The 81,646-nt window shown below is 66.2% G+C and carries 72 protein-coding genes, 1 pseudogene and 1 riboswitch; of the genes and pseudogenes, 31 read left to right on the top strand and 42 right to left on the bottom strand.

From position 1 onward, the window contains the following. Positions 1-27: 27 nt before the first annotated feature. The 10 genes from A7D27_RS14980 to A7D27_RS14935 all read right to left on the bottom strand — a co-directional run bounded on the left by A7D27_RS14980 (position 28) and on the right by A7D27_RS14935 (position 14,547). Positions 28-1,446 (bottom strand): FAD-dependent oxidoreductase, encoded by a 1,419-nt coding sequence (locus tag A7D27_RS14980; protein WP_069562656.1) that lies wholly within the window; start codon positions 1,444-1,446, stop codon positions 28-30. A gap of 113 nt (positions 1,447-1,559) precedes the next feature. Next, positions 1,560-6,005 carry a glutamate synthase large subunit gene (gene gltB / locus A7D27_RS14975; RefSeq protein WP_069565344.1) on the bottom strand — a complete coding sequence of 1,482 codons (4,446 nt, stop codon included), beginning with the start codon at positions 6,003-6,005 and terminating at the stop codon, positions 1,560-1,562. Between the two features lie 264 nt (positions 6,006-6,269). Beyond that, complete coding sequence (locus A7D27_RS14970) at positions 6,270-7,937, bottom strand: AAA family ATPase (RefSeq protein WP_069565343.1); 1,668 nt, start codon at positions 7,935-7,937, stop codon at positions 6,270-6,272. Positions 7,938-7,947: 10 nt separating this feature from the next. Continuing rightward, positions 7,948-9,051 carry a 3-dehydroquinate synthase gene (aroB, locus tag A7D27_RS14965; protein WP_069565342.1) on the bottom strand — a complete coding sequence of 368 codons (1,104 nt, stop codon included), beginning with the start codon at positions 9,049-9,051 and terminating at the stop codon, positions 7,948-7,950. A 52-nt stretch (positions 9,052-9,103) separates the two neighbouring features. Next, a complete protein-coding gene (gene aroK / locus A7D27_RS14960) occupies positions 9,104-9,622 on the bottom strand; it encodes a shikimate kinase AroK (RefSeq protein WP_083265644.1) in 519 nt (172 codons plus the stop codon). Between the two features lie 5 nt (positions 9,623-9,627). Then, complete coding sequence (pilQ, locus tag A7D27_RS14955) at positions 9,628-11,706, bottom strand: type IV pilus secretin PilQ (protein WP_069562660.1); 2,079 nt, start codon at positions 11,704-11,706, stop codon at positions 9,628-9,630. Between the two features lie 54 nt (positions 11,707-11,760). Further along, on the bottom strand, positions 11,761-12,291 hold the full coding sequence (pilP, locus tag A7D27_RS14950) for a type 4a pilus biogenesis lipoprotein PilP (RefSeq protein WP_139131197.1): 531 nt from the start codon (positions 12,289-12,291) through the stop codon (positions 11,761-11,763). Beyond that, positions 12,291-12,914: a type 4a pilus biogenesis protein PilO gene (pilO, locus tag A7D27_RS14945; RefSeq protein WP_069562662.1), complete on the bottom strand. Its 624-nt coding sequence runs from the start codon at positions 12,912-12,914 to the stop codon at positions 12,291-12,293. The genes pilP and pilO overlap by 1 nt, the downstream gene beginning before the upstream one ends. Next, a complete protein-coding gene (gene pilN, locus A7D27_RS14940) occupies positions 12,911-13,483 on the bottom strand; it encodes a type 4a pilus biogenesis protein PilN (RefSeq protein WP_069565341.1) in 573 nt (190 codons plus the stop codon). Before pilN ends, pilO begins: the two co-directional genes overlap by 4 nt. Further along, a complete protein-coding gene (locus tag A7D27_RS14935) occupies positions 13,483-14,547 on the bottom strand; it encodes a pilus assembly protein PilM (RefSeq protein WP_069562664.1) in 1,065 nt (354 codons plus the stop codon). The genes pilN and A7D27_RS14935 overlap by 1 nt, the downstream gene beginning before the upstream one ends. A gap of 184 nt (positions 14,548-14,731) precedes the next feature. On the opposite strand from A7D27_RS14935, the gene A7D27_RS14930 reads away from it, so the two are divergent. Then, positions 14,732-17,152: a penicillin-binding protein 1A gene (locus A7D27_RS14930; RefSeq protein WP_170832297.1), complete on the top strand. Its 2,421-nt coding sequence runs from the start codon at positions 14,732-14,734 to the stop codon at positions 17,150-17,152. Positions 17,153-17,257: 105 nt separating this feature from the next. On the opposite strand, the gene A7D27_RS14925 is transcribed toward A7D27_RS14930, so the two are convergent. The 3 genes from A7D27_RS14925 to rpmE form a co-directional block, all read right to left on the bottom strand. Next, complete coding sequence (locus A7D27_RS14925; protein ID WP_069565339.1) at positions 17,258-18,526, bottom strand: malic enzyme-like NAD(P)-binding protein; 1,269 nt, start codon at positions 18,524-18,526, stop codon at positions 17,258-17,260. A 99-nt stretch (positions 18,527-18,625) separates the two neighbouring features. Continuing rightward, entirely contained in the window at positions 18,626-20,059 is a 1,434-nt protein-coding gene (locus A7D27_RS14920; protein ID WP_069565338.1) for a M48 family metalloprotease, read from the bottom strand. A gap of 156 nt (positions 20,060-20,215) precedes the next feature. After that, positions 20,216-20,428 (bottom strand): 50S ribosomal protein L31, encoded by a 213-nt coding sequence (rpmE, locus tag A7D27_RS14915; protein WP_069562668.1) that lies wholly within the window; start codon positions 20,426-20,428, stop codon positions 20,216-20,218. A 195-nt stretch (positions 20,429-20,623) separates the two neighbouring features. Between rpmE and A7D27_RS14910 the strand changes: the two genes are divergently transcribed. The 10 genes from A7D27_RS14910 to A7D27_RS14865 all read left to right on the top strand — a co-directional run bounded on the left by A7D27_RS14910 (position 20,624) and on the right by A7D27_RS14865 (position 33,366). Beyond that, positions 20,624-22,843 (top strand): primosomal protein N', encoded by a 2,220-nt coding sequence (locus tag A7D27_RS14910; RefSeq protein ID WP_069562669.1) that lies wholly within the window; start codon positions 20,624-20,626, stop codon positions 22,841-22,843. A gap of 123 nt (positions 22,844-22,966) precedes the next feature. Then, a complete protein-coding gene (argS, locus tag A7D27_RS14905) occupies positions 22,967-24,706 on the top strand; it encodes an arginine--tRNA ligase (protein WP_069565337.1) in 1,740 nt (579 codons plus the stop codon). Positions 24,707-24,713: 7 nt separating this feature from the next. Then, positions 24,714-25,424: an SPOR domain-containing protein gene (locus A7D27_RS14900; protein ID WP_069565336.1), complete on the top strand. Its 711-nt coding sequence runs from the start codon at positions 24,714-24,716 to the stop codon at positions 25,422-25,424. 97 nt (positions 25,425-25,521) lie between these two features. Next, a complete protein-coding gene (gene hslV / locus A7D27_RS14895) occupies positions 25,522-26,052 on the top strand; it encodes an ATP-dependent protease subunit HslV (protein WP_069562672.1) in 531 nt (176 codons plus the stop codon). A gap of 29 nt (positions 26,053-26,081) precedes the next feature. Beyond that, the gene (hslU, locus tag A7D27_RS14890) at positions 26,082-27,419 is read left to right on the top strand and encodes an ATP-dependent protease ATPase subunit HslU (protein ID WP_044406700.1); all 1,338 of its coding nucleotides are present in this window, start codon (positions 26,082-26,084) and stop codon (positions 27,417-27,419) included. Positions 27,420-27,490: 71 nt separating this feature from the next. Next, positions 27,491-27,862, top strand: coding sequence for a gamma-butyrobetaine hydroxylase-like domain-containing protein (locus A7D27_RS14885; RefSeq protein WP_069562673.1), 372 nt, complete (start codon positions 27,491-27,493; stop codon positions 27,860-27,862). A 289-nt stretch (positions 27,863-28,151) separates the two neighbouring features. Continuing rightward, entirely contained in the window at positions 28,152-29,831 is a 1,680-nt protein-coding gene (gene phaC, locus A7D27_RS14880) for a class II poly(R)-hydroxyalkanoic acid synthase (RefSeq protein ID WP_069565335.1), read from the top strand. 152 nt (positions 29,832-29,983) lie between these two features. Then, positions 29,984-30,841, top strand: coding sequence for a poly(3-hydroxyalkanoate) depolymerase (phaZ, locus tag A7D27_RS14875; protein ID WP_069562675.1), 858 nt, complete (start codon positions 29,984-29,986; stop codon positions 30,839-30,841). Between the two features lie 168 nt (positions 30,842-31,009). Further along, positions 31,010-32,692 (top strand): class II poly(R)-hydroxyalkanoic acid synthase, encoded by a 1,683-nt coding sequence (gene phaC / locus A7D27_RS14870; protein WP_069565334.1) that lies wholly within the window; start codon positions 31,010-31,012, stop codon positions 32,690-32,692. 56 nt (positions 32,693-32,748) lie between these two features. Continuing rightward, positions 32,749-33,366: a TetR/AcrR family transcriptional regulator gene (locus tag A7D27_RS14865; protein WP_069562677.1), complete on the top strand. Its 618-nt coding sequence runs from the start codon at positions 32,749-32,751 to the stop codon at positions 33,364-33,366. Between the two features lie 47 nt (positions 33,367-33,413). Here A7D27_RS14865 and A7D27_RS14860 read toward each other — a convergent pair whose 3' ends face one another. The 3 genes from A7D27_RS14860 to A7D27_RS14850 all read right to left on the bottom strand — a co-directional run bounded on the left by A7D27_RS14860 (position 33,414) and on the right by A7D27_RS14850 (position 35,047). Then, positions 33,414-34,208, bottom strand: coding sequence for a phasin family protein (locus A7D27_RS14860; protein WP_069565333.1), 795 nt, complete (start codon positions 34,206-34,208; stop codon positions 33,414-33,416). Between the two features lie 10 nt (positions 34,209-34,218). Beyond that, on the bottom strand, positions 34,219-34,659 hold the full coding sequence (locus A7D27_RS14855) for a phasin family protein (protein ID WP_069562679.1): 441 nt from the start codon (positions 34,657-34,659) through the stop codon (positions 34,219-34,221). A gap of 112 nt (positions 34,660-34,771) precedes the next feature. Beyond that, positions 34,772-35,047: a polyhydroxyalkanoic acid system family protein gene (locus A7D27_RS14850; protein ID WP_044406678.1), complete on the bottom strand. Its 276-nt coding sequence runs from the start codon at positions 35,045-35,047 to the stop codon at positions 34,772-34,774. A gap of 127 nt (positions 35,048-35,174) precedes the next feature. Here A7D27_RS14850 and ubiE point away from each other — a divergent pair, with 127 nt between their 5' ends. From ubiE to A7D27_RS14790, 13 genes and pseudogenes are all read left to right on the top strand, one after another. Further along, positions 35,175-35,945: a bifunctional demethylmenaquinone methyltransferase/2-methoxy-6-polyprenyl-1,4-benzoquinol methylase UbiE gene (ubiE, locus tag A7D27_RS14845; RefSeq protein WP_044406675.1), complete on the top strand. Its 771-nt coding sequence runs from the start codon at positions 35,175-35,177 to the stop codon at positions 35,943-35,945. After that, positions 35,945-36,562: an SCP2 domain-containing protein gene (locus tag A7D27_RS14840; protein ID WP_069562680.1), complete on the top strand. Its 618-nt coding sequence runs from the start codon at positions 35,945-35,947 to the stop codon at positions 36,560-36,562. The genes ubiE and A7D27_RS14840 overlap by 1 nt, the downstream gene beginning before the upstream one ends. Next, positions 36,559-38,154 (top strand): ubiquinone biosynthesis regulatory protein kinase UbiB, encoded by a 1,596-nt coding sequence (gene ubiB / locus A7D27_RS14835; protein ID WP_069565332.1) that lies wholly within the window; start codon positions 36,559-36,561, stop codon positions 38,152-38,154. The genes A7D27_RS14840 and ubiB overlap by 4 nt, the downstream gene beginning before the upstream one ends. Before the next feature lie 73 nt (positions 38,155-38,227). Further along, positions 38,228-38,629: a phosphoribosyl-AMP cyclohydrolase gene (hisI, locus tag A7D27_RS14830; RefSeq protein WP_044406666.1), complete on the top strand. Its 402-nt coding sequence runs from the start codon at positions 38,228-38,230 to the stop codon at positions 38,627-38,629. Then, positions 38,622-38,957 (top strand): phosphoribosyl-ATP diphosphatase, encoded by a 336-nt coding sequence (locus tag A7D27_RS14825; protein WP_069565331.1) that lies wholly within the window; start codon positions 38,622-38,624, stop codon positions 38,955-38,957. Before hisI ends, A7D27_RS14825 begins: the two co-directional genes overlap by 8 nt. A gap of 24 nt (positions 38,958-38,981) precedes the next feature. Next, positions 38,982-39,245: a twin-arginine translocase TatA/TatE family subunit gene (locus A7D27_RS14820; RefSeq protein WP_069562683.1), complete on the top strand. Its 264-nt coding sequence runs from the start codon at positions 38,982-38,984 to the stop codon at positions 39,243-39,245. Between the two features lie 6 nt (positions 39,246-39,251). After that, entirely contained in the window at positions 39,252-39,734 is a 483-nt protein-coding gene (gene tatB / locus A7D27_RS14815) for a Sec-independent protein translocase protein TatB (RefSeq protein WP_069562684.1), read from the top strand. Beyond that, positions 39,731-40,516 carry a twin-arginine translocase subunit TatC gene (tatC, locus tag A7D27_RS14810; protein WP_069562685.1) on the top strand — a complete coding sequence of 262 codons (786 nt, stop codon included), beginning with the start codon at positions 39,731-39,733 and terminating at the stop codon, positions 40,514-40,516. The genes tatB and tatC overlap by 4 nt, the downstream gene beginning before the upstream one ends. Beyond that, positions 40,513-41,220, top strand: coding sequence for a 16S rRNA (uracil(1498)-N(3))-methyltransferase (locus A7D27_RS14805; protein WP_069565330.1), 708 nt, complete (start codon positions 40,513-40,515; stop codon positions 41,218-41,220). The genes tatC and A7D27_RS14805 overlap by 4 nt, the downstream gene beginning before the upstream one ends. An 83-nt stretch (positions 41,221-41,303) precedes the next feature. Continuing rightward, a pseudogene (locus tag A7D27_RS29140) lies at positions 41,304-42,365 on the top strand (methyl-accepting chemotaxis protein); the annotation flags it as partial. Continuing rightward, positions 42,360-43,223: a methyl-accepting chemotaxis protein gene (locus A7D27_RS29135; protein WP_371914819.1), complete on the top strand. Its 864-nt coding sequence runs from the start codon at positions 42,360-42,362 to the stop codon at positions 43,221-43,223. The pseudogene A7D27_RS29140 and the gene A7D27_RS29135, both read left to right, overlap by 6 nt. A 205-nt stretch (positions 43,224-43,428) precedes the next feature. Then, a complete protein-coding gene (locus A7D27_RS14795) occupies positions 43,429-45,369 on the top strand; it encodes a methyl-accepting chemotaxis protein (RefSeq protein ID WP_069565328.1) in 1,941 nt (646 codons plus the stop codon). Positions 45,370-45,424: 55 nt separating this feature from the next. Further along, positions 45,425-45,847, top strand: a complete 423-nt coding sequence (locus A7D27_RS14790) for a UPF0158 family protein (protein ID WP_069565327.1) — start codon at positions 45,425-45,427, stop codon at positions 45,845-45,847. A gap of 132 nt (positions 45,848-45,979) precedes the next feature. Here A7D27_RS14790 and A7D27_RS14785 read toward each other — a convergent pair whose 3' ends face one another. The 5 genes from A7D27_RS14785 to pip form a co-directional block, all read right to left on the bottom strand. Further along, complete coding sequence (locus A7D27_RS14785) at positions 45,980-46,714, bottom strand: amino acid ABC transporter ATP-binding protein (RefSeq protein WP_069562690.1); 735 nt, start codon at positions 46,712-46,714, stop codon at positions 45,980-45,982. Further along, on the bottom strand, positions 46,707-47,669 hold the full coding sequence (locus tag A7D27_RS14780; protein WP_069562691.1) for an amino acid ABC transporter permease: 963 nt from the start codon (positions 47,667-47,669) through the stop codon (positions 46,707-46,709). Before A7D27_RS14780 ends, A7D27_RS14785 begins: the two co-directional genes overlap by 8 nt. A gap of 94 nt (positions 47,670-47,763) precedes the next feature. Beyond that, positions 47,764-48,555 carry a transporter substrate-binding domain-containing protein gene (locus tag A7D27_RS14775; protein ID WP_069565326.1) on the bottom strand — a complete coding sequence of 264 codons (792 nt, stop codon included), beginning with the start codon at positions 48,553-48,555 and terminating at the stop codon, positions 47,764-47,766. A 157-nt stretch (positions 48,556-48,712) separates the two neighbouring features. Further along, the gene (gene dtd, locus A7D27_RS14770) at positions 48,713-49,150 is read right to left on the bottom strand and encodes a D-aminoacyl-tRNA deacylase (RefSeq protein ID WP_069565325.1); all 438 of its coding nucleotides are present in this window, start codon (positions 49,148-49,150) and stop codon (positions 48,713-48,715) included. Beyond that, complete coding sequence (pip, locus tag A7D27_RS14765) at positions 49,150-50,124, bottom strand: prolyl aminopeptidase (protein ID WP_069562694.1); 975 nt, start codon at positions 50,122-50,124, stop codon at positions 49,150-49,152. The genes dtd and pip overlap by 1 nt, the downstream gene beginning before the upstream one ends. Before the next feature lie 95 nt (positions 50,125-50,219). On the opposite strand from pip, the gene A7D27_RS14760 reads away from it, so the two are divergent. Then, the gene (locus A7D27_RS14760) at positions 50,220-50,651 is read left to right on the top strand and encodes a hypothetical protein (RefSeq protein WP_069562695.1); all 432 of its coding nucleotides are present in this window, start codon (positions 50,220-50,222) and stop codon (positions 50,649-50,651) included. Between the two features lie 538 nt (positions 50,652-51,189). On the opposite strand, the gene A7D27_RS14755 is transcribed toward A7D27_RS14760, so the two are convergent. The 9 genes from A7D27_RS14755 to hutC all read right to left on the bottom strand — a co-directional run bounded on the left by A7D27_RS14755 (position 51,190) and on the right by hutC (position 61,568). Next, positions 51,190-51,726, bottom strand: a complete 537-nt coding sequence (locus A7D27_RS14755; protein ID WP_069565324.1) for a transposase — start codon at positions 51,724-51,726, stop codon at positions 51,190-51,192. A gap of 181 nt (positions 51,727-51,907) precedes the next feature. Further along, the gene (gene hutG, locus A7D27_RS14750) at positions 51,908-52,711 is read right to left on the bottom strand and encodes an N-formylglutamate deformylase (RefSeq protein ID WP_069565323.1); all 804 of its coding nucleotides are present in this window, start codon (positions 52,709-52,711) and stop codon (positions 51,908-51,910) included. After that, on the bottom strand, positions 52,704-53,912 hold the full coding sequence (gene hutI, locus A7D27_RS14745; protein ID WP_069565322.1) for an imidazolonepropionase: 1,209 nt from the start codon (positions 53,910-53,912) through the stop codon (positions 52,704-52,706). The genes hutG and hutI overlap by 8 nt, the downstream gene beginning before the upstream one ends. A gap of 62 nt (positions 53,913-53,974) precedes the next feature. Further along, entirely contained in the window at positions 53,975-55,294 is a 1,320-nt protein-coding gene (locus A7D27_RS14740; RefSeq protein ID WP_069559926.1) for a Na+/H+ antiporter family protein, read from the bottom strand. A gap of 59 nt (positions 55,295-55,353) precedes the next feature. After that, positions 55,354-56,886 carry a histidine ammonia-lyase gene (hutH, locus tag A7D27_RS14735; protein WP_069559927.1) on the bottom strand — a complete coding sequence of 511 codons (1,533 nt, stop codon included), beginning with the start codon at positions 56,884-56,886 and terminating at the stop codon, positions 55,354-55,356. A gap of 6 nt (positions 56,887-56,892) precedes the next feature. Continuing rightward, positions 56,893-58,563 carry a urocanate hydratase gene (hutU, locus tag A7D27_RS14730; RefSeq protein ID WP_069565321.1) on the bottom strand — a complete coding sequence of 557 codons (1,671 nt, stop codon included), beginning with the start codon at positions 58,561-58,563 and terminating at the stop codon, positions 56,893-56,895. Positions 58,564-58,601: 38 nt separating this feature from the next. Continuing rightward, positions 58,602-59,927: a YjiH family protein gene (locus A7D27_RS14725; protein WP_069565320.1), complete on the bottom strand. Its 1,326-nt coding sequence runs from the start codon at positions 59,925-59,927 to the stop codon at positions 58,602-58,604. Positions 59,928-60,246: 319 nt separating this feature from the next. Then, on the bottom strand, positions 60,247-60,819 hold the full coding sequence (locus A7D27_RS14720; RefSeq protein ID WP_069565319.1) for a HutD family protein: 573 nt from the start codon (positions 60,817-60,819) through the stop codon (positions 60,247-60,249). Next, entirely contained in the window at positions 60,816-61,568 is a 753-nt protein-coding gene (gene hutC, locus A7D27_RS14715; RefSeq protein WP_069559931.1) for a histidine utilization repressor, read from the bottom strand. Before hutC ends, A7D27_RS14720 begins: the two co-directional genes overlap by 4 nt. Positions 61,569-61,730: 162 nt before the next feature. Between hutC and A7D27_RS14710 the strand changes: the two genes are divergently transcribed. Further along, positions 61,731-63,089, top strand: a complete 1,359-nt coding sequence (locus A7D27_RS14710) for a formimidoylglutamate deiminase (protein WP_069565318.1) — start codon at positions 61,731-61,733, stop codon at positions 63,087-63,089. Between the two features lie 16 nt (positions 63,090-63,105). Here A7D27_RS14710 and A7D27_RS14705 read toward each other — a convergent pair whose 3' ends face one another. The 7 genes from A7D27_RS14705 to A7D27_RS14675 form a co-directional block, all read right to left on the bottom strand. Beyond that, the gene (locus A7D27_RS14705) at positions 63,106-63,657 is read right to left on the bottom strand and encodes a lipocalin family protein (protein WP_069560042.1); all 552 of its coding nucleotides are present in this window, start codon (positions 63,655-63,657) and stop codon (positions 63,106-63,108) included. Continuing rightward, complete coding sequence (locus A7D27_RS14700; RefSeq protein WP_069565317.1) at positions 63,657-63,911, bottom strand: hypothetical protein; 255 nt, start codon at positions 63,909-63,911, stop codon at positions 63,657-63,659. Before A7D27_RS14700 ends, A7D27_RS14705 begins: the two co-directional genes overlap by 1 nt. 69 nt (positions 63,912-63,980) lie before the next feature. After that, entirely contained in the window at positions 63,981-64,580 is a 600-nt protein-coding gene (locus A7D27_RS14695; RefSeq protein ID WP_069565316.1) for a DUF924 family protein, read from the bottom strand. A gap of 3 nt (positions 64,581-64,583) precedes the next feature. Beyond that, positions 64,584-65,594, bottom strand: coding sequence for a class 1 fructose-bisphosphatase (locus A7D27_RS14690; RefSeq protein WP_069559935.1), 1,011 nt, complete (start codon positions 65,592-65,594; stop codon positions 64,584-64,586). A 158-nt stretch (positions 65,595-65,752) separates the two neighbouring features. Further along, on the bottom strand, positions 65,753-67,402 hold the full coding sequence (locus A7D27_RS14685; RefSeq protein WP_069565315.1) for a histidine kinase N-terminal 7TM domain-containing protein: 1,650 nt from the start codon (positions 67,400-67,402) through the stop codon (positions 65,753-65,755). Between the two features lie 183 nt (positions 67,403-67,585). After that, positions 67,586-68,950 (bottom strand): DUF3999 domain-containing protein, encoded by a 1,365-nt coding sequence (locus A7D27_RS14680; protein ID WP_069559937.1) that lies wholly within the window; start codon positions 68,948-68,950, stop codon positions 67,586-67,588. Further along, positions 68,947-72,639 (bottom strand): DUF2339 domain-containing protein, encoded by a 3,693-nt coding sequence (locus A7D27_RS14675; RefSeq protein WP_069565314.1) that lies wholly within the window; start codon positions 72,637-72,639, stop codon positions 68,947-68,949. The genes A7D27_RS14680 and A7D27_RS14675 overlap by 4 nt, the downstream gene beginning before the upstream one ends. 238 nt (positions 72,640-72,877) lie before the next feature. Here A7D27_RS14675 and A7D27_RS14670 point away from each other — a divergent pair, with 238 nt between their 5' ends. Further along, positions 72,878-73,276: a YkgJ family cysteine cluster protein gene (locus A7D27_RS14670; protein WP_069565313.1), complete on the top strand. Its 399-nt coding sequence runs from the start codon at positions 72,878-72,880 to the stop codon at positions 73,274-73,276. Between the two features lie 65 nt (positions 73,277-73,341). Here the strand turns inward: A7D27_RS14670 and A7D27_RS14665 are convergent, their stop codons facing one another. Then, on the bottom strand, positions 73,342-74,250 hold the full coding sequence (locus A7D27_RS14665; protein WP_069565312.1) for a DUF808 domain-containing protein: 909 nt from the start codon (positions 74,248-74,250) through the stop codon (positions 73,342-73,344). A 187-nt stretch (positions 74,251-74,437) separates the two neighbouring features. Beyond that, the gene (gene cptA, locus A7D27_RS14660) at positions 74,438-76,222 is read right to left on the bottom strand and encodes a phosphoethanolamine transferase CptA (RefSeq protein WP_069565311.1); all 1,785 of its coding nucleotides are present in this window, start codon (positions 76,220-76,222) and stop codon (positions 74,438-74,440) included. A 164-nt stretch (positions 76,223-76,386) separates the two neighbouring features. On the opposite strand from cptA, the gene A7D27_RS27880 reads away from it, so the two are divergent. Then, positions 76,387-76,569: a hypothetical protein gene (locus tag A7D27_RS27880; protein WP_139134103.1), complete on the top strand. Its 183-nt coding sequence runs from the start codon at positions 76,387-76,389 to the stop codon at positions 76,567-76,569. A 191-nt stretch (positions 76,570-76,760) separates the two neighbouring features. After that, positions 76,761-78,245, top strand: a complete 1,485-nt coding sequence (locus tag A7D27_RS14655) for a M4 family metallopeptidase (RefSeq protein ID WP_069559942.1) — start codon at positions 76,761-76,763, stop codon at positions 78,243-78,245. A gap of 70 nt (positions 78,246-78,315) precedes the next feature. Here A7D27_RS14655 and A7D27_RS14650 read toward each other — a convergent pair whose 3' ends face one another. After that, complete coding sequence (locus tag A7D27_RS14650; protein ID WP_069565310.1) at positions 78,316-79,080, bottom strand: hypothetical protein; 765 nt, start codon at positions 79,078-79,080, stop codon at positions 78,316-78,318. A 346-nt stretch (positions 79,081-79,426) separates the two neighbouring features. Further along, a riboswitch (glycine riboswitch) is annotated at positions 79,427-79,517 on the top strand. A gap of 120 nt (positions 79,518-79,637) precedes the next feature. Here A7D27_RS14650 and A7D27_RS14645 point away from each other — a divergent pair. Together A7D27_RS14645 and A7D27_RS27235 are read left to right on the top strand one after the other, a co-directional pair. Then, positions 79,638-80,258, top strand: a complete 621-nt coding sequence (locus tag A7D27_RS14645) for a trimeric intracellular cation channel family protein (protein ID WP_069559944.1) — start codon at positions 79,638-79,640, stop codon at positions 80,256-80,258. 33 nt (positions 80,259-80,291) lie between these two features. Then, the gene (locus tag A7D27_RS27235; protein WP_083265642.1) at positions 80,292-80,453 is read left to right on the top strand and encodes a SymE family type I addiction module toxin; all 162 of its coding nucleotides are present in this window, start codon (positions 80,292-80,294) and stop codon (positions 80,451-80,453) included. 119 nt (positions 80,454-80,572) lie between these two features. Here the strand turns inward: A7D27_RS27235 and A7D27_RS27230 are convergent, their stop codons facing one another. Together A7D27_RS27230 and A7D27_RS14630 are read right to left on the bottom strand one after the other, a co-directional pair. After that, a complete protein-coding gene (locus tag A7D27_RS27230) occupies positions 80,573-81,148 on the bottom strand; it encodes an Imm49 family immunity protein (RefSeq protein ID WP_139134102.1) in 576 nt (191 codons plus the stop codon). A 232-nt stretch (positions 81,149-81,380) separates the two neighbouring features. Next, the coding region (locus A7D27_RS14630) for a transposase (RefSeq protein ID WP_139134101.1) at positions 81,381-81,646 on the bottom strand (266 nt) is incomplete at its 5' end.

The following is an 81,646-nucleotide window of genomic DNA, read 5'->3' as shown; positions in this document are numbered from 1 at the left end:
ACGCACTGGCGGCGTGTGGCTTGCCGCTTAAACGCCCAGGTAGTCGAGGATGCCTTCGGCGGCGGTGCGGCCTTCGAAGATCGCGGTGACCACCAGGTCGGAGCCGCGCACCATGTCGCCACCGGCGAAGACCTTGGGGTTGCTGGTCTGGTGCTTGTACTGCGCCTGGGCCGGGGCGACGACGCGACCCTGGCTGTCGATGCGGATGTCGAACTGCTCGAACCACGGCGCCGGGCTGGGACGGAAGCCGAAGGCGATCAGCACGGCGTCGGCCGGGATGATCTCTTCGGAGCCGGGGATCGGCTCGGGGCTGCGGCGGCCACGGGCGTCGGGCTCGCCGAGGCGGGTTTCGACGACCTTGACGCCTTCCACCTTGCCGTCGCCGACGATGGCGATGGGCTGGCGGTTGAAGAGGAACTTCACGCCCTCTTCCTTGGCGTTCTTCACTTCTTTGCGCGAGCCGGGCATGTTCTCTTCGTCACGGCGGTAGGCGCAGGTGACGGCCTTGGCGCCCTGGCGGATGGAGGTGCGGTTGCAGTCCATGGCGGTGTCGCCGCCGCCGAGGACGACGACGCGCTTGCCCTTCATGTCGACGAAGTCCTCGGGGGACTTCTCGAAGCCGAGGTTGCGGTTGACGTTGGCGATGAGGAAGTCCAGCGCGTCATGCACGCCGGGCAGGTCTTCGCCGGGGAAGCCGCCCTTCATGTAGGTGTAGGTGCCCATGCCCATGAACACGGCATCGAACTCACCGAGCAGTTGCTCCAGGGTGATGTCCTTGCCGACTTCGGTGTTGAGGCGGAACTCGATGCCCATGCCGGTGAAGACTTCGCGGCGACGGCTGAGGACGTGCTTTTCGAGCTTGAACTCGGGGATGCCGAAGGTCAGCAGGCCACCGATCTCGGGGTTCCTGTCGAACACCACGGGGGTCACGCCATTGCGCACCAGGACGTCGGCACAGCCGAGGCCGGCCGGGCCGGCGCCGATGACGGCGACGCGCTTGCCGGTGGGCTTGACCTTGGACATGTCCGGGCGCCAGCCCATGGCGAAGGCGGTGTCGGTGATGTACTTCTCCACCGAGCCGATGGTGACCGCGCCGAAGCCGTCGTTGAGGGTGCAGGCCCCTTCGCAGAGGCGGTCCTGCGGGCAGACGCGGCCGCAGACCTCGGGCAGGGTGTTGGTCTGGTGGGACAGTTCGGCGGCGGCGAGGATGTTGCCTTCGGAGACCAGCTTCAGCCAGTTGGGGATGAAGTTGTGGACCGGGCACTTCCATTCGCAATAGGGGTTGCCGCAGCCCAGGCAGCGGTGGGCCTGGTCGGCCGCTTGCTGGGGCTTGAAGGTGTCGTAGATCTCGACGAATTCCTTTTTGCGCTGGCGCAGCAGTTTCTTCTTCGGATCCTTGCGCCCGACCTCGATGAACTGGAAGTCGTTGTTCAGACGTTCAGTCATTTGGAAAACCTCTTAACAGCAGCGGCACGTCAGGGCGGCACGCTGCAAGACTCATCACGGTTGGCCAGCGGGCCCGGCGTCGGTGACGCGCAGGCTCGCGGCTCGGGCGCTTGTTATTGCGGGTTGGCTCGGGTGCTGGAGAGCAGCGACGCGAGGTTCGCAGCCTTCGGCTTGACCAGCCAGAACCGGCGCAGGTAGTCGTCCAGGTTTTCCAGCAGGTGGGCACCCCAGTCGCTGGAGGTTTCCTTGACGTACTCCACCAGCACGCTGTGCAGGTGGCTGCGGTAGGCCTCCATGGACTCGTTGCTGATGCGCTGGATTTCCACCAGTTCGTGGTTGACCCGGTCGACGAAGCTGTTGTCCATGTCCAGCACGTAGGCGAAGCCGCCGGTCATGCCGGAACCGAAGTTGTAGCCGGTCTTGCCGAGGACGCAGACGAAGCCACCGGTCATGTATTCGCAGCAGTGGTCGCCGGTGCCTTCCACGACGGCATGGGCGCCGGAGTTGCGCACGCCGAAGCGTTCCCCGGCGGTGCCGGCGGCGAACAGCTTGCCGCCGGTGGCGCCGTAGAGGCAGGTGTTGCCGATGATGGCCGACTCCTGGCTCTTGAACGGGCTGCCCTTGGGCGGGGTGATGACCAGCTTGCCGCCGGTCATGCCCTTGCCGACGTAGTCGTTGGCGTCGCCTTCGAGGTAGAGGTCCAGGCCGCCGGCGTTCCATACGCCGAAGCTCTGGCCGGCGGTGCCCTTGAAGCGGAAGGTCACGGGGGTGTCCTTCATGCCCTGGTTGCCGTAGCGGCGGGCGATCTCGCCGGAGATGCGTGCGCCGATGGAGCGGTCGCAGTTGCCGATGGCGAGGTCGAAGCAGCCACCGGACTTGCTTTCGATGACGCCCTTGGCCATGTCCCACATGCGCTCGGCCAGCAGGCCGGGGTCGAACGGCGGGTTGCGGTCCACCTGGCAGTACTGGGGCTTGTCGGCCGGGATGCGGTCGCTGCCCAGCAGGGGGGTGAGGTCGAGGTTGCCCTGCTTGGCGGTCTCGCCCGGCAGGATGTCGAGCAGGTCGGTGCGGCCGATCAGCTCGCCGAGGCTGCGTACACCGACGCGGGCCAGCCACTCGCGGGTTTCTTCGGCGACGTAGGTGAAGAAGTTCATCACCATTTCGACGGTGCCGATGAAGTGGTCCTTGCGCAGCTTGTCGTTCTGGGTGGCGACGCCGGTGGCGCAGTTGTTCAGGTGGCAGATGCGCAGGTACTTGCAGCCCAGGGCGATCATCGGGGCGGTGCCGAAGCCGAAGCTCTCGGCGCCGAGGATGGCGGCCTTGATGACGTCGAGGCCGGTCTTCAGGCCGCCGTCGGTCTGCACGCGAACCTTGCCGCGCAGGTCGTTGCCACGCAGGGTCTGGTGCGCTTCGGAGAGGCCCAGTTCCCAGGGGCTGCCGGCGTACTTGATGGAGGTCAGCGGGGAGGCGCCGGTGCCGCCGTCATAGCCGGAGATGGTGATCAGGTCGGCATAGGCCTTGGCCACGCCGGCGGCGATGGTGCCGACGCCGGGCTCGGCCACGAGCTTCACCGAGACCAGGGCCTGGGGGTTGACCTGCTTGAGGTCGTAGATCAGTTGGGCCAGGTCTTCGATGGAGTAGATGTCGTGGTGCGGCGGCGGGGAGATCAGGGTGACGCCGGGCACGGCATAGCGCAGGCGGGCGATGAGGCCGTTGACCTTGCCGCCGGGCAGTTGGCCGCCTTCACCGGGCTTGGCACCCTGGGCGACCTTGATCTGCAGCACTTCGGCGTTGACCAGGTACTCGGGGGTGACGCCGAAGCGGCCGGTGGCGACCTGCTTGATCTTGGAGCTGCGCACGGTGCCGTAGCGGGCGGGGTCTTCGCCGCCTTCGCCGGAGTTGGAGCGCGCGCCCAGGCGGTTCATGGCCTCGGCAATGGCTTCGTGGGCTTCCGGGGACAGGGCGCCGAGGGAGATGCCGGCGGAGTCGAAGCGCTTGAGGATGTCGCCGACGGGCTCGACCTCTTCCAGTGACAGGGGCTGGGCGCTCTCCTTGACCTTGAGCAGGTCGCGGATCATGGACACCGGGCGCTGGTCCACCAGGGCGCTGTACTGCTTGTAGGTTTCGTAGCTGCCCTGCTGCACGGCGGCCTGCAGGGTGTTGACCACGTCGGGGTTGTAGGCGTGGTACTCGCCGCCGTAGACGAACTTGAGCAGGCCGCCCTGCTGGATCGGCTTGCGGTTGCTCCAGGCTTCCTGGGCGAGCAGCTTCTGTTCACTCTCGATGTCGACGAAGCGGGCGCCCTGGATGCGGCTGGCAACGCCACGGAAGCTGAGGTCGACGACTTCGTCGGCCAGGCCGACGGCTTCGAACAGTTGGGCACCGCGGTAGGAGGCGATGGTGGAGATGCCCATCTTCGAGAGGATCTTCAGCAGGCCCTTGGAGATGCCTTTGCGGTAGTGCTTGAAGACTTCGTAGAGGTCGCCGAGGACTTCGCCGGTGCGGATCAGGTCGGCCAGCACTTCGTAGGCGAGGTAGGGGTAGACGGCGGAGGCGCCGAAGCCCACCAGTACGGCGAAGTGGTGCGGGTCACGGGCGGTGGCGGTCTCGACCAGGATGTTGCAGTCGCAGCGCAGGCCCTGCTCCACCAGGCGGTGGTGCACGGCGCCGACGGCCAGGGAGGCGTGGGCGGGCAGCTTGCCGGGGGCGATGTGGCGGTCGCTGAGGACCAGCAGTACCTTGCCGGCGCGCACGGCTTCTTCGGCCTGGTCGGCGATGTTGCGCACGGCGGCTTCGAGGCCGATGGACTCGTCGTAGTTGAGGTCGATGACCTGGCGCTCGAAGCCTTCGCGGTCGAGGGTCATCAGGGCACGCCACTTGGCCGGGGAAATCACCGGGCTGCTGAGGATGACGCGGCTGGCGTGGGCCGGGGACTCGGAGAAGATGTTGCGCTCGGCGCCCAGGCAGATTTCCAGGGACATGACGATGGCTTCGCGCAGCGGGTCGATCGGCGGGTTGGTGACCTGCGCGAACTGCTGGCGGAAGTAGTCGTAGGTGGAGCGCACGCGCTTGGACAGGACGGCCATGGGGGTGTCGTCACCCATGGAGCCAACCGCTTCCTGGCCCTGCTCGGCGAGCGGGCGCAGCACCTGGTCACGCTCTTCGAAGGTGACCTGGAACATTTTCATGTACTGCTTGAGCTGGTCGCTGTCGTAACTGGCGACGCCGTGGTCGTCGTCGAGCTTGGCCTGGATGCGCACGGCGCTCTGGCGCAGCCACTGCTTGTAGGGGTGGCGCGACTTGAGGCGGCTGTCGATGTCCTCGGTGTTGAGGATCTGGCCGGTCTCGGTGTCGACGGCGAGGATCTGGCCGGGGCCGACGCGGCCCTTGGCGATGACGTCCTCGGGCTTGTAGTCCCACACGCCGATTTCGGAGGCGAGGGTGATGTAGCCGTTCTTGGTGGTGACCCAGCGGGCCGGGCGCAGGCCGTTGCGGTCGAGCAGGCAGACGGCGTGGCGGCCGTCGGTCAGCACGACGCCGGCGGGGCCGTCCCAGGGCTCCATGTGCATGGAGTTGTATTCGTAGAAGGCACGCAGGTCGGCATCCATGGTTTCCATGTTCTGCCAGGCCGGCGGGATGATCATGCGCACGCCACGGAACAGGTCGATGCCGCCGGTGACCATCAGTTCGAGCATGTTGTCCATGCTGGAGGAGTCGGAACCGACGCGGTTGACCAGCGGGCCGAGTTCGTCGATGTCGGGCAGTTGCTCGTTGGCGAACTTGGTGCGACGGGCGACGGCCCAGTTGCGGTTGCCGGTGATGGTGTTGATCTCGCCGTTGTGGGCGAGGAAGCGGAAGGGCTGCGCCAGCGGCCACTTCGGCAGGGTGTTGGTGGAGAAGCGCTGGTGGAAGACGCAGATGGCGGTCTGCAGGCGTTCGTCACCCAGGTCCGGGTAGAACTGCTGCAGGTCGGCCGGCATCATCAGGCCTTTGTAGATGATGGTCCTGTTGGAGAAGCTGCAGACGTAGTGGTCGGCGTCGGCGGCGTTGGCCACGGACGAGCGACGACGCGCGCTGAACAGCTTGACCGCCATCTCCTGGTCGGACAGACCTTCGCCGCCGATGAACACCTGTTCGATCTGCGGCAGGCGCTCCAGGGCCAGCCGGCCGAGGACACTGGTGTCCACCGGGACCTTGCGCCAGCCGACCAGTTGCAGGCCGGCGGCTTCGATCTCGCGATTCATGTTCGCGCGGGCGACTTCGGCACGGGCGTTGTCCTGGTTGAAGAACACCATGCCCACGGCGTATTGCCCGGGCAGGTCGACGCCGAAGGTTTCCCTGGCAATCGCACGCAGGAACAGGTCGGGTTTCTGGATCAGCAGGCCACAGCCGTCGCCGGTCTTGCCGTCGGCGTTGATACCGCCGCGGTGGGTCATGCAGGTCAGTGCTTCAATCGCGGTTTGCAGAAGATGGTGACTGGCCTCGCCCTGCATGTGGGCAATCAGGCCGAAGCCGCAGTTATCCTTGAACTCATCAGGATGGTACAGACCTGCTTTCATAGGGGAACTCTCACCAGAGCAGCCTCTTTTTAGAGGCGGAATTTCTTTTAATTCAACCAGTTACCTCTCGCGCCAGACTTGACGCCAGCTTTGCGTAGGCAAAAGGGAGGTCAGTGTACATATCCACTGGGGTCGTTACAAATCTGCACGACGATTCGGTGAAAGTATTTGTCGCAAAAGCGAAGGAATAGACCGGAAGGTCGTGCTAGCGACTTTCCGGTCACATCTGAGGATGCCAAGTGACAGGTGAGCCCGGGACCGGGCTCAGCGGGCCATCTCTTGCTGGATGCTGGCGAAGCTCTTCGGCCAGGGCTTGCCGGCCTGCACCTTGGCGGGCAGGGCCTTGATGGCGGCCTGGGCGGCATTTCGGCTGGCGAAATTACCATAAGTGACCACGTACAGTGGCTTACCCTGGTGCAGCTTCTTGAAGTAACGGTACTCGCCACCGTTCTGCTGGATGAAGGACTTGGCGCTGGCTTCGGAGCTGGTGCCAAGGATCTGCACGGCGTAGTTGCCACCTGCCTGGGCACGGTACCAGCCATCACCTGCAGCGCCACCCGTGGAGGCGACTGCAGCAGGCTTGGCAGCGGCCTTCTCGGCCGGCTTGGCTGCCGGTGCGGTCGCTGCGGGCTTGGCGGTCGGCGCCGGGGTTGCTGCGGGCTTGGTCGGCTGCGCACTGGGTGTGGCCTGGGCCACGGCCGGAGCGGCAGGTGCGGTGGCCGGCGGCGCCGGTCGGGTAGCCGGCTGCTGGGTGACGATGGGTGCGGGCGGCTGGGCCGGCGCGGGGCTGGCTGTGGCTCCAATGGGCGGGGCGACCGTGGTCACGGTAGGCGGCACGGTGCTGCCTGCGGGTGGGGTACCGGCTTCATCCTGATCTTCCTGGCCGGCGGCCTGGGCCAGCGGCTCACGGATGACCGGCTGGGCTTCGCCCACCAGCGGCAGGGGCAGCGGCTGCGACGAGCCGGCGAACTCGACGGCCGGCGCTTCACCGGGTTTGCCCGGCTGCTCAGGCGTGGACGGGGCAACGCCCTGGCCCAGGGGCAGTTGTGCCGTGGTGGGCTGGGCCGGTGTGCTGTGATCGGTACGGCCTTGCATGAGCCAGGCAGCGACGACACCGACCGCGACGACGCCCAGTGCCAGCAGGTGCTTCTTCGGTAGATTCAAGCTGAACCCTCCTTTGCGCGATGCGCCCCGCTCGGCGAGCATCGCTTCCACCAGGAGCTCGCGAGCGGCCTGATTGATGCCGCCGGGCCAGCCTCCGGACTGGAGGTGGATGTCTTCGATCTGTTCCTCGGTCAGCAGGTCGATACTCTGGCCGGCACCTTCAAGGCGCTGCGCCAGGTATTCGCGGGTTTCGTCCTCGCTGTAGGGCAGAAGTTCAATGGCGTGGAAGCGTTCTTCACCATCGGCGACCAGTTCCAGGCGCGGCAGCAGCGAGGAGTCGGCGAAGAGGAAGACGTGAGGGCGCGATTCGCCGCTTCCGGCCGCCAGGGCCAGCAGGTTGTCGACGCTGGTGTCGTCCAGGTCCTCGGCGTCATCGACGAGGAGGTAGACCTCCTGGCCGGTCAGGGCCAGTTGGCCGACCTGGGCGAGGATGGAGCGGCTGTCCGCCTGGGGAATGCCGAGTGCCTGGGCGATCAGGCGCATCAGGCCACCGGCTTCAGCGGCGCCGCGCGCGGACACGACCACGCTCTGCACGGCCTGTTTGTTGGTGCTGGCAACCAGGGCCTGGCGCAGCAGGGTCTTGCCGGCGCCGGCCGGGCCAGTCACCACCAGCAACAGTTGGCTGTAGCGAGCCAGGTGGTGCAGCTGGCCGAGGACGGGCTTGCGCTGGGCTGGGTAGAACTTGAAGCCGGGGACCCGTGCGGCGAACGGGTCATGGGTGAACTGGTAATGGGCCAGGAAGGCCTCTTCAGCATGCAGGCTGCTCATGGGACTGTTTTTACTCTCCAAGCTCTTCGGCCAGGGCGCGGTAATCGGCGCTCAGGGTCTCGTCCAGAATGTTGCCCGGGTAATCGGCGGTAACCACCGCCTCTCCGAGCCGGCTCAGCAGCACAAGGCGCAACTGGCCATCGATCACTTTCTTGTCTACGGCCATGTGTTCCAGGAAATGGGCGGGAGTCATCTCCTGGGGCGGCACGATCGGCAGGCCCGCTGCACGCAGCAGGCGTATGGAACGGTCGCGCTCTGCGGCGTCGATCCAGCCGAGGCGACGGGACATCTCCAGGGCCATGACGGTCCCGGCGGCCACCGCCTCGCCATGCAGCCAGACGCCGTAGCCCATGTGGGTCTCGATGGCGTGGCCGAAGGTGTGCCCCAGGTTGAGGGTGGCGCGGATGCCGGATTCGCGTTCGTCGGCACCGACTACGCGAGCCTTGGCGGCACAGGAGCGCTCTATGGCCACGGTCAGCGCCGTCGGCTCCAAGGCCAGCAGGGCATCCATGTGCGTTTCGAGCCAGTCGAGGAATGGCGCGTCGCAGATCAGGCCGTATTTGATCACTTCGGCAAGCCCGGCGGAGAGTTCGCGAGGCGGCAACGTGCGCAGGGTCGCAGTATCGATCAGCACGGCCTTGGGCTGGTAGAAGGCACCGACCATGTTCTTGCCCAGGGGGTGGTTGATGCCAGTCTTGCCACCGACCGAGGAGTCCACCTGGGACAGAAGGGTGGTCGGTACCTGGATGAAGTCGACGCCGCGCTGGTAGCAGGCGGCGGCAAAGCCAGCCATGTCGCCGATGACGCCGCCGCCCAGCGCGATGATGGTGGTGCGGCGGTCATGACGTGCAGTGAGCAGGCCATCGAAGATGAGCTGGAGGGTTTCCCAGTTCTTGAAGGACTCGCCATCGGGCAGAACGATGGGCTGCACCTTGCAGCCGCCGAGGGTCTGGGTCAGCCGTTCGAGATAAAGCGGGGCGACGGTTTCGTTGGTGACGATGGCCACCTGCTTGCCGGCGATATGCGGCGCAAACAGCTCGGCCTTCGACAACAGGTCGGCACCGATGTGGATGGGATAGCTACGCTCGCCGAGATCGACCTGAAGTGTCCGCATGAGGCCCCCACTATGAAAAAGGGCACTAGGATAACGCAGTTCCGCCCGCCCTTTAACGGGGCGGAAGGCCCTGTAGTCGATCGAGTATTTCTTGCACCACCAGGCGAGGCGGGCGCTCATCGGTCTCGATGATGATGTCGGCGATCTCACGGTAGAGCGGATCACGGATGGCCATGAGGTCACGGAGGACCTTGGCCGGATCAGCCGTCCGCAGGAGCGGCCGGTTGCGATCCTTGGACGTCCGGCCGATCTGCTGCTCGACGGAAGTGTAGAGGTAAACCACCCGGCCACCCGATCGCAGCGCTTCACGGTTGGCAGGCCGAAGTACTGCGCCCCCCCCCGTCGCCACGACCAGTCCATCGGCCTCGCAAAGCTCCTGGATCATGGTCTGTTCGCGGTCTCGGAAGCCCTGCTCCCCCTCCACATCGAAAATCCAGGGAATATTCGCACCCGTTCGCTGTTCGATCTCCTTGTCGGAGTCCTTGAACGGCAAACGGAGTTCCTTGGCAAGCAAACGCCCGATGGTGCTCTTTCCAGCTCCCATCGGGCCAACGAGGATCAGATTGTGCACTGATATCAGCGACTCACAGCGATAGCCTGGTTGTTCATGATACGCGGAGTCAGGAATACCAACAGCTCGGCTTTCTTATCCTGGACGGTGTCACGCTTGAACAACCGGCCGAGATAAGGAAGATCGCCTAGGAACGGTACCTTGTCGGTGGACTTGGTCTGGGTGTTGGAGAACACGCCGCCAATCACGATGGTTTCGCCGTCGTTTACCAAGACCTTGGCATTGACTTCATTCTTGTTGATCGGCGGCACACCGTTCAGCGCATTAGCGAAGTCAGGGGCATCCTTGGTCACCTTGACTTCCATGATGATGCGGTTGTCAGGAGTGATCTGCGGTGTTACCTCAAGGGACAGTGCAGCTTCTTTGAAGGAGGTGCTAGTGGCACCACTCGAGCTGGCCTCCTGATAAGGAATTTCCGCACCCTTCAGGATCTTGGCAGTTTCCTTGTCAGAGGTAACAACCTTCGGCTGGGAAACGACCTCCCCATTACCGGTTTTCTCCATTGCCGAGAGCTCTAGATCAAGAATGGTGTTATCAGTGACGAAGCCTATGCCAATCGATGAAGAAGGGGTGTTTGCCCCCATATCGACAAAGGTCCCAAGCGCTGTCGCAGGCGATGAACCACCACCTGTACGGTCACCACCTCTTCCACCAATCACAAAATTGTTGTCACCGACGCGTGCGCCTCGCCAGTTCACACCGAGTGATTTGTCATAATCCACGTTCGCCTCAACGATACGTGCCTCAATCATGACCTGGCGAACCGGGATATCGAGCTGGGTAACGATGCGGCGAAGCTCATCCAGCTTGTCCTGGGTCTGGTAGGCAATGATGCTGTTGGTGCGATCATCAACCGTAATGGAGCCACGCTCATCGGTAGTCGATGGCTCTCCGCTCGTTACAGACTGGAAGAGCTTGGCAATATCAGCGGCCTTGGCGTAGTTGACCTGGATAAGCTCGCGACGCAGCGGAGCCAATTCGGAAATCTGCTTCTGAGATTCCAGTTCCTGGCGCTCGCGGGCAGCGATCTCGTCCGCTGGCGCAACCAGCAGCACGTTACCGACCTTGCGCTTGTCCAGCCCTTTGGTTTTCAGGACGAGGTCAAGTGCCTGATCCCACGGCACGTTCTGCAGGCGGAGCGTGATATTGCCTTGTACGGTATCGGAGGCAACCAAGTTCAGATCGGTGAAGTCGGCGATCAGCTGCAGAACCGAACGGACGTCAATATCCTGGAAGTTGAGCGAAAGCTTTTCACCGGAATAGGCAAAGCGCTCGGTTTTGCGCTTCTCCATATCCTCTTGGGTAAGCGGCTTGATACTCACGGTCAGCTTGTTTTCAGTCTGATAGGCCAGGTAGTCGTAGAAGCCGGTCGGCTCAATCACGATGCTGGCATCACCCGAGCCACCCGAGGCACTGACGAACTGAACAGGAGTTGCGAAATCCTTCACATCGAGACGAACACGCAAAGACTCAGGAAGCTGGGTCTTGGAGAAGTCCAAGCGGATCTTTCCACCCTGCTCTTGAATATTAGGACTCACGCTAGGATCGGACAGGGTGATAACCACATTACCCTCGCCCTGCTCCCCTCTCTGGAAATCAATGTTGCTGATCGCCTTGCCCACAGGCGCAAATGCCTTCACGGGAGCAGCGGGTTGAGCAGCAGCAACGGGGGCGCTGCTACGTGCGGACTGCTGTGCGGCACCGGCCGCATCACCTACCAACACATACAGATTGTTACCCTCGACTCGCGTGCTGTAGGGCACAAGCGTCGACAGATTGATAATCATGCGAGTGCGATCTTTTGCCTCGACAATGGTGACACTTCGCGCATTGCCTACACCCAGCTCGCGGTTTTTGCTGCCAAGTTTGTTGGCAACGCCCGGCAGATCCAATGCAATTCTTGCCGGCTGTTCGATCGTGTAGCCTCTTGGCTGTACAACGGGCCCGTCAAAACCGAGTTTCAGCTCGACTTTTCCACCGGGCAGAGCCGCGACATCCAGAGCCTGGAGGTCGGCAGCCAGCAACACGGGCGAAAAGATGGCCGCCAGAAGAGAAAGCCCAAGGCGCGTTAGGGAGCTGTTCATTGTCGAATTCCGTTGTGCAGACCGGTAGTTGTAGTTCATAAAGTCACCCCGCCCTTAAGAGCGTTCCATGAGCGTGAGACTCCGAGGACGCTCAAGCCAGCCACCCTCTCCATCCGGGACTATCTCGACGACATCAATCTTGCCTTCGCTAATCGCGACAACCTTGCCGTCGTTCCGCCCCAGATAATCGCCAACCTTGATCCGGTGCACCCCTCCAGCGCCACGAACCAGAGCGAACATCCCACCGTTATTGGAAAGTGTGCCCACCATCTCGAAAGTTTCGATGTTGAAACCCTCAAGAAATTGCTTGACCCGGGTTTCGTCCGGATGGACATCTTTGCTGCCCTTCAACTTGTTGGCCAGATCAATCTTCACAGGAGGCTGGAAGGGACTGCGCAGCGCGGCCGCACTGTAAGTGAAGGCCTCATAGGGCTGAAACTTGGGCAGCGGTTCGATAGTCCCTTTGGGACGAGCCCGGACCTCATCCATGTAAGCCTGAAGGTCCGAAAAATCGCCGCTGTTCCCACACCCCGATAAACTTGAGATCACAACTAGGGCAAGAACAGCCCTGGAGCTGACGCGCATCATTTCTGCAGCCCCTTGTCGTTATAACGGTAAGTTTTAGCCAATATGCTCATCCGCAGCTTGGAGGTACTTTCCGAACCAAGCGGCGCGATGCTGAAGTCATGCAGGGTCACAATACGAGGCAAACTAGCGACGCCACTAACGAATGTTGCGAGATCGTGATAGCTGCCCACAACCGATATCTGAATGGGCAACTCGATATAAAACTGCTGAACCACTTCCGGCTGAAGCTTGATTTCTTCAAACTCCAAACCGCTACCCAAGCCGGTACGAGTGATATCCTCCAGCAGCCCAGGCACCTCGGTATCGCTGGGCAGCTGGCGAAGAAGCGCACCGAAGGAAGTTTCCATCTCCTTCATCTGCTCCTTATAGGCTTCCAGGTTCGCGGCCTGGAATGCCTTTGTAGTGAACTGCTGCTTCAGTGACTCTTCTTCAGCACGTTGCTGATCAAGCTGCACCTCAAGATCCTTGAGGTGGAAGTTGTAACCCAGCGCGAGAATCGCAGCCATTACCAAAATGCAGGCAATGACCTTAACAGCGGCCGGCCATGAGCCGACGTTATTGAGGTCAAGATCGTTGAGGTCGATCTTGCGCAGGCTTTCGAGAGAATCAGCCAGACTCATTTCTTGGCTCCGGCAGGGTCCGCTGCAGGCTGTGTCTGCTGGACGGTCAGTTGGAACACGTTCGCTTGATCAACGGCACCCGCGGTAATTGCCTTTACCTCTGTCAGGTTAGGCGCGGTCAGCCACTCGGAGGCATCCAGATTTCGCATCAAGTTGGAAACACGGTTGTTGGATTCAGCCGCCCCCGTAATTGCAATGCTGGGGCCCGCCATCTTCACTGTCGTGAAATACACACCATCGGGCAGGGTGCGAACAAGCTGATCAAATACACGGCCAATGATCGGACGATTACCCTGCAGGTCCTGAATGATCTTCATACGCTCCAGCAACTGCTGCCGACGCGTCTTGAGCTCGCTGATTTCCTTGATGCGCGTGTCGAGAACGGAAATCTCCTTGCGCACGAATTCATTCCGAGCATTCTGGTTGTCGATTTCACCATTCAGGTATTGATCACCCAGAAACACTAGACCGGCAGAGATGGCGACGATGCCACCCAGCGCGACCAGGAACCGCTGTTTGCGCTCTTCCCGTAGCTGATCACGCCACGGTAGCAGGTTAATACGCGCCATCAGTCGAAGCTCCTCATTGCCAGGCCGCATGCAATCATCAAGGCCGGCGCATCACTTGCCAGCGCCCCAGCATTGACCTTGCCACTCAGCGCCATGTCGGCGAATGGGTTTGCAACCAGGGTTGGCGTTCCGATCTTTTGCTGGATCAAGCGATCCAGATCAGGGATGGAGGCCGTCCCGCCAGCCAGGAGGATATAGTCCACATCGTTGTATTGGCCCGCCGCGAAAAAGAACTGCAGCGATCGCGAAACTTGCTGGACGACTGCCTCCTTGAACGGCTGCAGAACCTCGCTGTCGTAGTCGTCGGGGAGCCCACCCTGCTTCTTGGCAAGCCCCGCTTCCTCGACAGACAGGCCATAGCGGCGCTGGATTTCTTCGGTCAACTGACGACCACCAAACAGCTGCTCGCGGCTGTAGATAGTTCGACCGTTGTTCAAGACGCTCAGGGTAGTCATCGTCGCACCAATATCCACGATAGCGACCGTCAGATCCTCCGAGCCATTTCCCAACTGGGAGGCAAGGAGTCCATAGGCACGCTCAAGCGCATAGGCTTCGACATCCACAACCTTGGCAGTGAGCCCGGCGAGCGCCAGTGCAGCTTCGCGCACCTCGACGTTCTCACGACGGCAGGCGGCCAACAGCACATCCATCCGCTCGGGGTTTCGCGCAGAAACGCCCTGAACCTCAAAATCGATGGCCACTTCTTCGAGGGGATAGGGAATGTACTGGTCAGCCTCGATTTTGAGCTGATTCTCCAGCTCATCATCGGACAAACCGGCATCCATCTCGATCGTCTTGGTAATGACCGCAGAACCTGCCACGGCAACAGCCGCCAGCTTGGAGCCCGCCTTGGCCTTGGCCACCACCCGCGACAGCGCCTGGCCGACACCCTCCAGTTCAGCGATGTTCTTTTCGACGACAGCATTTGGCGGGAGCGGCTCGACGGAGTAGGCCTCTACCTTGTAGCGGCCACCCGAGCGACTCAATTCGAGGAGCTTGACTGAGGTCGAGCTTATGTCGATCCCCAGCAGCGAATTCGCTTTCTTGTTGAAGAGCCCTAGCACGACCGAATTCCTATCAGCGTCCGTGACTTACGGACGATTTATGTTTTTCCACATTAAATAACAGTCTTGACAGAAGCGCAAATGGCTCCCTGGGAAAAAAAACGCTTATAATGTGATCAGTTTTTCCCTTTTCAGATCTGCTTCCGCTTAACTCATTCTTTTGCCTGGAAATCCAAGAATCTTGATACGCCTGCTGAAGTTTTTCTGGTGGTCTTGCGTTGCTGTTTTTTGTGGGCTGTTGCTCAGTTTCAGCGGCGCTTATCTCTACCTTAGCCCGAGTCTTCCGTCTGTCGATTCCCTGCGCAGCATCCAGCTGCAGATACCGCTGCGCGTGTACAGCAGCGATGGGAAGCTGATCGCCGAGTTTGGCGAGATGAGGCGGGCCCCTATCCGCTTCGCGGACATCCCGCCGGAGTTCATCCAGTCCCTGCTGGCAGCGGAAGACGACAACTTTGCCAACCATTATGGCGTTGACCTCACGAGCCTGGTGCGCGCTGCCACTCAATTATTGAAGAGCGGGCATATCCAGAGCGGCGGCAGCACCATCACCATGCAGGTGGCGAAGAACTACTTCCTCACCAGTGAGCGAAGTTTCTCCAGAAAGATCAACGAGATACTTCTTGCCCTGCAGATCGAACGGGAGCTCAGCAAGGATGAAATCCTCGAGCTCTATGTGAACAAGATCTACCTGGGCAACCGCGCCTACGGCATCGAGGCGGCTGCACAGGTTTACTACGGCAAGTCGATCCGGGAACTGAGTCTGGCCCAGATGGCGATGATCGCCGGCCTGCCGAAGGCACCCTCTCGCTTCAACCCGCTGGTGAATCCGACCCGCAGCAAGGAGCGTCGCGACTGGATCCTCGGGCGCATGTTCAAGCTGGGCAAGATCGACCAGGCCCGATACGAGACGGCCATCAACGAGCCGATCGACGCGAGCTACCACGTTCCGACACCCGAGGTGAACGCACCCTACATCGCAGAGATGGCGCGTGCCGAAATGGTCGGACGTTATGGCAGCGATGCCTATACCGAAGGCTTCCGTGTCACCGTCACAGTACCGAGCGACCTGCAGGAAGCCGCCAACGTTGCCCTGCGCAGCGGCCTCATGGAGTACGACCAGCGCCACGGCTACCGCGGCCCAGAAACGCGTCTTCCCGGCATGACCCGCGAGGGCTGGAGCCAGGAACTCGCCAAGCAGCGTCCGATTGGTGGACTTGAGCCTGCCATCGTCACTCAGGTCGAGCAGAGCGGCATCCTCGTGCTTACCCGCAGCGGCAATGAAGAGGCCATCAGTTGGGACAGCATGAAGTGGGCCCGCCCCTACCTGAACACCAACAGCCTCGGCGCACGCCCCCGCCAGCCGGCGGACGTCGTACAGGTTGGCGACCTGATCCGCGTACTGCGCCAGCCCGATGGCGCCCTGCTGTTCAGTCAGCAGCCCTCAGCTCAAAGCGCCCTCGTATCACTCGACCCTTACAGCGGCGCCATTCTCTCCCTGGTCGGCGGCTTCTCGTTCGAGCAAAGCAACTACAATCGCGCCACACAGGCCAAGCGCCAGCCGGGCTCGAGCTTCAAGCCCTTCCTTTATAGTGCAGCGCTGGATAACGGCTTCACCGCCGCCAGCCTGGTCAACGATGCCCCCATCGTCTTCGTCGACGAGTACCTGGACAAGGTGTGGCGCCCCAAGAACGACAACAACACCTTCCTAGGCCCCATCCGTATGCGGGAAGCACTGTACAAGTCGCGCAACCTCGTTTCCATCCGCCTCCTGCAGGCCGTGGGGATCGACTACGCGATCAACTACATCAGCCGCTTCGGCTTCAACAAGGATGAACTGCCCCGCAACCTCTCTCTCGCCCTGGGCACCGCCACCCTCACCCCGATGGAGATCGCGACCGGCTGGAGCACCTTTGCCAACGGCGGCTACAAGATCCAGCCTTACCTGATAGAGCGAATCGAGAACCGGGACGGCAAGGTCATCTTTACAGCCAACCCACCACGCGTACCGCAAGACGACAAGCCCAGCGCAAGCATGGCACAGGTCAACGCCGCGCCCGACACCCAACTCAACCATGATGGAACCGCAGAACTGGCCACCGCCGAACGCATCGTCGATGCCCGCACCGCCTACATCCTGACTAGCATGCTGCAGGATGTGATCAAGCGCGGCACTGGTCGACGCGCCCTGGCCATGGGGCGTGGCGACCTCGCCGGGAAGACCGGCACCACCAACGAGTCCAAGGACAGCTGGTTCTCCGGTTACAACGCCGACTACATCACTACGGTATGGGTCGGCTTCGACCAGCCCGAGAGCCTGGGCAGGCACGAGTACGGCGGCACGGTCGCCCTGCCGATCTGGATGAACTACATGAGCGCCGCCCTGAAGGACAAGCCGGAGCACGCCCCGCCAGAGCCCGAAGGGCTCCTCACGCTGCGCATCGACCCCCTGAGCGGCCGTGCTGCCACACCGGGAACACCCAATGCGTTCTTCGAGCTGTTCAAGAGCGAAGACTCGCCGCCCCCCATGAGCGAGTTCGACCCGGGCTCCAGCATCCCCGGCAGCCCCTTGCCGGCGGACGAAGCTGCCCCCATCGACCTGTTCTGAGCCGACAAGAAGAGCCCGCGATCAGCGGGCTCTTCCTTTCCAGCCGAACACATTCGCCAGACATGAAAAACCCGCCAGCAGGCGGGTTCTTCATATCAGCGGCGGTCAGCCCTGAAACACATCGTCCACCGACTTCAGCGGGTAGTGCTTCGGATACGGCAGGGTCGCCACGCCGGATTCGATGGCTGCCTTGGCAACCGCGTCAGAGACCACGGTGATCAGACGCTTATCCATCGGTTTCGGAATGATGTACTCGCGACCGAACTCCAGGGAAGCCACGCCGTAGGCATCGCAGACATCCTTGGGCACCGGCTGCTTGGCCAGGTCACGCAGCGCAAGAGCAGCGGCGATCTTCATTTCCTCGTTGATGCGGGTGGCACGAACGTCCAGCGCACCGCGGAAGATGAAGGGGAAGCCCAGCACGTTGTTCACCTGATTCGGGTAGTCCGAACGGCCGGTGGCCATGATCACGTCGTTGCGGGTCTCGTGAGCCAGCTCCGGCTTGATCTCCGGGTCCGGGTTGGAGCAGGCGAACACGATCGGGTTGGCCGCCATGCGCTTGAGATCTTCGGCGCTCAGCAGGTTCGCACCGGACAGACCGACGAACACATCCGCACCCTCCAGCGCATCGGACAGAGTGCGCTTGGAGGTCTCGTGAGCGAAGACCGCCTTGTACTGGTTCAGGTCATCGCGGCCAGCGTGGATCACGCCCTTGCGGTCGACCATGTAGATGTTCTCGACCTTCGCGCCCATGCTCACCAGCAGTTTCATGCAGGAGATGGCGGCAGCACCGGCCCCCAGGCAGACGATCTGGGCTTCCGGCAGAGTCTTGCCAGCGATTTCAAGGGCATTGAGCATGCCGGCGGCCGTCACGATGGCGGTGCCATGCTGGTCATCGTGGAAGACCGGGATGTCGCACTGCTCGATCAGAGTGCGCTCGATCTCGAAGCACTCGGGCGCCTTGATGTCTTCGAGGTTGATGCCACCAAAGGTGATGGAGATGCGCTTGACGGTGTCGATGAAGGCCTGGGGACTCTCGGCGTCCACCTCGATGTCGAACACATCGACACCGGCGAAGCGCTTGAACAGAACACCTTTGCCTTCCATGACCGGCTTGGAGGCCAGCGGGCCGAGGTTGCCGAGACCGAGGATGGCGGTGCCGTCGGAAATCACTGCCACCAGGTTGCCCTTGCCGGTGTACTGGTAGGCCAGTTCGGGATCGCGAGCGATCTCGCGCACCGGCTCGGCGACGCCCGGGCTGTAGGCCAGCGAAAGGTCGCGGGCGGTGGCGGTCGGCTTGGTCAGCTCGACGCTCAGCTTCCCGGGACGGGGTTGGGCATGGTACTCGAGAGCGGCAGTTTTCAGATCAGACATGTTGGCGTTCCGCTTTTACTGTTATGACAGACGGACGGGCGAGCATACGCAAGAAGCAAGGGGCCTACAAGACTAGGCAGTCACGCCTCGTCAACCCCTCTAACGTACGACTTTCAGCCAATCCCCGGGTTGCACATCACCAATTGGATACAGATTGTTAAGTAATCGTATCCTATTTTCCTGTTCATAGGTTGAAACCGTAGCGGTTCCCGCGGAAATGAAGTCCGTCAGATGCTGCCCATTACCAACCCTGAGCGTGCGAATTCGCGCCGGTTCAGCAAAGGACGAGTCCTGCTTCGTCATTCCGCGAAGGCTTCGGATGCAGGCCAACACCTGTGCATCGGCATTCCGTAAGGCTTCTTCCTTCATGGCACCCGCAACGAAGAGATACGCATACGACTCCCCGATCGCCACCGCCACACGTCGGGCCGGTGGCCCCGTGAGCCAGGCCGTCGCACCAGGCAACGCAGCTTCCTCCAAAGCACGCGCCTCCAGCAGACGCCGCCCTCCCACTCGCGTACCGAGGAGTGCAATCGGCGAAAGCCCCGGCTCCAAAGGCTCCGAGCGCAGAACAAGAAAGACAGCTCCATCCGCTGAATACGCCGTCACCGCCATCGATTCATCGACTACCCGCCACCCCGGCGGGATATCCAGGGCCACACCCAATGAGCGGTGGTAGAAACGCCGCCCCCGCAGCACACCCTGCGCTGCCGACTCACCGACGACCAACCCATCCAGCGCCTGGAAATAGGCATCGCGATTCCAGACCCCTGAGCCCGCTTCTCGGCCCATCAATTGACGCAGGCGCACCTCATGGGCCGGATGCGAATCGAACAGCCCGTGGTAACCGCCATCCTTCCGATCGGGATCGGCGCGCCCCGAGCGGAGGAACGCACCCTGCGCCTGGAGCACCTCCACGACCCTCGCCATCGCCTGCGGGTCATAGCCACTGCGCGCGAGGTACTGCAGCCCCAGCTCGTCGGCCTGCAGCTCCATCTCCCGCCCATAGCCACGCACCAATGCCCCACCCAGGAGCTGCGTCGCATCCGCCACGGCACCCACCCCGGTGCCCAGCGCCGCCACCTGGCCAATCGCATCCCAGGCCTGGGACTGACTTCGCTGGCGCGCGCCATGGCGTGCCGTAACGTGGCCGATTTCATGGGCCAGTACCGCCGCCAGCTCCGCCTCCGACCCCAGGTAGGCCAGCAGCCCCCGGTGCACATAGATGTAGCCGCCCGGCAAGGCAAAGGCATTGAGATCCGGCGAATCGATCACCGTGAAGATGAAGGTCAGGTCAGGGCGATGGCTGTGCCGGGCCACCCGCTCCCCGACCCGCTGGACATAGGCTTGGAGCTGCGCATCCGGGTAGCGGGGGTAGCGTCGCTGCACGTCCTGGTTGTAGCGAATGCCGAGCTCCTGCTCGCTCGCCTCGTCCATCAGCACGAAATCGTCCCGCCCCGTGGCCGGGTTCACCGCACATCCGCTCGCCAGCGCCATGCACACGGCCAGCAGCAGCCAGGGAAGAAAGGGCATCGCCACCTCGTTGAGGTCCACCACGCAAGGAGCCGCGGTTCTACGCCGTGCGCCGGCACAGCGTCAATGCCCGGAAGACGGACATGAAAAAGGCGCCCCTTGGGGCGCCTTTTTAAGCAACTGGGAGCTCGTTGCGAGCCTCCCGGCGAACGGGCCTTATTTGGCGCCGAACACGCCAAAGCGCTGCTTGAAGCGATCGATACGGCCGCCGGTGTCCAGGACCTTCTGCTTACCGGTGTAGAACGGGTGGCACTCGGAGCACACGTCGAGGCTCAGGTTCTTGCCCAGGGTGGAGCGGGTCTTGATGACGTTACCGCAGCTGCAGGTAGCTTCGATCGCTACGTATTCGGGATGGATGTCCGCTTTCATGGTTTTATCCTCAGGTCTGGCGTGCCGCCACCCGACCCTATGTCGAGTACCGCACGGAAACAGGCGCGAGATGATACCAGACCCTCCCCCACGCGCAAGCGCGGCCTGCAGCGAGCGACGCACGGCACACGCCCCCGCCGCTTGCGACGGGAACGGCATCCCCCTAGCATCCCCGGGCCCCCACCGGAGTTTCCCGTGCCCAGCCCCATCCTGCGACTCGCCCTGCCCTCGCCCCTGCGCCGCCTGTTCGACTACCGCGCCCCTGCCGGCGTCGCCCCGGCCGCCTTGCAGCCCGGCGTGCGCGTGCGGGTGCCGTTCGGTCGCCGCGAAGTCATCGGCGTACTGGTGGAAGTCACCGACCGCAGCGAAGTCCCGGAGGACAAGCTCCGCCCCGCACTCGCCCTGCTGGACCGCCAGCCACCATTGCCGGCACCGCTGTTCCAGCTCTGCCTGTGGACGGCCCAGTACTACCAGCACAGCCTCGGCGACACCCTCAGTTGGGCACTCCCCGTACTGCTGCGCCAGGGCGAACCCGCCGAAGCCCGCCAGGAGCGCTTCTGGCACGCCTGTGAAGGCGCCCGCATCGACGACCCACGCCTGGCCCGCGCGCCACGCCAGCGCCAGGCCCTGGCCATCCTCGCCCAGCACCCCCACGGCGTCGCCCACCAGTTGCTCGCGCAGTTGCAACTGAACAAGGACAGCCTCGACCTGCTGCTGGAAAAGGGACTGGCGCGCGTGGAGACCCGCCGCCACGCCCCCGCACCGCGGCACGAACACTGGCTGGCCCAGGCCGAACTGCCGCTCAACAGCGAACAGCGGGCCGCCTTCGACGCAGTGCAGTCCTCCTTCGGCCAGTTCAACGCCTTCCTGCTCGCCGGCGTCACCGGCAGCGGCAAGACCGAGGTCTACCTGCAACTGATCCGCGAGACCCTGCAGGCCGGCAAACAGGCCCTGGTGCTGATCCCCGAGATCAACCTCGGCCCGCAGACGCTCGAACGCTTCTCCCGGCGCTTCAACGCCCGCGTCGCCCTGCTGCACTCCGCCGTCAACGACCGCGAGCGCCTGGACGCCTGGCTCGCCGCCCGCGATGGCGAGGCCGACATCATCATCGGCACCCGCTCAGCCCTGTTCACCCCCATGAAAAACCCGGGACTGATCATCGTCGACGAAGAACACGACGCTTCCTATAAGCAGCAGGAAGGTCTGCGCTACCACGCCCGCGACCTGGCCATCGTCCGCGCCCGCCAAGAGAACGTGCCGATCCTGCTGGGCTCCGCCACCCCCTCCCTGGAAAGCCTGCAGAACGCCTACGCCGGCCGCTACGGCCTGCTGCGACTGACCCAGCGCGCAGGCGGCGCCCGGCAGCCGCGCTTCCTGCGCCTGGACGTGAAGAGCCGCCCGCTCGACAGCGGCATCTCCGGCCCATTGCAACAAGCCATCCAGCAGACCCTGGAGGCCGGCCAGCAGGTGCTGGTCTTCCTCAACCGCCGGGGCTTCTCGCCCACCCTGCTGTGCCACGATTGCGGCTGGATCAGCCAGTGCCCCCGCTGCGACGCCCGCATGACCCTGCACCAGCGCCATAACGAGCTGCGCTGCCACCACTGCGGCCACGTCCAGCGCCGCCCGGACAACTGCCCCGACTGCGGCAAGGTCGACCTGCGCCCCATCGGCGCCGGCACCGAGCGCGCCGAAGAGCGCCTCGGCATCCTCTTCCCGCAGTTCCCCGTGCTGCGCATCGACCGCGACAGCACCTCGCGCAAGGATGCGATGGCCCAGCTGTTCGGCACCATCAACAAGGGCGAGCCCTGCATCCTCGTGGGCACCCAGATGCTCGCCAAGGGGCACCACTTCCCCCGGGTCACCCTGGTGGCGATCCTCGACGCCGATGGCGGCCTGTTCTCCGCCGACTTCCGCGCCAGCGAGCGCATGGCCCAGCTCATCGTCCAGGTGGCCGGACGTGCCGGCCGGGCGGAGGAACCGGGCCGGGTGATCATCCAGACCCACCTGGCCGACCACCCGCTGCTGGTGCAACTCACCGAAGAGGGTTATTTCGCCTTCGCCGAGCAGGCCCTCTCCGAGCGCCGCGCCGCCGGCCTGCCGCCCTTCGCCCACCTGGCCCTGCTGCGGGCCGAAGCGCACAAGCCCGGGCAGGCCGAAGCCTTCCTCGACAGCGCCTGCGCCGAAGCCGAACAGCAACTGGCCGAGCTGCGCCTCAGCGGCGTCGAGCTGCTCGGCCCCGTCCCCGCCCCCATGGAGCGACGCGCCGGCAAGCACCGCGCCCAGCTGCTGCTCCAGGCCAACAGCCGCGCCACCCTGCACCGCCTGCTCACGCCCTGGTCCCAGGCCCTGGAACAGCTCCCAGGCGGCCGGGCCGTGCGCTGGTCCCTGGATGTCGACCCGATCGACCTGTTCTGACGCGACCCAACGTCACAGACGCCCCCCGGCGCCTGGCGCTTGAAGCGGCAGGCACTGCACGCCGATAATGCGCGGTTTTCAACCAGCGCCACGGCGCCGCCGACTTCCGGCCGAGAGCAGAACATGAAAGACACCATTCGCCAGCTGATCCAGCACGCCCTGAACCGTCTCGCCAGCGAAGGCGTACTGCCCGAAGGCCTGACCCCCACCATCCAGGTGGAAAACACCAAGGACAAGACCCACGGCGACTTCGCCAGCAACATCGCCATGATGCTGGCCAAGCCCGCCGGCCTGAAGCCGCGCGACCTGGCCGAGAAACTGATCGCCGCCCTGCCCCAGGACGACCAGGTGAGCAAGGTGGAGATCGCCGGCCCCGGCTTCCTCAACTTCTTCCAGAACACCCAGGCCCTGGCCCAGCGCCTGGACGCCGCCCTGGCCGACTCCCACCTCGGCGTGCGCAAGGCCGGCCCGGCGCAGCGCGTGGTGGTCGACCTCTCCGCCCCCAACCTGGCCAAGGAGATGCACGTCGGCCACCTGCGCTCCACCATCATCGGTGACGGTGTGGCCCGCGTCCTGGAGTTCCTCGGCGACGAGGTGATCCGCCAGAACCACGTGGGCGACTGGGGCACCCAGTTCGGCATGCTGCTGGCCTACATGCAGGAGCAGCCGGTGGACAGCGATGCCGAGCTGTCGGATCTGGAAGGTTTCTACCGCGCCGCCAAGAAGCGCTTCGACGAGTCCAGCGAATTCGCCGACCGTGCCCGCGAACTGGTGGTCAAGCTGCAGGCCGGCGATGCCGAGTGCCTGCGCCTGTGGAACCGCTTCAACGACATCTCCCTCAGCCACTGCCAGGCCGTCTACGACCGCCTCGGCGTGAAGCTGACCATGGCCGACGTCAAGGGCGAGAGCGCCTACAACGACGACCTGCCCAACGTGGTCGCCGACCTGCGCGCCAAGGGCCTGCTCACCGAAAGTGACGGCGCGCTGTGCGTATTCATGGACGAGTTCAAGAACGCCGAGGGCGACCCGCTGCCGCTGATCGTGCAGAAGGCCGGCGGTGGCTACCTCTACGCCACCACCGACCTCGCCGCCACCCGTTACCGCAGCGGCGTGCTCAAGGCCGACCGCGCCCTCTACTTCGTCGACCAGCGCCAGGCCCTGCACTTCCAGATGGTCTTCGCCGCCGCGCGCCTGGCCGGCTTCGTGCGCCCCGAGTTCGAGATGGAGCACATGGGCTTCGGCACCATGAACGGCGCCGACGGCAAGCCCTTCAAGACCCGCGACGGCGGCACCATCAAGCTCATCGACCTGCTCAACGAGGCCGAAGAGCGCGCCTACGCCCTGGTCAAGGAGAAGAATCCCGAGCTGGACGAGGCCGAACTGCGCCAGATCGCCCGCGCCGTTGGCATCGGCGCCGTGAAGTACGCCGACCTCTCCAAGCACCGCACCAGCGACTACAGCTTCAACTTCGAGCAGATGCTGAGCTTCGAGGGCAACACCGCGCCCTACCTGCTCTACGCCTACACCCGCACCGCCAGCGTGTTCCGCAAGCTGGGCAAGGGCGTCGACGAGATCGGCGGGCAGATCGTCCTCGCCGCCGAGCAGGAGCAGGCCCTGGCCGCCAAGCTCGCGCAGTTCGCCGACATCCTCAACAGCGTCGCCGCCAAGGGTGTGCCGCACATCCTCTGCACCTACCTCTACGACCTGGCCGGCCTGTTCTCCAGCTTCTACGAGAACTGCCCGATCCTCTCCGCCGAGGACGAAGCCACCCAGCAGAGCCGCCTGCGCCTTGCCGCCCTCACCGGTCGCACCCTCAAGCAAGGCCTGGAACTCCTCGGCCTGAACACCCTGGAACGCATGTAACGGACCCATGGCGAAGAAGAAAGCAGCCCCTAAACGCGGAGCCAGCCGCTACCAGGCACCAGCGAAGAAGCCGGTGCCCGGCTGGGTCTGGCTGGCCATCGGCCTGGTCATCGGCGGCTTCGTGGTCATGCTGATGAAGCTCGAACCCGGCCGCGACGACATCCGCCGCGCCAAGCCCGAGCAACAGCAACAGGCCGCCGGCGGCAAGCCCAAGCCCCAGGGCCAGACCCAGCCCGCGCATCCCCCGGCGGAGACCGAGCCGGCCAAGCCGAAGTACGACTTCTACACGCTGCTGCCGGAGTCCGAGGTCATCGTGCCGCCGGACGCCCTGCCCAAGGAGACGCCGGCCACCCCGCCGACACCCCAGCAGCCGGTCACTCCGGAAGAAGCCGCGAAGATCGACAAGGCACGGGCCGAAGCCGCCCTCGCCGGCCAGGTGCCGCCGCCTCCGCCCACCGTGGCCAAGGCGCCCACCACCACCCAGTTCTTCCTCCAGGCCGGCTCCTTCCGCAAGAAGGAAGACGCCGACCGCGTCCGCGCCCAGATCATCCTGCTGGGCCAGAACGTCCAGGTGGAGTCCGGCACCGTGCGCGAGGAAACCTGGTACCGCGTGCTGGTCGGCCCCTTCGCCAGCCGCGAGCAGCTCGCCACCGCACAGAAACAGCTGGCCGGCAGCGGCTTCGGTAATCTCCTGTTGCAACAGCGGCAGGTACGCTGATCGACGAATCACCCCCGCGCGGTTGAAAAGCCGCGCGGGCTCCCCCATCTGGGTTTCCATTCGGGCATTTTCGCCCCGCTGCGTGGAGACTCCTCCCTTGACCACCATCGTTTCAGTCCGCCGCAACGGCAAAGTCGTCATGGGCGGCGACGGCCAGGTTTCCCTCGGCAACACCGTCATGAAAGGCAACGCCAAGAAGGTGCGTCGGCTGTATCACGGCCAAGTGCTGGCCGGCTTCGCCGGTGCCACCGCCGATGCCTTCACCCTGTTCGAGCGCTTCGAAGGCCAGCTGGAGAAACACCAGGGCCACCTTGTGCGGGCAGCCGTGGAGCTGGCCAAGGACTGGCGTACCGACCGTTCCCTGAGCCGCCTGGAAGCGATGCTGGCCGTAGCCAACAAGGACGCCTCGCTGATCATCACCGGCAACGGCGACGTGGTCGAACCCGAGCACGGTCTGATCGCCATGGGCTCCGGCGGCGGTTTCGCCCAGGCCGCGGCCACCGCCCTGCTGCAGCGCACCGACCTCTCCGCGCGGGAAATCGCCGAGACCGCCCTGAACATCGCCGGCTCCATCTGCGTGTTCACCAACCAGAACCTGACCATCGAGGAGCTGGAGAGCGCCGAATGAGCGCCACGTCCAGCCCCGGAGCGACATCCATGTCCATGACCCCCCGCGAGATCGTCCACGAACTCAACCGCCACATCGTCGGCCAGGAAGACGCCAAGCGCGCCGTCGCCATCGCCCTGCGCAACCGCTGGCGGCGCATGCAGCTGCCCGCCGAGCTGCGGGCCGAGGTGACGCCGAAGAACATCCTGATGATCGGCCCCACCGGCGTCGGCAAGACCGAGATCGCGCGCCGCCTGGCCAAGCTGGCCAACGCCCCGTTCATCAAGGTCGAAGCCACCAAGTTCACTGAAGTGGGCTACGTCGGCCGCGACGTCGAGTCGATCATCCGCGACCTGGCCGATGCCGCCGTGAAGATGATGCGCGAGCAGGAGATCCACAAGGTCCGCCACCGCGCCGAAGACGCCGCCGAGGAGCGCATCCTCGACGCCCTGCTGCCGCCGGCGCGCAGCGGCTTCGGCGACGAGCCGCAGCGCGAGGACACAAACACCCGCCAGTTGTTCCGCAAGCGCCTGCGCGAAGGCCAGTTGGACGACAAGGAAATCGATATCGAAGTGGCTGAGAACCCGGCCGGCGTCGAGATCATGGCCCCGCCCGGCATGGAGGAGATGACCAGCCAGCTGCAGAACCTGTTCTCCAACATGGGCAAGGGCAAGCGCAAGAGCCGCAAGCTCAAGGTCAAGGACGCGCTGAAGATGGTCCGCGACGAGGAGGCCGCGCGCCTGGTCAACGAGGAAGAACTCAAGGCCCGCGCCCTGGAAGCCGTGGAGCAGAACGGCATCGTCTTCATCGACGAGATCGACAAGGTCGCCAAGCGCGCCAACGTCGGTGGTGCCGACGTCTCCCGCGAGGGGGTGCAGCGTGACCTGCTGCCGCTGATCGAAGGCTGCACCGTCAACACCAAGCTCGGCATGGTCAAGACCGACCATATCCTGTTCATCGCCTCCGGCGCCTTCCACCTCGCCAAGCCCAGCGACCTGGTGCCCGAGCTGCAGGGGCGTCTGCCGATCCGCGTGGAACTCAAGGCCCTCTCCCCGGAAGACTTCGAGCGCATCCTCACCGAACCCCATGCCTCGCTCACCGAGCAGTACACCGCACTGCTGAAGACCGAGGGCCTGAACGTCGAGTTCGCCCCCGAGGGCATCAAGCGCCTGGCCGAGATCGCCTGGCAGGTCAACGAGAAGACCGAGAACATCGGTGCCCGTCGCCTGCACACGCTACTGGAGCGCCTGCTGGAGGAAGTCTCCTTCAGCGCCGGCGACCTGGCGGCCCAGCACGAGGAGGCACCGATCCGCATCGACGCCGCCTACGTCAACGGCCACCTGGGCGAGCTGGCCCAGGACGAAGACCTGTCGCGCTACATCCTCTAAGCTGTGCGACACACTCGCGTGCCAGCCGCGGCATCCCGCCCGGCTGGCCGCCCCGGTCCGGAGCCCTGCCCATGCGCATCCCCACCGCCATCGCACTACACAAGGCATCCCGCACCCTGGTGCTCAGTTACGGCACTGAACGCCACAGCCTGCCCGCCGAATTCCTCCGTGTGCATTCCCCCTCCGCCGAGGTGCAGGGCCACGGCCATCCGGTGCTGCAGTACGGCAAGCAGAACGTCGCCCTGGTGAAGGTCGAACCCGCCGGCAACTACGCCCTGAAGCTGACCTTCGACGACGGCCACGACAGCGGCCTGTTCACCTGGGATTACCTCTACGAACTCGCCACCCGCCAGGACGAACTCTGGAAGGACTACCTGGCGCAGCTCCAGGCCGCCGGGCGCTCCCGCGACCCCGACGAAAGCGTCGTCCGCCTCATGCTCTGAAGCAGTGCAGGCCCTGGCACATCCTGGCCAGGGCACATGTGGTTAGAGCGCATTTTCTAGATCCCGCCGCCATACTCTTCGCCGCACGCCAGCCCCAGGGCCAGCTTGCGCATTCACCTAAACTCGGGTAACCAGAACTGGCAGGTTCCATGCATTTGGCAACCGAAGGTTCACAGAAACAGGCGAAGTTCTCTTCGCACCCCCGGTAACCCGAGCAGTACCAGGCCACGCTTAACTGTCCCGCACAGCAGTTCGCCGGTATCCGTCTCAGGACAATGGAGCGTCGTAGATGAGCAACAAGAACAACGAAGACCTGCAGCGACAAGCCTCGGAGAACACCCTGGGCCTGAACCCGGTGATCGGCATCCGTGGGAAGGATCTGCTGACCTCCGCACGCATGGTCATGCTGCAGGCCGTCAGGCAGCCCTTCCACAGTGCCAAGCATGTCGCCCGTTTCGGCGTCGAACTGAAGAACGTGCTGCTCGGTTCCTCCGACCTGCACCCCGAAGCGGACGATCGCCGCTTCAACGATCCGGCCTGGAGCCAGAACCCGCTCTATCGCCGCTACCTGCAGACCTACCTCGCCTGGCGCAAGGAACTGCACCAGTGGATCGAGCACAGCAACCTGTCCGAGTCCGATACCAGCCGCGGCCACTTCGTGATCAACCTGATGACCGAGGCCATGGCCCCCACCAACACCATGGCCAACCCGGCGGCGGTCAAGCGCTTCTTCGAGACCGGCGGCAAGAGCCTGCTCGACGGCCTCTCCCACCTGGCCAAGGACCTGGTCAACAACGGCGGCATGCCGAGCCAGGTGAACATGGAGGCCTTCGAGGTCGGCAAGAACCTCGCCACCACCGAAGGCGCCGTGGTGTTCCGCAACGACGTGCTGGAGCTGATCCAGTACAAGCCCATCACCGAGCAGGTGCATGAACGCCCGCTGCTGGTGGTGCCGCCGCAGATCAACAAGTTCTACGTCTTCGACCTTTCCCCGGAGAAGAGCCTGGCGCGCTTCAACCTGCGCAACGGCATCCAGACCTTCATCGTCAGCTGGCGCAACCCCACCAAGGCCCAGCGCGAATGGGGCCTGTCGACCTACATCGAGGCCCTCAAGGAAACCATCGAGGTGGTGCTGAAGATCACCGGCGCCAAGGACCTCAACATGCTCGGCGCCTGCTCCGGCGGCATCACCACCGTCGCCCTGCTGGGTCACTACCAGGCCATCGGCGAGCAGAAGGTGCACGCCTTCACCCAGCTGGTGAGCGTGCTGGACTTCAACCTCGACACCCAGGTCGCGCTGTTCGCCGACGAGCAGACCCTCGAAGCCGCCAAGCGCCGCTCGTACCAGTCGGGCGTGCTCGAAGGCAAGGACATGGCCAAGGTGTTCGCCTGGATGCGGCCCAACGACCTGATCTGGAACTACTGGGTGAACAACTACCTGCTGGGCAACGAGCCGCCGGTGTTCGACATCCTCTACTGGAACAACGACACCACGCGCCTGCCCGCCGCCTTCCACGGCGAGCTGGTGGAGATGTTCAAGACCAACCCCCTGACCCGGCCCGACGCGCTGGAAGTCTGCGGCACCCCGATCGACCTGAAGAAAGTCACCTGCGACTTCTTCTGCGTAGCCGGCACCACCGACCACATCACCCCCTGGGAAGCCTGCTATCGCTCGGCCCGCCTGCTGGGTGGCAAGTGCGAATTCGTGCTGTCCAACAGCGGTCACATCCAGAGCATCCTCAACCCGCCCGGCAACCCCAAGGCGCGCTTCTCCACCGGCAGCGACATGCCCGCCGACCCGAAGGCCTGGCAGGAGAACGCCACCAAGCACGCCGATTCCTGGTGGCTGCACTGGCAGACCTGGCTGGCCGAGCGCTCGGGCAAGCTGAAGAAAGCCACGCCGATCCTTGGCAACAAGGCCTACCCGGCCGGCGAAGCGTCCCCGGGAACCTATGTCCACGAGCGCTGATCGCGCCCTGCGCGCATCGTCGCCCCGGCACCCGGACGTGCCGAACCGGCTCGCCGCCCGAATGGGCGGCGGCCTGAGCCGGCTAATCCCCGGCAGTCCAGGCGGAGCCCCTGCCGGCGCCGCACGCCGTATCCACCCATAGGGGCTCGCGCATGCCGCAACCTTTCGTCTTCCGCACCATCAACCTCGATGGCCAGACCATCCGCACCGCCGTCCGTCCGGGCGGCGATCACCTGACACCACTGCTGATCTTCAACGGCATCGGCGCTAACCTCGAACTGGTGTTCCCCTTCGTCCAGGCGCTGGACCCGGACCAGGAAGTGATCGCCTTCGACGTCCCCGGCGTCGGCGGTTCCTCCACCCCCAGCACACCCTACCGCTTCCCCGGCCTGGCCAAGCTGGCAGCGCGGATGCTGGACTACCTCGACTACGGCCAGGTCAACGCCATCGGCGTGTCCTGGGGGGGCGCGCTTGCCCAACAGTTCGCCCATGACTACCCCGAGCGCTGCAAGAAGCTGATCCTCGCCGCCACCTCCGCCGGCGCAGTGATGGTGCCCGGCAAGCCCAAGGTGCTGATGCGCATGGCCAGCCCGCGTCGCTACATCCAGCCGTCCTACGGCGTGCACATCGCCCCCGATATCTACGGCGGCGCCTTCCGCCGCGACCCCGGCCTGGCCATGGCCCACGCGAGCAAGGTGCGCTCCTCCGGCAAGCTCGGCTACTACTGGCAACTGTTCGCCGGCCTCGGCTGGACCAGCATCCACTGGCTGCACCGCATCCGCCAACCCACCCTGGTGCTGGCCGGCGATGACGACCCGATCATTCCGCTGGTGAACATGCGCCTGCTGGCCTGGCGTATTCCCAATGCGGAACTGCACGTGATCGACGATGGCCACCTGTTCCTGGTGACGCGCGCGGAAACAGTTGCGCCGATCATCATGAAATTCCTGGCACAGGAACGGCGGCGGGCAGTCATGCACCCCAAGCCGCTGCTGCCCCGCACACCCTGAGCCGAATCGTGCCCCAGGACGGGGCCCTTTCCTACCCGAGCGCCGGCACGGTGCAGCCCGCCCAAACTTGAATTTCCCGGGAACTGGTCTGGAATGCACCTGTCGTGCTCGTGGTACGAGCCTTGCTGACCCTCCATGACGATGGACTGATTACGGAGTGTTGCCCCCATGCGAGAGAAAAAGGACTCGGGCGCCTTGCCGGTCCCCGCTAACCTCATGAACGTGCAGAACGCCATTGTCGGCCTCCGAGGCAAGGATCTCGCCTCGACCGTCCGCACCCTGGCCGTGCACAGCGCCAAGCGCCCGGTGCACAGCGCCCGCCACCTGCTCAAACTGGGCGGCAAGCTCGGGCGGGTGCTGCTGGGAGACACACCCTACACCCCCAACCCGCAGGACGCCCGCTTCGCCGACCCGTCCTGGCAGCTCAACCCCTTCTACCGGCGCGGACTCCAGGCCTACCTGGCCTGGCAGCAGCACCTGATGGAATGGATCGACGACAGCGAGCTATCCCCTGACGACCGCACCCGCGCGCGCTTCGTGCTGTCGCTGCTCAGTGATGCCATGGCCCCGTCCAACAGCCTGCTCAACCCGCTGGCGGTGAAGGAACTCTTCAACACCGGCGGCCTCAGCCTGATAAACGGTGCGCGCCACCTGTTCGACGACCTGCTGCACAACAACGCCATGCCCAGCCAGGTCAGCAAACATGCTTTCGAAGTCGGGCGGAACCTGGCCACCACCCCGGGTTCAGTGGTGTTCCGCAACGAAATGCTGGAACTGATCCAGTACAAGCCGATGAGTGAGAAGCAGTACCTCAAGCCCCTGGTGATCGTTCCCCCGCAGATCAACAAGTTCTACATCTTCGACCTGACGCCGGAGAAGAGCTTCGTCCAGTACGCCCTTAAGAACGGCCTGCAGGTGTTCGCCATCAGCTGGCGCAACCCCGACGCACGTCATCGCGAGTGGGGCCTGTCCAGCTACGTGCAGACCCTGGAGGAAGCCACCGATGTGTGCCGCGCCATCACCGGCAGCAAAGACCTCAACCTGGTCGGCGCCTGCGCCGGCGGCCTGACCATCGCCGCCCTGCAAGGCCACCTGCAAGCCAAACGGCAGTTGCGCAAGATCAGCAGCGCCACCTACCTGGTCAGCCTGCTGGACTCTCAAGTGGAAACGCCGGCCGCGCTGTTCGCCGACGAGCAGACCCTTGAAGCCGCCAAGCGCCGCTCCTACCAGGCCGGCGTGCTGGATGGCCGCGACATGTCGAAGATCTTCGCCTGGATGCGCCCCAACGACCTGGTGTGGAACTACTTCATCAACAACTACCTGCTGGGTCGCCAGCCACCGGCCTTCGACATCCTCTACTGGAACAACGACAACACCCGGCTGCCGGCCGCCATGCACGGCGACATGCTCGACCTGTTCAAGCACAACCCGCTGACCCGCCCCGGCGCGCTGGAAGTGTGCGGCACGCCGATCGACCTAAAAAAAGTCACCGTCGACAGCTTCAGCGTGGCCGGCATCAACGACCACATCACCCCGTGGGAGTCGGTCTATCGCTCCACACTGCTGCTGGGGGGTGAGAGCCGCTTCGTGCTCTCCAACAGCGGCCACATCCAGAGCATCCTCAACCCACCCGGCAACCCCAAGGCCACCCACCTGGAGAACCCCACCCTCAGTTCCGACCATCGCGCCTGGTACTACGACGCAGAGAGCGTCGCCGGCAGCTGGTGGCCGAAATGGCTGGAGTGGGTCCAGGCTCGTTCGGGCGAGCAGCGGGAAACCCAGGTGGCACTGGGGAACCCGGACTACCCGCCGATGGAGGCCTCGCCCGGTACCTACGTGCACGTGCGCTGAACAGGAAGTCGCCGGGCCCGGTGGGCGGGTCCGGCAGAACAGAACAAGAAGGCAGGATGAAAACCCGCGACCGCATACTCGAATGCGCCCTGGCGCTGTTCAACCAGGAGGGCGAACCCAACGTCACCACCCTGGAAATCGCCACCGAGCTGGGCATCAGCCCCGGCAACCTCTACTACCACTTCCACGGCAAAGAGCCGCTGGTGATGGCGTTGCTGGAGCGCTTCCAGGCCGAGACCGAGCCCCTGCTCGACCCGCCGGATGGCGCCCGGCTGGACGTGGAGGACTACTGGCTGTTCCTGCACCTGATCGTCGAACGGGTGGCGCGCTACCGCTTCCTCTTCCAGGACCTGTCCAACCTCGCCGGGCGCCTGCCCAGGCTCGCACGCGGCATGCGCCACTGGCTGAACGCTCTCAAGCGAACCCTGGCCGCCTTGCTGGCCCGCCTGAAGGCCGACGACCAACTGGTGAGCGACACCCCCGCCCTGGGGCAACTGGTGGAGCAGATCACCCTCACCCTGCTGTTCTCTCTGGACTACCAGCGCATCCTCGGCAACGGCGCCGGCGAGAGCCAACTGGTTGTTTTCCAGATCATGATGCTGGTGGCACCCCACCTGCGCCCGGAGGCGCGGATGGCGGTCGAAGGCCTCGCCCGTCGCTACCTGGAAGCCTGAAACGAGAACGCCCGGCACGAGCCGGGCGTTCAAGTGACCTGGGGTGATCAGGCCTGGGGTGTTGCTGCACTCGATGCCTCTGCAGCAGCCGGAGCCGGTGCTGCCGGAGCAGTGGGTGCAGCAGCCGGGGCCGGAGACGCCGCTTTTGCCGGAGCCGGCTTCTTGGCCGGTGCCTTCTTCGCAGCCGGTTTCGCAGCCGGTTTCGCAGCAGCAGGCTTGGCTGCAGGTTTCACAGCAGCCGGCTTGGCGGCGGGCTTCGCAGCCGCGGGTTTCGCGGCCGGCTTGGATGCGGCGGCTTTCGCCGGAGCAGCCTTGGCGGCAGACTTGGCCGCCGGTTTCGCAGCAGGCTTAGCGGCCGGCTTGGCTGCAGCAGCCTTTGCCGGGGCTGCCTTGGCTGCCGGCTTGACCGCCTTGGCGGAAACACCGGTCAGCTTCTCGATCTGCTTGGTCAGGGCCTCGACCTTGCCGTGCAGCTCCTTCACTTCGTTGCGGCTGGGCACGCCCAGGCGGGAGATGGCGCTGTTGAGACGCTTGTCGAAGGCCTCTTCCAGCTCGTTCCACTTGCCGAGCGCCTTGTCCTTCACTTCATCGACCCGGGACTTGGCCGAATCCACGCGCGAACCGACACGGGACTTGACGGCATCGACCTGCTTGTCGACTTCGGTCTTGGCCTGCTTCTCGGCCTTCTCGCCATCCTTGACCAGAGTGTCGAACAGCTTGGTGCCGTCGTTGCTGATCTTGGAATAGGCCCCGAGGCCCGCCAGCCAGATCTGGCGCGAGTATTTCTCGATCTCGCCGATCCAGGAGTTGGTTTCTTTTGCGGTTTTCTTCTTACCAGCCATCCTGCTCTCCTTATTTGGTTCGCGCGACGTGTTCGAGCAATGCGCTCAACTCGTCGAGCTTAGCAGAGAGTGCCTCAACGTCCTGGCGGGAGGGAATCCCGAGGCGATTGAGGGCCACTGCCACACGGTTGTCGAATGCTTTCTCGATGCGATCGATCTGGACCTCGACCTTTTCCTTCACGCCCGCCACGCTCTCGAGCACGCTGCCCTTGACCGAGTCGAGCTGGCTGTTGGCCGCCTCGACGCCGGCATCGACGCTCTTGCGGCTGCGCTTCTCAACCCCTTCGCCGGCCTTGACCAGTTCACGCAGGTAGTCGACGCCTTCCTGGCCAGCCTTGGCGTAGGCGCCCAGGCCTGCCAGCCAGATCTTCCTGGCATAGAGGCGTACGTCGGAAAGAACGGGGGTCTTCTCTACTTCGACTTTCTTCTTGGCGGTGGCTGCCTTGGCCATGGTGCACCTCACGCGGATTGTGGGGGGACTTGCCCGGAATCGGGGCTTGGGGTGCACGTTAGCCAGGAAATTTAGAAACCGCATACTAGCCGCAGGACGGGTGCAACCGCCGTCAGGCCAGGTACTCGTCCAGCGCCTTCTCGATCTCGCGCTTCACGCTGCCGCCCATGGCCGACAGCAGCAGGCCCAGCTTCACCTCGACATTGACCCTGTCGTCGCTGACCTCGATGCGCCCATCAGCCCCGCTACGGCTGAACTCCAGGGTGTCGCCGCGCCACTGGTAACGCACGTCGTACTCACGCGCCAGGCGCTCGGCGAGCTGCTCGGCCTTCTCCCGCACGGCGGCTTTTCCGAGCTGGTGGGAACGTTCGACGTGGATGCGTGCCATGGGTGTCTCCGGACTGCGACTTAAGGTCGCGCGACTATAACAGGCCACTCCAGGCGTCGGGCGCAGCCCAAGACAAACCAGGCCGACAAGCCTAGAATGGCCGCCAATTCTATTCCGGGGCAGCGACATGAACGAACCGCGCAAAGGCCACGACGCCGAACCCACCACCCACTTCGGCTATCAGAACGTGCCGGAGAGCCAGAAGGCCGCCAAGGTCGCCGAAGTGTTCCACTCGGTGGCCGCCAAGTACGACCTGATGAACGACCTGATGTCCGGCGGCGTCCACCGGCTGTGGAAGCGCTTCACCATCGAGCTGTCCGGCGTGCGCCCGGGCAACCGCGTGCTGGACATCGCCGGCGGCACCGGCGACCTCACCCGCCAGTTCTCCCGCCTGGTCGGCCCCACCGGTGAAGTGGTACTCGCCGACATCAACGCCTCCATGCTCCAGGTCGGCCGCGACAAGCTGCTGGACAGCGGCGTCGCCGGCAACGTCAGCTTCGTCCAGGCCGATGCCGAGAAGCTGCCCTTCCCCGACAACCACTTCGACGTCGTCACCATCGCCTTCGGCCTGCGCAACGTCACCCACAAGGACGCCGCCCTGCGCTCCATGCTGCGCGTGCTCAAGCCCGGTGGCCGCCTGCTGGTGCTGGAGTTCTCCAAGCCCACCAGCAACCTGCTGAGCAAGGCCTACGACGCCTACTCCTTCACCCTGCTGCCGCTGATGGGCAAGCTGATCACCAACGACGCCGAGAGCTACCGCTACCTGGCCGAATCGATCCGCATGCACCCCGACCAGGAAACCCTCAAGGCCATGATGGTGGAGGCCGGGTTCGAGCGGACCACCTTCCACAACATGACCGGCGGCATCGTCGCCCTGCATCGCGGCATCAAGCCCTGATGCTCACCCAGGCCCTGCTGGCCGGCGCAGAACACGGCCTCAACCGGGTCCTGCGCCTCGACGCCACCGCCCTGCCCCGGCTGTCCCGGCTGGAAGGCAAGGTGATCCGCATCGACTGCCAGGGCCCCGCACTGGAGCTTTACCTGCTGCCCGGTGGCGACGGCCTGGTACTCGCCGCCCACTGGGCCGCACCGGCCGACTGCACCCTGCGCGCCCCCGCCGCGAGCCTGCTACGCCTGGCCCTGAGCAAGGAGAAGACCGCCGTCCTGCACCGCCCCGAGGTGGAGCTGGAAGGTGACAGCGCCGCGCTCATGGAGTTGGCCTCGGTGCTGCAGGACCTGGAGCTGGACTGGGAATACGAAGTCTCCCGCTGGCTCGGCCCGGTGGGCACCCAACTGCTCGCCGGCCACCTGCGCAGCCGCGCCGGCTGGGCCGGGCAGAGCCTGGACAGCCTGCGCCAGAACCTCGCCGACTACCTCGCCGAGGAATCCCGCACCCTGGTGGGCCAGCGTGAAGCGGAAGCCCGCTTCGCCGAACTGGACCGTCTCAAGATCGATCTCGACCGTCTCGAAGCCCGCATCGGTCGCCTGACCCGGAAAAGTCCCCCAGACGCATGAAGCTGCTCGCCGTCCGCCGCCTGTTGCGCATCCAGAGCGTGGTCATCCGCTACCGCCTCGACGACCTGATACTCGACCTCCCGCTGCCCTGGTGGCTGCGCATGCTCGGCTGCCTGCTGCCCTGGCGCTGGTTCCCCCGGCGCGACCTGCAGCTGACCCGTGGCCAGCGCCTGCGCCTGGCCCTCGAAGGCCTCGGGCCGATCTTCATCAAGTTCGGGCAGTTGCTCTCCACCCGCCGCGACCTGCTGCCGCCGGACATCGCCGACGAGCTGGCACGCCTGCAGGACCAGGTCCCCCCCTTCGACCCCGAACAGGCCGTGCGCCTGATCGAAGAGCAGCTGGGTGCCCGCATCAGCGACGTCTTCACCCGCTTCGACGTCGCCCCGCTGGCCTCCGCCTCCGTGGCCCAGGTCCACGCCGCGCGCCTGAAGAGCGGCGAAGACGTGGTGGTCAAGGTGGTGCGCCCCGGCCTCAAGCCGGTGATCCGCCAGGACCTCGCCTGGCTGTTCCTCATCGCCCGCCTGGCCGAACGCCTCTCCAGCGATGCCCGCCGCCTGCGCCCGGTGGAAGTGGTCAGCGACTACGAGAAGACCATCTACGACGAACTCGACCTGCTGCGCGAAGCGGCCAACGCCAGCCAGCTTCGGCGCAACTTCGAAGGCTCGCCGCTGCTCTACGTGCCCCAGGTCTACTGGGACTGGTGCCGCCCCAAGGTGCTGGTGATGGAGCGCATCTACGGCGTCCCGGTCACCGACCTGGCCACCCTCGCCGACCAGCGCACCGACCTCAAGCTGCTGGCCGAACGTGGCGTGGAGATCTTCTTCACCCAGGTGTTCCGCGACAGCTTCTTCCACGCCGACATGCACCCCGGCAACATCTTCGTCAGCACCCGCCAGCCCTGGAACCCGCAGTACATCGCCATCGACTGCGGCATCATCGGCAGCCTCACCCCCGAGGACCAGGACTACCTCGCGCGCAACCTCATCGCCTTCTTCAAGCGCGACTACCGCCGCGTCGCCCAGTTGCACATCGACTCCGGCTGGGTCCCGGCGGAAACCCGGGTGAACGACTTCGAAGCGGCCATCCGCACCGTCTGCGAACCCATCTTCGAGAAGCCGCTCAAGGACATCTCCTTCGGCCAGCTGCTGCTGCGCCTGTTCCAGACCGCACGCCGCTTCAACATGGAAGTGCAGCCGCAACTGGTGCTGCTGCAGAAGACCCTGCTCAACATCGAAGGCCTCGGCCGCCAGCTCTACCCCGACCTCGATCTCTGGAGCACCGCCCAGCCCTACCTGGAACGCTGGATGCGCGAGCGCGTCAGCCCCAAGAGCCTGCTGTCCAACCTGCAGGCCCAGGTCGAGCAGGTGCCGCACCTGGCCGGCATGACCCGCGACCTGCTGGAGCGCATGAGCCAGCCCCACGCCAGCGACCCGCCACCGCCCTGGCGCCGCGCCAGCGACGGCCTCGCCCCGCGCCTGATCGGCGCCGCCCTGCTGGTGGGCGCGGCCAGTGCCGGCCTGGAGCAGCACCTCGCCGCCTGGCCGGCCTGGCTGATGCTGGCCAGTGGTCTGTATCTCGTACTTCGCCGATAGCCAAGGCCGCGCCAGCGCTGGCACACTACTGCCCCCGGCCGGGCCCGCACCCGGCCTGCTCGTGGAAACCGACATGAACGACTGGCTGGAAGACATCCACTGGAACGCCGACGGCCTGGTCCCGGCCATTGCCCAGGACCACAAGACCGGACGTATCCTGATGATGGCCTGGATGAACCGCGAATCCCTGGCCCTGACCGTCGCCGAGAACCGTGCCATCTACTGGTCACGCTCGCGCGGCAAACTCTGGCGCAAGGGTGAGGAATCCGGCCATGTGCAGAAGCTCCACGAGTTGCGCCTGGACTGCGACGCCGACGTCATCGTGCTGATGGTCGAGCAGATCGGCGGCATCGCCTGCCACACCGGCCGCGAAAGCTGCTTCTACCGCGTCTACGAGAACGGCGGCTGGAAGACCGTCGACGCGGTCATCAAGGACCCCGACGCGATCTACCACGCAGGACATGCACATGAGTGACACCCTTTCCCGCCTCGCCGAGGTGCTCGAAGCCCGCAAGCATGCGCCGGCCGACTCCTCCTACGTGGCCAGCCTGTACCACAAGGGGCTGAACAAGATCCTCGAGAAGGTGGGCGAGGAATCGGTTGAAACCATCCTGGCCGCCAAGGATGCCGCCACCAGCGGTGACTACAGCGACCTGATCTACGAAACTGCCGACCTCTGGTTCCACAGCCTGGTCATGCTCGCCGCCCTCGGCCAGCATCCCCAGGCCGTACTGGACGAACTGGAACGTCGCTTCGGCCTGTCCGGGCACGCTGAAAAAGCCGCCCGCCAGCCTTCCGCCTAACGAATCGATACGCAGGAGCAAACCATGGGTATTTTCGACTGGAAACACTGGGTGGTCATTCTGATCGTCGTCGTCCTGGTCTTCGGCACCAAGCGCCTGAAGAACCTCGGCTCCGACGTCGGCGAAGCCATCAAGGGCTTCCGCAAGGCCATGAACACCGAAGAGGAGCAGAAGGCCGAGCAGCCCCAGCAGCCCGCGCCCCAACAACCGGCCGCCCCGCTGAACCAGCCGCACACCATCGACGGCCAGGCACACAAGGTCGAAGAGCCGACTGTGCGCAAGGACTGATGCGCCATGTTCGGCATCAGCTTTGGTGAATTGCTGCTGATCGGCCTCGTGGCCCTGCTGGTGCTCGGCCCCGAGCGCCTGCCCGGGGCTGCCCGCACGGCCGGCCTGTGGATCGGCCGCCTGAAACGCAGCTTCAACGCCATCAAGCAGGAAGTGGAGCGCGAGATCGGCGCCGACGAAATCCGTCGCCAACTGCACAACGAGCAGATCATGGCGATGGAACGGCAGATCAAGGAAAGCATCGTGCCCCCGAGCCTGGAGAACCTGCTGGCCGACCCGACGCCGAGTGACGAGGCCAACGAGGCCCCGCCCACCCCTGCCGCACCGCAGCCGGCTCCGACACCCGCGCCGGCTGCCAGCAGCGGCACCCCGCCGCCGGTTGCCAAGCCGGTGTCCAGCCCAGCACCTGCCGCACCGGTCGCCACCCCGGTGGCGACACCGCTGGCTGCCCCGACCGCCGAACCGCAACAGCCGCCCCGCACCCTATGAGCGACCAGAAGCCGGAATACGACCAGGAGATGCCCCTGGTCTCGCACCTCGCCGAACTGCGCACCCGCCTGCTACGTTGCGTTGCCGCAGTGTTCCTGATCTTTGCCGGGCTGTTCTACTTCGCCCAGCAGATCTACACCCTCGTCTCCGCGCCGCTGCGCCAGTACCTGCCGGAAGGCGCGACGATGATCGCCACCGACGTGGCCTCGCCGTTCCTCACCCCGTTCAAGCTGACCATGGTGGTGGCGCTGTTCCTCGCCATGCCGGTGATCCTGCACCAGATCTGGGGCTTCATCGCCCCCGGCCTGTACAAGCACGAGAAGCGCGTGGCCATGCCCTTGCTGGTGTCCAGCATCGTGCTGTTCTACTCCGGGATGGCCTTCGCCTACTTCCTGGTGTTCCCACTGATCTTCCACTTCTTCGCCAGTGTCACCCCCGAAGGGGTGTCGATGATGACGGACATCGCCAGCTACCTCGACTTCGTCATGACGCTGTTCTTCGCCTTCGGCGTCGCCTTCGAGATCCCCGTCGCGGTGGTGCTGCTGATCTGGATCGGCGTGGTCGACGTCGCCTACCTGAAGAAGATCCGCCCGTACGTGATCATCGGCTGCTTCGTGGTCGGCATGATCCTGACCCCGCCGGACATCTTCTCCCAGACCCTCCTGGCCGTACCCATGTGGCTGCTGTTCGAGGTCGGCGTGTTCTGTGGCGGCCTGGTGCGCCGGCGCAACGACACGCCGGAAAGCGAGCCCGAAGACCAGCCGCCCGCCACCCGCCCGTGAACCTCCTGCTGCTGGAAGAGGGCGACTTCGTCGCCCCCGGCCACGCACTCCTGCGTGGCCGCCGACTCAAGCACCTGCACGACGTGCACCGCGCCGAAGCCGGCGACAGCCTGCGGGTCGGCCTGCTCGGCGGCGCCATGGGCGAAGGCCGGCTCATCGTCCTTGAGGCCGACCACGCCGAACTGCAGGTGAGCCTCGACCAGCCGCCGCCGGCCAAGCTGCCGCTGACCCTGCTGCTGGCCCTGCCACGCCCGAAGATGCTCCGCCGCGTGCTGCAGACCGTCGCCACCATGGGCGTCCCGCGCCTGGTACTGCTCAACAGCTACCGGGTCGAGAAGAGCTTCTGGCAGACCCCCTTCCTCGAACCCGCCGCCATCCGCGAGCAACTGATCCTGGGCCTGGAACAGGGCCGCGACACGGTGCTCCCCGAGGTGGTCATCGAGAAACGCTTCAAACCCTTCGTCGAAGACCGCCTGCCCGCCCTTGCCGCCGGCACCCGTGCTCTGGTCGGTCACCCCGGCCCCTGGCCCGACTGCCCGCGTGCCGTGGAAGGCCCCGTCACCCTCGCCATCGGCCCCGAAGGCGGCTGGATCCCCTACGAAGTCGAGAAGCTGCAAACCACCGGCTTCGAAGCGGTGCAACTGGGCGAACGCATCCTGCGGGTCGAGACGGCGGTCACCGCCCTGCTCGCCCGCCTGTTCTGAGGACGCCCTTCAAGCGCCACGGCGACCCGTCGATAACCTCCCACCCCCTCAACCTCTCTGCCGCGTTCGCCAGGAGAAGAAGCATGTCACGCTGGTTCGGTAACCTCAGTGTCAGCCTCAAGCTCGCCATCGGCTTCGGCCTCGTCCTGCTGCTCACCCTGCTCATCACCCTCACCGGCTGGCTCGCCATCGACGAGACCCTGGATCGAGGCCAGAAACTTCAGGACTCGGCCAGCCTCAGCGAACTGGCCAAGGACCTGCAGATCAGCCAGCAGGCCTACCAGCTCAAGCAGGACGCCAACAACGCCGAGCGTGTACGCACCCGCGTGCAGGCCATCGTCGACCACACCCGCACGCTCGAACAGCACTTCACCGACGCCCGCGACCGCGAACACATGGAGCAGGCCCGACAGGCGACCCAGGCCTACCAGGCCGCCTTCACCCAGCTCGGCCAGGCCTACCGGACCCGCGAAGACGCCCGCAGCCAACTGGGCAGCAGCGCCGACGCCGCCATGGCCTCCATCGGCAACCTCAGCGAGCGCGTCCTCGCCGACATCACCCTCGATGACGCCGGCCGCCTCACCCAGTTCCACGAACTGGCCGACTTGCGGCACTCGGTGATGCAGGCCCGCTTCCAGGTCCGCGGCTACACCTTCAGCAACGACCCCAGCTTCCAGGACGCCGCCCTGCAAGCCGTGGACGCCGCCCTCGGCAACCAGGCCAAGCTGGCCGCCGACCTGGGCAGCGACGACACCGACCTGGCCCGCGTCGGCAGCAACCTCAAGACCTACCGCGACGCCATCAGCGCCTACCGCCGCGCCAACGACAGCGCCGAGGCCCAGTTCAACGCCATGGGCCAACAGGGCCAGCGCCTGCTGGAAATCAGCGCACGCCTGTATGCACAGCAGAACGCCAAGCTCGAAGCCGAGACCCGCAAGACCCACGTCATGCTGCTGGTGACCTCGGCCATCGCCCTGGTGCTTGGCCTGTTCGCCGCCCTGCTCATCACCCGGCAGATCACCCAGCCCCTGCGCGACACCCTCGACGCCGCCGAGCGCATCGCCGCCGGCGACCTCAGCCGCGACCTGGTGGTGCAGCGCAGCGACGAGATGGGCCAGTTGCAGGGCAGCATCCAGCGCATGAATGCCAGCCTGCGCGACCTGATCGGCCGCATCCGCGACAGCGTCACCCAGCTCGCCAGTGCCGCCGAAGAACTGTCCGCCATCACCACCCAGACCAGCGCCGGCGTGAACGCCCAGAAGGTCGAGACCGACCAGGTCGCCACCGCCATGAACGAGATGGCCGCCACCGTCCACGAGGTCGCCCGCAACGCCGAAGACGCCTCCCAGTCCGCCAGCGCCGCCGACCGCCAGGCCCGCGAAGGCGAGACGGCCGTCAACGACGCCGTGCAACAGATGGACCGCCTGGCCGACGAGGTCACCCGCTCCAGCGATGCCGTCACCCACCTCAAGCAGGAGAGCGAGCGCATCGGCAGCGTGCTGGACGTGATCAAGACCGTGGCCGACCAGACCAACCTGCTTGCCCTCAACGCCGCCATCGAAGCCGCCCGTGCCGGCGAAGCCGGTCGTGGCTTCGCCGTGGTCGCCGACGAAGTGCGCGGCCTGGCCCAGCGCACCCAGCAATCGACCCAGGAGATCGAAGCGCTGATCGCCGGCCTGCAGAGCGGTGCCCAACGCGCCGCCAGCCTGATGGAAACCAGCCGCGAGCTGACCGACAGCACCGTCGAACTGACCCGCCGCGCCGGGCGCCGCCTGGGCGCCATTGCCGAATCGGTGTCCACCATCCAGGCCATGAACCAGCAGATCGCCGCCGCCGCCGAGCAGCAGGGCGCCGTGGCTGAAGAGATCAACCGCAGCGTCGTCAACGTGCGCGACATCTCCGAACAGACCGCCTCCGCCAGCCACCAGACCGCCACCTCCAGCGTAGAACTGGCGCGCCTGGGCGGCAGCCTGCAGGACCTGGTCAGCCGCTTCCGCTTCTGAGAACAGGCCGCCCGGACCGGCCATCAGACGAAATATCAGACTGCCATCGTGTTCTTGCCGGCGCCCTGGGGCGCCGGCTACTCTCCCGCCCCCGCGTCACAGGCCACCGTCTCGGTAGCGCCTCCCCCAACAACTCCAACAGACGCCTCACCCGCCACGGCGATGCCCCGCGCACCGTCGGGCTTACGCATTCCCGGGAGAAACCATGTACCACTGGTGCACACAACGGCTCGCCGACCTGCGGGTCGGCCGCAAACTCGCCTTCGGCTTCGGCCTCGTTCTGCTCCTCACCCTCGCCGTGATGCTCAACGGCATCCGCGGCATCGACCGCATGATCGACAGCAGCGACCAGATGGTCACCGTCAGCGAACTGGAAAACGCCATCAAGGACGCCCGCGCCCAGCGCCTGCAGTTCGTCAGCACCGGCGACATGCAGCACGCGCGCAGCATCGAACAGTTGATCGACGCCATGCTCGCCATCAGCGACCGCCTGGAGGCCGACGCCCACACCGCTCAGGGCCGCGCCCGACTGGACCAATTGCGCAGCGAGATCACCGCCTACCGCCAGTCCCTCGCCGCCCTGGTCCGCGCCCAGGACGACCGCAACGCCGCCCGAGCCGTACTGATCAAGTCCGCCGAAGCCGTGCTCACCCAGTTCGCCGAACTGCAGAACCGCCGCTTCGACGACCTCGCCCGCGACCCGACCAACCCCGCACTGCTGGACGAAACCCGCGCCATCACCGGGCTCAACCAGCAGTTGCTGACCATCCGCTACCTGGTGCGCGGCTTCGTCTTCCAGCAGACTCCGGAATCCGAACAACCGGCCCAGGCCGCCCTGGCCCGCCTGCAGCGCGACCTCGACGCACTCAGGCAGCAGGCCACCGGCGATTTCGCCGACTACCTGGCCCGCGCCCGCCCCTCCTTCGATGCCTACCTCAGCGCCGTGCGCCAGTTCGGCCAGGGCGTCGAGGCCAGCCGCGCCGCCATCGACACCATGGGCAAGCACGCGGAGGCCATGCGCGACCAGGGCAACCGGATCTACGAGCTGCAGGTGAAGGCCCGCAGCAGCGACGCCACCAGCGCCCGCAGCCAACTGCTCGTCACCACCCTGCTGGCCATCAGCCTCGCCGTGTTTGCCGCCTGGGCCATCAGCCGGCAGATCATCGACCCACTGCGCCAGGCGCTGGCCTTCGCCTCGCGCATCGCCGACGGCGACCTGCGTGCCGAACTGCAGGCCGAGCGCCAGGACGAACTGGGCCAACTGCAGCGTGCCCTGCAGGCCATGGCCGGCAACCTGCGGCAACTGATCGGGCGCATCGGCGATGGCGTCACCCAGATCGCCAGCGCTGCCGAGGAACTCTCCGCCGTCACCGAACAGACCAGCGCCGGGGTCAACGCGCAGAAGGTCGAGACCGACCAGGTCGCTACCGCCATGAATGAAATGGCCGCCACCGTGCACGACGTGGCACGCAACGCCGAGCAGGCATCCGAAGCCGCCGCCTCCGCCGACCGCGAAGCCGCCCAGGGCGACCGCCTGGTGCGCCAGGCCCTCGGCCAGGTGGACCGCCTTGCCGCCGAAGTGGGCCGCTCCACCGAATCCGTGCAGCAGTTGCGCCGCGAGAGCGACACCATCGGCAGCGTGCTGGACGTGATCAAGACCGTCGCCGACCAGACCAACCTGCTGGCCCTCAACGCCGCCATCGAAGCCGCCCGCGCCGGCGAAGCCGGTCGCGGCTTCGCCGTGGTGGCCGACGAAGTGCGCGGCCTGGCCCAGCGCACCCAGCAATCCACCGAAGAAATCCAGGAGCTGATCGCCGCCCTGCAGAACGGCAGCCAGCAGGCTGCCAGCATGATGGAAAGCAGCCTCGAACTGACCGAAGACACCCTGCGCCTGGCCCGCGAGGCCGGCGACTCGCTGACCTCCATCACCGGCGCCGTCTCGTCCATCCAGTCGATGAACCAGCAGATCGCCGCCGCCGCCGAGCAGCAGAGCGCCGTGGCCGAGGAGATCAACCGCAGCGTCCTCAACGTGCGCGACATCTCCGAGCAGACCGCCGCCGCCAGCGAGCAAACCGCCGCGTCCAGCGTGGAGCTGGCGCGCCTGGGCAACGAACTGCAACAGATGGTCGGGCGCTTCCGGGTCTGACACCGCCCGCCGGAGGGCGTAGGATCGGGCCTTCTCCCCTGCCGAGGCCCGAGCCATGCGCCCCCTGACCATCGACCTCGACCAACTGGCCTTCGCCCTCTCCACCGAGGGCCTGGACCACTACCTGGACCTGCTCACCGGCAAGGTCCTGCTGATTCCCGAAGAGGATGCCGACCCCCAGCTGGAAACCCTCCTGCGCGAAGAGCCGGAGCGCTTCCTGCTGGTGGAACCCCTCACCCACGGCGACGAGCTGCGGCTGATGGAGGAGTTCCTCCACGAAGTCGTCCACCCCCATGCCTACACCGCCCTGCAACAGGCCCTGGCCGGCCGCAAACCGGCCCGTGCCTTCCGCCACGTGCTGATGGAGTACCCGGTGCTGCTGGAAGCCTGGCACCACTTCGAAGCGGCCCGCCTGAGGGAGCTGGCGCAGGACTGGCTGGAGGACAACGAGTTGCAGGCGGCGGTGCCTTTGCATTGAGCCGAATCTGGCGTGCGCACGAGACGTCAACCCAGGCTGGTTTTCGCGTTCTGCGGACGTCCCCTGTTTCGCCTTGCCTGGCGAGTTTCTTTTCCAAAGAAAAAGGGCCGCATCGCGGCCCTTTCCATTCCCTTACAGCACCTGCCTGAGGAACGCCTGTGCACGCGGGTCCCGGGGCTGGTCGAAGAACTGCGCCGGCGGCGCATCCTCCAGCAACTTGCCATGGTCGAAGAACAGCACCCGGTCAGCCACCTCGCGGGCGAAGCCCATCTCGTGGGTGACGCAGACCATGGTCATGCCCTCCTGGGCCAGTTGCTTCATCACGTCCAGCACCTCGCCGACCATCTCCGGGTCCAGCGCCGAGGTGGGCTCGTCGAACAGCATCACCTTCGGCTCCATGCACAGCGCCCGGGCAATGGCCACGCGCTGCTGCTGGCCGCCGGACAGACGCGAGGGGTACTCGCCGGCCTTCTGGGCAATGCCCACCTTGGCCAGCAGCGCCTGGGCCTTGGCCTCACGCTCGGCCTTGCCGCGCTTGCGCACCACCTTCTGCGCCAGGCACAGGTTCTCCAGCACCGTCATGTGCGGGAACAGGTTGAAGTGCTGGAACACCATGCCGACTTCGCGGCGGTAGGCATTCACATCGGTCTTCGGGTTGGCCAGGTCGACGCCGTCGATGCTCACCGAGCCCGCGTCCAGTTCCTCCAGGCCGTTGAGGCAGCGCAGGAAGGTGGACTTGCCGGAGCCGGACGGGCCGATCACCACCACCACCTCGCCGCGCTTGACCGAGGTGGTCACATCGTCGACGGCGCGCACTTCCTGGCCACGGGCGTCGAAGACTTTCATCAGGTTGCGGACTTCAATCACTTTTCCCGAGCCTCCTCTCCAGTCGGTTGGCGATCTGCGACAGCGGCAGGTTGATGAGCAGGTACAGCGCGGCGACACAGAACCAGATCTCGAACGTGGAGAAGGAAGCAGTAATCGCCTCGCGCCCGCTCTTGGTCAGCTCGGTGATGGAGATCACCGACACCAGCGAGGTGTCCTTAACCAGGCTGATGAACTGTCCGGCCAACGGCGGCAGCACCCGTTTGAACGCCTGGGGCAGGATCACGTAACGCATCGACTGGCCACCCGTGAGGCCGAGGGAGCGTGCCGCCTCGTTCTGCCCACGGGCGATGGACTGCACGCCGGCGCGAACGATCTCGCCCACGTAGGCCCCGGTGAACAGGGCCAGAGCGGCAACGCCGGCGAACTCCCGTGAAAGGTTCAGTACGGTGCCGATGAAGAAATAGAAGATGAAGAGCTGCACCAGCAGCGGGGTGCCCCGCACCAGCTCGACGTACACGGTGGAGAGGTCGCGCAGGGTGGGGTTCTGCGACAGCCGACAGAGTCCGGTGAAGAGTCCGATCACCAGCCCCAGCGCGCCGGAGAGCACGGATATCCACAGGGTGGTCCAGAGGCCCCAGAGCAACGGGCCGGCCGCCCAGTGGCGGGTCACGCCGACCACGTCGCCCTCGGAAATGTCGTCACCCTGGCTGACCTGCAGGCTGTCCCTGGCCACTCGCAGTTGTTGCGCTTCGCCGCCCTCGGTGACCAGGGTCACCCGAGCATAGGCGCCCTCCTCGGCAATGGCCTCGACCCGCGCGTAGTCGGCCGCGCGCTGGGCCTCTTCGGCCTGGTAGGCGAAATACTGCGGCACCCGGTTCCAGCGCCACTCGTAGGAGATCAGGGAGGTGGAGTACCAGAGGCCGTAGGCGACCACCAGCAGGATCAGGCCCGTCAGCAGGTGCCAGGGCCAGGTACGGCGGTGTTTTCTAGTCACGATGGGTCTCGCTCATGGCGATGCCTGGAGGGCGAAAAAGACAGGTCCGGCCTCGTGGGCCGGACCTGTCGCATGCAGCGGGGAGCGCGTCCCGTTATTCCATGTCCTTCAGCCAGGTGGTGTTCTTGAACCACTTGGCATGGATGCGATCGTAGGTGCCGTCCTTCTGGATCTGGTGCAGCCAGTTGTTGATCCAGTTGATGCTGTCGTAGTCCCCCTTCTTCAGGCCGAAGGCCAGGGGCTCGTAGGTGAAGGGCTCGTCCAGGTACACCAGCTTGCCGGCGCCGGCCTTGTTCACCGCAACCACGTTGTAAGGGGCGTCGTAGATGAAGGCATCGGCCTTGCCGTTGACCACATCCATCACCGCTTCCTGCTCGTTGTCGAAGCCGTTGTACTGGGCCTTGGCGATCAGCTTCTTGGCGACCATCTCGCCGGTGGTGCCGATCTTGGAGGTGATGCGGTACTGGCCGTCGTTGAGGTCCTTGTAGGACTTGATCTTGCCTTCCAGGTCCTTGCGGATCAGCAGGGTCTGGCCAACCACGATGAAGGGCTCGGAGAAGTTGATGCGCAGGTTGCGCTCCTGGGTCAGGGTCATGCCGGAGCCGATCATGTCGAACTTGTCAGTCATCAGCGCCGGAATGATGCCGTCGTAGCTGGTGGACACCAGCTCCAGCTTCACGCCCATGGCCTTGGACATGGCCTTGAGCAGGTCCACTTCGAAACCGACGATCTCGCCGCGCTTGTTGGTCATTTCGAAGGGCATGTAGGTCGGGTCCATGCCGACCCGCAGGGTGCCGCGCTTGACCGCGTCATCGACGACGCCAGCGTGGGCCAGGCTGGTGAAAGCACAGGCGGAGAGCAACAGGGATGCGAAAAGCTTCTTCATTCTTACTCCTGACAGGGCAGATCATTATTGTGTGAAGCGGCGCCCACGGACCCGGCGGGCATGGCGCGAAATCCTAACCGCCCGGACCGTGGATGGCGAGTCAGCGCAAAGTCGCCAGCACGCCACTATCGGACAGGCGGCGCGGCGCGAGGCAGGTTCAGCTTTCCAGCAGGAAGGTGACCGGTCCGTCGTTGACCAGGTGCACCTGCATGTCGGCGCCGAAGCGCCCGGTGGCGACCTGACCGTGCTGGGTCCGGGCCCGCGCCACCAGGTAGTCGAACAGGCGCGCGCCCTGGGCCGGCGGCGCGGCGCTGGAAAAGCTCGGGCGCAGGCCGCTGCGGGTGTCGGCGGCCAGGGTGAACTGCGAGACCAGCAGCAGGCCGCCCTCCACGGCCCCGAGAGAGAGGTTCATCTTCCCCTCGGCATCGCTGAACACGCGGTAGTTGAGCAGCTTGTGCAGCAGCTTGTCGGCGCTGGCTTCGGTGTCCTGGGGCTCGACGCCCACCAGCACCAGCAGGCCGCGGTCGATGGCGCCGACGGTCTCCCCGGCGACGTCCACCCGGGCGGCAGAGACCCGTTGCAGCAACGCCTTCATCAGGCTTCCTCTTCCGGCGGCATGTCCAGCAGGCGGCGGGCGATGCTGTCGGTGGCGCGCAACAGGGCATCGGTGATGCCTGCTTCGGAGGCAGCATGGCCGGCGTCTCGGACGATCTGCAGCTCGCTGTTGGGCCAGGCCTTGTGCAGTTCCCAGGCGTTCTCCAGAGGGCAGATGGCATCGTAGCGACCGTGCACGATCACCCCCGGCAGGTGGGCGATGCGCGGCATGTCGCGCAGCAGCTGGTTGGGTTCGAGGAAGGCGTTGTTGACGAAGTAGTGGCACTCGATACGGGCGATGGACAGCGCGCGCATCGGCTCGCTGAAGCGCTCCACCACCGAGGCGCTGGGGCGCAGGGTGGCGGTGCGGCCTTCCCAGGTGGACCAGGCCTTGGCGGCGTGCATCTGGGCGATCTGGTCGGTGCCGATGAGGCGTTTGTAGAAGGCCTGGATCAGGTCGTCCTGCTCGTCCGCAGGGATCGGCGCCAGGTAGTCCTCCCAGTAGTCGGGGAACAGCCGGCTCGCGCCCTCCTGGTAGAACCACTTCAGCTCCTGGGGACGGCACAGGAAGATGCCCCGCAGGATCAGCGCCCGCACCCGGTCCGGGTGGGCCTGGGCGTAGGCCAGCGACAGGGTGGAGCCCCAGGAGCCGCCGAACAGCACCCAGCGGTCGATACCCAGGTGCTCGCGGATGCGTTCGAGGTCGGCGACGAGGTCCCAGGTGGTGTTGTTCTCCAGGCTGGCGTGAGGGGTGGAGCGGCCGCAGCCACGCTGGTCGAAGGTGACGATGCGGTACAGGGTCGGGTCGAAGAAGCGCCGGCTCAGGGCATCGCAGCCGGCGCCCGGGCCGCCGTGGATGAACACCACCGGCAGACCGTCGGGGGTGCCGCTCTCGTCGATGTAGAGCACATGCGGTTCGTCCACAGCCAGTTCGTGGCGGGCGTAGGGCTTAATTTCCGGATACAAAGTCAGCATGCTGGGCTCCGATTCTGTGCTCTAGGCCAATGCCCCCCGGGACATCCGCCGCCTAATGTGCCCGGCATCATAAACGAGGGAAATGGAGTTCGAATATGTCAGCGAGGCTGTTCACCCTACCGATCGTACTGTTCCTGGCCCTGCTCACCGGCTGCGGCCGCGAAGACCCGGCCGCCGAGCTGGAGGCAGCGGTCAAGGCCCTGCAGGCCAACCTGGAAGCGAAGGACACCGGCGCGGTGATGAAGCAGCTGCACCCGCAGTTCGCCACCGCCGACGGCAACGACCGCGAATGGGCACGGCGCACCATGGCGCTGCTGTTCATGCGCCACAAGAACGTCTCGATCATCGCCCTGAGCCAGGACAGCCGCCTCGACCCCACCTACCGCGAGAAGGGCCACACCGACGCCCGCATCGCCCTCACCGGCGCCGAAGGCCTCATCCCCGACGCCGCCCGCCAATACGCCGTGAAGCTCGAATGGTGGCGCGACGACGGCGACTGGAAGCTCGCCCGCCTCGGTTGGGAGTGACCCCGGCCTTTGTGCATCGCCCCGGACTGAAGTCCGGGCTACGCCAGCACCCAGCCTGCACCACCGGCATAAGGGGGCTCCCACCCGTAGCCCGGGCTTCAGCCCGGGAATCCCGTGCGCCCAAACCATCCCGGACTGAAGTCCGGGCTACGCCAGCACCCAGCCTGCACCACCGGCATAAGAGAACACCCTCGTAGCCCGGGCTTCAGCCCGGGAATCCCGTGCGCCCAACACCCCCGGACTGAAGTCCGGGCTACGCCAGCACCCAGCCTGCACCACCGGCATAAGGGGGCTCCCACCCGTAGCCCGGGCTTCAGCCCGGGAATCCCGTGCGCCCAACACCCCCGGACTGAAGTCCGGGCTACGCCAGCACCCAGCCTGCACCACCGGCATAAGAGAACGCCCTCGTAGCCCGGGCTTCAGCCCGGGAATCCCATGCGCCCAAACCACCCCGGACTGAAGTCCGGGCTACGCCGCATCATCGGCATAAGGCGCCCCCGTAGCCCGGGAATCCGTGCACCTCACACAACACACCGAGCTACTCAGGCCGTTCGCCTGCTCCGGTGATCCGGCTCTCCTCGCCCCCGGCCCAATCTGCCGGTAGCAGGCCCTCCCGCACGAAACGGTGGAAACTCGAATGCGGCCAGTCGACGACCCGTGTGACCAGGCCGTGCTTGAGCGGGTTGATGTGGATGTAGTCGACATGGGCAGCGAAATCCCTCTCGTCCCGCAGCAGGTGCTCCCAGAAGCGAGGCTGCCACAGCCCGGCCTCACGCTTGGCGTTGGGTCTCACGGGATGCCCCTGCGCACGCAACGCCCGGACGAAGGCCGCCTTCATCGACGCAATGCGGCTTGAGAAGTCGTCGTCCCCTTCGGGCAGGCTCATCACCATGTGCAGGTGCTCGGGCAGCACAACGATCGCATCGAGGCGAAAGCTCCGTCGCGGGCGGGCCTGGCGAATCGCTTCGCGCAACAGATCGACATGGCGCACGAGCAGATCGCTTCGCCGATCTGCCAGCGCCAGGGTAAGGAAGTAGCAGCCCCCGGCTTGGCGGGCTCGTCGATACATCACCATGAATGGCACGTCCGGATAGGGAGCCGGAGAGCCTTGCAGGGTGACCGCCCAGGCTCTATCGGCGCGAGGCCGAACGGCCCACTGAAGCGTCTGCATCCGTCGTAGCCCGGGCTTCAGCCCGGGAACGGTGGAAGGTGCCAGCCCCTCCCCGGGCTGAAGCCCGGGCTACCTGATGTTGGATTTATCGCCCGTAGCGCTCCCGCCCCCAGGCGAGCATCGCCAGCAACAGCTGGCGGATGACCTTGCGGGTGGGCACGGCGAGGTCTTCGCGGAAGGCGAAGGGCTCCTCTTCGTTCATGTAGGTGCGCTGGGCCAGTTCCAGTTGCACGGCGTGGATGTGCTGATCCGGCTGGCCGTAGTGGCGGGTGATGTGGCCGCCCTTGAAACGTCCGTTGAGCACATGGCTGTAGCCCTCGGCGCGGGCGCAGACGCTGGCCAGTGCGTCGGCCAGGCTCGGGTCACAACTGGCGCCGGCGTGGGTGCCGAGGTTGAAGTCCGGCAGGTGCCCGTCGAACAGGCGGGGGATGAAGGCGCGGATGGAGTGGGCGTCGAACAGCAGCGCATAGCCGAACTCACGCTTCAGCCGCGCCAGCTCCTCGGCGATGCGCCCGTGGTACGGCGCCCAGATGCGTTCCAGGTAGCCGGCGCGCTCCTCGGCGGACGGTGCCGCGCCTTCGCGGAACAGCGGCTGGCCGTCGAACATCACGTCGGGGAACAGGCCGGTGGTGGCGGTGGCGTAGAGTGGCGCGTCGTCCGCCGGGCGGTTGAGGTCGATGACATAGCGCGAGTAGCGCGCCGCCAGGGTCGCGGCCCCCAGCTCGGCGGCGAAGTCGTAGAGCAGCGGGATGTGCCAGTCGGTGTCGATCAGCGAGCGCGCAGCATCGCTCAGGCCGGCCTCCACCGCCGGGGTCAGGCGGGTGCCGGGGTGCGGCATGCTGATCAGCAGCGGCACGCGGCCGGGGGTGAAGTCGAGGACGTTATCCAAGGTCGATCTCCTGTCCATGGCGCACCACGCGGTTGGGCAAGGTGCCGCCGAGCCAATAGGCCAGCTCCGCCGGGCGCTGGATGTCCCAGGCGACGAAGTCGGCGAGCTTGCCCGCCTCCAGGCTGCCGCAACGCGCGGCCAGGCCCAGGGCGCGGGCGGCGTTGAGGGTGACGCCGGCCAGCGCCTCTTCCGGGGTCAGGCGAAACGACGTGCAGGCCATGTTCAGCATCAGCCGCAGGGACAACGCCGGCGAGGTGCCGGGATTGAGGTCGCTGGCCACCGCCATGGCCACACCGTGGCGACGCAGGGCGTCGATGGGCGGCAGTTGGGTCTCGCGCAGCAGGTAGAAGGCGCCCGGCAGCAGCACGGCGACGGTGCCGGCATCGGCCATGGCGATGGCGTCGTCCTCGGTCATGTATTCCAGATGGTCCGCCGACAGCGCGCCGTAGCGCGCCGCAAGGCTGGAGCCATGCAGGGACGACAGCTGCTCGGCGTGCAGTTTCACCGGCAGCCCCAGCCCGCGTGCGACCTGGAACACCCGCTCGACCTGGGCCGGGGAGAACGCCAGGTGCTCGCAGAAGGCATCCACCGCATCCACCAGCCCCTCGGCGGCCAGTGCCGGCAGGATCTCGGTGCAGACCCACTCGATGTAGTCGTCGGCGCGGCCGGCGTATTCCGGCGGCAAGGCGTGGGCGGCGAGGCAGGTGGTCTTCACCGTCACTGGCAGCACCTCGCCCAGGCGCCGGGCGACCCGCAGCATCTTGCGCTCGCTGGCCAGGTCCAGCCCGTAGCCGGACTTCACCTCCAGGGTGGTGACGCCGTCGCGCAGCAGGTGCCGGGCGCGCGTCACCGCGCTGGCCAGCAGCTCGTCCTCGCTGGCCTCGCGGGTGGCGCGCACGGTGCTGGCGATGCCACCGCCCCGGGCGGCGATCTCGGCGTAGCTGACGCCCTCCAGGCGCTGTTCGAACTCGGCGCTGCGGTCACCGCCGAACACCAGGTGGGTGTGGCAGTCGATCAGCCCCGGGGTGACCCAGGCGCCGCCCAGGTCGACCCGCCTGGCATCGCCGGTATCCGGGGCCTCGGCCAGCGGGCCGACCCAACGGATCAGCGCACCTTCGGTGAGCAGCGCGCCGTGCTCGATGATGGAGTAGCGCCCGTTCCGCAGGGTGGCGATGTGGGCGTTGTGCCAGAGCGTCTTCATGTCAGGCCTCGCAGGTGGGTCACCGCTCCTGGCGGCGACCCTGTGGATAAAAGGGCACCCGGCTACAGCACCATCGCCGCCACCCAGCCGAAGGCCAGCAGCGGCAGGTTGAAGTGCAGGAAGGTCGGCACGACGGTGCCCCAGATATGGTCATGCTGCCCGTCGGCGGCCAGTCCCGCCGTCGGTCCCAGGGTGGAGTCGGAGGCCGGCGAGCCGGCATCGCCCAGGGCTGCAGCGGTGCCCACCAGGGACAGGGTGGCCAGGGGCGAGAAACCGAAGCCCACCGCCAGCGGCACGTAGATGGCAGCGATGATCGGCACGGTGGAAAAGGACGAGCCGATGCCCATGGTGATCAGCAGCCCCACCAGCAGCATCATGAACGCCGCCAGGGCGCGGTTGCCGCCCACCAGTTCGGCGGAATGGGCCACCAGGGTCTGGATCTCGCCGGTGGCCTTCATCACCCCGGCGAATCCCGAGGCGGCGATCATGATGAAACCCACCAGGGCCATCAGCCGCATGCCCTGGAGAAAAACCCCGTCCTGCTCGTTCCAGCGGATCACCCCGCTCATGGACACCAGCGAGAACCCCACCAGGCCACCGAACACCATCGAGCCGGTCCAGAGCTGCACCACCAGGGCCAGCACCAGGGCCAGCAGCACCATCGTCAGTTGCCGGCGGGACAGCCGCGCCGGAGCCTCGCCCTCCTCCCCCGCCACCGGCCGGTCGGCATAGACACGGGGCTGGCGGTAGCTCCAGAGCAGCGCCAGGCCCAGGCCGAACACCATGCCCAGCGCCGGGATCAGCATGGCCACCGGCGCCATCTCCCGGGACACCAGCTCGCCACTGCCTGCCCCGTTGATGTTGGCCACCAGGATGTCGTTGAGGAAGATCGCACCGAAGCCCAGGGGCAAGGCCATGTAGGTGGTGGTGATGGCGAAGGTGATGGCACAGGCCACCGCCCGGCGATCCAGTTGCAGCCGGTTCATGACGTGCAGTAGGGGCGGCACCAGCAGCGGGATGAAGGCGATGTGCACCGGCACCAGGGTCTGCGAGGCGATGCCCGCCAGCACCATGGACAGCAGGATGGCCCACTTGATGAACCGCCCGCCTCCCTCGCCCAGCCGGTCGGTGAGGTTGGCGGACAAGCGCTGGGACAGGCCGGTACGGGACAGCGCGATGGCGAAGGCCCCCAGCGTCGCGTAGGCCAGGGCCACGGGGGCACCGCCACCCAGGCCTTCGTTGAAGGACTTCACCACGGTCTCCATCGGCAGGCCGGCGAACAGCCCGCCCACCAGTGCCGAGGCGATCAGGGCGAAGACCACCGAGACCCTCAGCATGCACAGCACAACCATGACCAGCACGGCCAGGATGATCGCGTTCATAACCACTCCTTGTTCTTGTTGTGACAGGCGGGCCGGCAGCGCGGCCCGCCTGGGTGGGCTCAGAAGCTCGGCAGCAGGCCGGCCGGCACCAGGGCGTTGAGGCAACCGCTGGCCAGCAGGTCGCTGGCGGCCTCGATGTCGGGCGCGAAGAAGCGGTCCTCCTGGTAGTAGGGCACCTGCTGGCGCAGGGTGGTGCGGGCCTGCTCCAGCTTCGGCGAGGTCTTCAGGCCGGTGCGGAAGTCCAGCCCCTGGCAGGCCCCCAGCCACTCGATGGCGAGGATGCCGCGCACGTTCTCGGCCATGGCCCAGAGGCGCTTGCCGGCGTTCGGTGCCATGGACACGTGGTCCTCCTGGTTGGCCGAAGTCGGCAGGCTGTCGACGCTGTGGGGATGGGCCAGGGCCTTGTTGTCGCTGGCCAGGGCGGCGGCGGTGACCTGGGCGATCATGAAGCCCGAGTTGACCCCGCCGTTCTCCACCAGGAAGGGCGGCAACTGGGACATGTGCATGTCCATCATCAGCGAGATGCGCCGCTCGGACAGCGAGCCCATCTCAGCGATGGCCAGGGCCAGGTTGTCGGCAGCCAAGGCCACCGGCTCGGCGTGGAAGTTGCCGCCGGACACCACGTCGCCTTCCTCGGCGAACACCAGGGGGTTGTCGGAGACGGCGTTGGCTTCGATCTCCAGCACCTCGGCAACCTGGCGCAACTGGGTCAGGCAGGCACCCATGACCTGGGGCTGGCAGCGCAGGGAATACGGGTCCTGGACCTTGTCGCACTTCTCGTGGGAGCGGGCGATCTCGCTGCTGGCGGTCAGCAGCTCGCGGAACGCCGCCGCCACGTCCACCTGACCACGCTGCCCACGGGCAGCGTGGATGCGCGCGTCGAACGGTGCCCGCGAGCCGAGCATGGCCTCGACGCTGAGGCTGCCGCAGACGGTGGCGGCGGCGAACAAGTCCTCGGCCTCGAACAGCCCGCGCAGGGCGTAGGCGGTGGAAGCCTGGGTGCCGTTGAGCAGCGCCAGCCCTTCCTTCGCGGCCAGGGTCAGCGGCTCCAGCCCGGCGATGGCCAGGGCCTCGCGGGCGGGCAGCCATTGGCCCTTGTGGCGGGCGCGGCTCTCGCCGAGCAGCACCAGGGACATGTGCGCCAGCGGCGCCAGGTCACCGGAGGCACCGACCGAGCCCTTGAGCGGGATGTGCGGGTAGACCTCGGCGTTGATCAGGGCGATCAGCGCGTCGATCACCTTGCGGCGGATGCCGGAGAAGCCACGGGCCAGGCTGTTGACCTTGAGCAGCATGATCAGCCGCACCAGGGCATCGTCCAGCGGCTCACCGACACCGGCGGCATGGGACAGCACCAGGGAGCGCTGCAGCTTCTCCAGGTCATGGGGGGCAATGCGGGTAGAGGCCAGCAGGCCGAACCCGGTGTTGATGCCGTAGGCGGTGCGGCCCTCGGCGATGATCGCTTCGACACAGCCGACGCTGGCGGCGATGGGCGCATCGGCCGAAGCGTCGAGGGTGATGCGCTGGGGCTGCTGGAAGGCGGCGCGCAGTTGGGCCAGGGTCAGGTGGCCGGGAGTGAGGTGCAAGGCATTCATTTCGGCTTATTCCCCCTTGCCGATCATGGGCAGGTTCAGGCCCTGCTCGCGGGCGCAATCGATGGCCACAGCGTAGCCAGCATCGGCATGGCGCATGACGCCGGTGGCCGGGTCGTTGGTCAGCACGCGGGCGATGCGCGCGGCGGCAGCGTCGGTGCCGTCGCAGACGATCACCACACCGGAGTGCTGGGAGAAGCCCATGCCCACGCCGCCGCCATGGTGCAGCGACACCCAGGTGGCGCCGCTGGCGGTGTTCAGCAGGGCGTTGAGCAGCGGCCAGTCGGAGACGGCGTCGGAGCCGTCGGCCATGGCTTCGGTCTCGCGGTTGGGGCTGGCCACCGAGCCGGAGTCCAGGTGGTCACGGCCGATCACCACCGGGGCGGACAGCTCGCCCGAGCGCACCATTTCGTTGAAGGCCAGGCCCAGCTTGGCGCGCAGGCCCAGGCCGACCCAGCAGATGCGTGCCGGCAGGCCCTGGAAGGCGATGCGCTCGCGGGCCATGTCCAGCCAGCGGTGCAGGTGGGCGTCGTCGGGGATCAGCTCCTTCACCTTGGCGTCGGTCTTGTAGATGTCCTGCGGGTCGCCGGAGAGCGCGGCCCAGCGGAACGGGCCGATGCCCCGGCAGAACAGCGGGCGGATGTAGGCCGGGACGAAGCCGGGGAAGTCGAAGGCGTTGGCCACGCCCTCGTCCTGGGCCATCTGGCGGATGTTGTTGCCGTAGTCGAAGGTGGGGATGCCCTGCTTCTGGAAGTCGAGCATGGCGCGCACGTGCACGGCCATGGACTGCTTGGCGGCCTTGACCACGCCGGCCGGGTCGGTCTGCGCACGGTCGCGGTACTGCTCCCAGGTCCAGCCGGCGGGCAGGTAGCCGTTGAGCGGGTCATGGGCGCTGGTCTGGTCGGTGACCATGTCCGGCCGCACACCCCGGCGCACCAGCTCCGGGAGGATCTCGGCGGCGTTGCCGTGCAGGGCGATGGAGATGGCCTTGCCCTCGGCGGTGTACTTCGCGATGCGCGCCAGGGCGTCGTCGAGGTCCTTGGCCTGCTCGTCCACGTAGCGGGTCTTCAGGCGGAAGTCGATGCGGCTCTGCTGGCACTCGATGTTCAGCGAGCAGGCCCCGGCCAGGGTCGCGGCCAGGGGCTGGGCGCCGCCCATGCCGCCCAGGCCGGCGGTGAGCACCCAGCGGCCCTTGAGGTCGCCGTTGTAGTGCTGGCGACCGGCCTCGACGAAGGTTTCATAGGTGCCCTGGACGATGCCCTGGCTGCCGATGTAGATCCAGCTGCCGGCGGTCATCTGGCCGTACATGGCCAGGCCCTTGGCATCCAGTTCGTTGAAGTGCTCCCAGGTGGCCCAGTGCGGCACCAGGTTGGAGTTGGCGATCAGCACGCGGGGGGCGTCGGCGTGGGTGCGGAACACCCCCACCGGCTTGCCGGACTGCACCAGCAGGGTCTCGTCGTCGCCGAGCGTCTTCAGGCTGTCGACGATGGCATCGAAGCATTCCCAGTTGCGCGCGGCGCGGCCGATGCCGCCGTACACCACCAGCTCCTTCGGGTTCTCCGCCACCTCGGGGTCGAGGTTGTTCATCAACATGCGCAGCGGGGCTTCGGTGAGCCAGCTCCGGGCGTTGAGGGTGGTGCCGCGCGGGGCGCGGATCTCGATGTCGCGGTACTTGGTCATGGCAGTCTCCAGCGAGTGTGGATGGATGTTCGGGCGGCTCACAGCCAGCCCAGGAATTGCGCCAGGTAGGCCAGCGGCACGCTGAACACCAGGCTGAGAAGGGTGCGCTGCAGCCAGACCAGCAACAGATCCCGCAGGCGGAGCGGAATCCGTGTGGCCAGCACGCAGGGGATCGAGGCGGACAGGAACAGCACGCTGCTGACGGACACGATGGCGGTGACGAAGCGCACCAGCACGTCGGCGTCCTTGAGCAGCATCGCCGGCAGGAACATCTCCGCCAGGCCGGCGGCGAGGGCGCGGGCCACCACCATGGGCTCGCCCAGGCCCAGCAGCCAGGTGACGGGATAGAGCAGCAGGCCGACGGCGTCGAACAGCGGCGTGTAGCGGGCGGCCAGCAACCCGAGGAGCCCGACGGCAAGGATGCTGGGCAGGATGGCGGCGGTCATGCGCAGGCCGTCGATGAAGGTTTCCCGCAGGGCCGACGCCAGCGTCGGGGCCTGGGCCGCCTGCTCCAGCCCGGCGCGCCAGGCACTGGCCAGGCGGCTGGCACCGGGTGCCAGCGGCGGTTCGGCCCGGCCCTCGGACGGCAGCCGCGACAGCGGATAGATCCGCGCGCTGACGGCAGTCACGGCGAAGGTCACCAGCATGGCGCCCCAGAAGTAGAGGTTCCATTGCCCCATCAGGCCGAGGGTCTTGGCGATGATCACCATGAAGGGCGCCGACACCGTGGAGAACCCGGTGGCGATGATGGCGGCCTCACGCACGCTGTAGTGGCCCTGCTGGTACATGCGGTCGGTGATCAGCAGTCCGACGGAGTAGCTGCCGACGAAGGAGGCCACGGCGTCGATGGCCGACTTGCCCGGGGTCCGCCAGATGGGGCGCATCACCGGCTGCATCAGCACGCCCACCAGCTCCAGCAGGCCGAAGCCGATGAGGAACACCAGCGCCAGGGCCCCCAGCGGCACGATCAGGGCCAGGCTCAGCACCAGCTTGTCGAAGAGGAACGGCAGCATCCCCGGCTCATAGACGGCAGCGGGCCCCACCTGAAACAGGTAGGCGACGCCGATCAGCAAGCCGACGCCCTTGAGCACGCTGAACACCAGGTGGGTGACGCCCTGGCGCCAGCGCCCGCTGCGCCAGGGCTCGATGGCGCCGTAGAGCATGAAGAGCACCGCCAGGCCGATGACCAGCGGGCGCGCGTGCACCTGCAGGGCCGAGGCGGCGTGGTCGATCAGGATGGTCGAACGGCCGGCGATCTCGAACGGGACGAAGAACAGCACGAGGCCGATGGCGCTGTAGCCCAGCAGGCGGACGAGTGCCAGGGTGCGGTTCGGCTGTGCAGTCGCTGAAAGGTTGCCAGGCATCGCGCGTCTCCGGTTACAGGTTGTTCAGGGCTCAGGAACAGACACGTATCTACTTGTACATACAAGCATATGCAATTCAGGGACCAACCCGCTCCGCTGAGCCTGCATGACGGCGGAAGGCGCCGGATTGCCTGGGCTCGGGCAGGCATCCCCGGTTTGCACGGATGCAACCGATCCGACCGCTACCTGGGGCAGCGGCGCATCATTCGGGAGCAGCACCGCACACCGTTGAGGCGTTCGGTAACAGTGGGAGGCAGGCAGACGGGGGTGCCCGGCAAGGGCGAGCAGCGTGGGGAACGCAGGGAAGGCCGGGCGCGCCTCAGCGCGCCAGCAGCTCGATCAGGCAGAGGGTGCCGGCACCCTCGAGACGGACCTCGGACAGGCCGCCCGAGCGCTCCAGGTGCAGGCAGTCGTGGCGTTCCAGCAGCGGGCCGCCCTGGAGGCCTGCGCCGGCTTCGGCGGCGAACAGCAGCAGGTGATCGGCATCGCTGAACAGCGACTGCGGTCCGTCGAGGCGCAGCCACTGGAAGCGAGCGGCGTAGCGCGCGGGGGCGTAGATGAGGTTGAAGTCGCGGATCGGCCCGTCGATGAGGGTGCAGTCCACGGCCGCCCCGCCGTCGAAGGCGAAGGCATCCAGCGGACCCAGGTCGCGGGAAGGCTGGCCGTCCACGGTCAGGCGCATGCCTGCACCTTCCAGCACGGTGATGACGCGCTGGTAGCCGGTGAAGGCGGAGAACGGGCCGGACTGGCCGACATCGGCAATGGACAGGCGCCAGCCGAAGCCGTCGAGGCCGTCCCCGGCATCCCGGAGGATCTCCAGGGTGGAGCCGGCGCCGTTCTTCCAGGGCATGCGCGGGTAGTCGGCTGCCTTGAGCAGGCGGATGCGGTTCATGAGCCGAAGCGTCCTTCGAGGCGGTAACGCGAGCCGGGGTACAGCAGGCGGGCGCTGGTGACGGTGTTGCGCCCGGACCAGGTGCGGCGGCGGATCAGCAGGCAGGGCTCGCCCCGTTCGATCTGCAGCAGGCGGCACTCGTCGGCATCGGCGAGGATGGCCTCCACCACGTGCTCGCCCTCGGTGAGCGGGGCGATCTGGGACAGGTAGGCATGGGGCGTCTGGCGGGTGAAATCCTGGGCCAGGTAGTCGGGTGCCACGGCGGGGTTCACGTAGCGGTCCTCGATCTGCACCGGCACGTCGTTCTCGAAGTGCACGATGCGCGAGTGGAACACCCGCTGGCCTTCGCGCAGGTCCAGCGCCAGGGCGCGCTCGGGGCCGGCCTGCTCTTCCTGCAGGCTGACCACCACGCAGTGGTGACGGTGGCCACGGGCGGCGATCTCCTCGGCGATGTTGTGCACCTCGAACAACGCGGCCTGGCCCTTGGGCTCGGCGACGAAGGTGCCCACGCCCTGCATGCGCACCAGCAGGCCGTCGGCGGTCAGCTCGCGCAGGGCACGGTTGATGGTCATGCGGCTGAAGCCCAGTTCGCTCACCAGCTCGCTCTCCGACGGCACCCGGTAGTGCGGCGGCCAGGCGCCGGACTGGATCTGCTGGGTGATCATCTGCTTCACCCGGGCGTACAGCGGCGCGGGGGCGTCACCGATCTGGGCGGCCAGGGAGGACGGCGCGGAGGGCGATGGGGACACGGGATTCTCCTTGTGGAAACGGCGGGCACCAGGCAGGCACCCGCTACCGGCATGTACCGGATTCGATACCGGCGAACAAGCACGGACAGGCGCAAGTTTACGGCGCCCGATAACGTCTGTATATGTATATACAAATAAGACCACTCACCGGGAGCCCGCGCCATGCCTGCCTTCCACGCTGAACGAGCCCTCCTGCCCTCGGGCTGGGCACGCAATGTCCGCTTCGAGGTCGGGGCTGCCGGCCTGCTTGAACAGGTCCTCCCCGATGCCGGCTCCGAGGGCGCCGAGCGGCTCCACGGGCCGGTGCTGCCGGGCATGCCCAACCTGCACTCCCACGCCTTCCAGCGGGCCATGGCCGGCCTGGCCGAGGTGGCGGGCAACCCCAACGACAGCTTCTGGACCTGGCGCGAGCTGATGTACCGCCTGGTGGGCCGCCTCAGCCCCGAGCAGATGGAGGTGATCGCCCGCCAGCTCTACGTGGAGATGCTCAAGGCCGGCTACACCGCCGTGGCCGAGTTCCACTACGTGCACCACGACCCGGCCGGCCGCCCCTATGCCGACCCTGCCGAGCTGGCGCTGTGCATCAGCCGCGCCGCCCGCGAAAGCGGCATCGGCCTCACCCTGCTGCCGGTGCTCTACAGCCACGCCGGCTTCGGCGGCCTGCCGCCCAACGAGGGCCAGCGCCGTTTCATCCACGGCACCGACAGTTACCTGGCCCTGCAACAGCGCCTGCGCGAGGCACTGCCGGCGGACCAGGGGCTGGGGCTGTGCTTCCACTCCCTGCGGGCGGTGACGCCCGACCAACTGGCCACGGTGCTGGCGGCCGAAGACGGGACCCGGCCGATCCACATCCACATCGCCGAGCAGCAGAAGGAGGTGGACGACTGCCTGGCCTGGAGCGGCCGTCGTCCCTTGCAGTGGCTGTACGAACACGCGCCGGTGGACCCGCGCTGGTGCCTGGTGCACGCCACCCATGCCGAAGCCGATGAGGTGCAGGCCATGGCGCGCAGCGGTGCGGTGGCGGGCCTGTGCCTGACCACCGAGGCCAACCTGGGCGACGGGATCTTCCCGGCGGTGGACTTCCTCGCCCGGGGCGGGCGCCTGGGCATCGGCTCCGACAGCCATGTGTCGGTGAGCGTGGTGGAGGAACTGCGCTGGCTGGAATACGGCCAGCGCCTGCGTGACCAGCGGCGCAATCGCCTGTATCGCCCGGAGCAGCCCCAGGTGGGCCGCACCCTGTTCGACGCGGCCCTGGCCGGCGGCGCCCAGGCCCTGGGCCAGCCGGTGGGTGCGCTGGCCGTGGGCAGCCGTGCCGACTGGATCGTGCTGGACGGCACCGACCCCTACCTGGCCACCGCCGAGGGAGATGCCCTGCTCAACCGCTGGCTGTTCGCCGGCGGCGACCGCCAGGTGCGGGATGTGATGGTGGGCGGGCGCTGGGTGGTGCGCAACGGCCACCACCCCGCCGAGGAGGCGACGGCCTGGGCCTTCGCCGAGGTGCTGCGGACCGTCCTCGGCTGACGGCCCGCCGCCGGGATCAGGGCATCTGGCTGTCGGGGGTGCGCCAGATCAGCCGGTCAGTGTCGTAGCCCTGGGACTGGGCCAGGCGCACCAGGCGCGCGCGGGTCTTCTCCGAGACCACCGGGGTGCGCGACAGCATCCACAGGTATTCGCGGCTCGGGTTGCCCACCAGCGCGGTGGTGTAGCCCTCGTCCAGGTAGAGCACCCAGTAGTTGCCCTTGGCGAGGTCCGGGAAGAGCCGGGTGAAGACGTTGTCGAAGCGCACCCAGAGCTTGTCGGTCTGCCCCTCCACCTGGGGCACGGCATAGCCGCGCGCCTCCTGCCACTCGCCCTCGGGGGTGCGGCAGCGGTTGAGCACGCCGACGCGGCCCTCGCCTTCCAGGCTGTAGTGGGCCTCGGACTGGGCGCAGTTGCGCTGGAAGAACATCGGCAGGCGCGCCAGCTCGTACCAGGTGCCCTGGTAGCGCTGCAGGTCCACCTGCCCAGCAGTACGTGGTGGGTCCGCCGGGCTGCCGCTGCCGGCGCAGCCGGCCAGCAGCAGGGCGGCGGCAAACAGGGCCCGGCGCATCATTTCAGCCCCTTGCCCTGGTACATCACCACCTTGTCGGCGGCGAACTGGATGCTGATGAAGGTCTGCTGGTCCCCCCAGGTGCAACTGGTGAGGCCGACCGCGCCGGAGCATTCGGTGGGTTCGCCGATCAGTTGCTCCACCTCGGTCTTGGCCATGCCGGCCTTGATCTTGGAGTAGTTCTCCTGGTTGATCTTGTTGCACGCGGCAAGTGCGACGCAGATGGACAGCAGGGCGAGGATACGCAGGCGCATGGATGACTCCGTTCAGGGGTAGGAACGCCGCAAAGCTTGGCACAGCGAGGCGGCGGGTGCCCATTGGATTCAGAAGCGCGAGCCGGGTTCCTCGAGGAAGCGCATCTCTGCCTCGGTGGAGGCGCGCGACAGGATGGCATTGCGGTGGGGGAAGCGACCGAAGCGGGCGATCACCGTGCGGTGCCGCTCGGCGTAATCCAGGTAGCTGTCGAAGGGGCCACGCTCAGCCTCGGGTACCGCATCCCGCAGGGCGGCGAAGCGCTGCACGGCCTCGTCCTGCAGGGCCAGGTCTTCGGCGTGCTCCAGCACCAGGTAGGCGAAGACGCGGCGGATCGGCGGGAGCTGCCGGTCCCACGCCTGCGCCAGGCCGTCGCGGACCTGCTCGCGGGCCAGAGCATCGCCGGCAAAGGCGCGGGGCTGGTCGCGGAAGATCATGCGCGGCAACTGGTCCAGCAGCAGCAGCCGGGCCAGCCAGCCGTCCGGGCACAGGCCCCACTCGGCGAGGCCGCCGGCCAGGGCCTGCCCCACCAGCGGGCCGAAGCGCTCCCCGGCCTCGCGGTCCTGGCTGTCACGCTTGCCGAACCACAGACCCTGGCGGCTCGCCACCACCTCGCTGACCGGGGCCTCGGGCCCGAACCACCAGTCCAACAGCGGCTGCCAGGGTTGCATGGCTTACTCCAGGTGGTAGCCGGTGACCCGGGCCACTTCTTCCTTGGAGCCCAGGAACACCGGCACGCGCTGGTGCAGGGACTCGGGCTGGAGGTCGAGGATGCGCTGGCGACCGTTGGTGGCGGCACCGCCGGCCTGCTCGATGATGAAGGACATCGGGTTGGCTTCGTACATCAGCCGCAGCTTGCCGGCCTTCTCCGGCTCACGGGCGTCCCAGGGGTACATGAACACGCCGCCACGGGTCAGGATGCGGTGCACGTCGGCCACCATGGAGGCGATCCAGCGCATGTTGTAGTTCTTGCCCAATGGGCCTTCCTTGCCGGCCAGCATCTCGCCCACGTAGCGGCTCACCGGGGCTTCCCAGTGGCGCTGGTTGGACATGTTGATGGCGAACTCGGCGGTGGTCTCCGGCACGCGGATGGTGTCGTGGGTGAGCACGAACGAGCCCAGCTCGCGGTCCAGGGTGAAGCCCTTGACGCCGTCGCCCAGGGTCAGCATGAGCATGGTCTGCGGGCCGTAGATGGCGTAGCCGGCGGCGACCTGCTGGGTGCCGGGCTGGAGGAAGGCCTGTTCGTTCAGGCTGTCATTCTGCGAAAGGTACTGATCCGGGCAGCGCAGCACCGAGAAGATGGTGCCTACCGAGACGTTGACGTCGATGTTGGAGGAGCCGTCCAGCGGGTCGAACACCAGCAGGTACGCGCCCTTGGGGTACTTGCCGGGGATCTGGTAGGCGTTGTCCATTTCCTCGGAGGCCATGCCGGCCAGGTGGCCGCCCCATTCGTTGGCTTCCAGCAGGATCTCGTTGGAGAGCACGTCGAGCTTCTTCTGCACTTCGCCCTGGACGTTCTCGGTGCCCATGCTGCCCAGCACGCCACCCAGCGCGCCCTTGGACACCGCGTGGCTGATCTCCTTGCACGCACGCGCCACCACCTCGATGAGGAAGCGCAGATCGGCAGGGGTGTTGTGGCTACGGGTCTGCTCGATCAGATAGCGACTGAGGGTAACGCGGGACATGAATTGGCTCCGGATGGAATGGGAAAAAACGCGCGCAGTTTAGCGCGACTCGCGGCGCATTGCTTCACGCCAGGCGACACGGCGGACGGCAGGCAGGGCCCTGACGAAGCGGCGCTGAAGGATCAGACGCGACACGGGCGCGCAGGTTCAGTGACGACTCAGGACGACAGGCTCGCCAGGCTGCAGACGCGGTTGCGGCCGTTGCGCTTGGCCTCGTAGAGGGCGGCGTCGGCGATCTGCAGCAGCTCGTCGAGGCCCTGCCCCTGGCCCGGCCAGACCGCCAGGCCGGCGGAAAGGGTCACCCGCAGTTCGCCGCTGCGGGTCACCAGGGCGGTGGTGGCCAGTTCGCCGCGGATCGACTCCAGCCGCTCGGCCGCTTCGTGGGCATCGGCCCCGGGCATCACCAGCAGGAACTCCTCGCCGCCGAAGCGGAACACCGCGTCCGAGCTGCGCAGGCTGCACTCCAGGTAGCTGGCAACGCCCTTGAGCACGTCGTCCCCCACCAGGTGGCCGTGGCGGTCGTTGAGCTGCTTGAAGTGGTCCAGGTCGATCAACGCCAGGGCGATCGAACTCTGCTCACGCAGGCCCCGGGCCATCTCGCGCTCGAAGAACTCACTGAGGTAACGGCGGTTGTAGAGCCCGGTGAGCGGGTCACGCAGGGCCTGCTGGCGCAACTGCTCGTGGAGGCTGGAGATGGTCCGCAGGCGCTCTTCGCTGGTGGCCAGGGCCTCGGCCAGTTGCAGCTCGCTGCAATGCCGCGCGGTGACGTCGCGCAGGTAGATCATCCGCCCCAGCACATGGTTACCGGTGCGGGTCAGCCGCTCGATGGCCCGGCAGCGCATCTCGAAGTACCGCTCCGGCGCCTCCAGGGTGAGCATCGCCTCCACGTTGCCCGGCGCCTGCAGCAGCGCCTGCAGCGGCTGGCCGACCACCGGCCACTCCGCCAGCCCCCGGCCCTGCCAGCCGCCACGCAGACCGGCCAGGCGCAGGGCTGCCGGGTTGGCCTCGATGACGCGGCCCTTGGCATCCACCACCAGCACCGGGTCGGGCAGTTCCTCCAGCAGCAGGTGGCGCGCCACCGGCATCAGGTCGAACAGGCGCACACCGACGATCAGCCAGGAGAACGCGGCCAGGGTGAAGGCGAAGCTGAAGGGCGTCGGATCGAAGCCGAACAGGGTCCAGCCGAGGACCACGTAGGACGCATTGGCCAGCCAGGGCACGCAGGTGACGAAGACGAATGCCAGGTAGTGCCGGCGGTGCAGACCGTGGCTGGCGAGCACGGCGCGTGCCACCACGTAGAGGCAGAACAGCATCTGCAGGTAGACGTAGACCGCCACCCCGTGGAACAGCACCCCATGCTCGTAGCGCACCGGTGCGCCAGGCAGGTCGCTCAGCGGTGCCGTACCCGGCCCGTAGAAAGCCTGGTGCCAGGGGTTGCTGGCCGCCAGCGCCCAGGCCAGCAGCGGCGCGATGGACAGGGCCAGGTAGCGGCGCGGCGACAGGGGCTCACGGATGCTGTTGACGTACTGCCAGAGGAACACCGCCCAGAGGGTGGGCACCGCGACGATGCCCGGCCAGGCCATGGTGGCCCACAACACCTTGCACGAGGCACCCTGGGCAGCCAGCTCCAGGCCGGCGGCACCCAGCCACCAGAGGATGCCCAGGTGCATGAGGATGAAGCTGGCCCGGCCGGGAAAGTAACGCTGCCGGCCGACCCAGCGCGCCAGCAGGATGACCCCGACCGCCACCACACCGGTGAACAGCACCGGCGGCGAGAGGCTCCAGCCCGGGATCGAACACAGGCTCACCGACACGCTTCCACAGGGCGAGCGGCCCCGGCATACCGGACAAGGGCACGGGGCAGCGGGAAGAAAGCGCGTTTCACGGCGACGGAACCTGTCTGGAAAAGAGGCGCGGCCCATGCCGCGCGACCGCGCAACGATACAGCAAAAAGCCACCATCCATGTGACAGATGGTGGCAACAACGCCGCTTATGCGCCCTTGTTCTGGGTGCGCAGCAGGCTGACCGCCATCATCACCAGCAGCCCCACGCCCAGCAGCAGGACAGCCCAGAGGCCGAAGCGCTTCCAATCGGTCTGCTCGGCCTGGACGGCGGCCTTTTCCTCCGCCACGGCCTGGGTGACGCGCAGGTCGCCGTCGATCCGTGCCTGGCTCATCTTCGCCAGCGAGTCATCCCGCAGGCCGGGCACCAGGGTGCCCAGGGGCAGCGCCGAGGACGTGGCCGCCGGGCGGCCGACGGCCAGCACGAAGGGGCCGGTGCCCCGGGCGAGGAACACCACCTCGGTGGCGCGCATCCCCACCCGCAGCGCCGGGCCCTGGGCACCGAAGCCACCGGCACGCAGGTCCACCTTCAGGCGCACCTGCTGGATGCGGTCCCAGCCGGAGAGGATCAGTTCGTCGTGAACGTTTTCCTTGCCCTCCCCCGGCAGGCGGTAGAGCAGGCCCGAAGTGAGCGGCCGCCACTGGCCGGCCGGGTCGTTGCGCGATTGCAGTTGGACCGGCGCCAGGGTATTGGGCTGCTCCAGGGCGAAACGCAGGCGCTCGACGGCGATGGGCAGCGGCAGGTCCCAGCGGTACTCGCCCTCCCCTTCGCTGCGCGCCGGCAGCGGATCGGACCAGACCATCGGCGCCGGGCGGCTCTTGCGGCTGGCCGTGGTGACCCGCGCGGCGGACAGCACCGGAGCCTCGGCATCCAGCCACAACAGGCGCAGGTAGCGGGCGGGCTGGCCCGGCAGCGCCACTTCACGCTGGTCGATGCGGTCCCCGCCGAAGCTCAGCCGAGCCAGTTGACCCGTGCCCCAGGGGCGCCAGTCCTGCAGGTCGTCGCTGGCCTCGATGGAGAAGCGCTGGAAGCCCTCCTCGCCCGTCGCCCAGTCCAGCACCAGGCGCTCCAGCGGGCCCTGGGCGGCGCTGGCGTCCAGCAGCCAGCCGCGCAAACGCTCGCCCGGCGCAGCGGGCTCCTCCGGCACCACTTCCACCAGGGTGCCGGTGGTGCTGCGCTCCACCCGCACACGGGGGGCGCTGTCCACATTGGCCGGGCCACGCAGGGGGAACCACTTGAGATCCAGGGCCTGTTCGGTGCGGGCGGTACTGCCCTCGCTGCGGGTCAGCGAGTAGGCCAGCGGCTCGCCCTCGGCGTTGAACACCCGCAGATCACGCAGGTCGCCATGGGCCGCCGCCAGTTGCAAGGCCATGGGCAGCTCCAGGCGATACCAGGGACCCTGCCCCTCCACCTTGAGCGGCACCTGGGCGGTGTAGTCGGCGAGTTTCTCGGCGGCGAATGCCGGGCTGGCCACTGCCAGGCAAGCGCCCAGCAACAGGGTTAGACGACTCATGAACTGACCTGCTCCGTTTCAGCGGCGCCCCGCTTGGGCGGCAGAGGCGCGAAGTAACCGACGACCAGCAGCAGCACGCCGACGCCGATGAAGGAAATGATGCGTTCCAGACCGCCCCGGTTGCCCAGTTCGATGAAGAACAGCTTGGCCACCACCACGCCGATCAGCGCCGCGCCCACCAGCCACAGCTCACGGCGCACGCGACGGTGGCCGCTGACCATGAGGCCGAGGGCAATGGTGGTCCAGACCAGGGACAGCCCCGCCTGCACCAGCATGGAATCCAGTTGGGCCTGCAGGGTGAAGGGCACGCCGCCCCAGTGGTGGGCGGTGCGGAACACCACCGCCGTGGCCAGGGCGAACAGCGAGGCGCCCACCACCACCTGAGGCAGCCAGTGCTCCACGTCTTCGCCCAGGCCGAACTCGGGCAGGTAGTCGCGCAGCCACAGGCTGACCCCCAACAGGGCGAACAGCAGGCCCAGCTCCAGCGGGTTGACCAGCGGCAGGTAGGGCAGCGGATCGGCACTGCCGTCGCTCCAGGCGTTGGCCACCCAGAACCAGCCGAGCATCATCAGCGCCAGCGGTAGCGCGGCCCACAGGCGGTACTCGCGCGGGTGCGCGGACACCGGCCAGGGCAGGCGCGGCAGGCGGGTCATCGCCAGCAGGTAAAGGCTCGGCAGCAGCGCCCAGCCCAGCCAGCGCCAGGCGTTGTAGTGCTCGGAGAGCAGCAGGAGCAGGTAGCGCAGCTCCAGCGCCAGCACGCCGAGGATCAACCAGCAGCCGAGCACGTGGGCGGCACTGCGCGCGCCCTCCGGCAGCAGGTCATGTAGGCGCTTGAGCACCAGCAGGTGGGCGGCGAACACCAGCCCCCAGCCCAGCCAGCCGAAGTCGGCCGCCGGGTGGTAGCGCGGCGTCCAGGCACCGAGCAGGGCCACCAGCGCCGCCGGCACCAGCAGCAGGCAGAGCAGCGCCAGGCCTTCCCAGCGCTCACGACGCGCCAGTAGCGACCAGGCCGCCACGCTCAGGGCCGCCAGCACCAGCGCCAGCGGCACGCGCAGCGCAGGCTCGGCGAAGCGGATGATCTCCGACAACCCCGCCAGGGCCCACCAGCCGGCACTCCACACCAGCAGCAACTGGGCCAGGTGGCCGAGGCTGACACCCGGCAGGCGCGGGTCTTCGCGGCGGTGCTCGCGGTGCAGGCGCCAGGCCCCCACCAGCGCCGCCAGGGCCAGCACGGCCGGCGTCCAGAAGCCGGCATGGGCCAGCGGGCGCAGCCCGTCGCTGCTCAGCTCACCCAGTAGCAGCGGGCTGACCGCCAGGAAGGTGATGCCGGCCACGGCCTGCAGCCCCAGGCCGAAGACGAAGCTGGCACGCAGTTGCAGGTGCAGGCTGAGCCAGATGATCAGGAGGCCGCTGCCGCCCCAGACAGCCGCGGCCGAGCGCCACGGCAGGACGAACAGCACCGCCAGGTTGATGAACACCAGGCCCGCCAGCAGCACCACGGACATGCCACGCAGCAGGCGCGCATCGTCGCGCACCATCTCGTCCCGTGCGGCCACCAGCATGCCGCCGATCAGCGCCAGGCCGATCAGCGAGGCGGTGATCAGGCTGCGCCAGCCCAGAGCGCCACCGGCACCCAGGCTGTCGCGGTCGATGCCCAGCAGGAACACCGCCCCACCCAGCAACTGCACCGCGAAAGCAGCGAAGAGGAAGGTGCGCGAACGCAGACGCAGGCCGGCGAACAGCGTGGCCAGACCGGCCAGCGCCCAGGCGATGGCGGTGCCTTCGGCGTGCCAGCACAGCGGCGCGATCAGGTAGAGGAAGCCCAGGCCGCAGGCCGCCAGCACCGGCTGCAGGCCGGGCTCATGGCTGCGCAGGCGGTCCGCCGGGGTGATGCGCAGCTGCCAGTAGCTGAACAGGCCGGCCACACCCAGCATCAGGGCACCCAGGGGCGCGCCTTCCAGCAGGCTGTCATGGCCCAGCTCCAGGCCGCTGATGAAGGCCAGCGCCGCGCCGGCCTGAAGGGCCAGGGCGAAGGCGCGGGCCAGCGGGCGGCCCTGGCGCAGGCCGAGCCAGAAGATGCCGGCCCCTTCCACCGCCCAGGCGGCGGAGGTCCAGCGGGCGTCCAGGCCCAGCGGGATGGCCAGGGTGCCGAACACCACGCCCAGGGCCAGGCAGGTTTCCACCAGCAGCAACGCGCGGCCGGCGGTACGCCCGGCCACCAGGCGTGCCAGCAGCATGTAGAACAGGCCGAGGGCCAGAGCACTGAAGGCGGCGCCGAACTCCAGGTGGCGGATCACCGCGTACTGCAGGCCGAAGCCCACCAGCGGCGGGCCGAACAGCACGGTGGCGTCGAGGTAGTCACCCTGGCGGACCGACCAGTTCAACAGTGCGTCACGCTCCGTCGGTGCGTTGGCCGCCTCGCGCAGGCGCCGACGGGCGAACAGCAGGCCGATGGCCACGTACATCAGGAAGAACAGCACCAGGAAGGGCTCGGTGCTGGCGAACAGCTCCGGCTTATAGCTGTTAATGCCCCAGGCCATGCCGATGCCGAAGGTACCGACGAAGCCGATCAGGTTGAGCAGACGCCAGGCCTTGAACCAGGCGATGGCGAAGATGCCGGCATTGAGCAGGGCGAAGTAGGAGAACAGCGCCACATGGTTGCCGCTGCCGGTGGAGGTGAGGATCGGCGCGGCGAAACCGCCCAGCGCCGCAGCAGCGGCCAGGCCGAGGGCGTCCTGCAGCACCGCGAGCACGGCCGAGCAAAGCGTGACCACCACCAGCAGCACCAGCGCGGCCTTCGGGTCCAGCAGCGGGTGCAGGCGCATGGCCGCGAACACCGTCAGGTACAGCACTGCGATCCCCGCGCCCTGCAGCATCAGGGCATAGGACGGGTTGCGCTGGCGCAGCCACCAGCCGAGCCCCAGCAGGGCGATGGCGGCCGCCGCCACGCCGGCGTAGCGCACCTGGATCGGCACCACCATGCCCTCGGTGGCATAGCGCAGCAGGAAGGCCAGGCCGAGGAACAGCAGCACTACGCCGATGCGCAGGACGGTGTTGCCGCCGAACAGCCAGGCCTTGGCCGCGGCGAACCCGCGCTCGAACAGCGAGGGCTCGTAGCGATAACCCGGCTCGCTGCGGGGCGCCGGAGCATGCCGGACGATGGGGCGTGGTGCAGGTTGTTCCGGTTGCTGAGGCGCCGCTTCAGCGGCTGCAACGGGTTCGGGGAGGGATTCGAGGGTCCAGTCGAGCGGCGCCTCGGGCGCGGCAGGTCCCTCGGCGGCGACCTGCGCGGCCACGGGCGGCTCCACGTCGGCCGGCAGTTCCCAGACCAGTTCGGTCTCTTCAGGCTGCGGCTCGGGCCGGGCGCTGACCTCGGGCTGAGGCGCGGCGGCAGGCGTTTCCACCGGCGGGGCGGGCGGCGCGTCGGCCACCGGGGCGCGAGCCGGCTTCTCGGCGGTGCGTTTCTCCACCTCCAGCAGGCGCTGGAACAGGGCTTCAGTGCCCTTTTCGAAGCGGGTGGAGAACTCGCGGAGTTCCTTCTGCAGGCGGGCATTTTCCTGCCCCAGGCCCTGCAGGCGGATCGCCTGCCCCAGGCCGAGGCCCATCAGCCCCCCCAGCAAGGCGCCGGTGATCGATTCACCAGCCGCCGCCCCCATGGCCAAGCCGACCAGCATGAAAATCCATTGCATGCGCTGTCTTCCCGAGAGTGAGAAAGCCGCCGTGCCGGCATCGAGGCCGGGCCTTGCGGCGATGCGCCAGTATATTCGGCGCAAGGTGCCACCCCCTACAGACGAATGCCGGTTGCCTCACAGACACAGCAATTTCACGGAAATTCGGGCCGTCACGCGCCGGTCGGCGGCGCGCTGTTCACAAATTGGCCAATCCCGCTATGATGCGCGCCCCTCCAAGCCCTGACCCTGCCCTGACATGAAGACCCTGCTGATCGTCGGCGCCGATCTCGATCGCCCCGAAACCTGGATCCGCTACGAAAAAAGCATGTGCCACGCGTGCGTTTCCAGCTGCTGCACCATGCCGGTGGAAGCCCGCCTGAGCGACCTGATCCGCATGGAGCTGGTGGACGAATTCGAGCGCGGCGAGCCGCTGAAGAACATCGCCAAGCGGCTGATGAAGGACGGGGTGGTGGAGCGCTTCAACCAGAAGACCGGGCTGTTCACCCTGACGCGGATGAGCAACAACGATTGCTACTTCCTGAACCGCAAGACGCGCTTGTGCAGCATCTACGACAAGCGCCCGGAAACCTGCCGCAACCACCCGAAGATCGGCCCCCGCCCCGGCTACTGCGCCTTCAAGCCGATCGAAGCCTGATCGCCCTCGCCCGGACGGGCCGTGCCTAGCCGGGCTTCAGCCCAGCTACGCACGGCGGCTGAAAGTCAGCCCTTGCCGAGCGCCTTCTTCACCAGGCTCACGCCCATCAGCACCACGGCGCCGGCGAGGATGCCGACCACGCCGTTGACCAGGGTCGGGACGGCCACGCCCATGGAGCCGGCAGCCTCGGCCAGGTGATGGATGGGTTCATGGGCGGCGGGGATACCGTGGGTGAGGATGCCGCCACCGACGAGGAACATCGCAGCCGTACCGATCACCGACAGCGCCTTCATCATGTACGGCGCGGCCCGCAGGATGCCGCGACCGATGGCCTGGGCCGTCGCGCTGGCCTGGCGCACCAGGTAGAAGCCCAGGTCGTCCAGCTTGACGATGCCGGCCACCAGGCCATACACGCCCACGGTCATGATCGCGGCGATGCCCACCAGCACCGCGACCTGCACGGCGAAGCTGGACTCGCTGACGGTGCCGAGGGTGATGGCGATGATTTCGGCAGAGAGGATGAAGTCGGTGCGGATCGCACCCTTGATCTTGTCCTTCTCGAAGGTCACCAGGTCGACATCGCTCTTGGCCAGGGCGTCGACGTGCTCGGCATGGGCCTTCTCGTCATCCGCGGCGCTGTGCAGCCACTTGTGGGCGAGCTTCTCGAAGCCTTCGAAGCAGAGGTAGGCGCCACCCACCATCAGCAGCGGAGTCACCAGCCAGGGGGCGACAGCGCTGATCAGCAACGCGGCCGGCACCAGGATGGCCTTGTTCACTGCCGAGCCCTTGGCCACGGCCCACACCACCGGCAGCTCCCGTTCGGCCTGCACGCCGGAAACCTGCTGGGCGTTGAGCGCGAGGTCGTCCCCCAGCACGCCGGCGGTCTTCTTCGCGGCGACCTTGGTCATGAGGGATACGTCGTCGAGCACGCTGGCGATGTCGTCGATCAGGGTGAGCAGGCTGGCTCCGGCCATGGGGGAATCCTTCGTCGGTTGGGCGGTGGAACGCTGGGGCGGCATGATGCAACAGCGCCCCGCCCCATTCCATGCGCGAAATGGAAAAACCGACAAAAAAGAAGCCGCTGCCCTTCATGAAGGAGCGGCGCATTCGGACGACTGGGTTGAGAGGGACAGGCCTGCGTCATCCGACGCGGCCGTAGGGTCAGCCCCGGGTGCTGGGCGAACCGCTCCTTGGCGGCAATCCACCCCCCTCCCGAGCCACCTCCACCGGTGCTGGCGCCTTGGGCTTTGGCTGGATCAGGCTGAAGTCGATCAGCGACTTGGGCTGGTCCGGGTTGCCGATCAGGCGCGGACGCTCCTTGAAGTCGGCATTCACTACGCTGCGACTGGGATCGAAGGTGTCGAAACGCAGACCCGCCAGGTCCGCCCAGGTGTAGATCAGCGCGCTGCTGCTGAACGGGCGCGACTCGACGCCAGCCACTTCCTGCGGGTGGTCACGCTGCCACTTCGGGCTGCTCCAGACCATGAAGGGGATGGTGTACATGGGCGAGGTGGGCGCCGCCTCGTTGCGACCCAGCACCGTGGGGTGCTCGGGGTCGAACACCGCCTCGCCGTGATCGGACAGGTAGAGCAGGAAGCCGTTGGGGTCGGTGGCCTTGAAGCGCTCGATCAGGGTGGAGACCACGTGGTCATTGAACAGCACGGCGTTGTCGTAGCTGTTGTAGGTGGGCAACTGGTCGTCGGTGACGTTCGGCGGCACGCCCTGGCGGTCGGTGAAGCGCTCATACGCTTTCGGATAGCGGTACTGGTAGCTCATGTGGGTGCCCAGCAGGTGCACCACGATGAACTTGCGCGGGGCATCTTCGGCCAGGACCCTGGAGAACGGCTCGAAGACATCGTCGTCGTATTGGCGGGCGTTCTGGTTGCGGTTGTTGTTCAGGTAGAACTGCTCGTCCGCCTGCCTGGAGAAGGTGGTGAGCATGGTGTTGCGCTTGGTCAGGGTCTGCTGGTTGGTGATCCAGTAGGTCTTGTAGCCGGCCTGCTTCATCACGTTGACGATGGAGGGCGTGGTCAGGTAGGCGTCGGGATTCTGTTCGTCGGCGAAGGTCAGCACCTGCTGCAACGCCTCGATGGTGTAGGGGCGCGGGGTGACGACGTTGTCGAACACCTGCAGCTCGCTGCGCAGGCGGTCCAGCTTGGGGGTGGTGGTGCGCGGGTAGCCGTAGAGGCTCATGCGCTGACGGTTGGTGGACTCGCCGATGACCAGCACCAGGGTGGTAGGGGCGTTGCCGAGGCTGTCCTTCAGCCCCGGCAGGGTGGCGACGGCGCGGTTGCCTTCCAGCAGGTCCTGCATGTTCGACAGTTGCTGGCGGTACTGGCGGTAACCCACAGCCAATTGCCAGGGCACGGCCGGTTCCAGGCGCTTGTCGATGGCGTCCATGGCCTCGGCCATGTTGGCGTTCACCACCATCTGCCGGGTCATCGGGTAGCCCAGCAGGGCGATGCCCAGCACCAGGCTGGCCACCCAGGCGGTGCGCCGGGGCAGATGGATCGGCCGCAGGCCGCGCCACAGCAGCCAGGCCATGCCGGCGTAGGCCAGCACCACCAGCGGAATCCACCAGGCGAGGTACTGGGTCAGGTATTCGCTGGCCTCGGCGGTGTTGGACTCGAACATGATGAAGATGACGCTCTGGGAGAACTCCTGGCCGTACACCAGGAAGTAGAAGAGCGCCGGCAGGGAGGCGAGCCACAGCAACACGCCGATGACCCCGGCGAGCAACCGGGTACGGGCGGGGAACAACAGCACCGGGATCAGCCACAGGCCACTGAGCAGGAAGGCCTGGCGGAAGCCGGTGAATCCGCTGGTGCCGGTGGCGAGGATCAGGGTCTGGGTAAGACCCGAGAACAACCAGAAGTACAGGAACAGCCGGCCGACGCCAGCCCAGTCGACCTTTCCCTGCTTCCCTGCAACCTGTGCGTGCGACATGCGGACTCCCCAGTTCGAGCTTCGGAACCGACAAGGTCGGTGCTAACCGAAGGGACTGTGCCGAACACCCTGTGAAAACTTCGTCAAAGCGAAGCCCTACGCTCGGCACAACATAAATGACACCAAATCGCCATATATCTGACATAACGACCAGACGCCATGGCATGAATGCCGACTTGACCAGCGGCATCGCGAAAGAATTCGAAGCCGGCTATAACGTCCAAGGCGACCTTCCACCCTTCTCTGCACGTCCTTTCGTCGCCTTCCCTGATCGCACCAATTTGGGTCATTCCGAGAAAAGCCTTGTCGCACTAGGATTTAAGCCAGGCTTAACTTCTTCGAATTGACTCGATATCAATAAATTTCCTTCGAACATCTTTGATATTCGAAATCACACGTCTATATCTAAGCCCTCACTGCCCTGACCCGGACCACCCACCAGGCCAGCGCGGTGCCTCGCTCCGCTCTCCCCCCCACAAGGCCGCCGGAGCAACACGGAGTCACCCTCCGTTTCCCAACAAAAAAGGAGAACCATGCCATGCAAAGGAAACTGTTCCAGCACTCGTTGATCGTGGCTGCCCTGGCCACCCCTGCGATGGGATTCGCGGCGGAACTGATCGACGTATCCACCCTCCCCACCCCGCGCTCCGGCCTGGCCGGCGGCGACATCCGCGCCGCCCTGGGCGTGGCCGACGATGACCTGGTCAAGGAGGCCAGCACCCGCCTGCCCAGCGGCACACAGGTCACCCGCTACCAGCAGTACTACAAGGGCGTGCGCGTCTGGGGCGAGGCCATCACCGAGGCCGCCGTCGGCAGCCAGCCCCGGCGTGCCGGGCGCCTGGTGGCGGGCATCGAGCAGGACCTGGTACGCGACGCGACACCGACCCTCAGTGCCGATCAGGCCCTGCAGCAGGCCCGCAGCCTGGTGAACACCAGCCAGCCGGTGAGCAACGAGCAGAGCGAACTGGTGGTGCGCCTGAACGAGCAGAAGCAGGCTCAACTGGCCTACGTGGTCTCGTTCTTCGTTGACGGGCCGGAGCCGTCCCGGCCCCACGTGATGATCGAGGCGAACACCGGCGAAGTGCTGCGCCGCTGGGAGGGCCTGGCCCATGCCGAGGCCACCGGCCCGGGCGGCAACGCCAAGACCGGCCGCTATCTGTACGGCACCCAGTACGGTCCGCTGATCGTCAATAACCGCTGTGAGATGAACAGCGGCGACGTGATCACCGTGAACCTCGGCAACAGCACCAGCAACACCAGCACCAAGCCCTTCCGCTTCGCTTGCCCGTACAACGAGTACAAGCCGATCAATGGCGCCTACTCGCCCCTCAACGACGCCCACTACTTCGGCAACGTGGTGTTCCAGATGTACGGCAACTGGTTCGGCGGCCTGCGCCCGCTGAACGAAAGGAAGCTGTACATGAAGGTCCACTACGGCAACGGCTACGAGAACGCCTTCTGGGACGGCCGGGCGATGACCTTCGGTGACGGCAGGAACCGCTTCTACCCGCTGGTGTCCCTCGACGTGTCGGCCCACGAAGTCAGCCACGGCTTCACCGAGCTGAACTCCGGCCTGGTCTACGAGGGGCAATCGGGCGGCATGAACGAGGCCTTCTCGGACATGGCCGGCGAGGCTGCCGAGTACTTCATGAAGGGCCAGAACGACTGGAAGGTGGGCGCCGAGATCTTCAAGGGCACCGGTTCACTGCGCTACATGGACCAGCCCAGCCGTGACGGCAGCTCCATCGACAACGCCAGCGACTACTACGACGGCATCGACGTGCACCACTCCAGCGGGGTGTACAACCGGGCCTTCTACCTGCTGGCCAAGTCCACCGGCTGGAACACCCGCAAGGCCTTCGAAGTGTTCGTCGACGCCAACCGCTTCTACTGGACCGAGACCAGCAACTTCGACCAGGGCGCCTGCGGCGTGATCCGCTCGGCGCAGAACCGCAGCCGATCGACGGCAGACGTGATCGCCGCGTTCAAGGCCGTGGGCGTGAGCTGCCCGACAGTGCTGTAACCCCGGCCTGAAGCATGACCCCGGCAGACAGACCTGCCGGGGTCATGCCCCTTAGCAGCCACCTCCCAACCTAGGCAGACGGCTGGGCACTGCCCACCCTGGTGAGGGCAAGCCGCTTGCGATCCCGGCGCTTCTTGTTCAGCAGGCTGAGACGCCGCAGCAGGTGACGCATCCGCCAGCTCAGCGGCTTGTCGATGGCCGCCAGCAGTTGCGGCACCTCTTCGACGAAATCGATGTCGTCGGTTTCATCGTGGATGTCCACGAAGCAATCCCGCTCGATGGCCTTCGCGTCCTCCACGGGCAACCCCGCCATGAGGCGGTAGAAGGTCCAGAAGCTCTGGTTGCCGGTGCGCCGGTGGACGTCCACGGCCGACTCCAGGGCCTCGCGCGCCCGGGGCCAGTCCGCCGCGGCGATGCGCAGGGCGAACAGCTCGCCGTAGTTCTTGAAGGTGTAGGCGCTGCGACCGTCACGCCCGAAGAAGCGGGTACCCGTGCCGGTGAAAATCGCCTCGAAGGCCGCCTCGGAGTAATACACATCGCTGTAGAGCACCAGCAGGTCGCCGCACTGCCACAGCGGAGGGATCGACAGCAGGCTATGGGCCTTGGTATCACGCTGCACCGGGCACCAGGCCCGCACCGGCAAGCGGGCGAGGCGCTCGTCCGCGGTGAGCAGCCAGGGGCGCTGCACGCCACGGGCCTCCAGCATCCTCAGGGTGCGACCCAGGAGGGTCTCGCCCCGTACTTCGATCAATTGCTTGGGCGCGGACTCTCGGGTCCAGCGCTCACGCTTCGCGCCGCTCTCCGCAGCGAGAATCACCACCGTCAGGCCAGTCACTGGCTTACCTCTCCTTGGCAAGACGCCGGATACCGGCCCCTTACCCTTGCTGCTCAACCCATTGCGCACACGCCGCCACCCCGGTGATGGCGAGTGGCCATTTTACCGATGGCGCCTCATCGCCAATGGGCACAGGTCACAGAAAGAAGCGGGGCAGCAGGCTCAGAAACGACAGAAAAGCCTGGGAAGAGTCGGCCAATTGCCATTCAGGCTCTGCAGGAGCATCCCGAGATAAGCGATCAGCCGCCGCAGCGGGTGCGACTCGGCCCGGAGAGCGGGCTGAGCACGTCCCGCCCCTGACACAGGGAGCTGACCGCTCGCGCAACTTTGGCGCAGCGCATATACTCCGCGCCCCGCAGGAGAGAGGGGCGCGGTGCGCCCCCGCCGAAGGCGCAAACTCCCATAATCGCTCAGGCAGCAGTCACTGCGGATTCCATGATCGCCAACTGGAGAGCGGCCGCCGGCAAGCGGCCCACCGAAGGGGCAAACGGCACGCGCCGTAGAAACTCTCAGGTACACAGGACAGGGGGAGGGGCAGCACAACGCAGGAGTTCTGTGTGCTCACCTACGTCTACCTGATCGCCATCTGTGCAGAAGCCATGTCCGGCGCCCTTGCTGCCGGCCGTCGCAACATGGACCTGTTCGGCGTCAGCCTCATCGCCTTCCTCACCGCCCTGGGCGGCGGCACCGTTCGCGACATCCTCCTCGGCCACTACCCGGTGAGCTGGACCCAGCACCCCGAGTACATCTTCCTCACCATCGGCGCCGGCCTAATGGCCATGCTGCTGTCACGCTTCATGCATCACCTGCGGCAACTGTTCCTGGTGCTGGACGCCATGGGCCTGATCGCCTTCACGGTGATCGGCTGCAATGTCGCCCTGGGCCTGAACTACGCGCTGCCGGTGGTGGCGATGGCCGGGATCATCACCGGCATCTTCGGCGGCATCCTCCGCGACATCCTCTGCAACCGCACCCCGCAGGTGCTGCGCCAGGAGCTCTACGCCAGCGTCTCCCTGCTGGTCGCCCTGCTCTACCTGGGCCTGCGCCAGCAGGGCGTGAACGAGGACATCAACCTGCTCGCCTCCTTCAGCGTCGGCCTGCTGCTGAGGCTGTCGGCGATCCGCTTCGGGTGGTCGCTGCCGATGTTTTCCTATGCGCCGGGGCGGTGGGAGCACTGAAAAATCCAGCGGCAACCCCAACATCAACATTGATTGCTATCCCCACTCCCACCCGGGGAAACACCCCACAGCGGGGACCTGCTCATTCCAAGGATCAAGCTACGCGGCTACTGGCTGCAATGGGCCGGATTCGAGGTCAACGAACAGATACGCATCCAGGTAATGCAGGGCTGTTTGGTGATTACGGCGGAGTGAAACAAATAGCCCCGGCATTTCCGGGGCTATTCATCGAGCTGGCTGGCGACAACGTTCAGGTCTTCGCCTGCCTTCGCCGACAGGTCGCCGCCAGCGATGAGTTCAGCCTATTGTTTTGATCAAGAAAATAAGCGCTTAATTTTATTCAGTAATCCCGGTGGTGGCGGTGGCTCCCAGCCCGGACGCAAAAAGTCGTATTCCACGTCGTAGGCATCCAGCGACTCGATGGGCATCAACGCCATAGGCACCAAGGGGTTTTGAATTTGAACCTCAATGCCTCGGTACCAGCACAGCTTGGCGTGTACCACGGCAAAGCCTGCCAAGAACTGACCCACCAGTTCGTTGACCGATTTGATCTTGGCTTGGTTTTCGATCAAGGCTTGCAAGCCTTCCTTGTCTTGCTTGAGCAGTAACGAGAAAAAATCTTGCCCAGCTTGAGCAAGTGCTTTGTCATGTTTGCGGCCTTTTTTGGCCACTACGGCGATGGTTTGGCGCAGGGCTTCGTCGTCGCGGCGAAGCACCAGTTGGAATTGATGCCAATGGAAATGCGGCGTCTTGACGTCATCTTTTTCTTTGAGTTCAGCATGGGTCAGCCAGTCGAAGATTTCTGGGCTGTCGCTGAGCAAGCCATACAAAAATGGCTCGTAATTGGCAAAGGCATCTCCGCAAGGTTCTGCCTCCTGCTCAGCGGCCATCAAGAGTTTGCAGTAAACATAGAAACTCTGCTTTAGGCCACGCAAGTCGTTGTCAATGAAATAGGACTTCAATCCTCGAAGCTCTAAGGATGGTCTGAAGTAGTCCTACATTTCCGGCCGACTTCGACCTCTGCCGATTTTGAACGCACCCACTAATCAAAACCGGTCAGGTTGTCCGCTCAGCTCTCCGTTTGGGGCCGTCACGAGCACCTCGCAGCGGCTATTCCCAACATTACAGATGTACCTCTCCTGTGGTAGTCAGCAAATGTCGGCGCGCCATCCATAGGTTCGACAGGGCAAACAAAGTCATCAACTGAGCCGTATTCTTCGCCAGGCCTCGGAAGCGCGTTTTCACATGACCAAACTGCCGCTTGATCACCCGGAACGGGTGTTCAACCTTGGCACGCACCTGGGCTTTGGCTTTCTCAATCTTGCGTCTGGCTTCGTAGAGCGGATTGTTCTTGCCCAGCTTCTTATACGTGCTCCGGCGCACCGCAA

The organism is Pseudomonas sp. 1D4 (assembly GCF_001728925.1).
Taxonomy (GTDB): Bacteria; Pseudomonadota; Gammaproteobacteria; order Pseudomonadales; family Pseudomonadaceae; genus Metapseudomonas; species Metapseudomonas otitidis.
This window is presented reverse-complemented; position numbering and strand designations above follow the sequence as displayed.

Excerpts from the sequence above, each read along its gene's own strand:
- A7D27_RS14980 (WP_069562656.1), bottom strand. The coding sequence starts at position 1,446 with ATGACTGAACGTCTGAACAACGACTTCCAGTTCATCGAGGTCGGGCGC.
- gltB (WP_069565344.1), bottom strand. The coding sequence starts at position 6,005 with ATGAAAGCAGGTCTGTACCATCCTGATGAGTTCAAGGATAACTGCGGC.
- A7D27_RS14970 (WP_069565343.1), bottom strand. The coding sequence starts at position 7,937 with ATGAGCAGCCTGCATGCTGAAGAGGCCTTCCTGGCCCATTACCAGTTC.
- aroB (WP_069565342.1), bottom strand. The coding sequence starts at position 9,051 with ATGCGGACACTTCAGGTCGATCTCGGCGAGCGTAGCTATCCCATCCAC.
- pilQ (WP_069562660.1), bottom strand. The coding sequence starts at position 11,706 with ATGAACAGCTCCCTAACGCGCCTTGGGCTTTCTCTTCTGGCGGCCATC.
- pilP (WP_139131197.1), bottom strand. The coding sequence starts at position 12,291 with ATGCGCGTCAGCTCCAGGGCTGTTCTTGCCCTAGTTGTGATCTCAAGT.
- pilO (WP_069562662.1), bottom strand. The coding sequence starts at position 12,914 with ATGAGTCTGGCTGATTCTCTCGAAAGCCTGCGCAAGATCGACCTCAAC.
- pilN (WP_069565341.1), bottom strand. The coding sequence starts at position 13,483 with ATGGCGCGTATTAACCTGCTACCGTGGCGTGATCAGCTACGGGAAGAG.
- A7D27_RS14925 (WP_069565339.1), bottom strand. The coding sequence starts at position 18,526 with ATGTCTGATCTGAAAACTGCCGCTCTCGAGTACCATGCCCAACCCCGT.
- A7D27_RS14920 (WP_069565338.1), bottom strand. The coding sequence starts at position 20,059 with ATGCCCTTTCTTCCCTGGCTGCTGCTGGCCGTGTGCATGGCGCTGGCG.
- rpmE (WP_069562668.1), bottom strand. The coding sequence starts at position 20,428 with ATGAAAGCGGACATCCATCCCGAATACGTAGCGATCGAAGCTACCTGC.
- argS (WP_069565337.1), top strand. The coding sequence starts at position 22,967 with ATGAAAGACACCATTCGCCAGCTGATCCAGCACGCCCTGAACCGTCTC.
- A7D27_RS14900 (WP_069565336.1), top strand. The coding sequence starts at position 24,714 with ATGGCGAAGAAGAAAGCAGCCCCTAAACGCGGAGCCAGCCGCTACCAG.
- hslU (WP_044406700.1), top strand. The coding sequence starts at position 26,082 with ATGTCCATGACCCCCCGCGAGATCGTCCACGAACTCAACCGCCACATC.
- A7D27_RS14885 (WP_069562673.1), top strand. The coding sequence starts at position 27,491 with ATGCGCATCCCCACCGCCATCGCACTACACAAGGCATCCCGCACCCTG.
- phaC (WP_069565335.1), top strand. The coding sequence starts at position 28,152 with ATGAGCAACAAGAACAACGAAGACCTGCAGCGACAAGCCTCGGAGAAC.
- phaZ (WP_069562675.1), top strand. The coding sequence starts at position 29,984 with ATGCCGCAACCTTTCGTCTTCCGCACCATCAACCTCGATGGCCAGACC.
- phaC (WP_069565334.1), top strand. The coding sequence starts at position 31,010 with ATGCGAGAGAAAAAGGACTCGGGCGCCTTGCCGGTCCCCGCTAACCTC.
- A7D27_RS14865 (WP_069562677.1), top strand. The coding sequence starts at position 32,749 with ATGAAAACCCGCGACCGCATACTCGAATGCGCCCTGGCGCTGTTCAAC.
- A7D27_RS14860 (WP_069565333.1), bottom strand. The coding sequence starts at position 34,208 with ATGGCTGGTAAGAAGAAAACCGCAAAAGAAACCAACTCCTGGATCGGC.
- A7D27_RS14855 (WP_069562679.1), bottom strand. The coding sequence starts at position 34,659 with ATGGCCAAGGCAGCCACCGCCAAGAAGAAAGTCGAAGTAGAGAAGACC.
- A7D27_RS14850 (WP_044406678.1), bottom strand. The coding sequence starts at position 35,047 with ATGGCACGCATCCACGTCGAACGTTCCCACCAGCTCGGAAAAGCCGCC.
- ubiE (WP_044406675.1), top strand. The coding sequence starts at position 35,175 with ATGAACGAACCGCGCAAAGGCCACGACGCCGAACCCACCACCCACTTC.
- A7D27_RS14840 (WP_069562680.1), top strand. The coding sequence starts at position 35,945 with ATGCTCACCCAGGCCCTGCTGGCCGGCGCAGAACACGGCCTCAACCGG.
- ubiB (WP_069565332.1), top strand. The coding sequence starts at position 36,559 with ATGAAGCTGCTCGCCGTCCGCCGCCTGTTGCGCATCCAGAGCGTGGTC.
- hisI (WP_044406666.1), top strand. The coding sequence starts at position 38,228 with ATGAACGACTGGCTGGAAGACATCCACTGGAACGCCGACGGCCTGGTC.
- A7D27_RS14825 (WP_069565331.1), top strand. The coding sequence starts at position 38,622 with ATGAGTGACACCCTTTCCCGCCTCGCCGAGGTGCTCGAAGCCCGCAAG.
- A7D27_RS14820 (WP_069562683.1), top strand. The coding sequence starts at position 38,982 with ATGGGTATTTTCGACTGGAAACACTGGGTGGTCATTCTGATCGTCGTC.
- tatB (WP_069562684.1), top strand. The coding sequence starts at position 39,252 with ATGTTCGGCATCAGCTTTGGTGAATTGCTGCTGATCGGCCTCGTGGCC.
- tatC (WP_069562685.1), top strand. The coding sequence starts at position 39,731 with ATGAGCGACCAGAAGCCGGAATACGACCAGGAGATGCCCCTGGTCTCG.
- A7D27_RS29135 (WP_371914819.1), top strand. The coding sequence starts at position 42,360 with ATGAATGCCAGCCTGCGCGACCTGATCGGCCGCATCCGCGACAGCGTC.
- A7D27_RS14795 (WP_069565328.1), top strand. The coding sequence starts at position 43,429 with ATGTACCACTGGTGCACACAACGGCTCGCCGACCTGCGGGTCGGCCGC.
- A7D27_RS14790 (WP_069565327.1), top strand. The coding sequence starts at position 45,425 with ATGCGCCCCCTGACCATCGACCTCGACCAACTGGCCTTCGCCCTCTCC.
- A7D27_RS14775 (WP_069565326.1), bottom strand. The coding sequence starts at position 48,555 with ATGAAGAAGCTTTTCGCATCCCTGTTGCTCTCCGCCTGTGCTTTCACC.
- dtd (WP_069565325.1), bottom strand. The coding sequence starts at position 49,150 with ATGAAGGCGTTGCTGCAACGGGTCTCTGCCGCCCGGGTGGACGTCGCC.
- pip (WP_069562694.1), bottom strand. The coding sequence starts at position 50,124 with ATGCTGACTTTGTATCCGGAAATTAAGCCCTACGCCCGCCACGAACTG.
- A7D27_RS14760 (WP_069562695.1), top strand. The coding sequence starts at position 50,220 with ATGTCAGCGAGGCTGTTCACCCTACCGATCGTACTGTTCCTGGCCCTG.
- A7D27_RS14755 (WP_069565324.1), bottom strand. The coding sequence starts at position 51,726 with ATGGTGATGTATCGACGAGCCCGCCAAGCCGGGGGCTGCTACTTCCTT.
- hutI (WP_069565322.1), bottom strand. The coding sequence starts at position 53,912 with ATGAAGACGCTCTGGCACAACGCCCACATCGCCACCCTGCGGAACGGG.
- A7D27_RS14740 (WP_069559926.1), bottom strand. The coding sequence starts at position 55,294 with ATGAACGCGATCATCCTGGCCGTGCTGGTCATGGTTGTGCTGTGCATG.
- hutH (WP_069559927.1), bottom strand. The coding sequence starts at position 56,886 with ATGAATGCCTTGCACCTCACTCCCGGCCACCTGACCCTGGCCCAACTG.
- hutU (WP_069565321.1), bottom strand. The coding sequence starts at position 58,563 with ATGACCAAGTACCGCGACATCGAGATCCGCGCCCCGCGCGGCACCACC.
- A7D27_RS14725 (WP_069565320.1), bottom strand. The coding sequence starts at position 59,927 with ATGCCTGGCAACCTTTCAGCGACTGCACAGCCGAACCGCACCCTGGCA.
- A7D27_RS14720 (WP_069565319.1), bottom strand. The coding sequence starts at position 60,819 with ATGAACCGCATCCGCCTGCTCAAGGCAGCCGACTACCCGCGCATGCCC.
- A7D27_RS14710 (WP_069565318.1), top strand. The coding sequence starts at position 61,731 with ATGCCTGCCTTCCACGCTGAACGAGCCCTCCTGCCCTCGGGCTGGGCA.
- A7D27_RS14705 (WP_069560042.1), bottom strand. The coding sequence starts at position 63,657 with ATGCGCCGGGCCCTGTTTGCCGCCGCCCTGCTGCTGGCCGGCTGCGCC.
- A7D27_RS14700 (WP_069565317.1), bottom strand. The coding sequence starts at position 63,911 with ATGCGCCTGCGTATCCTCGCCCTGCTGTCCATCTGCGTCGCACTTGCC.
- A7D27_RS14695 (WP_069565316.1), bottom strand. The coding sequence starts at position 64,580 with ATGCAACCCTGGCAGCCGCTGTTGGACTGGTGGTTCGGGCCCGAGGCC.
- A7D27_RS14690 (WP_069559935.1), bottom strand. The coding sequence starts at position 65,594 with ATGTCCCGCGTTACCCTCAGTCGCTATCTGATCGAGCAGACCCGTAGC.
- A7D27_RS14680 (WP_069559937.1), bottom strand. The coding sequence starts at position 68,950 with ATGAGTCGTCTAACCCTGTTGCTGGGCGCTTGCCTGGCAGTGGCCAGC.
- A7D27_RS14675 (WP_069565314.1), bottom strand. The coding sequence starts at position 72,639 with ATGCAATGGATTTTCATGCTGGTCGGCTTGGCCATGGGGGCGGCGGCT.
- A7D27_RS14670 (WP_069565313.1), top strand. The coding sequence starts at position 72,878 with ATGAAGACCCTGCTGATCGTCGGCGCCGATCTCGATCGCCCCGAAACC.
- A7D27_RS14665 (WP_069565312.1), bottom strand. The coding sequence starts at position 74,250 with ATGGCCGGAGCCAGCCTGCTCACCCTGATCGACGACATCGCCAGCGTG.
- cptA (WP_069565311.1), bottom strand. The coding sequence starts at position 76,222 with ATGTCGCACGCACAGGTTGCAGGGAAGCAGGGAAAGGTCGACTGGGCT.
- A7D27_RS27880 (WP_139134103.1), top strand. The coding sequence starts at position 76,387 with ATGAATGCCGACTTGACCAGCGGCATCGCGAAAGAATTCGAAGCCGGC.
- A7D27_RS14655 (WP_069559942.1), top strand. The coding sequence starts at position 76,761 with ATGCAAAGGAAACTGTTCCAGCACTCGTTGATCGTGGCTGCCCTGGCC.
- A7D27_RS27230 (WP_139134102.1), bottom strand. The coding sequence starts at position 81,148 with ATGGCCGCTGAGCAGGAGGCAGAACCTTGCGGAGATGCCTTTGCCAAT.